The sequence below is a fragment of the Streptomyces sp. NPDC098789 genome (assembly GCF_044759975.1).
Classification (GTDB): domain Bacteria; phylum Actinomycetota; class Actinomycetes; order Streptomycetales; family Streptomycetaceae; genus Streptomyces.
Genome location: NZ_JBIWAJ010000012.1, coordinates 169,690 through 281,766, shown reverse-complemented (window position 1 = coordinate 281,766; position 112,077 = coordinate 169,690). Strand labels below are relative to the sequence as shown.

At 72.2% G+C, this 112,077-nt stretch carries 91 protein-coding genes and 7 pseudogenes (1 of these 98 only partly in view); 45 read left to right on the top strand and 53 right to left on the bottom strand.

What is annotated here, in order from left to right; translation table 11 throughout:
- Positions 1 to 385: 385 nt before the first annotated feature.
- Positions 386 to 775, bottom strand: coding sequence for an ankyrin repeat domain-containing protein (locus ACIQWR_RS24615; RefSeq protein ID WP_404013273.1), 390 nt, complete (start codon positions 773 to 775; stop codon positions 386 to 388).
- Between the two features lie 346 nt (positions 776 to 1,121).
- On the opposite strand from ACIQWR_RS24615, the gene ACIQWR_RS24610 reads away from it, so the two are divergent.
- The 5 genes from ACIQWR_RS24610 to ACIQWR_RS24590 all read left to right on the top strand — a co-directional run bounded on the left by ACIQWR_RS24610 (position 1,122) and on the right by ACIQWR_RS24590 (position 7,678).
- Complete coding sequence (locus ACIQWR_RS24610; protein ID WP_404013271.1) at positions 1,122 to 2,543, top strand: DNA-binding protein; 1,422 nt, start codon at positions 1,122 to 1,124, stop codon at positions 2,541 to 2,543.
- A gap of 188 nt (positions 2,544 to 2,731) precedes the next feature.
- Entirely contained in the window at positions 2,732 to 3,511 is a 780-nt protein-coding gene (locus tag ACIQWR_RS24605) for a TnsA-like heteromeric transposase endonuclease subunit (RefSeq protein ID WP_404013268.1), read from the top strand.
- Positions 3,511 to 5,709, top strand: a complete 2,199-nt coding sequence (locus tag ACIQWR_RS24600) for a transposase (protein ID WP_404013265.1) — start codon at positions 3,511 to 3,513, stop codon at positions 5,707 to 5,709. Before ACIQWR_RS24605 ends, ACIQWR_RS24600 begins: the two co-directional genes overlap by 1 nt.
- On the top strand, positions 5,706 to 6,770 hold the full coding sequence (locus ACIQWR_RS24595) for a TniB family NTP-binding protein (RefSeq protein WP_404013263.1): 1,065 nt from the start codon (positions 5,706 to 5,708) through the stop codon (positions 6,768 to 6,770). The genes ACIQWR_RS24600 and ACIQWR_RS24595 overlap by 4 nt, the downstream gene beginning before the upstream one ends.
- Positions 6,767 to 7,678: a TniQ family protein gene (locus ACIQWR_RS24590; protein ID WP_404013260.1), complete on the top strand. Its 912-nt coding sequence runs from the start codon at positions 6,767 to 6,769 to the stop codon at positions 7,676 to 7,678. Before ACIQWR_RS24595 ends, ACIQWR_RS24590 begins: the two co-directional genes overlap by 4 nt.
- Before the next feature lie 685 nt (positions 7,679 to 8,363).
- Here the strand turns inward: ACIQWR_RS24590 and ACIQWR_RS24585 are convergent.
- On the bottom strand, positions 8,364 to 9,122 hold the full coding sequence (locus ACIQWR_RS24585; RefSeq protein ID WP_404013257.1) for an SDR family NAD(P)-dependent oxidoreductase: 759 nt from the start codon (positions 9,120 to 9,122) through the stop codon (positions 8,364 to 8,366).
- Between the two features lie 146 nt (positions 9,123 to 9,268).
- On the opposite strand from ACIQWR_RS24585, the gene ACIQWR_RS24580 reads away from it, so the two are divergent.
- Complete coding sequence (locus tag ACIQWR_RS24580; RefSeq protein ID WP_404013254.1) at positions 9,269 to 9,904, top strand: TetR/AcrR family transcriptional regulator; 636 nt, start codon at positions 9,269 to 9,271, stop codon at positions 9,902 to 9,904.
- 440 nt (positions 9,905 to 10,344) lie between these two features.
- Here ACIQWR_RS24580 and ACIQWR_RS24575 read toward each other — a convergent pair.
- Positions 10,345 to 11,740 (bottom strand): annotated as a pseudogene (locus ACIQWR_RS24575) (amidohydrolase family protein).
- A gap of 863 nt (positions 11,741 to 12,603) precedes the next feature.
- On the opposite strand from ACIQWR_RS24575, the gene ACIQWR_RS24570 reads away from it, so the two are divergent.
- From ACIQWR_RS24570 to ACIQWR_RS24560, 3 genes are all read left to right on the top strand, one after another.
- Positions 12,604 to 12,741, top strand: coding sequence for a hypothetical protein (locus ACIQWR_RS24570; protein WP_404013252.1), 138 nt, complete (start codon positions 12,604 to 12,606; stop codon positions 12,739 to 12,741).
- Positions 12,742 to 12,743: 2 nt separating this feature from the next.
- Complete coding sequence (locus ACIQWR_RS24565) at positions 12,744 to 13,565, top strand: aminoglycoside phosphotransferase (RefSeq protein ID WP_404013249.1); 822 nt, start codon at positions 12,744 to 12,746, stop codon at positions 13,563 to 13,565.
- A 1,967-nt stretch (positions 13,566 to 15,532) separates the two neighbouring features.
- Positions 15,533 to 16,759: a serine hydrolase domain-containing protein gene (locus ACIQWR_RS24560; protein WP_404013248.1), complete on the top strand. Its 1,227-nt coding sequence runs from the start codon at positions 15,533 to 15,535 to the stop codon at positions 16,757 to 16,759.
- 192 nt (positions 16,760 to 16,951) lie between these two features.
- Here ACIQWR_RS24560 and ACIQWR_RS24555 read toward each other — a convergent pair.
- The 3 genes and pseudogenes from ACIQWR_RS24555 to ACIQWR_RS24545 all read right to left on the bottom strand — a co-directional run.
- Positions 16,952 to 17,353 (bottom strand): annotated as a pseudogene (locus ACIQWR_RS24555) (site-specific integrase); the annotation flags it as partial.
- Between the two features lie 86 nt (positions 17,354 to 17,439).
- Positions 17,440 to 17,562 (bottom strand): annotated as a pseudogene (locus ACIQWR_RS24550) (hypothetical protein); the annotation flags it as partial.
- Positions 17,563 to 17,639: 77 nt separating this feature from the next.
- On the bottom strand, positions 17,640 to 18,509 hold the full coding sequence (locus ACIQWR_RS24545) for a 4Fe-4S domain-containing protein (protein WP_404013245.1): 870 nt from the start codon (positions 18,507 to 18,509) through the stop codon (positions 17,640 to 17,642).
- 468 nt (positions 18,510 to 18,977) lie between these two features.
- On the opposite strand from ACIQWR_RS24545, the gene ACIQWR_RS24540 reads away from it, so the two are divergent.
- Positions 18,978 to 19,622 carry a maleylpyruvate isomerase family mycothiol-dependent enzyme gene (locus ACIQWR_RS24540; protein ID WP_404013244.1) on the top strand — a complete coding sequence of 215 codons (645 nt, stop codon included), beginning with the start codon at positions 18,978 to 18,980 and terminating at the stop codon, positions 19,620 to 19,622.
- A gap of 99 nt (positions 19,623 to 19,721) precedes the next feature.
- Here ACIQWR_RS24540 and ACIQWR_RS24535 read toward each other — a convergent pair whose 3' ends face one another.
- Complete coding sequence (locus ACIQWR_RS24535) at positions 19,722 to 20,981, bottom strand: alpha/beta hydrolase family protein (protein ID WP_404013241.1); 1,260 nt, start codon at positions 20,979 to 20,981, stop codon at positions 19,722 to 19,724.
- A gap of 136 nt (positions 20,982 to 21,117) precedes the next feature.
- Here ACIQWR_RS24535 and ACIQWR_RS24530 point away from each other — a divergent pair.
- Positions 21,118 to 21,477, top strand: a pseudogene (locus ACIQWR_RS24530) (helix-turn-helix transcriptional regulator); the annotation flags it as partial.
- 101 nt (positions 21,478 to 21,578) lie between these two features.
- Here ACIQWR_RS24530 and ACIQWR_RS24525 read toward each other — a convergent pair.
- From ACIQWR_RS24525 to ACIQWR_RS24510, 4 genes are all read right to left on the bottom strand, one after another.
- Entirely contained in the window at positions 21,579 to 22,454 is an 876-nt protein-coding gene (locus tag ACIQWR_RS24525; RefSeq protein WP_404013238.1) for an NAD(P)H-binding protein, read from the bottom strand.
- A 94-nt stretch (positions 22,455 to 22,548) separates the two neighbouring features.
- On the bottom strand, positions 22,549 to 23,010 hold the full coding sequence (locus ACIQWR_RS24520) for a hypothetical protein (protein ID WP_404013235.1): 462 nt from the start codon (positions 23,008 to 23,010) through the stop codon (positions 22,549 to 22,551).
- 147 nt (positions 23,011 to 23,157) lie between these two features.
- Entirely contained in the window at positions 23,158 to 26,448 is a 3,291-nt protein-coding gene (locus ACIQWR_RS24515; protein ID WP_404013232.1) for a cytochrome P450, read from the bottom strand.
- 183 nt (positions 26,449 to 26,631) lie between these two features.
- Complete coding sequence (locus ACIQWR_RS24510) at positions 26,632 to 28,086, bottom strand: MFS transporter (protein WP_404013230.1); 1,455 nt, start codon at positions 28,084 to 28,086, stop codon at positions 26,632 to 26,634.
- Between the two features lie 274 nt (positions 28,087 to 28,360).
- On the opposite strand from ACIQWR_RS24510, the gene ACIQWR_RS24505 reads away from it, so the two are divergent.
- On the top strand, positions 28,361 to 28,996 hold the full coding sequence (locus ACIQWR_RS24505; RefSeq protein ID WP_404013227.1) for a TetR/AcrR family transcriptional regulator: 636 nt from the start codon (positions 28,361 to 28,363) through the stop codon (positions 28,994 to 28,996).
- 171 nt (positions 28,997 to 29,167) lie between these two features.
- Here ACIQWR_RS24505 and ACIQWR_RS24500 read toward each other — a convergent pair whose 3' ends face one another.
- Both ACIQWR_RS24500 and ACIQWR_RS24495 read right to left on the bottom strand, forming a co-directional pair.
- The gene (locus ACIQWR_RS24500) at positions 29,168 to 29,398 is read right to left on the bottom strand and encodes a ferredoxin (RefSeq protein ID WP_404013224.1); all 231 of its coding nucleotides are present in this window, start codon (positions 29,396 to 29,398) and stop codon (positions 29,168 to 29,170) included.
- Positions 29,395 to 30,588: a cytochrome P450 gene (locus ACIQWR_RS24495; protein WP_404013221.1), complete on the bottom strand. Its 1,194-nt coding sequence runs from the start codon at positions 30,586 to 30,588 to the stop codon at positions 29,395 to 29,397. The genes ACIQWR_RS24500 and ACIQWR_RS24495 overlap by 4 nt, the downstream gene beginning before the upstream one ends.
- 110 nt (positions 30,589 to 30,698) lie before the next feature.
- On the opposite strand from ACIQWR_RS24495, the gene ACIQWR_RS24490 reads away from it, so the two are divergent.
- The gene (locus ACIQWR_RS24490) at positions 30,699 to 31,352 is read left to right on the top strand and encodes a TetR/AcrR family transcriptional regulator (RefSeq protein WP_404013219.1); all 654 of its coding nucleotides are present in this window, start codon (positions 30,699 to 30,701) and stop codon (positions 31,350 to 31,352) included.
- A 180-nt stretch (positions 31,353 to 31,532) separates the two neighbouring features.
- On the opposite strand, the gene ACIQWR_RS24485 is transcribed toward ACIQWR_RS24490, so the two are convergent.
- From ACIQWR_RS24485 to ACIQWR_RS24470, 4 genes are all read right to left on the bottom strand, one after another.
- Positions 31,533 to 31,973 (bottom strand): hypothetical protein, encoded by a 441-nt coding sequence (locus ACIQWR_RS24485; protein WP_404013216.1) that lies wholly within the window; start codon positions 31,971 to 31,973, stop codon positions 31,533 to 31,535.
- Between the two features lie 546 nt (positions 31,974 to 32,519).
- Positions 32,520 to 32,720, bottom strand: coding sequence for a hypothetical protein (locus ACIQWR_RS24480; RefSeq protein ID WP_404013213.1), 201 nt, complete (start codon positions 32,718 to 32,720; stop codon positions 32,520 to 32,522).
- A 78-nt stretch (positions 32,721 to 32,798) separates the two neighbouring features.
- On the bottom strand, positions 32,799 to 33,227 hold the full coding sequence (locus ACIQWR_RS24475) for an STAS domain-containing protein (RefSeq protein ID WP_404013211.1): 429 nt from the start codon (positions 33,225 to 33,227) through the stop codon (positions 32,799 to 32,801).
- A 788-nt stretch (positions 33,228 to 34,015) separates the two neighbouring features.
- Positions 34,016 to 34,603, bottom strand: a complete 588-nt coding sequence (locus ACIQWR_RS24470) for an RICIN domain-containing protein (RefSeq protein ID WP_404013208.1) — start codon at positions 34,601 to 34,603, stop codon at positions 34,016 to 34,018.
- Positions 34,604 to 34,824: 221 nt separating this feature from the next.
- Here ACIQWR_RS24470 and ACIQWR_RS24465 point away from each other — a divergent pair, with 221 nt between their 5' ends.
- Complete coding sequence (locus tag ACIQWR_RS24465) at positions 34,825 to 35,298, top strand: nuclear transport factor 2 family protein (protein WP_404013205.1); 474 nt, start codon at positions 34,825 to 34,827, stop codon at positions 35,296 to 35,298.
- An 87-nt stretch (positions 35,299 to 35,385) separates the two neighbouring features.
- Here the strand turns inward: ACIQWR_RS24465 and ACIQWR_RS24460 are convergent, their stop codons facing one another.
- Both ACIQWR_RS24460 and ACIQWR_RS24455 read right to left on the bottom strand, forming a co-directional pair.
- The gene (locus ACIQWR_RS24460) at positions 35,386 to 35,991 is read right to left on the bottom strand and encodes a cadmium resistance transporter (protein ID WP_404013203.1); all 606 of its coding nucleotides are present in this window, start codon (positions 35,989 to 35,991) and stop codon (positions 35,386 to 35,388) included.
- Between the two features lie 167 nt (positions 35,992 to 36,158).
- Positions 36,159 to 36,968, bottom strand: coding sequence for a hypothetical protein (locus ACIQWR_RS24455; RefSeq protein ID WP_404013201.1), 810 nt, complete (start codon positions 36,966 to 36,968; stop codon positions 36,159 to 36,161).
- Positions 36,969 to 37,447: 479 nt separating this feature from the next.
- On the opposite strand from ACIQWR_RS24455, the gene ACIQWR_RS24450 reads away from it, so the two are divergent.
- The 5 genes from ACIQWR_RS24450 to ACIQWR_RS24430 all read left to right on the top strand — a co-directional run bounded on the left by ACIQWR_RS24450 (position 37,448) and on the right by ACIQWR_RS24430 (position 42,451).
- Positions 37,448 to 38,623 (top strand): DegT/DnrJ/EryC1/StrS family aminotransferase, encoded by a 1,176-nt coding sequence (locus ACIQWR_RS24450; RefSeq protein ID WP_404013198.1) that lies wholly within the window; start codon positions 37,448 to 37,450, stop codon positions 38,621 to 38,623.
- Positions 38,620 to 40,014, top strand: a complete 1,395-nt coding sequence (locus ACIQWR_RS24445) for a glutamine synthetase (protein ID WP_404013196.1) — start codon at positions 38,620 to 38,622, stop codon at positions 40,012 to 40,014. Before ACIQWR_RS24450 ends, ACIQWR_RS24445 begins: the two co-directional genes overlap by 4 nt.
- A 126-nt stretch (positions 40,015 to 40,140) precedes the next feature.
- Complete coding sequence (locus ACIQWR_RS24440; protein ID WP_404013193.1) at positions 40,141 to 41,016, top strand: class II glutamine amidotransferase; 876 nt, start codon at positions 40,141 to 40,143, stop codon at positions 41,014 to 41,016.
- A gap of 62 nt (positions 41,017 to 41,078) precedes the next feature.
- Positions 41,079 to 42,242, top strand: a complete 1,164-nt coding sequence (locus ACIQWR_RS24435) for a cytochrome P450 (RefSeq protein WP_404013191.1) — start codon at positions 41,079 to 41,081, stop codon at positions 42,240 to 42,242.
- Entirely contained in the window at positions 42,239 to 42,451 is a 213-nt protein-coding gene (locus ACIQWR_RS24430) for a ferredoxin (protein WP_404013188.1), read from the top strand. The genes ACIQWR_RS24435 and ACIQWR_RS24430 overlap by 4 nt, the downstream gene beginning before the upstream one ends.
- Positions 42,452 to 42,531: 80 nt before the next feature.
- Here the strand turns inward: ACIQWR_RS24430 and ACIQWR_RS24425 are convergent, their stop codons facing one another.
- The gene (locus tag ACIQWR_RS24425) at positions 42,532 to 42,942 is read right to left on the bottom strand and encodes an organic hydroperoxide resistance protein (RefSeq protein ID WP_399266477.1); all 411 of its coding nucleotides are present in this window, start codon (positions 42,940 to 42,942) and stop codon (positions 42,532 to 42,534) included.
- A 137-nt stretch (positions 42,943 to 43,079) separates the two neighbouring features.
- Here ACIQWR_RS24425 and ACIQWR_RS24420 point away from each other — a divergent pair, with 137 nt between their 5' ends.
- On the top strand, positions 43,080 to 43,589 hold the full coding sequence (locus ACIQWR_RS24420; protein ID WP_404013186.1) for a MarR family winged helix-turn-helix transcriptional regulator: 510 nt from the start codon (positions 43,080 to 43,082) through the stop codon (positions 43,587 to 43,589).
- Between the two features lie 111 nt (positions 43,590 to 43,700).
- On the opposite strand, the gene ACIQWR_RS24415 is transcribed toward ACIQWR_RS24420, so the two are convergent.
- From ACIQWR_RS24415 to ACIQWR_RS24385, 7 genes are all read right to left on the bottom strand, one after another.
- Complete coding sequence (locus ACIQWR_RS24415; protein WP_404013183.1) at positions 43,701 to 44,639, bottom strand: MerR family transcriptional regulator; 939 nt, start codon at positions 44,637 to 44,639, stop codon at positions 43,701 to 43,703.
- A 137-nt stretch (positions 44,640 to 44,776) separates the two neighbouring features.
- Positions 44,777 to 45,226 carry a histidine kinase gene (locus tag ACIQWR_RS24410; protein ID WP_404013180.1) on the bottom strand — a complete coding sequence of 150 codons (450 nt, stop codon included), beginning with the start codon at positions 45,224 to 45,226 and terminating at the stop codon, positions 44,777 to 44,779.
- Positions 45,144 to 45,419, bottom strand: coding sequence for a hypothetical protein (locus ACIQWR_RS24405; protein WP_404013177.1), 276 nt, complete (start codon positions 45,417 to 45,419; stop codon positions 45,144 to 45,146). Before ACIQWR_RS24405 ends, ACIQWR_RS24410 begins: the two co-directional genes overlap by 83 nt.
- A gap of 667 nt (positions 45,420 to 46,086) precedes the next feature.
- Complete coding sequence (locus ACIQWR_RS24400; RefSeq protein ID WP_404013175.1) at positions 46,087 to 46,317, bottom strand: hypothetical protein; 231 nt, start codon at positions 46,315 to 46,317, stop codon at positions 46,087 to 46,089.
- A 277-nt stretch (positions 46,318 to 46,594) separates the two neighbouring features.
- Positions 46,595 to 47,122 carry a heme-degrading domain-containing protein gene (locus tag ACIQWR_RS24395; protein WP_404013172.1) on the bottom strand — a complete coding sequence of 176 codons (528 nt, stop codon included), beginning with the start codon at positions 47,120 to 47,122 and terminating at the stop codon, positions 46,595 to 46,597.
- A gap of 96 nt (positions 47,123 to 47,218) precedes the next feature.
- Positions 47,219 to 47,521 carry a hypothetical protein gene (locus tag ACIQWR_RS24390; RefSeq protein WP_404013169.1) on the bottom strand — a complete coding sequence of 101 codons (303 nt, stop codon included), beginning with the start codon at positions 47,519 to 47,521 and terminating at the stop codon, positions 47,219 to 47,221.
- 87 nt (positions 47,522 to 47,608) lie between these two features.
- Positions 47,609 to 48,427, bottom strand: coding sequence for a class I SAM-dependent methyltransferase (locus tag ACIQWR_RS24385; RefSeq protein ID WP_404013166.1), 819 nt, complete (start codon positions 48,425 to 48,427; stop codon positions 47,609 to 47,611).
- A gap of 266 nt (positions 48,428 to 48,693) precedes the next feature.
- Here ACIQWR_RS24385 and ACIQWR_RS24380 point away from each other — a divergent pair, with 266 nt between their 5' ends.
- Entirely contained in the window at positions 48,694 to 49,392 is a 699-nt protein-coding gene (locus ACIQWR_RS24380) for an alpha/beta hydrolase (RefSeq protein ID WP_404013163.1), read from the top strand.
- Between the two features lie 134 nt (positions 49,393 to 49,526).
- On the opposite strand, the gene ACIQWR_RS24375 is transcribed toward ACIQWR_RS24380, so the two are convergent.
- Together ACIQWR_RS24375 and ACIQWR_RS24370 are read right to left on the bottom strand one after the other, a co-directional pair.
- Positions 49,527 to 50,567 carry a hypothetical protein gene (locus ACIQWR_RS24375; protein WP_404013161.1) on the bottom strand — a complete coding sequence of 347 codons (1,041 nt, stop codon included), beginning with the start codon at positions 50,565 to 50,567 and terminating at the stop codon, positions 49,527 to 49,529.
- 58 nt (positions 50,568 to 50,625) lie between these two features.
- Complete coding sequence (locus ACIQWR_RS24370; protein ID WP_404013159.1) at positions 50,626 to 52,104, bottom strand: peptidoglycan D,D-transpeptidase FtsI family protein; 1,479 nt, start codon at positions 52,102 to 52,104, stop codon at positions 50,626 to 50,628.
- A 270-nt stretch (positions 52,105 to 52,374) separates the two neighbouring features.
- Between ACIQWR_RS24370 and ACIQWR_RS24365 the strand changes: the two genes are divergently transcribed.
- From ACIQWR_RS24365 to ACIQWR_RS24345, 5 genes are all read left to right on the top strand, one after another.
- Positions 52,375 to 53,385: a LysR family transcriptional regulator gene (locus tag ACIQWR_RS24365; protein ID WP_404013156.1), complete on the top strand. Its 1,011-nt coding sequence runs from the start codon at positions 52,375 to 52,377 to the stop codon at positions 53,383 to 53,385.
- Positions 53,382 to 54,251 (top strand): serine hydrolase, encoded by an 870-nt coding sequence (locus ACIQWR_RS24360; RefSeq protein ID WP_404013154.1) that lies wholly within the window; start codon positions 53,382 to 53,384, stop codon positions 54,249 to 54,251. The genes ACIQWR_RS24365 and ACIQWR_RS24360 overlap by 4 nt, the downstream gene beginning before the upstream one ends.
- A gap of 193 nt (positions 54,252 to 54,444) precedes the next feature.
- Entirely contained in the window at positions 54,445 to 55,020 is a 576-nt protein-coding gene (locus tag ACIQWR_RS24355) for a hypothetical protein (protein ID WP_404013151.1), read from the top strand.
- 211 nt (positions 55,021 to 55,231) lie between these two features.
- Complete coding sequence (locus tag ACIQWR_RS24350; RefSeq protein ID WP_404013149.1) at positions 55,232 to 56,113, top strand: MEDS domain-containing protein; 882 nt, start codon at positions 55,232 to 55,234, stop codon at positions 56,111 to 56,113.
- Complete coding sequence (locus tag ACIQWR_RS24345; protein WP_404013147.1) at positions 56,110 to 56,544, top strand: ATP-binding protein; 435 nt, start codon at positions 56,110 to 56,112, stop codon at positions 56,542 to 56,544. The genes ACIQWR_RS24350 and ACIQWR_RS24345 overlap by 4 nt, the downstream gene beginning before the upstream one ends.
- A gap of 10 nt (positions 56,545 to 56,554) precedes the next feature.
- On the opposite strand, the gene ACIQWR_RS24340 is transcribed toward ACIQWR_RS24345, so the two are convergent.
- Complete coding sequence (locus ACIQWR_RS24340) at positions 56,555 to 57,811, bottom strand: MFS transporter (RefSeq protein ID WP_404013144.1); 1,257 nt, start codon at positions 57,809 to 57,811, stop codon at positions 56,555 to 56,557.
- A gap of 156 nt (positions 57,812 to 57,967) precedes the next feature.
- Between ACIQWR_RS24340 and ACIQWR_RS24335 the strand changes: the two genes are divergently transcribed.
- Positions 57,968 to 58,411, top strand: a complete 444-nt coding sequence (locus ACIQWR_RS24335; protein WP_404013140.1) for a winged helix-turn-helix transcriptional regulator — start codon at positions 57,968 to 57,970, stop codon at positions 58,409 to 58,411.
- Positions 58,412 to 58,440: 29 nt separating this feature from the next.
- Here ACIQWR_RS24335 and ACIQWR_RS24330 read toward each other — a convergent pair whose 3' ends face one another.
- Together ACIQWR_RS24330 and ACIQWR_RS24325 are read right to left on the bottom strand one after the other, a co-directional pair.
- The gene (locus ACIQWR_RS24330; protein WP_404013137.1) at positions 58,441 to 59,889 is read right to left on the bottom strand and encodes a peptide MFS transporter; all 1,449 of its coding nucleotides are present in this window, start codon (positions 59,887 to 59,889) and stop codon (positions 58,441 to 58,443) included.
- 480 nt (positions 59,890 to 60,369) lie between these two features.
- Positions 60,370 to 61,116: a GntR family transcriptional regulator gene (locus ACIQWR_RS24325; RefSeq protein WP_404013134.1), complete on the bottom strand. Its 747-nt coding sequence runs from the start codon at positions 61,114 to 61,116 to the stop codon at positions 60,370 to 60,372.
- Positions 61,117 to 61,343: 227 nt separating this feature from the next.
- Between ACIQWR_RS24325 and ACIQWR_RS24320 the strand changes: the two genes are divergently transcribed.
- The 4 genes from ACIQWR_RS24320 to ACIQWR_RS24305 all read left to right on the top strand — a co-directional run bounded on the left by ACIQWR_RS24320 (position 61,344) and on the right by ACIQWR_RS24305 (position 68,438).
- Complete coding sequence (locus tag ACIQWR_RS24320) at positions 61,344 to 63,155, top strand: FUSC family protein (RefSeq protein ID WP_404013131.1); 1,812 nt, start codon at positions 61,344 to 61,346, stop codon at positions 63,153 to 63,155.
- Between the two features lie 126 nt (positions 63,156 to 63,281).
- A complete protein-coding gene (gene aspT, locus ACIQWR_RS24315; RefSeq protein WP_404013128.1) occupies positions 63,282 to 64,964 on the top strand; it encodes an aspartate-alanine antiporter in 1,683 nt (560 codons plus the stop codon).
- Positions 64,965 to 65,006: 42 nt separating this feature from the next.
- Entirely contained in the window at positions 65,007 to 66,710 is a 1,704-nt protein-coding gene (gene aspT, locus ACIQWR_RS24310) for an aspartate-alanine antiporter (RefSeq protein ID WP_404013125.1), read from the top strand.
- Between the two features lie 78 nt (positions 66,711 to 66,788).
- Positions 66,789 to 68,438 carry a bifunctional aspartate transaminase/aspartate 4-decarboxylase gene (locus tag ACIQWR_RS24305; RefSeq protein WP_404013122.1) on the top strand — a complete coding sequence of 550 codons (1,650 nt, stop codon included), beginning with the start codon at positions 66,789 to 66,791 and terminating at the stop codon, positions 68,436 to 68,438.
- Positions 68,439 to 68,520: 82 nt separating this feature from the next.
- On the opposite strand, the gene ACIQWR_RS24300 is transcribed toward ACIQWR_RS24305, so the two are convergent.
- The 8 genes from ACIQWR_RS24300 to ACIQWR_RS24265 all read right to left on the bottom strand — a co-directional run bounded on the left by ACIQWR_RS24300 (position 68,521) and on the right by ACIQWR_RS24265 (position 74,590).
- A complete protein-coding gene (locus ACIQWR_RS24300; RefSeq protein WP_404013118.1) occupies positions 68,521 to 69,186 on the bottom strand; it encodes a pyridoxamine 5'-phosphate oxidase family protein in 666 nt (221 codons plus the stop codon).
- Between the two features lie 78 nt (positions 69,187 to 69,264).
- Positions 69,265 to 70,161 (bottom strand): hypothetical protein, encoded by an 897-nt coding sequence (locus ACIQWR_RS24295; protein ID WP_404013115.1) that lies wholly within the window; start codon positions 70,159 to 70,161, stop codon positions 69,265 to 69,267.
- 183 nt (positions 70,162 to 70,344) lie between these two features.
- A complete protein-coding gene (locus ACIQWR_RS24290; protein ID WP_404013112.1) occupies positions 70,345 to 71,094 on the bottom strand; it encodes a GntR family transcriptional regulator in 750 nt (249 codons plus the stop codon).
- A 302-nt stretch (positions 71,095 to 71,396) separates the two neighbouring features.
- Positions 71,397 to 72,188 carry a YihY/virulence factor BrkB family protein gene (locus ACIQWR_RS24285; protein WP_404013302.1) on the bottom strand — a complete coding sequence of 264 codons (792 nt, stop codon included), beginning with the start codon at positions 72,186 to 72,188 and terminating at the stop codon, positions 71,397 to 71,399.
- Between the two features lie 91 nt (positions 72,189 to 72,279).
- The gene (locus ACIQWR_RS24280) at positions 72,280 to 72,879 is read right to left on the bottom strand and encodes a hypothetical protein (RefSeq protein WP_404013109.1); all 600 of its coding nucleotides are present in this window, start codon (positions 72,877 to 72,879) and stop codon (positions 72,280 to 72,282) included.
- Complete coding sequence (locus tag ACIQWR_RS24275; protein WP_404013106.1) at positions 72,876 to 73,832, bottom strand: DUF6286 domain-containing Asp23/Gls24 family envelope stress response protein; 957 nt, start codon at positions 73,830 to 73,832, stop codon at positions 72,876 to 72,878. The genes ACIQWR_RS24280 and ACIQWR_RS24275 overlap by 4 nt, the downstream gene beginning before the upstream one ends.
- A complete protein-coding gene (locus ACIQWR_RS24270) occupies positions 73,829 to 74,014 on the bottom strand; it encodes a hypothetical protein (RefSeq protein WP_404013103.1) in 186 nt (61 codons plus the stop codon). Before ACIQWR_RS24270 ends, ACIQWR_RS24275 begins: the two co-directional genes overlap by 4 nt.
- 66 nt (positions 74,015 to 74,080) lie before the next feature.
- Positions 74,081 to 74,590, bottom strand: coding sequence for an Asp23/Gls24 family envelope stress response protein (locus tag ACIQWR_RS24265; protein ID WP_404013101.1), 510 nt, complete (start codon positions 74,588 to 74,590; stop codon positions 74,081 to 74,083).
- A gap of 289 nt (positions 74,591 to 74,879) precedes the next feature.
- Between ACIQWR_RS24265 and ACIQWR_RS24260 the strand changes: the two genes are divergently transcribed.
- Together ACIQWR_RS24260 and ACIQWR_RS24255 are read left to right on the top strand one after the other, a co-directional pair.
- The gene (locus ACIQWR_RS24260) at positions 74,880 to 76,184 is read left to right on the top strand and encodes a cytochrome P450 (RefSeq protein WP_404013098.1); all 1,305 of its coding nucleotides are present in this window, start codon (positions 74,880 to 74,882) and stop codon (positions 76,182 to 76,184) included.
- A gap of 66 nt (positions 76,185 to 76,250) precedes the next feature.
- Complete coding sequence (locus ACIQWR_RS24255; protein WP_404013095.1) at positions 76,251 to 77,300, top strand: amidohydrolase family protein; 1,050 nt, start codon at positions 76,251 to 76,253, stop codon at positions 77,298 to 77,300.
- 100 nt (positions 77,301 to 77,400) lie between these two features.
- Here ACIQWR_RS24255 and ACIQWR_RS24250 read toward each other — a convergent pair whose 3' ends face one another.
- The 5 genes from ACIQWR_RS24250 to ACIQWR_RS24230 form a co-directional block, all read right to left on the bottom strand.
- Positions 77,401 to 78,939: an MFS transporter gene (locus tag ACIQWR_RS24250; protein WP_404013092.1), complete on the bottom strand. Its 1,539-nt coding sequence runs from the start codon at positions 78,937 to 78,939 to the stop codon at positions 77,401 to 77,403.
- 152 nt (positions 78,940 to 79,091) lie between these two features.
- Positions 79,092 to 87,593: a type I polyketide synthase gene (locus ACIQWR_RS24245; RefSeq protein WP_404013089.1), complete on the bottom strand. Its 8,502-nt coding sequence runs from the start codon at positions 87,591 to 87,593 to the stop codon at positions 79,092 to 79,094.
- A 185-nt stretch (positions 87,594 to 87,778) separates the two neighbouring features.
- Positions 87,779 to 89,503 carry an amidase family protein gene (locus ACIQWR_RS24240; protein WP_404013086.1) on the bottom strand — a complete coding sequence of 575 codons (1,725 nt, stop codon included), beginning with the start codon at positions 89,501 to 89,503 and terminating at the stop codon, positions 87,779 to 87,781.
- 153 nt (positions 89,504 to 89,656) lie between these two features.
- Positions 89,657 to 90,112: a hypothetical protein gene (locus tag ACIQWR_RS24235; RefSeq protein WP_404013083.1), complete on the bottom strand. Its 456-nt coding sequence runs from the start codon at positions 90,110 to 90,112 to the stop codon at positions 89,657 to 89,659.
- Positions 90,113 to 90,332: 220 nt separating this feature from the next.
- Positions 90,333 to 91,313, bottom strand: coding sequence for an alpha/beta hydrolase family protein (locus ACIQWR_RS24230; protein ID WP_404013080.1), 981 nt, complete (start codon positions 91,311 to 91,313; stop codon positions 90,333 to 90,335).
- A 164-nt stretch (positions 91,314 to 91,477) separates the two neighbouring features.
- Between ACIQWR_RS24230 and ACIQWR_RS24225 the strand changes: the two genes are divergently transcribed.
- Complete coding sequence (locus ACIQWR_RS24225) at positions 91,478 to 92,107, top strand: TetR/AcrR family transcriptional regulator (RefSeq protein WP_404013077.1); 630 nt, start codon at positions 91,478 to 91,480, stop codon at positions 92,105 to 92,107.
- A 5-nt stretch (positions 92,108 to 92,112) separates the two neighbouring features.
- Positions 92,113 to 92,340: pseudogene (locus ACIQWR_RS24220) on the top strand (GNAT family N-acetyltransferase); the annotation flags it as partial.
- 134 nt (positions 92,341 to 92,474) lie between these two features.
- Here the strand turns inward: ACIQWR_RS24220 and ACIQWR_RS24215 are convergent.
- The 3 genes from ACIQWR_RS24215 to ACIQWR_RS24205 all read right to left on the bottom strand — a co-directional run bounded on the left by ACIQWR_RS24215 (position 92,475) and on the right by ACIQWR_RS24205 (position 95,394).
- On the bottom strand, positions 92,475 to 93,929 hold the full coding sequence (locus ACIQWR_RS24215) for a hypothetical protein (RefSeq protein WP_404013074.1): 1,455 nt from the start codon (positions 93,927 to 93,929) through the stop codon (positions 92,475 to 92,477).
- Between the two features lie 105 nt (positions 93,930 to 94,034).
- Complete coding sequence (locus tag ACIQWR_RS24210; protein ID WP_354382079.1) at positions 94,035 to 94,559, bottom strand: SigE family RNA polymerase sigma factor; 525 nt, start codon at positions 94,557 to 94,559, stop codon at positions 94,035 to 94,037.
- A 154-nt stretch (positions 94,560 to 94,713) separates the two neighbouring features.
- Entirely contained in the window at positions 94,714 to 95,394 is a 681-nt protein-coding gene (locus ACIQWR_RS24205) for a DUF4386 domain-containing protein (RefSeq protein ID WP_404013070.1), read from the bottom strand.
- 136 nt (positions 95,395 to 95,530) lie between these two features.
- Between ACIQWR_RS24205 and ACIQWR_RS24200 the strand changes: the two genes are divergently transcribed.
- From ACIQWR_RS24200 to ACIQWR_RS24185, 4 genes are all read left to right on the top strand, one after another.
- On the top strand, positions 95,531 to 96,211 hold the full coding sequence (locus ACIQWR_RS24200; protein WP_404013068.1) for a TetR/AcrR family transcriptional regulator C-terminal domain-containing protein: 681 nt from the start codon (positions 95,531 to 95,533) through the stop codon (positions 96,209 to 96,211).
- Between the two features lie 117 nt (positions 96,212 to 96,328).
- On the top strand, positions 96,329 to 97,360 hold the full coding sequence (locus ACIQWR_RS24195) for a sulfotransferase family protein (RefSeq protein WP_404013065.1): 1,032 nt from the start codon (positions 96,329 to 96,331) through the stop codon (positions 97,358 to 97,360).
- A 147-nt stretch (positions 97,361 to 97,507) separates the two neighbouring features.
- Positions 97,508 to 97,864, top strand: coding sequence for a hypothetical protein (locus ACIQWR_RS24190; RefSeq protein WP_404013063.1), 357 nt, complete (start codon positions 97,508 to 97,510; stop codon positions 97,862 to 97,864).
- Positions 97,864 to 99,573 carry a protein kinase gene (locus ACIQWR_RS24185; protein ID WP_404013060.1) on the top strand — a complete coding sequence of 570 codons (1,710 nt, stop codon included), beginning with the start codon at positions 97,864 to 97,866 and terminating at the stop codon, positions 99,571 to 99,573. Before ACIQWR_RS24190 ends, ACIQWR_RS24185 begins: the two co-directional genes overlap by 1 nt.
- A gap of 22 nt (positions 99,574 to 99,595) precedes the next feature.
- Here the strand turns inward: ACIQWR_RS24185 and ACIQWR_RS24180 are convergent, their stop codons facing one another.
- The 3 genes and pseudogenes from ACIQWR_RS24180 to ACIQWR_RS24170 all read right to left on the bottom strand — a co-directional run.
- A complete protein-coding gene (locus ACIQWR_RS24180; RefSeq protein ID WP_404013057.1) occupies positions 99,596 to 100,126 on the bottom strand; it encodes a hypothetical protein in 531 nt (176 codons plus the stop codon).
- Positions 100,127 to 100,282: 156 nt separating this feature from the next.
- Positions 100,283 to 101,323: pseudogene (locus ACIQWR_RS24175) on the bottom strand (serine hydrolase domain-containing protein); the annotation flags it as partial.
- Between the two features lie 165 nt (positions 101,324 to 101,488).
- A pseudogene (locus ACIQWR_RS24170) lies at positions 101,489 to 102,412 on the bottom strand (alpha/beta hydrolase); the annotation flags it as partial.
- A gap of 107 nt (positions 102,413 to 102,519) precedes the next feature.
- Here ACIQWR_RS24170 and ACIQWR_RS24165 point away from each other — a divergent pair.
- From ACIQWR_RS24165 to ACIQWR_RS24150, 4 genes are all read left to right on the top strand, one after another.
- The gene (locus tag ACIQWR_RS24165; protein ID WP_404013055.1) at positions 102,520 to 103,569 is read left to right on the top strand and encodes a PucR family transcriptional regulator; all 1,050 of its coding nucleotides are present in this window, start codon (positions 102,520 to 102,522) and stop codon (positions 103,567 to 103,569) included.
- Positions 103,570 to 103,808: 239 nt separating this feature from the next.
- On the top strand, positions 103,809 to 104,468 hold the full coding sequence (locus tag ACIQWR_RS24160; protein ID WP_404013052.1) for an MSMEG_1061 family FMN-dependent PPOX-type flavoprotein: 660 nt from the start codon (positions 103,809 to 103,811) through the stop codon (positions 104,466 to 104,468).
- Between the two features lie 41 nt (positions 104,469 to 104,509).
- Positions 104,510 to 105,139 carry a class I SAM-dependent methyltransferase gene (locus ACIQWR_RS24155; RefSeq protein WP_404013050.1) on the top strand — a complete coding sequence of 210 codons (630 nt, stop codon included), beginning with the start codon at positions 104,510 to 104,512 and terminating at the stop codon, positions 105,137 to 105,139.
- Positions 105,140 to 105,332: 193 nt separating this feature from the next.
- Positions 105,333 to 107,039: a CocE/NonD family hydrolase gene (locus ACIQWR_RS24150; RefSeq protein WP_404013047.1), complete on the top strand. Its 1,707-nt coding sequence runs from the start codon at positions 105,333 to 105,335 to the stop codon at positions 107,037 to 107,039.
- Positions 107,040 to 107,150: 111 nt separating this feature from the next.
- On the opposite strand, the gene ACIQWR_RS24145 is transcribed toward ACIQWR_RS24150, so the two are convergent.
- Together ACIQWR_RS24145 and ACIQWR_RS24140 are read right to left on the bottom strand one after the other, a co-directional pair.
- Positions 107,151 to 108,371, bottom strand: a complete 1,221-nt coding sequence (locus ACIQWR_RS24145; RefSeq protein ID WP_404013044.1) for a barstar family protein — start codon at positions 108,369 to 108,371, stop codon at positions 107,151 to 107,153.
- 62 nt (positions 108,372 to 108,433) lie between these two features.
- A complete protein-coding gene (locus ACIQWR_RS24140) occupies positions 108,434 to 109,000 on the bottom strand; it encodes a hypothetical protein (RefSeq protein WP_404013041.1) in 567 nt (188 codons plus the stop codon).
- Between the two features lie 326 nt (positions 109,001 to 109,326).
- Between ACIQWR_RS24140 and ACIQWR_RS24135 the strand changes: the two genes are divergently transcribed.
- Together ACIQWR_RS24135 and ACIQWR_RS24130 are read left to right on the top strand one after the other, a co-directional pair.
- Positions 109,327 to 111,456, top strand: a complete 2,130-nt coding sequence (locus tag ACIQWR_RS24135; protein WP_404013038.1) for a glucose PTS transporter subunit IIA — start codon at positions 109,327 to 109,329, stop codon at positions 111,454 to 111,456.
- A 349-nt stretch (positions 111,457 to 111,805) separates the two neighbouring features.
- Positions 111,806 to 112,077: the beginning of a PRD domain-containing protein gene (locus tag ACIQWR_RS24130; protein WP_404013035.1), read on the top strand. Its footprint extends 586 nt past the window's final position; the window shows 272 of its 858 coding nt (coding positions 1–272); the start codon lies at positions 111,806 to 111,808; its stop codon lies off the right edge, out of view.

The following is a 112,077-nucleotide window of genomic DNA, read 5'->3' as shown; positions in this document are numbered from 1 at the left end:
CCCGCGGAGCGGGTCCCTGAGCGCTGCGCGCTCAGGACTGAACGGCCTGGCTGCGCTCGGCCGGGCCCTTCGGGCCCTGGGCTCTCCGCTTCGCTCCGAGCCATGGCCGGCCTTCGGCCGGGGTCCTGCGCTTCGCTTCGGACCACACGCTTGGAGTCTGAGCCGCCTTCGGCGGGGTGTCCTTGCGCTGCGCTCCAGGACAGAGCCGGCCCTTCGGGCCGGGAGTCCTACGCTTGGCTTCGGGCAGTCAGGGCTCCGCTGCGCTCCACCCTGACAACGCCTGCATCGCAGGTCTACCATCTCCCATGCTGTGCACGAGGAGTGACCTCACTTCACGAGGTCCGGGCCTTCGGCCCGTTGAGTGGGTTCGCTTCGCTCCCCCACCTCAGTCCCTCCGGCTCCGCCTCCAGGACAACCCGCTACGCGGGCGGCTTCCAGCAGCAGGTGACTCCTGAGGCGCGAACTTGTTCAGCAGGCGTACCGCCATGTCGTGCCCGTACTCGTGAGCCCAGTCAAGGGCCGTTTCACCGTTGATGGCCACGCTCGGGTCAGCTCCGTAGGCAAGGAGCACCGCGGTGAGTGCACTGTCGATCGGCCTGCCCGACTGGACTGCCGAATCCCCTTCCAGGTCGATAGCGTGCATCAAGAGAGTCATCCCGCAGCAGACCTCATTGACGTCGGCTCCCTCATGAAGCAGACGGGTCAAGACAGCGTGATCACTCGACTCCACCGCCTGGTGCGCGGGAGTCCAAAGGTTGGCAGGAGCCCCGTTCATACAGATCCCCAGCTGGAAGGTATACCCGGATGGTGCAGTCGTCAGTGTGCATCATATGAGGTGCAGTGTGTGTAGCTGTGTAGGATCCCGAGAAACCCTCAACTTCTCCCCCGGCGCAGATGTCGTGGACCAGTGAAACTGCGCAATGCTCAATCGATCTGCACAGTCGAATTCCGGCCCGCGGTTCGCACAGGCCCCCGTTACGCAGAGCTGTGAAGCGACGTGTGTTGATGGTGTTCTGAGGCTGCATCAGTGCCTGACGCCCATCATATTTTACGGCGCCGCCAGCTGCGGTGAGCGACCGCGGCAGGGTGTGGCACGGGAGGGGGCTGGGCAGCCAGCAGACATGACCACCCAGGCTGCCATTCATGAGGCCGGCCCAGTGCAGGCCGCGGTCTTCCGCGTGCCTCCCCTGGCCGGAGAGACAACCTGGTCTCTGATCTGTCGGATCGCCGCACGCTACGGCCAAGAGCCCGGCTGGCTGCTGGGACATTGGCAGTGGAAGAACCACCAGCCCCGGCAGCCCGGCGGGAGACCACGCGCCGATGCAGAAGTGCTTCTCGATCAGGACGGCCGCGCCATGCTGGCAGGACTCTGCCGGGTTGACGAGGAAGTCTTCGAGCGGTCCCTGCCCTCGTGGAGCCACGCCGAGGAGCAGTTCACCGCCCGGCAGCAGGCAGGAGCCGCGTCAGGGTCATGGCGGATTGGCGCCATGGTGGCGGGACCGGTGGCGTTCGGCTGCCGGCTCTGCACCGCACGGCGCAGCGGGCAGGCCGTGAGTGCAGTCCGCTACGCCGAGCAGTGGCAGCGGGTGTGCGTACGGCATCGCCGGTGGCAGCTCGACGCTGACGTCGACCACGGCCTGGAGAACCTCGACCTGCGCGAGAGCCCGGAAGTGGCCCAGGCGCAGCGGCGGTGGGCGGGTGTAGAACGCCGTGCGCGTCGGGCCGGGGTGGAGCCAGCTGAGGTGTTCGGTCTCGCGCGGGCGGTGGTGTGCCGGTGGTGGGAGCAGGCTTTGGGGTGGGGTGAGGAGCGGATCTGGCCGGCCCGGCTGCACCGGCTTGCGGGCGGGGACGCTGGGCCCCGGTTTTGGTGGTGGCACGCTGTGGCCCGGGACGGGGTGGTTTTCCCCGAGGTTGTCGCGGTGGCCGACGCGCTGCTGGACCCCGGCATGGAGGAGTTGGCATGGGGTGACAGTGGGCGGAACCAGATCCGTCCTCGGACTGCGGACGGTGCGTTCTGCCGGGAGCTGGGCGTGCGGGTGGGGCGTCCGTGGCTGGGGCCGGTGGTGGCGGTCGACTATGACGGGCCGCTGGTCGCCGGATGGCTGGGCGCGGTGATCCGGCGGCGCCGCGGCGTCAGGGATCCTGCCGGCTGGGACCAGAATCCGTGGTGGGTGAGCCGTGAGCGGCAGCCGGTGTCCACGGGGGTGCAGCTGCGTCGGCCGGCTGAGCGGGAGGACGGCACCATCAGCTGGCGCAAGGCCGTCCCGGATACGGACCGAGCCCGTCTGGAACGCCTGCTGGATGAAGCCGTGCAGGTGTTGGGCGACGTCCATGTCCACAGCGGGCGACCTGTCGCCGAGGCCAGCCGGAACATGCTTCGGTTCCTGGCTAAGGGAAGCGAGCTCCTGGACCGTGCGCTCCTGGAGGCTGCCCGTGCTGCACTCGAGGCGGGCGTGCCGGCGCAGTTCGTCGGCGAATGGGGCAAGATCCCCGCTGATCTCGTCGAAGAGCTTGCCCGGCGCGGGCTGGTCGCGGACGACTGACCAGGCTTCTGCCTGCAGGTTCTCAAGGCGATGTTGCGGCCGTGGTTCTGTGCCGGCGTTCAGGCCCGCGATGCCGTAGCAGGCGGGTGCGTGCGGTGTCCCGGGCTTGGGGTGTGGTCCGTTCGATCGCGTGATGCTCCTTCGCGACCGGTGTTTGTGCGCATGGTTCACGTACTTGGCTAGCGGCTATGAGCAGTCACGCACAAGGAGACGGCGGCCGGGCCGGGACCGGCTGTGAGGCAGAGTTCAAGGACCTGTTGGGATGCGTGCGGCAGCTTCCGTGGCATAAGGCTGCCGCGTCCGTACGGTTCGAGGAGCTGCTGCCGGTTGCGGCCTTTCCTGTGATCCCGGGGAAGCGGTGGGCGCCTGGGTGGTGGTGGTCGGCGACGACCGGCCGGCATGTGGTGCACGGGTCGGTGGCCATGCGTTCCCAGCTGATGATCCTCGACAGCGATCCCCGCGTCATTGGCCTGGCCGGGCGGCCGGTACGGGTCGTGTGGCGTGACGGGCAGGGCCGGGTGCGGTCCTGGGTGCCGCAGCTCTTCGCCCGGTACACCGACGGAACGGCCCTGCTGGCCGACTGCCCCGCGGTCCCTGGGGGTGGTGGGGAGCGGGCGCGCCTGGCCGCGCAGTACGTGCGTGCGGCATGTCTGGAGGCGGGGTGGGTCTACCGGCGTCTGGAGCCCCTCGACCAGGTGATGGCGGCCAATGTCCGATGGCTTGCGGGCTACCGGCACCCTCGCCACGCCGGCAGCCCGGAACGCATCGCAGCAGTCGCCGAGGCTTTCCGGGAGCCGCGGCCGCTGATCGAGGGCGTGCGGGCGGTCGGTGATCCCATAGCCGTGTGGCCGGCGGTGTTCCACGCGCTGTGGTCCGGGCGTCTGGCCGTGTCGTTGTCCCGGCCCCTGCACGAACGGGTCGTCGCCCGGCCGGGCACGCCTGCCGGTTTCACGGGCGGGGAGGCGTGATGAGCAGCAGTGGTGCGAGGCGTCCGGTGGTCGCGGTGGGCGGGCACGTGGTGTTCGAGGGGCGTACTTGGCAGGTGGCAGCCATGGACGGCATCACCGTACGGCTGGTCGCCGAGGACGGGACCGTCATCTCGCTGCTGACAAGCTACCTGTGTGCGGCCGCCGACTTCGCCGTGGTCGGCGCGCGGCCCGCAGCGGGAGTGCCTCAGTGGGGGCTGTTCGAGACCGTGCCGTTGCGGGAACAGGAACGTGCCCTGGCCTGGCAGCGTCACCTCCAGGAGATCGAGTGCGGCCTGCCCGGCGGGCCAGGCAGTGCGGGGGTGCCGCGGCCCGCGTACGCGCTCGAGCGGCCGATCAGCGAGCGGGTTGAGACCAAGGCCGCAGAGCTCGCGGCCTTGGGCTGGACGGGAGTAAGCCCGCCGACGATCCGCCGGATGCGGGCCCGCTACCGCCGCCAGGGCCTGTGGGGGCTCGTAGATCACCGCACGACCAAACCATCGAGCCGGACGGGGCGCGCCGACGAACAGGTCGTCGTGGCGGTGCTGGAGGCGCTACGGCGCCAGCGCGGCCGCTCGAAGGGCACGCTCGCCGGGCTGCGGGAGCTCACCCGGCAGGTCCTCGCCGAGACCCACGGCCCCGAGGCCGGACAGCTACTGCTGCCACCGGTGTCCTCGTTCAACCGGCTCGTGCGCGCACTGGCCGACCCGAAGGAGCTGCCGGGCCGCCCGGCCCGGACCGCCTCCAGCCCGGCACCGCCCTTCACACCGACCATGGCGTTACGGCCTGGGGAGCAGGTCATGCTGGATACGACGCGCCTGGACATCATGGCCGTCTCCGACCACGGCGTGGCCGGCCGTCCCGAGCTGACCATCGCGCTGGACGTCGCCACCCGCAGCATCCTTGCCGCAGTACTGCGGCCGGGCGGGACCAAAGCCGTCGACGCCGCGCTGCTCCTCGCCGAGATGGCCGTCCCACACCCGGTCCGCCCCCACTGGCCCGCCTGCCTGCACCTCGCGCACGCACGCGTCCCCTACGAGCGGCTCCTGGACATCGACACCAGGCTGGAACACGCGGCAGCCCGGCCGGTCATCGTCCCCGAGACCGTCATCGTCGACCGCGGAAACATTTACCTCTCCGCAGCCTTTCGCGCCGCCTGCGAAACCCTCGGCGTCAGCCTCCAACCCGCGCCCCCGCGCCAGCCCGCGGCGAAGGGGCCCGTGGAGCGGACCTTCGCCTCGATCAACACCCTGTTCTGCCAGTACGTCGCCGGCTACACCGGTTCCAACACCGTCCAGCGCGGCCGCGACGTCGAGAAGGAAGCCTGCTGGAGCGTGGCGCAGCTCCAGGACCTCCTCGACGAATGGATCGCCGCGGGCTGGCAGCCCCGGCCCCACGAGGGCCTGCGGCACCCTGCCATGGCCCAGGCCGTCCTGTCGCCGAACGAAATGTGGGCAGCCCTCATCGCCGCGTTCGGCTACACGCCGGTACCGCTGACCGGACGCGACTACATCGAGCTGCTCCCCACCCGCTGGCACAAGATCACCGACCGCGGGATCCGCATCAGCCACCGCACCTACGACAACCGCATCCTCAACCCGCTCCGCGGACAGCCCTCCGCTATCCACGCCCGCAGCGGGAAATGGGAAATCCACCACAACCCCCACGACGCACGACAAGTCTGGATCCGCCTGCCCGACGGACACCTGGCCGAGATCGGCTGGATCCACCGCGACCACGTCCACGAGCCCTTCAACGACCATCTCTGGCAGCACCTCAAAACCGAAGTCGAGCACCGTGGTAGCGCCGAGCAGTACGAGGCCGACCTCGCCGACGTACTCCAGGCAATCCTCACCCGTGCCCGCACCGGGACAAACGCCCGCCCATCCGCAAGTGAGACGGCAGGGACAGAACGCGCACGGGCCGGCGTCCCCGCGTGGCCCCACACACCCGCCATCACCGGCGCCAGCGGTGGCAGTGATGGCGGTGGCGGTGGCGCAGCTCAAGTTCTCCGTGAGACGTCCGGGAGCAGCGTGCGCCTGCCCGACCAGGCAGGCGGAGACGACCCCGGCTCCGACGGCGTGGAAAGCCTGGATGACCTCGAGGACATCGACGAGGACGACGACCAGGACTGGGCTGCGGCAGCAGCGGCCGGCGGGTTCGGTATCTACGACGCCCGGCGGGAGGCAGAGCAGTGGTGAAACAGGAGCCGGCGCCGGAACCGAGTCCAGGGGACGCCCTGCCACCGACGACGTGGCAGGGCTGGCAGCAATTCGTCGACACACCTCCCCCGACGCCGCCCGACCCAGGCGCACCACCGCGCAGCGTCGAGGAGAGGCTCGCCTACCACTCCGACTTCGTCACCGTCCGCACCCCGGCCATCGACACCATCTCGACCACCGTGCGCACCCTCATGGTCCTGGGCCGCCATCAACGGGCCACCGCCCGCCCCAGCCTGATCGTCACCGGGCCACCGACCACCGGAAAAACCACCGCGCTCCTGCAAGTCGGCCGGACCTGCCACCATGCCGAAACCGCCCGCACCGGCATCCACGACCAGATGCCCGTCGCGTACGTCTTGGTCCCTCCCGGGGCAAGCGCGAAGACCCTGGCCGCGGAGTTCGCCCGCTTCCTCGGCATCCCCCTTACCCACCGCATGACACAAGCCCAGATCATGACGTCGGTCTGCGATACCTACACCCGGGCAGGCGTCCGGTTGGTGATGATCGACGAGATCCACCGGCTCAACCCCCGTACCAGCACGGGCGCCGAAGCCACCGACCTATTGAAAGACCTCACCGAACGCATCGGGGCGACGTTCGTCTACGCCGGCATCGACGTCACCGCGACCCCCTTGTTCACCGGCACGCGCGGCGCGCAGCTCGCCGGACGGGCCACTCTCATCGACTGCGACACGATCCCCGCCCGCCGGGGTACCAGCCAGCCCTTCCGCGACCTGGTCGCCTCACTGGAGGCCTGCCTCGACCTCGACCAGCATCGAGCCGGGACCCTGCCCCGCCAAGCCGCCTACCTCCACGGCCGGACCGGCGGACGCATCGGGAACCTTGCCCGCCTCCTGCGCCAGGCCGCCATCACCGCGATCCTCGACAACACCGAACGCATCACCAAAGCCACCCTGGAAACCATCACCCTCGACCACCTCGCCGAAGACAACCACCGCCCCCGACACCAGGCCAACCACACCAACCGCCGCCGAAGCGGCAACAGCGACAGCCCACCGGCCAGAGCAGAGCTGCCGTGAGCACTCCCGCAGGGCCCGCCACCGACATGGCGCAGCCCACGGCGCCCGGTGCGCTACGCATCAGGCCTCTGCCGCACGAGGCGGCCGCCTCCTACCTACACCGCCTCGCCGGCACTTACCGTCTGGACTCACGCCAGCTCCTCGAAGGCATCGGGATCACCGTCCACGGCCGCCCGGGCAGCACGCCGGGCAGCAGCGAGATCGCCCTCTCCCCCACAGCACTCCACCACGTCGCTGCATTCGCCCGCGTCCCCGACCTCCAGCTCGCCCTCCGCAAGACCATCAACGGAGCAAGAGATCCGGATGCCGGCGATCCCACCGCCCACTGGCAGCTTCCCGACCCCGCCGCTCTGCCCACCCGCACCTGCCCCCAGTGCACACTCCGCCACACCCACGGAACCACCATCCAGGCATGGGCCTACCAGGCCGAACACCGGCGGCTGTGCCCACGCCACCATCGATGGGCCACCCCACCCGGCGACCGGGCATCCCTAGACACCCGTGCACTACCGGAGCTCGCCCAAGCCCACCACACCCACCAGCGCCTCGTACGCCGGCCCGACACCACCGCCTACCCATGGGCGAGCATGATCACCACCCGCTGGTACGACCACCAGCAACACCTCACCCCACGCTGGCAAGCCCGCCTGACCCGCCTCGCGGCCACCAACCCGCCGCACACTGGCGGCACATCCTGGGCCCGCACCGGCCGCTACCCGGTCACCTACCCCGAAACCATCGCACTCGCCCGACACCTCACCCTCACACCCCGCGGCCAAACCAGCCACGGCTTCCTCGATCAGGCCGCCCACACCCTCGGCCTAGACCGACTCGTCCTCCCACCCGACGACCTGCTCCAGACCTGGATCCACACCAAGCAGGAACGCCCCCGACACCACTGCTTATAGACGGGCCATAACACCTGCACAAAAAATCAGTACAACCAGGCACACCAGAGAAACCCACCAAACCGAGAAAACCCCACGTCAGCAGCACGTAAGACAGTCCCGACACCTCATCCCACCAGCCGCCATCACTCCCGGCCAGGCACTCCCACGCCCCACACCAGCCAACCAACCTGCACACACCCAGGTCACAAGACCAGCCCAGGCACTACATCAATGGCCCGTCATAGCGGCCGAAAATAGCTACCAGGACGGCCGAAACCCATCACTGTGCAAGGCACCGGGGACTTGGTCGGCCGGCTCCCCGCCATGCCCTCCAAGACCTGGGCCTGGCGCAGTCGGCAGTCGCTCTCGCCCAGCTCCACGGCCGACCAGTCCGCGAGCCCCTGAAGCCGGGGCCGCTGACCCTGAAGATGCAGCGCTTCCGGCTGGACGGCGCGCGCGAGGGCTCGCAGCTGGGTGAGGCTCTCGAAGCGGGCGCCGTCCTCGAAGGTCAGCCTCCACACCCAGTACGACAGCGGGCCCTCGCTTCGCCGCCAGCGTTCCGGCCGCCGGCGCCCTGCGCCCGCTTCGGGACCCTGGTACGCGAGGGCTGGATGAGGATGAGGACGAGGATGAGGACGCGTCGGTCGGCTCGGAGTGGGTCGGGGCCGCCACTGCCCGCTTCCCTACCGGCCGTCGCCCGGCGTCACAGGAGGGCGCCGCCGGAGACCTCGATGCGCTGGGCGGTGACCCAACGCAGTCCCTCGGAGGCCAGCGTGGCGATCGCGTCGCCGATCTCCTCAGGTTCGCCGACGCGGCCGAGCGCGGTCTGTCCGGCCAGGACCTGGCGCATTGCGGCGTCGTCCCGCATCGCTCCGCCGTTGAAGTCGGTGGCGGTCGGCCCCGGGGCGATGGAGTTGACCCGGATGCCGCGAGGTCCGAGTTCTGCGGCGAGGGTGCGGCTCAGAGCTTCGACGGCGGCTTTCGAGGCGGAGTAGACCGAGGTGGCGGGGCTGGTGTGGCGGGTCAGTGACGTCGAGACGTTGATGACCTGGCCGCCCTGGGCCAGCAGCGGCACGAGCGACTGGATGAGGAAGAACGTGCCCCGGACGTTGGTGCCCATCACCGTGTCGAAGTCGTCCATCGTGACCGTCTCCAGCGGCCCGAAGACTCCCACTCCCGCGTTGTTGACCAGGATGTCGAGCCGCGAAGCACCCCAGCGCTTCAGCTGCGCGCCCAGTTCGCAGGTGAAGGACGCGAAGGAGGAGACGTCGCTGATGTCGAGCCGCAGAACAGCGGCCGTCCCACCCACGGCCCGCACCTGTTCCACCGTCTTCTCAGCCCCGGCCGCATCACCGCGGTGGGTGACCACGACCCGCACCCCGCGTGTGGCCAGGGCGATGGCCGCGCTGCGGCCGAGGCCGCGATTCGCGCCGGTCACCAAAGCGATCTTGTCGACTGTCATGGACTTCCTCCACCGTGCGTCAATCAGGATGCGCCCAGGCGCCGCAGTCCCGAGGCGAGTCACTCGACTCGCCTTACTGCTGCACCGTAGGCGGACCCCCGAGGCGAGTCAAGTGACTCGCCTCGGGACTGGGGCATACTCTCCGCATGGCAGCAGAACTCACCGCGCATCACCGCAGGCTCGCCCAGCAGAAGCGCGAGGCGATCACCTCCGCGGCCACGGAACTGTTCTTGGACCGTGGCTACGACGGCACCTCCCTCGCGCGGATCGCCGAAGTGGCCGGGGTCTCGAAGTCCACCCTGTTCAAGCAGTTCCCCACCAAAGCGGCCCTCTTCGAGGCCATCGTCACCGAGTCCTGGCAGCGCGACGCCGGCGATACCGCCGCGCGGCCACAGGCGGGAGATCTGCGCTCCGGGCTGACGGCCATCGGCCACCGCTACGCCGACCTGATCGGCCAGCCCCGCATGGCAGGTCTGTTCCGGATCGTCATCGCCGAACTGCCTCGGTTCCCCGAGCTGGGACGGATGCAGTTCCAGCTCGGCAAACTGCCCTACTTCGCTTCCGTCCAGCACTACTTGGAATCCGAGCACGAGGCGGGCAACGCCGATGTGCCCGACACCGAGAGCGCCGCCAACCAGTTCCTCGGCATGATCGCCAACTACGTCCTGTGGCCCCGCATGCTGCTGACCGGCTGGAACCCCGCAGCCTCCGACATCCACAACGCCGTCGAAGAGGCCGTACAGACCATGCTCGCCAGATACACCCCCGACCCGCCGGCCTGACCCGAAGCCGGAATCTCCACACTGCCGCGCGATGCCGAAGACCGCGACGCCTTCATCCGCGATACCTGTCGGCAAACGATGGCACCCTCAAGTGATCAACACACCACCCACGGATGAGCATGTGATCGTGGAGGCACAGGTGCGTGAGTACGGGTTTTCGCCAGCTCAACAGGATGAGATCGGGAGACGCCGGCGCGAAGGACTTCGTCGTCGCGGCGCGGCGCCGTCCAGGATGTGCTGGGCATGTCGGTATCCGCTTTCGGTGTCGTCGGTGGTGCTGGGCGAGGCCCTGATGCCGGGCGCGCAGGCTCAGCCGCAGTCGCGTTCCCTCCCGTGAGATGGCGGGTGCGTGCCCACTCTCCAGGCCGGGTGAGGCGGCGCACCGCCTCCCTGAGCCTGGAGATGGTGCTGCTCGGGTCTTCGAAGCGAAGGGACGGTGCTCAGGCTGCGGGGGTGTTGAGCACGTACTCGCGGGAGGCGTGGACCTCGTCGCGCAGGGCGCGTAGGTCTACGTCGAGGACCTGGCCGTTCCATTTGCGGGGTTCGCCGTTGATGAGGACGGCGCTGGTGTTGCGCGCGTCCGAGCCCAGGACGAGGGTGCCGACCGCATCGTTGAGCGGCATGTTGTTGAGGTCTTCCGCCTGGATGACCAGGAGGTCGGCCTTCTTGCCCGGGGTGAGCGAACCGGTGACGCCGGCCAGGCCGTTGGTGCGGGCGCCCTGGAGGGTCGCGAAGTCCAGGACGTCGTAGGTGGTGATGCGGGCCGGCTGCCTGTCGGTGCCGTGGACGGCGTTGACCGCGCGCATCCGCTGGATGGCGTGCAGGGCCCGCATCTGCGTGAACATGTCGCTGGCCAGCGCTACTTCGACGTCGATGCTCAGACCGGGCCGCACTCCCGCCGACAGTGCCTCGTCGACTGCGGGGATCGCGTTCTCCAGCCCGATCTGGGCGTCCGAGGTCGGGGCCAGGGCAATGGTCGTTCCGCTACTCCCGATCGCCTTCCACGCCTGGGGGGGGCAGACCGGTGGCGTGGATCAGGGTGAGGTCCGCACCCAGGATGCCGGCCCTCTCCCATTCCAGAACGGCCTGAGAGGAGGAGGCGCCGAACACGGCGTCCACACTCACCCCGATGGCCAGTTCCTTCGCCGCGCGGGCGAGTTCGGGGCCGTAGGCGAGGGCGGGTCCGGCGATCTCGTCGGTGGCCAGCGCGGCCAGCCGCAGGGTCAGCAATTGGTCGTCACTGGCGAAGTACTTCTCCTTGAGCCGGGCCAGGTCGCCTGGCCAATGCTCGTCCCAGCCGCCGAAATGCGGGCCCATGGAAGCGTGCACACCGCGGATGCGACTGTCGACGAGGGCCTCGACGGCAGCGTCGGAGTGCTCGGGGGTGCGGGAGTTGTGGGAGAAGTCGAGCATGGTCGTGATGCCGCTGTCGATCGCCGTCAGAGCGGCAAGCCTGGTGCCGACGTACATGTCGTGGGGCCGGTAGACCGTGGCGTAACCGGCAAGAGTCGACCGCACGTAGGCGCCGAGGTCGTCGACGTCCGGCATGATCCGGCGCAGCTGCGTCTCCCAGGCGTGCCGGTGGGTGTCGACGAAGCCGGGGGCCAGGATCGTGCCGGTCGCGTCGACGACCACCGCGCCCTCCCGGCTCAAGCCGGGGCCGACGCCGAGGATCGTGTCGCCTTCGACGAGCAGGTCCGCGCCGTACAGGACACCGGAGTCGGGGTCTATGGTGACGACGGTCGCGCCGGTGAACAGGATGCGCCGCTTCGGGTCGGCGGATCGGCGCTGAAGCTGTTCGAGCACAGCAGGACTGGTGGTGCCAGAGGCGATCAAGGAGAGATCCTGTTCGTCAAGCCAGGGCAACGGGCCCTCGCGGAGTGAGCTGTGACCTCAGCTTCGAACCGACGAGCGACGACAACCAGGCCGAGGTCTGCCTAGGTACGTCAGACCCAGGCTCGCGAACGCCCCGCCACACCACGACGCTCAGGAGGCGGTCGCCGTCGTCGTCCGGCATCGCGGCGCCGGCCACTCCACCTCTATCGCCTACGACGGGGCCGCAGGCACCGAGCCACCACATGTCGCCGGCCACTGACGCTCTCGTACCGCCAGTCCGACAGCAGCGCAGACGGACACAGTTGGCGACCGGAGCCTGGGGAGACCATCCAGTCCATCGACACATCGACACATCGACTCGCAGATCGCACGCCGTGCGGGCTGCAACGATGAATACTCTCGGTACGGAGCACGAGCCCTGTAGGGAACCGCTACTTGCTCCGTCCCGACTTCCGTGCGGCCCCTGCGGCTCGCCGACGGCGCGGCGGGCACCGCCGGATCGACCGGGCGGCGCGCGCCTGCCCGGGGCCTACGGTCGAGGTGATGTACCGCCTCGCCGCCGAGGGCGTCCTCCCGCACACGCCGCCGAGATACCGGCGGCTGTCCTCGCAGCTTGCCCAGGCCCGGCGGGAGAGCCCTGCACCCCTCCGCGAGGTTCTCCGGGTACGGCTTCTCGGCATCGCCCAGCACCATGGCGCTGGCAGCGACACCGTCCAGGTCGACGTCGACGACGCTCCCGCGCGCGCCTGTGGGCGGTAGATTCGGCGAGGCGCTCGGTGTTACGCATTGCGCGCGTTATGCGGATCACGTCAATCCGGTGAACGCCCTGCGGCGGTCGGTGTGTGGTCGCTACGGTGCCCGCCATGACGATCCCTCTCCTTGACCGCCGCCCCAACACCCACCCCACGTCCGCTCCGCCCAAGCCGCGTCCGGACACCGCCCCCACCAGGCCGGACAAGAACCCGCCCTTCCCTCCGAACCCGCCGCAGCCCCGGACCTGAACGTGCCGGCCGACCGCGTGGGGAAGCACCCGTACGCGATGCTTCCCGAAGGGGTCCGTCAGGCCATCGACGACCGCGTCGGTGCGGACTGCCCCAGGACCGACATCGACGTCGGAACTGCCTCCGCGCTGTCCACTCTCTTCTTCCCGTCAGGCGCGGAAAAGGTGTTCGTCAAGGGATTGCCGCTGGATCACGAGCGGGTGGACGAGCTGAAAGCGGAGGAGGCCGTGAACCCGTTCCTGCCCGACTGCGCCCCCAAGTTGCTGTGGCGGGCGGAGGCAGCGGGGTGGCTCATCCTCGGGTTCTACGGAACGACCGCAACCCCTTGGGCGTGGTACGCCTCCCAGAGCCAGCACTTGGAGCCGATCGCCACCGTCCTGCGCGAGCTGAGCGCGTACCCCGCGCCCGACATCGGCTTGCCGACAGCGTGGGACCGGTGGAGCGACTACTGCGACCCGGCCGACGAACCGCTCCTGCGCGGTGACCGGCTCGTACACTCCGACCCTGCGGCCTCGAACTTCATGATGGAGCCGAGCGGGCGAGCCTGGCTGACCGACTGGTCCTGGGCGCTGCGCGGCCCGGCCTGGGCGGATGCCGCGCTATGGGGGTTCCGGCTGATCCTGGACGGCTGGCAGAACCCGGAGCAGGCCGCCACTTGGGCGCGGTCGATTCCAGCGTTCGCGCAAGCCGACCGGGAAGCGGTAGTGGTCCTGACCGAGGCCGAAGCGCGCGCCTGGGAGCACATGCAAGAGCACGGGATGACGGAGCTGGAGGAGACGATCAAGGCCGCGCGAGCATGGGCCGACTACTGGGCCTCGCCCTGATTCCAGCGCACGCGACGAAGCAATGCGTGGCCCGCCCCGCCTCCAGGTGCCTTACGAGCACTCCGAGGGCCCGTACCCGCTCGGCTGGTGGCTGTCCGACCATTGCCGCGCCTTCCGCGCCGGGCAGATGAACGGGGAGCGGGCCGCCGAGCTGGAGCAGCTCGGAATCAGTTGCTGCCATCAGGAGCCAAGCGCGAGGATGGCAGGCTGTCATGAGCGTGCCTGTTCACAGAGGGCGCCCTGGACGATGACCGGACCGCCACCGTCACCCTGGCAGGCGACCAGCACCAGGGACAGATCCGCACCAGTGAACTGACCGGGATGACCGGAAAGCCGATGTCCATCGGCGTGCACGGTCGCGCTGCCGGAACAATTGGGGCAGAAATGGAGCTGCTCTCGGTAGGAACCGAGTTCGAATTCGTTGCCGCCTAGCGAGCCAGGACCGGTTGCCGCACACCCTTACAGATCGATCGACGAGGGGCGGACAAGCAGGCGAAGCTCTTGGCGGATACGGGCGATCTTGGTCGAGAACTCGTCTACCAGGAGGTTTGTCGTCCCGTACAGCCAGCAACATCCAACACCTCACCACCGCAGTCAAGTTGGAATAGGCTCACGGACTCGAGGCCCCGCCCAAGCCGCCCTGACCAGCCCGTAGCGCCGGCTCGACGAGCTCGATGCCACCAAGGCCGTCCGGACATCGGCCCGACGCACGCCGACGGAGCCGCTCGCAGACGCCGGCACCATGGCCGGGCGGGCCGCCGCCGGCATTCGAGACCAGCACCCAGGCCCTCGCGCAGCGCCCGGGGCCGGAGGGCGGCGGCCCGCCTGGTTGCGGTCGCGTCGAGGAGCTGCGTGCTGGCACCGCGCACCGCACCGGTATCTGGACCGTCGGCCAGAGGCAGCGCCGGACCCGGCTCGACCCCGCGGGGCTGGCCGCGCTCGCCGGCTTCGGCCATGCGCTGGGCCGTCTCGTAGGCGCCGGGGCCCAAGGCCCGTACACCACCGAGCGATCCAGGACCCCGGCTTGTGTGGCCGCCGTTGTCCGTCTGACTGCTGCTGTCCTCCGAGGTCAGATCTTGACCGATGCGGAGGACCGGGACGCCTGCCCCACCTGATGGTCGTACAGACCGGCCGCTCGAATGAGTGGCCCTGGGGGCTGCAAAGATCGGCGGATGGTGCGCACAGGCGAGTTCTTCCTTGCAAGCGACGATGAGTCCGCCCTGCGGGTGGGTCCTCGCCGTAATCACGAGTTCCCAGCCGTACCGTGCGACGGCATCTACCCGGATGACGCGGTGTGGAGGTGGGAAGCTCAGCTGACGGGCGCTGAGAGCACACTCCGACACGTGGTGCCCATGGCATGTGACGGGTTCACCGTCTTCGCCGTCCCGGAGCCGCTGTGCGCGGCCATAGCCGCGGCGGGAGTAGACCGGCTCCGAGCTACGGCTCGTGCGTGGGCCGAGGCCGCCTCCGAACCGGACGATGAGATCCCACTGGACAACGCGGTAGACCTCCTCGAACGTGTGGCAGCCCTGGCTAGCAGCCGCACGGAGAGGCGTCTCAACCTGTACTGCTGGTACTTCGCGCCCTGATCTCGCCGCATGGACGTGTCTTGATGGTGAGCGTGTCGGGAATCCTGGCCGCCGGGCCCGAACCCCCGTGGTGGGTGTGCCGTAAGCGACAGTCGGTTTCCACGGGGCGCAGCTGTGTCGGCTGGCTGGGCGGGAGGACGTGGTCGGTCTCCCGCGGCGGCCGCTGGCTCGTCATCGCCTCTCCTCCCGGGAGGGACGCGCAGGGGGGAGCGTGGTACCGGGCGGGGCTCGGGACCGTACCCGGGTCCTCCTGCCTGCGGGCGACGCTCCGGGGCGGGGCCGCTTCCTAGGCTCTGGGCAGGCGGACACGGCGGATCAGCGCGATGCGCGAACCCGTGTCCGCGGCCCCCGCCCCGCCACGCACCAAGGAGTGTCCCCATGACCTGCCACCCCTCCCCCCGCCCGCTCCGGACCGCCCGCGGCCAGGCGCCTTCCGGCCGACGGCGGGGAGTCACCGCGGTGGCCGCCGCAGCGGCGGCTCTTGCCGTGGCCGGCATACTGCCCGCATCCGCGTCCTCGACCCCTTCGGCGTCCACGGCGGAGGCCCGACACTCCCCCGATGGCCTGCGCAAGGCGCTCGAGCGGGTGGTGGCCGAGGACCGGCTGCCCGGCGCCCTGGCGTCCACCCTCGACCGTGAGGGGCGCACCCGTACCCATACGGCCGGGGTCGGGGACCTGCGGACCGGGGCGAAGGTGCCGGCCGACGGCCAGGTGCGAGTGGGCAGCAACACCAAGACCTTCACCGCAACGGTCGTCCTGCAACTCGTCGGGGAAGGCAAGGTGGAACTCGACGCACCCGTCGACCGGTACCTGCCGAACCTGCTGCGGGGCGACGGCATGGACGGCCGCGCCATCACGGTGCGCCAGCTGCTCAAGCACACCAGCGGTCTGCCCAACTACACCGACCAGTTGGTGGAAGCCGTGTTCGGCAAGGGCCGCCACACCTACTACCAGCCCCGCGAACTGATCGATCTGGCCCTGGCCCGCAAGGCGCGCTTCGCCCCCGGAGCCGGCTGGGAGTACAGCAACACCAACTACGTCGTCGCCGGGCTGCTCATCGAAAAGGTCACCGGCAGGCCGTTCGCCGAGCAGGTCACGCAGCGCGTCATCGACCGGATCGGCCTGCGCCACACCTACTTCCCTGCGGTGGGCGAGGAACGCATCCGCGAGGCGCACCCCCGGGGCTACCAGGTACCCAAGCCCGGCGCGCCCCTGGAGGACATCACGGAGATCGACCCCTCCTGGGGCTGGTCCGCCGGGCAGCTGGTATCCACTCCCAGCGACCTGAACCGCTTCTTCTCCGCCCTGATCGGCGGCAGGCTCCTGGCGCCCGCCCAGCTGGCCCAGATGCGGACCACCGTCAAGGTCGACGGTCCCGGCTGGCTGCCGGGCACCCGTTACGGACTCGGCCTGACGAGCGCGCCCCTGAGCTGCGGGGGCCTCCAATGGGGGCACGGCGGGAACGTCCCCGGCTACCACTCATTCCCCGGAGCCACCGACGACGGCCGCGCCGCCACCGTCGTAGTCACCGTCAACAGGCCTTCCGCACCGGAATCCTTGAACCGTACCGACGCCCTGCTCGACACGACGCTGTGCGGGCGGTGACGCACCGCCGAGACCGTGGCCGGCGCCGCCCGGGGGCACCCGGGGCGGCGGCGGGGGGGCGGAGCCGTAGCGGCGGGCGAAGGACGGCCAGCACACGGGTCGCCGCTCTTGTCCGCGGGCGCCGGGAGCCGGTACGCGCGACTTGTTCGTAGGTGAGCAGCAGCCGGGTTACCGAGGTCCAGCAGCCCATGTGCTGCGCCCATGGGCGCCCTTGGCCTTTGGCGGACAGCGGCGACCCGCGAGGTCCGAGTCCTCGATGTTGACGTCCAGGATCTCGGCGGAGCGGGCGCAGGTCTCGTAGAGCATCCGCCACTGGGTCTTCTCGCGCAGGTGGGTGTCGCGGCGGTCGATCAGCCGGTCGAGCGCCATCGTCGAGCGCACCCCGTTGTGTCGGAGTCCGGCGGCGGCATCCGCTTCGCCCAGGCCGGCACCGCCGGGCCGTCATAGCCGCGCTCGGCGCACCAGCCAGCGGCCGAGTCTCCCCGATCCGCTCGGTGGTCTTCCCGACCGCGAGCCCGTAGTCCGGACGGTGTTCGAGTTGGTGAGCGAGTCAAGGAGACCGTCGGCCGCTGTCCGGAACGACAACGCCCCCAGTCGGCAGCAGGCGGACGGGCATCGGGTTCCCCATCCCACCTCGCGCACGCCCTCCGTCCGGCTTTCCTTGGCCCCGGCAGGCACCCCTACCCCCACAGCCCCGGCGACCACGGCGGAGGGCCCGAGGATCCACGACGGGCACGGCGCCAGCGTTCCACCGACCGCACACTCACCCGCACATCCTTCGCGATCACTGCGGTCTTCTCACCCGCCGCGAAGCGAACCCATCAGGCAGAGTGCTGGCCGGTGCCGGGGGGCGCGGCTCGGGTCGGGTTCGGGGTGTTCTTCACCATCGAATGGCGGTGAAGTCGACCGGCCGGGGCTTCAACAGCCGAACGCGCTCCGTCAGCGTCCCCAACCGCCGGGACATCTCCTCGACGGGTAGCCGGCGGCGATCGCCGTGGCCGGGCAGGACCCATTCGAAGCGGAGCCGGCCGGCCGTCCGGATCAGTGAGGTGGCCAACTCCTCGATGGAGTACCAGGTCACACTGTCCGCGACTTCCAGATCTCCGGTGGCGCGTGACCAGTAGAAGCTGTCCCCGCTGAAGCAGTACCGGTCATCCGCGAGGTAGAGGACACTGCCCGGCGTGTGGCCGGGCAGCGGGTGGGCGGTGACCCCCTCACCGATCTCCTGGGGTTCCAGGCCCCGGATCACCTGGTCCGCGTCCGGCGCCGCATCGAGGTCACCCTCGTGGACCCACAGCCGGGCACCGAAATGGTCCGCGTACCGGCGGCCGTGTGCGGCGTGGTCGCGGTGGGTGAGGAGCACATCGGTGATCGGGCCCGATGCCGCGTAGCGGTCGGCGAGTTCAGGACTCCATCGCGGGGTGTCGATCATCATGACCGTGCTCGAAGGCCGCAGGAGCAAGTAGGAATTGGCCCCGGCCGTGTGCTGCGAGTTGTGCCCGGACAACAGTACGCCGCTGTCCAAGGCCATCGGAAAGGGATCGAGCTCCTGGTCCAACCTCCCCGAGGGAGGGTGGATCGAGCGGGTGGGGCAGGCGAAGGCGGCCGCGTGTAAGCGCCGCCTCTCCGCCTCATCCCGCGGCGGGTTCAGGATCCGGGACCTTCCGTCGACCTCGCCGACGAGATCGGGCGCGAGCTGCCGTGCGACATCGCAGTTGAAGCAACGATCGTCCACGTACCAGCCGTCCACGGCAGATGTCCTTCCAAGGGGCGATGACCCCGATCGGGGCCGCCTTTCAGGGATACCGCACCCCGGGACGGAATCGGTAGGCCCTGCGGATCTTGCACTTCCGGGCCCGACCCGCTCTCTCGACCCGATCGAAGCCAAGGCGTTCGAGCCGTGCCGCGTACCGCGCGGCCGTCCCGTTGCATGCCTGGCAGCGACACCAGGCAGGGCATCGCCACCGTGCCCCACCTCAGGGGAAGGTGACTCCCGTGAAGTCATGGTTCCCCTCGTCGATGGGGGAACTCGCCCACCCGGACGACGAGTCGCTGCTCGTCGGCGGCGTGCTCGCGCAGCACCACGCCTCTGGCGGGCCTGCCGCGATCGTCACCGCCACCTGTGCGCCAAACAGTCCTCGTGCCCTCGAACTGGCCGATGCGCTCGCCATCCTGGGAGCTGGCCCTCCGCGGCTGCTCGGCCCGAGAAGGGGAAGCCATGTTGAGGGTCTGGGAGCTGGTTCAGGTAGAACGCAGATCGCTGATCAGGGACTTGGAGGAGCTGCAGCCGGATCAGTGGGACGTGCCCTCGCTCTGTGACGGATGGACCGTACACGACGTGGTGGCCCATCTGGTCGACACAGCACGCACGAGTCGCATCGGGTTCCTGGTCGACATGGTGCGAGCACGGTTCGACTTCGACCGGCAGAACGCACGCGGGGTGGAGCGTGAGCGGGCGGCCACGCCGCAGCAGACACTGCAGCGCCTGCGTGACGTGGCCGCCCGGACCTCGACCCCACCGGCTCCGTTGGACAGCCGCCTGGTCGAAGAGTTCGTCCAGGGTGAGGACATTCGCCGCCCTCTCGGCCTCAGGCGCGCGTACCCGCCGGAGGGGCTCGCCAGGGCCCTCCGGCTGCAGGCACGTACGCCAGCGCTCTTCGGCGGCGCCAAGGAACTGGTGACGAGGGTCCGTCTCACAGCCGACGACATCGACCTGGCCGTCGGGACCGGCCCCGATGTGCGAGGCCCCGCTCTCTCGCTACTGATGGTGGCAACGGGCCGTCTACGAGCCGCGGACAATCCGACCGGACCAGGCACAGCGCTCCTGCGCTCCGCAAGTGACCCGCAGCGCGGCCACCCCTGACTCCACCACAACCACCGATCGCGGCGGCTCCGTGTCTCGGCCCACTCCGCGCGCGCCACGCTACCGGCCGGCGCCACAAGGCTCGCCGGGCGGGCCGGTTCAGCGCAGCACCTCCAGCTCCGGCCAGTCGTCGCCGGGCCGGGCGAGGAAGCCGGTGGGCCGCCCCGTCAGGTACCGCGCGAAGAAGGCGGCGACGGCGGTGCGCTGGGCGGCCAGGGAGCGCCGGGGATCGACAGTGCCGATGAGTCCGGCCGCGTCGGGGACCGGGAGCCGGCGGGCGAGCTGGGGCAGCAGGACCTGGAGGTCGGTGTACGAGCCGTGGGCGGCGTTCCGTAGCCGCAGGGCGTGCCGGGGGCCGGTGGACGCCGCCCAGCAGGAGGCCCAGCTCGGTTCGGTGCGCAGGGTCTTCGTACCGGAGGCCATCAGCAGGAAGGGCTTGGCGAGGCCGCTGTCGGCGACGGGTCCGAGGAGGGCGCCGTCGAGGTCGGCCGCCGCACAAACGCGGGGCTCGTCGTGGGCGAGCTGGGCGGCGACGGAGCCGCCGAGGGACTGCCCGAGCACGCCGGTCCTGGCCGGGTCGGCGGCTTCGGCGAGCCCGTCCGGGAGCGGGCCGGTACCGGTGTCGGGGCGGTCCCCGCGGGCGAGCCGGTCGAGTGCGCCGAGGACGAAGCGGGCGTCGGCGAGGCGGGCCCGGGCGTGCCCGTCGAGGAGGGCGGCGATGACCTCTGGGGTGAGGTCGTCGGGAAGCGGGAGGGCGCGTTCGACCCGGCCGCCGGGGAACTCGACCTGCTCGGCCTCGTAGGTGGAGTCGAGGGCGACGACGAGGTGGCCGCGGCTCGCCAACTCCTCGACCAGGGTGGTGCCGAGGGCGCGCGAGCCGCCGTCGCCGGAGGAGAACAGCACCACGGGCAGCCGGCCGGCGCGGCGGGCGACGGGCGCGCCGGTGCGGGCGTGGGTCCTGATCCCCCGCCAGTCGGCGGCGCCGGCGGAGACACCGAGGGCCGGTGCGGAGTGCGCGTCCCAATCGGCCGCCGCGGCCGGGGGCAGCCAGGGGGCCGTCGGGTGCCCGGCGCCGGGTTCCGCCGGGTACCAGAGGCCGGCCATGAGCTCCCGGTAGGGCTTGGTGGGGAGGAGGGGGTCGGGGCGGCTGTCGTCGACCAGGTGCAGGGCGACGGTGCCCACGGGCCAGGGCCCGGTGGGCGCGGGCAGGCGCAGCGGGACGGGGGTCCCGGGGGCGTGCGCGCGGCCGTGTCCCCCGGCCGGGGCGGCGGGGCGGCTTTCCGGGGCGGGGGCGGCGGCCACGGTGGCGAGCGCGGCGGCGCCGAGCGTGCCGAGCAGGGCCCGGCGGGTGGGCGGCATGGGCGGGCTCCTCGGGCGGTGCGGATACGGGGTCACCACCAGGGTTCCGCCGCCGGGGGTGCGGGGCGCCCTGCCGGGGGACGATCCCACGGGTGGGCGCGGGTCGCCCCGGGGCGCGTCCACTCCTCCGCGCGGAGGAGGCGCCGGTGACGAGGTGGCCGGCCCGGCGCTGCGCGCGATCCACGCGGATCCGGCGCACTCCTGGTCGACGGCGGAGCTGGCGGCGCGGGCGGGAGTGTCGAGGACGACCTTGGCGAAGCGGTTCACCGAGCTGGTCGGCGACGGGCCGGTGGCCTATCTCACCGAGTGGCGGATGACGCTCGCCGCCGACCTGCTGAGCAGTACCGAGCTCACGGTGGCGGCGGTGGCCCGGCGGGTCGGTTACGCCGACGCCTTCGGCTTCGGCGCCGCGTTCAAACGCCTGCGGGGCGTGAGCCCCGGCGCCTACCGCCGCGAGGCCGCCCCGGAGCCGGACCGGGCCGCTCCGGCGGGCTGAACCGGGTGCGCCCCGGCGCAGCCAGGAGCCGGGGCCGGACCCGGGGGCGGGGGCGGGCGTCTCGCGCACGGGTCCGTACGTCCGCCCGTCCCCCGTGTGTCTCAGCCCCAGGCGCCCGCGGCCGCCGCGTCACGGGCGAACTCGGCGATGTCGCGCGGCGGGCGCCCGAGCGCCCGGCGGACGCCGTCCGTGAGCGGAGCCTCCCGGCTCGTACGGATCGGCTCCATCGCCTCCGTCCAGACCACGGCCTCCTCCTCGGGCACTCCCTGCGCCACGAGCCCGGCCCGGTAGGCCGACGGCTCGACCGGAACGTAGGCGGCGCGCACCGCGGTGACCTCCGCGATCTCGCCCAACACGTCGGCGACGCCCAGCGCGCGGGGGCCGGACAGTTCGTACACCTCACCGTGGTGACCATCCTCGGTGAGGGCCGCGACGGCGACCGCCGCGATGTCGTCGGCGTCGATGAACGCGGCGGTCCCGTCCCCGGTGGGCAGGGCCAGTTCACCGGCTCGCACGCCGTCGCGGAAGACGCCTTCGCTGAAGTTCTGGGCGAACCACCCGGGACGCAGGATCGTCCAGGCGACCCCGGAGGACCGGACGGCCGCCTCGCTCTGCCGGTGCGGGGCGCCGACCGCTGCGGAGAGGTGGCCCGGAGTGTCGACGCCGCGGGCCGAGAGCAGCACCAGCCGGCGCACGCCGCTCGCGACGGCACGCTCGACGAAGGCGGGCGTCGGGGACGGGGATCCCTCGGGCCCGACGACGTAGACGGCGTCGGCTCCGTCGAGGGCCGGCTGCCAGGTGTCGGGGTCCGACCAGTCGAAGCGCGTGTCGCCGGATCGGGAAGCCGCGCGGGTCTCCACGCCCGACGCGCGCAGGAGGGCGACGACCCTGCGACCGGTCTTGCCGGTGCCGCCGAGGACCAGGACGGTGGCCGGGGTGTTCGTGGTGTCGGTGCGGGGGCTGTCGGTCTGTGTCATGCGTCGAGCCTCACAGGGCGGGGCACCGGCTGACATGGGTGATCGTCCGCAAGGCATGTCCGAGCGTCCGGGGGCGCCGGTCCGTGCTCGCCCTTCAGCCGGCCGCGTTGACGCGTTCGCCTTCCGCCAGGTCGTCGCCGTGCTGCCAGGCGTAGAGGGTGTCGCCCTCCTTGTACCCGTAGTACGTGCCACAACGCAGGGTGGCCTTGCCCCGTGCGTCGCCCGGGAACCAGTCCGCCCGCATCGGGACGTCCTTGGCGTTCGCCGCGGGCTCGGCCGTGCACTGGGCCGGGAGCTCGCCCGCCGGGAGCACCGCCTTCAGGAGCCGCTCGCCGCCCGTCGTCTTCATCGCGTACTCGACCGAACTCGACCCATCCGCCAGCCAGCGCGGGACGGAGGCGCGCCCGGCCTTCGCCTCGGCACCCGTCGCGTAGGAGCTCGTCTCCTGGTGCCGGTTCGCCACCCAGTCGGCGGCGGCGGGCACGGCGACCGCCGCTGCCACGCCGAGGACGACGACGGCTCCGGAGACGGCCAGGACGATGTTCTTGCGGCTCATGGGGGGTTTGCTCCTGTTGCTGGCTGATTGCGTAGTTCCATCCTTCCGGCCGGAGTGCTCGGATCCGTCCGTCCGACGGGCGGGATCCGCGTACCTCTCAGGTCGCACGGCCCTGAGGGCTCCCGGATGCCCGCCCTGGTGGACGGCTCAGAACACGTCGGTGGCGTACCGGCCCGCCGCGCGCATGCCCTCAAGCCACCGAGCCCCGGCAGAACCGCGGGAACCCTCCCTGCCACCCGTGCTGTGCACGCCTTCGGGGCCGGGGCCGCCGGCATCGTGCGCGTCCGGACCGGCGCCGATCCGTCCCAGGACCTCCTCGACCGCGGGGCCCATGCCCCCGGCGTCCCCGCACACGTACAGGTGCGCGCCCGCACCGAGCAGTTCCCGGACCCGTGCGCGCCGCTCCCACAGGCGGTCCTGGACGTAGCGGGCGCCGTCGTCGGGCAGCCGCGAGTAGGCCCGGTGGACCTCCAGGCGGCCGGCGGCCACGTGCGCGGCGAATTCCTCCGCGTAGAGGTCGTCCCACTCGGGGTGCCGGCAGCCGAAGAACAGCACCGTCGGGCCGGTGACCCGCCCCGCGGCCGCCGCCGCCATCCGTGCCCGGACGAAGCCGCGGAAGGGGGCGATGCCCGATCCGGAGGCGATCATGACGGCCGGGACGGCCGGGTCCGCCGGGGGCCGGAACGCCTCGGAGGGCGAGGTGACGGTGGCGGTGAACCGGTCGCCGGGCCGGGCCCGGCGCAGCAGGTCGGAGCCGGCGCCGCGGAAGACGCCCCGTCCGGAGCGGGCCGGGCCTTCGAGGACGGACACGGTCAGCGCCGCCGTGTCCTGCTCCTCGGCGGCCGAGCTGATCGAGTAGGCGCGGGGCCGGGGCGGGGGCAGCAGTTCGAGCAGCAGGGCGAGGTCCGCCTGGCAGGAGGCGAAGCGCTCCAGCAGGTCAAGGACGCTGAGCCGGGGACGGAGCACCCCGTCGGCGTGCTCCTCGCCCGCGAGGCGTTCGAGGGCGGCGCGTTCGGGCGGGCAGGGGGTGTGCCGTGCCAGCCGGGCGACGGTGGCCGCGGAGGCGGGGCCCGACAGGTCCACGTACCGGGTGAGCAGGTCGTCCAGCCGGAGGGGGCGGCCGATCGGCAGCCGCCCCGCGGGCGCGTGCGACTCGACCGTGCAGACCTGCCCGGCCCGCAGGCCCAGCCGCTCCAGCAGCCGGGCCACGAGTTCCGGATGGTTCTCGGGCAGTACGGAGAGGTAGTCGCCGGTGCGGTAGGAGGTGCCGGCGGGCAGCCGGACCTCCAGGTGCCGCTTGGAGCCCGCCTCGGGGTGCCGTACGAGCTCGCGGTTCTCCAGCACCACGGCGGTCGCCGCGTCGCCGTCGCGGTCGTCATCGGTTGCCTCGACCACACGGAACCGGGGCCCGGCCGTCACGGTCTCCGCGACCGCGTACGTCTCGGCGAGCAGCGGCCACAGCGGTTCGTACCAGCGCTGCCAGTCCCCGTGGAAGTCGGTGCGGGCGTCGGTGGCGCCGCGCTCGCGGATCCGGCGCGCGCCCGCCGCGGCCATCGCTTCGTCCACGAGGGTGGGGACCCGCTGGTAGGTGGCCGCCCAGTCCAGGCTGCCGCAGCCCAGCACCAGGTAGTCCACACCGTCGAGGTCGGGCCGCTGCACCAGCCAGGACACGAACCGGCGGGCGTTGTCCGGCGGGGAGCCGTTGTAGGTGGAGGTGACGATCAATACGGCGCCTTCGGTGGGCAGCCGGCCGGCGTACTCGTCCAGCGGGGCCGCGGTGGTCCGCCAGCCACGGGCCGCCCCGTCCCCGGCGATCGTGCGGGCCAGGCCCTCGCCACCGCCCGCGTTGGACCCGTACAGCACGAGCAGCGGGGTGCCGTGACCGGGCGTGGGGATCGTCGCGGGCGGGGCCGGGGCCGGGGGCGCCGGCGCGGTCGAGGGCGCCGGGGCGGCGGTCGCGGGGGTGCGACGCGGCCGGGCCCGGACGGCCAGTCCGGCCGGCTTGACGGTCAGGGTCTCGTGCACGGCCAGCTCGTAGCCCGGATCGGCGAGTTCCAGGTCGAAGCGCTGGAGGACCATCGCCAGCACGAGCACGGCCTCTTGGAGCGCGAAGGGCCGTCCGATGCAGGCCCTCGCCCCGTGCCCGAAGGGCATCCAGGCGTACGCCGGGACCTGCGCCATCCGCTCCGGCGCGAACCGGTCGGGGTCGAACTCCTCCGGGTCCGGCCACACCTGCGGATCGCGGTGCAGGGCGGGCAGGTTGACCAGCACGGACTCGCCGGCCGGGACGGCGTACCCGCCCAGGGTGGTGTCCTCGTCGGGAGTCAGCGCGAACGCCGGGGCGGTCGGGTGCAGCCGCAGGGTCTCGCGCAGCACCTGCCCCAGGTAGCCCAGCCCGGCCAGGTCCTCGAAGCGCGGGGTGCGCCCGCCCAGCACCTCGTCCACGGTCTTTCGGGCCCGCCGCAGCACCTCGGGGCGGGTGAGCAGGGCGTGCACGGCGAAGGACAGCAACCCGGACGTGGTCTCGTGCCCGGCGATCAGGAAAGTGGCCAGCTGATAGCGGACGTTCTCCTCCGGGAGCCGCGCCCCGGTGACCGGGTCCACCGCCGTCAGCATGCGTTCGAGCAGGTCGTCGGGGCGGTCTCCGGCGGGCTGCGCCCGGCGCGCCGCGATGATCTCCCCGGTGACGCGCCGCATGGTCTCCAGGTCCTCGCGGTAACGGCTGTTGGTCCGCAGCAGGAAGGGCTGGAGGCCCGGGAGGCGCTCGCTGCGCGCCCCCGCCTCGGTGAGGCTGCGGACCATGGCGCCGACGAAGGGGTGCATCTCTTCGGAGTAGAAGGAGTTGAGACGGACGCCGAAGGCGCACAGGGCGATGGTGTCGAGGGTGAGGCGGGTCATGTCGTCGGCGACGTCGATCCGCGCGCCGGGGCCGAACCGTTCCCAGCGGGTCAGCATCTGGTCGGCGATGTCGAGCATCGCGGGGAAGCAGTCGCGCATCGCGCCCGGCCCGAAGGCGGGCATCAGCAGCCGGTGGGCGACGGCCCAGTTCGGCTCGTCACCGTAGGCGGTGAACAGCCCGTCCCCCGCGAAGTCGCGGACCTCTTCCAGGGCGGCGTGCACGGACTTGCTCCACCGCGGGTCGGCGCACATCTCGGCGACGAGTTCGTGGCGGGAGACGAAGACCTGGCGTTCGCCGCCCACGGTGAGCGCGAAGATGCCGCCGTACTCACGGTGGAAGGAGTCGAGGAACTCGGCGCTGCTCCCGTCCGGCGCGGTCAACACCTCCGGCAGGTTGCCCAGGAGGGGCAGCGGCCGGGGTCCGGGAAGCGGCAGCCCGGGGGCGATGTCCGTGCGGTCGCTGGTCGGGGCGGCTTGGGTCGTCGGGGCGGGCCGGGTGACGGAGGTGGGCTCGGTGCTGGAGGTGGGAAGAGCGGACACGGGGACTCCTTCGGGGCGGGGCCGGTGAGGGCCGCCGGACTGATTCGGTGGGCGGGCACCCGCGCGTTGCGGGCCGGGCGGTACGTCGGTACGGGGCGGGCACACCGGACGGCCGGGCGGTGCCCCGGTGGTTGCCGGTCCGGCCCTGGTTCGGGGCCGGCACCCGGCCGGTCGTGCGCCGGCTCAGTGGCCGGCGGCTGCGGCGACGTGGTGCTTGCGCAGGGCCAGGGCCGCGGTGACGGCTGCGGCGGCCACGATGAGGGCCCCGGTCAGGAAGGTCCGGGACATGGCGTCCACGAAGGCGCTGTGGGCGGTGGTGAGGAGTTCACGGCCCTGGGCGGCGGGCAGTGCTGCCGCCACGCGCTCCGCGGTGGCCAGGGTCCGCGTGGCGGCCTCGGCAGCCGCGGGAGGGATCTGTGCGGGCAGCTCCGCCAGTACCCGGGAGGCGTAGATCTGAGCACCGATGCTGCCGAGGACAGCCGTGCCCATCGCCCCGCCCAGTTCGTAGGCGGTTTCGCTGATGCCCGCGGCGGCCCCGGCCCGGTCGGGCGGCGCGGCGCTGACGATGACGTCGTTGGTGAGGGTGTTGGCCAGGCCGACGCCGCCGCCCAACAGGGCCCCTCCGCCGAAGGCGAGGGCCGGTACGCCGCTCGCGTCCAACAGGCTCAGCAGCAGGTACCCGGTCGCGGCGAGGGCCAGCCCGAGGCCGATCACCAGGCCCGCCGGGAACCGTCGGGCGAGGGCGGGCACCGTCAGCGATCCGAGGATCGCGCCGACGGCCAGGGGCAGCGCCCACAGTCCGGCCTCAAGGGCCGAGCGGCCCAGGACGATCTGTACGTATTGAGGGAAGAAATAGAGCATTCCGGTCATCGCGAACACGCCGGCGATGTTGGTGAACACCGCGACGCAGAAGGGCAGCGAGCGCAACAGCGTGAGGTCGAGCAGGGGGCGCACCAGCCGCCGCTGCCGCATCCCGAACAGGGCGGCCACCAGGGCCCCCGCCGCCAGCCAGGCCGCGGCCTGCGGGCCCCAGCCCAGCCGTCCCGCCTCCTTGAACCCGAAGACCACGGCGAGGACCGCCGCGATCAGCAGGACCGCGGAGAGCGGATCGAAGGGGCCCGGCCGTGGGTCCCGGGACTCGGGCAGGAGGAACGGACCGACGGCCAGCAGCAGGACCATCACGGGCAGGTTGATCAGGAAGACCGAACCCCACCAGAAGTGCTCCAGCAGCAGCCCGCCCACGACCGGTCCCAGGCCGGCGCCGCCCGCGAAGGCGGCGGCCCAGACCGAGATGGCCCGCCGCCGCTGGGCGGGGTCCTCGAAGATGTTGCGGATCAGGGACAGGGTCGACGGCATCAGGGTGGCGCCGCCGAGTCCCAGCAGGGCGCGCGCCAGGATCAGCGCCTCCGCGTTCCAGGCGAACGCGGCGAGCAGCGAGGCCGCCCCGAACGCCACCGCACCCGTGAGGAGCAAGCGGCGGCGGCCTATCCGGTCCCCCAGGGACCCCATCAGGATCAGCAGGCCCGCCAGGAACACCCCGTACACGTCGATGATCCACAACAGCTGGGCCGAGGTCGGTTCCAGGTCCGCGCTGAGTGCGGGAACCGCCATGGACAGCACGGTCAGGTCGATGCTCATCAGCAGCACCGGAACGGTCAGCGCGACCAGGGCCCACCACTGACGGGGCCCGGCCCGCTGGACGCGGCCAGGTGCCGATGCCGATGTGGGCGTGGGTGTGGGTGCTGCGGACCCTACGGAATGCACTCTCAGTCGCCCCCTTGTGCGGCTTGCCGATGGAGCGACCGTAGAGTTGGCTAGGTGGCCAAGTCAAGTGACCAAGTCATTTGACTCGGCCGGCTGACTTGGTCACTTGACTCGGCCATACGGCCAAACTCTTGCTACGCTTCGCGGCATGACGACGGCACCGACCGGCAAGACGACGAAGAAGCACCTCAGCGCGGACGTGCGGCGAGAACTCCTGGTCGCAGCCGCGCTGCGGGTGATGAAGCGCGACGGGATCGCCGCGGCGTCCACCCGCGCGATCTGCGCCGAGGCGGAGATGCCCCACGGCGCGTTCCACTACTGCTTCCGCTCCAAGCAGGAGCTCTACGCGGCCCTGCTGGCCACGGACATCAACATCGACCTGGACGCCGCCTGGGGCGCCGTCACCCCGGACGCCGATCCCGCCTCCACGCTGCGGGCCCTGCTGCGCACCTACTGGGCCGCCGTGGAGGCCGACCCGGAGGCGCAGCTCGTCCTCCGGGAGCTGATCAACCTGGCGTTGCGCGAGCCCGAGCTGCACGACCTGCCGGCCTGGGAGCACCGGGCGTACCGGGACAAGACCGTGACCTACCTCGAACGGCTCGCGCAGGAGGCCGACCTGGAGTTCACCATCGCCACCGAGGCACTCGCGCAGATGCTCATCGAGGCCTTCGGCGGCGTCATCTCCGCCTGGCTCGCGCACCGCGACAATGCGAGCGCCCGGGCCGGCCTGGACCACTTCGCCGACCTGTTCGCGACCCTCACCCGCCCCCGCCGGCAGGGATGACGGGGGGCACGCAGACGGAGTGGCGCCCTCTCGCGCGGGCTGGACACGGTGACGGCCTTCGGCCGTTCGGTGTGCACGTCGATCCACACCGAACGACCGAAGGCCGTCACCCGTTCAAGGGAGGATTCAAGGGAGGGTTCAAGGGAGGAGGAGCGGGGGCGGAGGTGCCCGTCAGTCCGGCCGCGGGCCGATGACCCGGGTGCCCTCCTCAACCGTGATGGCCTGGGCGGGGCACATGTCGGCCGCGTCCAGGACGCCTTCCCCGGGCGGGACCCCGTCCGCGCGGGGGCGCGCCCGCTCCTCGTCCAGCACGAACACCGCGGGGGCCGTGCCCGCGCAGATGCCCGAGCCCTGGCACAGCTGCCGGTCGACCCGGACCGTCCACGTCACGTCGGCGCTCACCAGGCCACCGGCATGACACGCGGACCGCGCACCAGCATCTCGGTCTTCCAGGTGATGTCGCCCGCGAGCCGAAGTCCGGGGAAACGCTGGAGGAGTGCGTTCATGGCCTCCTGGAGTTCCATCCGGGCCAGCGGGGCTCCGAGGCAGTGGTGGACACCGTGGCCGAAACCCAGGTGCTGGCCCGCGGGACGCGCGATGTCCAGGACCCCGGGCGCCGTGAAGCGCAGCGCGTCGCGGTTGGCGGCGCCCGTCGCGACCACGACCGGCTCCCCGGCGGCGACCAGGGTGCCGCCGACCTCGATGTCCTCGGTGGCGTACCGGGCCTGGCTCGCTCCGCTGCCCAGCGGGACGAAGCGCAGCAGTTCCTCCACGGCGTTCGCGATGAGGGCCGGGTTCGCCCGCAGCAGCGCGAGCTGGTCCGGGTGATCGAGGAGGGTGAGGACGAAGTTGGGAATCTGCGAGGCCGTCGTCTCGTGGCCGGCCACGAGGACGGCCACGCACAGGTCGATGAGTTCCCGTTCGGAGAGGCGGTCGTCGTCGGCCTCGCGGGCGTCGATGAGGGCCGTCATCAGATCGTCCTGCGGGCTGCGGCGGTGCGCGTCGATGAGATCCGCCATGTAGGCGCGCAGTTCTTCGAGGTTGGCGTGGAACTCCTTCGCGGTCAGCGAGCTCGTCGACAGGGCCGCGTCGCTCCACACCCTGAACCGCGGCCGGTCCTCCACCGGAACGCCGAGCAGGTGGCAGATGACGGCGACCGGGACCGGAAGCGCGTACCGGTCGACGAGGTCGGCGGGCGGCCCGGCCGCCTCCAGTTCGTCGAGCAGCCCGGCGGTGAGCGCGCGTACCCGTGGCCTGAGCTTCTCGACCTGCCGGACGGTGAACGCCTTGGCGACCAGGGACCGCAGCCGGGTGTGGTCGGGCGGGTCCAGGCCCAGGATCCCGGCGTCTACGCGGCCCTCGGACTGGCGGGGCTCGTCGTGTTGGCTCGCCATCGCGCGACTGAACCGTACGTCGCCCAACACGAGCCGGGCGTCGGCGTAGCGGGTCACCAGCCAGGCGGGCTCCCCGTACGGCATCCGTACGCGTAACAGTCCGGGCCGCTCGCGCACCCGCTCGTACTCCTCGGCCAGCCCGAGCCCCTCGGCGGTGTTGAAGGGGTAGGCGAAGGGGGTGGTCTCGACACTCGTCACGTTGACCTCCTTGATGTAAGCAGCTGCTTACACGCTAGGACCGGCCACCCGGCCGGTCAACGACGCTTTACAGCCGTTATCCTGACGGGCCTTCCGAGAGGACCAGGTGAGTGAACGAACCCCTTCGGCCACGACCAACGGAACGACCGACGGAACGACCGACGGAACGACCGACGGAACGACAAGAGCGACCGCGCAACGCCGCGGCCACTCGCCTCAGGCTGCTCGAAGCGGCCGCCGACCTCTTCGCGGAGCGGGGCTACGAGCGCACCACGGTCCGGGCGATCGCCGAGCGCTCGGGGGCCAACCAAGCGCTCCTCTTCCGCTACTTCGGGTCCAAGGAGGGGCTGCTCACCGAGGTCGTCGCCCGTGGCAGCCTGGAACAGCTGCGCGCCACCCCTCCGGAGGAGCTGTTCGAGACCGCCCTGCGCTCGATGTTGACCCGCAGCGCTCCGGGGGCCGACCGCTCCCTGGAGGTGTACCTGAGGTCCGTCGGTCGGGGGGACGAGGCCAGCGCGACCCTGCGGGAGCTGGGCGGGGAGTACCAGAAGGTGCTGGCCGGCCTGGCCCCGTCCGAAGACGGCGCCCTGCGCGCCGATCTGGCGATGGCCTGGCTCCTGGGAATCGGCCTCATGCGGACGGTCGCCGCGAGCGAGCCCCTCGCCGGAGCGGACCCGGACACGGTCTGCCGACTCGTGCTGGACACCCTCGCGCCGTTCTGGACCACACCGGAGGAGGGAGGGTCCGGGGAGAACGACCGGTGACCTGCCGCGGCGGACGCACCGCCGGCACGGCGCCCTCGCGCCGTGGGCCGTCACCCTGAGATCCGGCGCAGCGCCCAGCACGCATCGTGCGTACCGCCGCGCCGTTGGCCGCCGCGCGGCCCGGCCACGCCCGATGCGGCGGATCCGGTACCAGCGGCGGCTACGGGCGGTGTGGCGGCGTCAGCCGGCCGGGGTGCCGCTCGGGGCGGGGACGGTGGTGTCCGGGCCGGAGCCCGCGGCCTTCGAGATCGTGCCGGCGGGGGTGAGGGTGAAGGTGCGGCCGTCGATCGTGATGCTCGTGTTCTTCCCGTACGCCTGAAGGTTGTTCATGATGTGGCCGTGGCCGGCGATGTCGGCGCGGGCGGTACGCGCGGAGGGGTCGACGTCGACGCTGGCGGTCCAGCCGCCGCCGAGGTGGATGACGCCCTTGGACTGCCAGCCGCCGACGGCCGGGGGCTGAACGCCGTTGTGGATGGCCTGCTCGCTGCCACCCGCCTTGTCGCTGGCGGGAAGGAACCGAACGACCGCGACCACGAACCGGATCAGGACGAAGGTTCCCCGAGAACGGGTGACGGTCAAGTCGAAGCCGGTGAAGCCGAGGTCTTCGTACTCCCTGGTCACCGACGGCTTGAAAGCCCGCCCACCAACCCGGCCGGGTGCGGGCCGGGGTGCGGGCCGGGGTCGGTGGGAGGGGCCCCGACCGGCCGGGGGGGGTGGCCGATCGGGGCGGGCGCCCGGGCCAGCCGGGGGGGTGGCCGGCCGCGGGCGTTCGAGGGTGGGGGCGGGCGGGTGGTCGCCTCACGGCGGAAAGCGCTGCGCGGCTTCAGCCGAACGATCTTCCACGCAGGCGGATGGTTGGGCCCGGGGACATCAGCCCTACCCGCCCCCACAGATAGATGAACGGTCAACCAGGACGGATTGTTCCCGGCTGCATCCGCTGCCGCCCGGATACTGCCCTTGAGGTGCGGGAGTGGACCAGGAGCGCCGGAGAGAGCGAGGCGAGGGGCGGGGGTGCGGGCCACTCGGGATGGCCCCCTCCACTCCGCCTCTCGCTCCCACCCCAGCATGAGCGCCACCCGCCGGTGCGGCCCGACCGGCGCCGCCCACGAGACCCCGCCGTCCCTCGAACGGACGGACGCCGGCACCAGGGGCGCCGGCGGGCGGGCGCTACGAGGTGGGCGTGGGGTTCGTCGCTGGGCCGAGCCGGTGCAGGGCCACTCGTTCTTCGGCGGCGGTGCGGGGCACCCATGCCATCAGGATCCCCATCGCGCTCTCCCAGCCGACATCACCGTGCAGAGCAGCAACGGCCTCAGGGAGCTCGCCCGAGCTGGTGTCGGCGGCAGGGGTTGGCGCTGGTTCTGCGTTCATGGGGCCTCGGTCCTCGCGGGGACGGAACATCACGGTTCGCCGAACCCAGGGGCGCCGTGGGCGCCGCGCCGGCCGGGCTCAGGCGGACCACGCCGTGGTTGCCTCGGATGGGTCGATCCCGTGCGCCGCCGCCACATCGGGAGTGCACCGGAACAAGGTGAGCGCGCCAGTCACCTCCAGCAACCGGTGCAGCTGATCGGGTACGGGGCCGGCCAGGATCAGCTGGTGGCGGGTGCGGGCCGCCAGCAGGGCGTTGAGGAAGGAGCTGTCGGCGAAGGCGGTGCCGCTGACGTCCAGGATGGTGCGGTACGTCGCGAACGCGGCCAGGGCGTCGTTGATGACGTGGATGGTCTCCATGTCGAACTGGCCGGACATCCGGATCACGACCGTGCGATCGGGTTCGCTGACGCACTCGATGTCCGCGACGGGAACGCCCGGGCACGGCGGCGTAGCCGGACGCGGGGGGCCGATCGAAACGTGATGGGGGTATCGGGCGCGCTGCTGCACGGCTGCCGTCCTTCTCGGTCGGAGCCCTCCCCTTCCGCGAAACGGGAAGAAAGTGCGCGACCACTACGGCGGTCACACGATTGAGGAGGTCCGGACCAAAAGCGCCACCAAAAAGATGACGCGACAGCACGGGTGTCACCAACGGCTGCCTCGAACCTACCCCCGAAACCGCCGCACACGCCGATCGCCACCACGAAGCCTCAGCCGTGGGCGACGGGGCGCGGCATGAGCGGGTGCCTCGACGAGCCCACTCGACGGCCCTCAAGCAGCTGCGGAGTAGCTCCTGGTGAGGGGCCGTCAGGCCGTGAGGGCGGGCTTGAGGATGTCCGGGCCCGGCCGGTCCGGGAGGGGTCGAGGAGGAGGGTGGCAGCGGCTCGCGCGACGTCCCGGGTGGCGACGGTCGGCAGGGGGCGGTCCGTCGAAGACCGCGCTCGACGCGACGCGACGCGCCGCGGCCGGCCTCGAACCTGTCGGCGATCTTCAGTCTCGTCGAGACCGGCAGCATCGTCCTCTTCGCCCCGTCTCGGTGGCCCAGCGCTACCCGCGTCCCGAGATCGCCTACCGTCCGGTCACCGACGTTCCCGACTCCGTCCTGGCCGTCGCCTGGCCGCAGGACGCGCGCTCCCCCGCCGTAGCCGCCTTCGTGCGCGCGGCCTGCAGGGTCGCAGCGGCACGGGACGCCCTAGCGGAGCAGCCCGCACCGGCCTCGACCCACGACCGTCACGGAGACACGCGCTAGCGGACCACCACGGCCCGTCGGGTGGACGGGCCGTGGTGGGCGCCGGGCCTCAGCCCAGCTGGTCGTAGTCGAACTGGCGGTCGTAGAGCGGCGCCCAGACCTCGGGCCAGGGAGTGGTGGTGCTCCCGCACGCGCCCAGGACCACGGGAGAGCGCCGGCCGGTGTCGCGAATGCACTGGCCGGTGCTCGCCTCGACGAGCTCCCAGCGGTTCGGATAGGCCTCCGTACCGCGGTAGTTCCAGGTGAAGGCGGCGCAGCCCCAGCCGTTGCTCAGGACCAGCGGGGTGCCGGGCGCGGTGCCGCCCTGGGTGCCCAGGCAGTAGGTTCCGAAGGCGCCGACGGTGAAGGTGCCGCCGCCCGCGCGTTGGAAGGTGAAACGCTGGTGGAGCGCGTTCTTGCAGTCGAAGGTCTGGATGACCGCGCCCTCCTGGGGCGCCCCGCCGCCGCGGATGTCCAGGCACTTCCAGCTGACGGCGGCCCGTAGCTCGTAGATCGCCGCGTTGTGGAAGTTCGTCGTGTAGGTGATTCCGGGGTTCTCCGCCGCCTGCGCCGGAGACGTCGGCAGTAGCAGGGCCAGCAGCGCCATCAGGGCGGCCGCGAGGGCGTGCCGGCCGGTGCGGTTCGACTGTCGGGTCACGCGTTCTCTCCTGTTCCGAGTACGTCCTTGACCCGACGAAGCTAACGAGACCGGCCGGACGCCCGGTACCCGCCCATTCAGGGGGGCGGCTCCGGGCGAGGCCGCGCGGCACGCCCGCCCGAGCGGCGCGACCCCTTCGGCGCGCGGACCATGAGCCCGGAACCGGGGCCCGGCTCGGGTGCGGCTCACGCGGCCGGGGGGTGACCTGATATGAGTTCATCATGAATGCCGAAGCTCTTGACCCGATGGCACGCCTGCTCGCGGAACGGGCTTGTGAGCGGCTGGTCATCGAGTTCGTCCACCGACTCGACCTCGGGGACCCGGGGTCGGTGGCGGATCTGTTCACGCGGGCCGGCACGTGGGAATGGCCCGCCGGGGACCGCCGCATCGCGGGGCACGAGGCCCTGCGCAGCTACTTCGGCGACCGGCCCGCAGACCGGCTGTCGCGCCGCGTGTGCACCAACATCCTGGTCACCGTGACCTCCGCGGAAACCGCCCGCGCCACCACCTACTTCACCACGTACCGTGTCGACGGCTACCGAGAGGGCCTCGTACCGCCGCGGCCGCCGGTCCAAGTGGGGCACTACGAAGACACGTTCCGCAAGGTGGACGACACCTGGCTGCTCACCACGCGGACCCTCTTCCTCTCCTTCGCCGGTCCCACGGAACGCCTGGCCGGGCCCGGCCGGTCATGACCTCGACGACGGACAGCCTTTGTGCGGCAGATCGGAAGAAGATCGGGAGCCGTCCGGATGCCGTCGGAATGCGAACGGCCAGCGGTGTCACAGGCCGAAGGCGCCGCCTTCGATGAGGATGAGCAGTCCGATGGTGACGAGGACCAGCGGCAGCAGGACGTGGCCCCAGCGGGCCAGGGCCTTGGCGACGACAGGGCGGGTGGCGAAGAACCGGCCGGCGAAGCACCACACCACGACGAGGACCAGGAACACCGCGGCGTACACGGTCATCCCCGTGACGCCGGCGGTGGCGAACACCGGAACGTAGACGCCGATGTTGTCGCCGCCGTTGGCGAAGGTGACCGCGGCGACCTCCAGCGGGCTGGGGCCGCCCTCCTTCGCCTGCTCCTCTCCCGCATCCTCGTCGCCGCCACGGTGGGCCTTCCACGCCTGCCAGGCGGCTTTGAGGCCGAGCGCGAGAGGCAAGAGGCCGAGGTAGGGGATGGCCGACGCGGGGAGGAAGGTGGCGCCGAACGCGGCGGCCACGGCCACGGCGAGGATCGCCGCGAAGCCCAGGTACTGCCCGAGGACGATGCGCCGGACGGATCCCGGGCGGTCGGCTCCCTGGGCGAAGAACAGTGCCAGGATCAGGATGTCGTCGATGTTCGTGACGGCGAACAGCCCAGCGGCCTGCCCGATGATGCCCAGGTCCACGTGTGGTTCCTCTCCTTCGGTACGGGTGACCCGCTGAAGCTACCTGGGAGTCCCGGCCGTCGATCACCAACGGTTCGGGCCGGGGCCGGTCCCCCGCCGCGTGGGTGTCCCGCTGATCCGCTCGGCCTCCGCCGCGCCTCCGGGCTCGGGGGCGGGTGACCGCGGCGTCATGGTGGGCCGGCCCCGTGCTGCGACCAGAACGGGGACAAGGAGGACTCCATGAACGGCTCGGGACTCACGGTGAGATCGCCTGCGAAGGGCCGGTCGAGGACCAGGACCAGGAGCAGGCTGAAGCCGATCAGTCCGGCGACGCTCGCCACGAAGAGGAATTGCATCTTCAGGCTGCGCAGGCCGTAGAGGGAGGTCAGCAGGATGATGACCAGCGCACCCCCGTGGACCAGGACCTGGAGCAGGACCGGCAGCTCCATCGTGGCGATGTTGGTCCGCTCCCGCCGCATGGCGGTCGCGTCGTTGAGCCGCGTGACGGCTTCCTCGTAGAAGGCCTCGTCGCGCGCCGTCTTCGGATCGTAGGCCTGCAGTGCGTCGTACATCCCTCCGACCTGCTGGGAAGTGGCCTCGAAACTCAGCCGGCCGGCTCGCATCTCCGGCCACTGCACCTCGACCACGGCGTGTACGTAGTCGCTCACCGCCCTGTCGATCCGCGCCCGTGCCACGGGCGGGAAGGACCGGGTGTCGCGGACGACCAGGGAGATGTCGGTGGCTTCCTGCGCGACCACGGTCCGGGTGTGGTCCAGCTGGGTCCACAGGGTGACGACGACGAAGGCGAGGATGATCCCGTAGATCGCGCCGAACATGCCCAGTACGACGCCGACCATTTCGTTGTGCTCGCCCTCGGCCAGGCGGGGAGAGCGGCGGCGGGCGAGCGCGCTGCCCGCCACGGCGACGAGCACGATCCCACCGACCGTGAGCAGCGTCAGCGCGCACGTGCTCAGGTGGTTGAGCAGCCACAGCGCCACGAGCGGCCTCCTGGAGACGAGTTGCGGAACGGCCCGCCCTCGGGCGGGCACGAGCCCTGGCCGTGCTTCCCGTTCATCGTGGACGCGGTCCGGTGATCGGGCCACTCGGGAGCTCCCATCACGCCTCGCCACGTTCGCCGTTCATCGTCGCCGCGGCCTGATGGCGGGAGCCGTACGGCTGTTGACGGCCTCGCTCCCGCCCTTCTCCTGTCCGCGAGCGTGGAACGGAGCGCCGAGCCCGCCAGGTTCACCCGAACGCGCCGTGCCCGCGAGTGGCCGTCCGGCCGGACGGGCCGGACATCGCCGGGGCACGCCACCACCCAGGACAGTCGATCGTCAGGTCGGTCGAATCCTCCCGGTTGCGCATGCTTGCAAGCCAGTTGATGCTGGCGGAGGCCGACGAAGAACGTAGCCGCGGCCCGTGTTTGCTCGGGGAATCCGACCTGTCGGCAACGAACCGACGCCATGAGGAGTCATCAATGACGCTCCTTCAACCCACCCTTGCCGTACCCCCGGTGCCGTCCCGGAACTGGAGCATCCCCGCCGAGGGCCATGCTCGCCGGGTACGCGCCCTCCGGCGGGAAGTGCATCGCATAGCCGACGAGGTGATCGACGCCGGGACATTCCACTTCGGACCGCAGACCGCGCGCCTGGAGCAGCGGATCGCCGCGCACTGGGGCGGGGCGGCCGTGGCCACCACCTCCTGCACGCAGGCGTTGACGCTCGCCCTGCGCGTGGCCGGGGTGCGGCCGGGGGACGAAGTCGTGCTGCCTGCCGCCACGTTCGCCGCCACGGCGTTCGCGGTCTGCGAGACCGGTGCCGTACCCGTGATCGTGGACGTGGCCGAACCGTCGCTCACCCTGTGCCCACAGGCGCTGCGCGCTGCCATCACCCCTCGGACCCGGGCCGTGATCGCCGTCCATCTGCACGGCCACATGGCCGACATGCCCGAGATCCTGGCCGTCGGCCGGGAACACGGCCTGGCCGTCGTGGAGGACTGCGCCCAGGCCGCCGGTGCGGCGCTCGACGGTCGAGCGGCCGGCACCTGGGGCGACTTCGGCTGTTTCTCGTTCTGGGTCGGCAAGTGCGTCGGCGGCCTCGCCGACGGCGGCGCCGTCGTCACCGACTCCGCCGAGCGCGCCGCCCGGTTGCGCCGGCTCACCGACATGGGACGCGAACGGGGGCAGCGGCACGTCCACCGTGACCGGGGCGCCCGGGCCCGGCTCGGGGAGCTCGACGCCGGCCTGATCGCCCTGGAGCTGGAGCGCCAACCCGCCTGGCTGGCCCGCCGCTCCGCCATCGCCTCGCACTACTCCGAGGCCTTCGCCGACCTGCCCGTGGGGCCGCCACAGGTGCTGCCCGGGCACCGGCACGCCTACTACAAGTTCGCGGTGGACTGCCCGGACCCGGTCGGGCTCGGCGCCTTTCTGGCGGGTCGCGGCATCGAGACCGAGCAGGTGTACCCCTATCTGCTCCCGGACCAGCCCGCCTTCCGGCACATCGAGTACCGCAGCAGGGTCACCAGCCGGTCGGCGGGCGCCGGTCGCCGCCTGTGCCTGCCGGCCTATGCGGAACTCAGTGACGCCGAGGTGGAGGAAGTCGCGCTGGCGGTAGGGGACTTCGCGACGGGAGCGAAGGGGAGGAAGGCGCGATGACCACGAACGCCAGGGAAGAAAGCTCCGCGGTGACGCGGACGACCGTGCCGCGGGACGCCAGCAGGGCCCGCCGCGAGGCCGCCCGGCTCACGGCTCAGGACGTCCGCGGTGTCGCGCTGACCTTCGTCGACAACAGCGGCATCACCCGGGTCAAGGCAGTGCCCGCCGGTCGCCTCGGGCAGGCCGCAGAGCGGGGCGTCGGGATGTCCCCCGTCTTCGACGTGTTCCTGCTGGACGACTCGATCACCACCAGCGCGCACATCGGCGGACCCGACGGAGACCTCCGGCTCTTCCCCGACCTGGACCGGCTGACCGTGCTGGCCGCACAACCGGGCTGGGCCTGGGCCCCGGCGGACCGGTACGACCAGCAGGGCGGGCCGCACCCCGCCTGCCAGCGCCGGTTCACCCGCCGGATGACGGAGCGGGCGGCAGCGGCGGGCCTGGAGCTGCGGATGGGGTTCGAGACGGAGTGGGTGGCGCTGCGCGACGGTCAACCGGCCGGCCCGGAGCCGGCGTACGCGACCCGGGGACCCGCCTACGGGATGAGCCGGCTGGTCGACCTGTCGGGATATCTGGCCGAGCTGCTCGCGGCCTTCGCCGCACAGGACGTGGAGGTGCTGCAGCTCCATCCGGAGTACGCGCCCGGCCAGTTCGAGGTGTCCGTCGCCCCGAGCGACCCGATCGGCGCCGCCGATCTGTCCGTGCTGGTGCGCGAGACCGTTCGCGGGGTCTCCCGGCGGGGCGGGCTCACTCCCGTCTTCGCCCCGGTGGTCGCGGCCGGCGGGGTCGGAAACGGCGGCCACCTCCACCTCAGTCTGTGGGAGCGGGGCCGGAACCTGTGCCAGGGCGGTGACGCCTGCGCCGGGATGACCGGGCAGAGCTCCGCCTTCCTGGCCGGCGTACTGCGCGAGCTGCCCGCGCTGATGGCCGTCGGAGCACCATCGGTGGCCAGCTACCTCCGGCTGCAGCCGGGCCGCTGGGCCGGGGCGTTCCAGTGTTGGGGGGTGGAGAACCGGGAGGCGGCGCTGCGCTTCATCCCCGGTCCGCCGAACGAGCCCCACGGTGCGAACGCCGAGCTCAAGTGCTTCGACCAGGCGGCCAATCCCTATCTGGTGACCGGCGCGGTGATCGCCGCCGGGCTGGCCGGGATCCGCGCCGGTCTGGAGCTGCCGGCCCCGGTGTCGGGCGATCCCGCGCTCGGCGACGGTCAGCCGCGGCTGCCGCAGTCGCTCCAGGAGTCCGTGAAGCACTTCCAGGACTCGGCCGTGCTCCGCGAGGCCATGGGCGACCCGTTGTTCGAGGCGATCGCGGCCGTTCGCCGGGCGGAGGTCGAACTCTTCGAGGACGCCGACCCGGACGCCGTCGTGGCTGCCGTCCGCGACCGCTACTGATCGGCCGGCGGCACCCCGGCGTCCCGGTACCCCGGCACCCCGGAAAGCCCCCACCCACCGCTCCGTCCCTCGCTCCCCCACTCCACTGTTCCGCTGTTCCGCTGTTCCGCTCAAGGAGGACATCTCATGTGCAGACTCTTCGCCCTGACCACCTGCGGCCCGCGCGTCCAGGCGTCCCACTGGCTGCTCGACTCGCTGTCCAGCTTCCGCGAGCAGAGCCGGAAGCAGCCGGACGGGACCGGGTTCGGCTGGTTCTCGCTCGGTGACGAACCCGTCCGGGACCGTTCCCCGATCGGCGCTTTCGAGAACGAGGACTTCTCCGACGCCGCCGACCACATCGTGTCGCACACCCTCGTCAGCCATGTCCGCTACGGCACGACCGGCGAGGTGGACGTACACAACTGCCACCCGTTCGACATCCAAGACCGGCTGTTCGCACACAACGGGTGCATCCGCGGTGTGGACACCATCAACTCCTGGCTGACGGACGTGGACCGCGCACAGGTCGAGGGCACGACCGACTCCGAGACGGCGTTCGCCTTCATCGCCGCGGAGATCCGGCGGCTGGGCGACACCACCGAGGGCATCATCTCGGCGGTACGGCGGATGGGAGCCGAGATTCCGGTCTTCTCGCTCAACCTCGTGGTCGCCGAGCCGCGCCGCCTGTGGGCGCTGCGCTACCCGGACAACTGCGAGCTCTGGGTGCTGGGCCCCGACGGCGGGGGCTTCGGCAGCCGCCGACGGGGCGCCCGCCCGCTCTACCACCGCGCGGATGACAGCTGGGTCGCCGACGGGGAAGAGGAGGTCCCCGCGTGGGTCGTCGCGAGCGAGCGGCTGGACGCCGACCCCGACTGGCGCCTGCTCGATCCCGGGGAACTGCTGATCATCGCCGATGGCAAGGCCGTCTCCCAGTACCCCTTCGACCCGCCCGCCCACCACCTCACCCTGGACGACCTGCGAGGTGTCGAGGTCGACGCCGACTTCAGCGACGAGGACCTCTGACAGGCGCGGCGGCGGCCTGGTACAGGCCGCCGCCGCCCGCTGACCACCGGAAGGACCGTCCCGTGCCACGACACCGCACCGCCGAGCAGGACTTCGACTTCCACGGCCCCGCGCTGGACACCGTCTTCGACACCTACAGGGAGCTGCGCGAACAGTGCCCCGTAGGACGCAGTGACCGGCACGGGGGGTTCTGGTTCCTCACACGGGCCAAGGACATCTTCGCCGCCGAGCACGACCCGCTGACCTTCTCCGTCGCACCGTCGATGCTGCTCCCCGCGTTCGGCACCGACGTGCCGCTGATCCCGGTCGACATCGATCCGCCGGATCACGCCGGCTACCGCAGGATCCTCCTGCCCCTGTTCACGCCGAAGGCGGTCGCGCGCCTGGACGAGGACATGCGCCGAAGCGCACGGCACCTTGCGGCGAAGGTCGCCGAGCAGGAGGTGGCGGACGTCTCGCGCGAGTTCGCCAGGCCGCTGTCGACGACCGTCTTCAGCCGTCTGGCCGGGTTCCCCGAGCAGGACTGGCCCCTGTTCGACCGATGGATCGACGACATCGTCTACTCGCGCTCGGCCGACCCGCGGCGCGCCCGCGCCGCGGGTCACGAAGTGATGGAGTACTTCGACGCGTTGCTCGGCTCCCGTCGTGACGCGCCGGGCGGGGACGATCTGATCCATCACCTCTCGGTCGCCGAGATCGACGGCCGCAAGCTGACGCACGACGAGCTGCTGTCCCTCTGCTACCTGCTGTTCCTCGCCGGCCTGGACACCACGGCCTGGGCCGTTCGGTCCAGCCTGTGGTACCTCGCGCAGCACCCGGAGGCCCAGGCCCGGCTGCGGGAGCACCCCGATGAGACACCGGCGGCGGCGGAGGAGTTCCTGCGCACCTTGTCTCCCGTACAGGCGATGGCGCGCACCTGCCTGCGGGACACCGAGGTGGCCGGCCGGAAGATCAAAGCCGGTGACCGGGTCGCGCTCGTCTTCGGCGCCGGCAACCGTGACCCGGAGGCCTACGACGACCCCGACGACATCGTCCTGGACCGCCGGGACAACCGGCACCTCGCCTTCGGCGTCGGCATCCACCGGTGCGCCGCTTCCAACCTCGGGCGGCGGGAACTGGTCGTCGCCCTGCAGGAGTTCCTCGCCGCCGTGCCGGAATTCTCCCGCACCGACCCGGCCGAGCCCTGGCACGGTCTGGGGCCGCTCACCCTTCGGATCGGACGGTGAGCGCGATCTACCGGATCCGGATCGACTCCCGGCGCTGCCAGGGGCACGCGCGCTGTCTCGCCTTCCTCCCGGACACCGTCGACTTCGACGACGAGGGCTACGCCTACGTCCCCGAGGAGAAGAGCTGCCGTGCCGAGATGACCGACGCTCTCCGGCAGGCGGCGGCGAACTGCCCCGAGCGGGCCTTCCAGGTGGTGGCGGAGGAGTGAGAAGCCGGGTTCCGAAACCGCCGGCAGCGGTACCGGAAGGTACGGGGGTACCCCGAGATACGGGGTACCCCCGGGGCGGGTTATTCGATCACGAGTTCCACGGGGATGTTGCCGCGGGTTGCCTTCGAGTAGGGGCAGACCTCGTGGGCCTGCTTGACGAGCAGGGCGCCCGTCTCGCCCGCCAGGGCCTCCGGCAGCTCGATGCGCAGGGTCACGGCGAGGGCGAAGCCCGTGGCGTCCTGGCCGATGGAGGTCTCCGCGGTGACCGACACGTCACTGGTGTCGACCTTGGCCTGGCGGCCGACCAGGCCGAGCGCGCTGGCGAAGCAGGCGGCGTAACCGGCGGCGAAGAGCTGCTCGGGGTTGGTGCCCTGACCGTTCCCGCCCAGCGCCGGAGGCATGGCGAGCGCCAGGTCGATCTGGCCGTCGGAGCTGACGGCGCGGCCTTCGCGGCCGTTGGCGGTGGCGACAGCGGTGTACAGCGCGTCCATCGGGGTTCCTCTCGGAGGGGTGAACCGTTGCGGCCGGGGTCCGGTCGCTCCACCAATGAAGCACACAGTTCGATTGAGCGCAACTAAGCTGTGCACAACTCAATCGCTGACAACCATCTCGGGGTACACTGGGTCCCATGACCGAGCAGCAGCAGCGCGACCCCCTCCCCGACCAGGACTTCCTCCGCCTGGACGGGCAGATCTGCTTCGCGCTCAACGCCGCGAGCCGCGCCTTCGGCGGGCTGTACCGGATCGTCCTCAAGGACCTGGGCCTGACCTACCCGCAGTACCTGGTGATGCTGGTGCTCTGGGAGCGCGGCGAGATGCCGGTGAAACAGCTCGGGCAGCACCTGCGCCTCGACTCGGGCACCCTGTCCCCGCTGCTCAAGCGCCTCGAAGCGGCCGGCCTGATCCGCCGCGAGCGCAGCACCGAGGACGAGCGCTCGGTGCACGCCGTCCTCACCGCGGAGGGCGCCGCACTGCGGGCCCGCGCGGTGGAGGTGCCCCGCCGGATCGCACGGGCGACGGGATTCGAGCTGGAGGAGATCCGTGATCTCCAGACGCGGCTCAGCCGCCTCACGGAAGCCCTCGACACCGCCACCGCCGACGAGAGCGCCAAGGACGGCGGCGACGCCCACGAGCGGTGAACCCGGAGGCGGTCCGATGGGCCGGGTGACGGCGAAGACCTTGGTCGGGCGCCGGGCCAACGCGGCATGACCTGGATGATCGGGCCATCCCGCGTCAGGACGGGCCTCCCGCTAGCGCTCCACGCGGGCACGCAGCGCCTGGACGAACCAGTCGAACACCGGGGCCAGGCTCTCGGGCACCGGCCAGCCGTTGATCACGGCCAGCAGCTGCCAGTACCGCTCCGCACGGGGATCGTTGGCGGTCTCCAGACGAGTCAGCAGCCAACGCCGCGTGTCGGGATCGTCGGGTCGGCCGAAGACGTGCGCGTAGCGGGCCGTGAGCGCCGTGATCACAGGGGTGGCTCGGGGCGAGGCCGGACCGACACCGGCTGCCAGCGCCTGGCCGACCTGGTCGCGGACGGCGTCCGTGAGCTCCTGGTGCAGGCCCGTGGTGTCGCCTTGGGCGCGTTCGGCCGCCTGGTACTCGGCCATGCGGCGCACCGACGCGCGGAAGTCCGGGTCCTGGGCGAGTTCGGCCAGTTCGACCCAGGCGTCGACCTGTTCCGGCGCGGGGTCGTCGGGCAGCTCGGGCATGGCCGAGCGCATCATGGCCACCAGACCGGGGTTCGCGTCGAGACCACCGAACGTGTCGTCGATGAAATTCCTGATGAGGCGCCGGCGTTCGTCATCGGAGAGCTTGGCGAGCTTGTGCATCAGGTCCATCTCCTCAGGGGTGGAGCCGCGCTTGGCCACCGCTCGCAGCACCGCACGCCGCAGTCGCAGGGTGCGGATCTGCACCTCCAGTGCCTCGGCGTGTGCCGCGGCGACCTCGGGCAGCGAGATCTCCCGGTCCAGGACCTGCTGGATCGCGGCAAGGTCGAGTCCCAGGTCTCGCAGCGTCCGCACGAGGTCCAGGCGTGCGAGGGCGTCGATGTCGTACAGGCGGTAGCCAGCCGGGCTGCGGTCGGTCGGCGGCACGATCCCCGAGTCGGAGTAGAACCGAACGGTCTTGACCGTCAGCCCGGTCCGCCGGGCCAGATCACCGATCGAGTAAAGCGCGTCGCCGTCCATAGCCACACCCTCGCGTCTCCCCCTACGGGAGACTCAACCCCCGCCTCCTTCGCCGGGCACATGATCTCCGACGACCCCCGGTGGATCAACGGGTTCGCCGTCGGGCCCAACACCCGGCGGGCGCTCTGGGATCCCGCTCATTGCGCCGGCAGCTCGGCGATGACCGTGAAGCCTCCGCCTGGGTAGCCCGTGAGGTCGGTGCCGGGGGGCAGCGGCCGGGCCTCCCCGTCGACCGTGACCGCCACGCCGAGACCTCCCGTGGCGAAGGCGTCCAGCAAGCGTGGGAGTTGGGCCAGGCCCGGTGCCGGCTCCATCGGTGTCGCGTCGTCGTGCTGGCGCATGGGGCCGACGGTGGCCTTCATCTCGCGCAGCGCCTCCCCCGTGGTGACGGTGAGCTGGTCCACGAGCTGCTGCGCCTGCGCGGGGTTGCCGTGCAGCACGCGGGCGGCCGTCTTGGCTTGGGCATTGGCGAGGGCCAGGTGGTGCGCGACGACGTCGTGCGGCTCACGGGGTGGTGGAGCCGGCTGAGGCTGCCGGCAGGAGGAGCCAGGCAGCGGGGGCCGCGGTCTTGAGGACCAGGGGTTCACTCGCCGGCCCGCCCGCCAGGGCCGCGGTGATCACCGCGGCGCCGCTCAGGCCCACGCAGAGGTACGCGGTGCGGGGCGGGAGGCGCTGGGCGATCGTGCAGCAGGCGGCCAGGAGCGGGGCCAGCAGCAGGATCGTGGGCAGGTAGCCGAGGATGCCGACCGCGGCCCCGCACCCGGTGGTGATCGCCAGCACGGTGCGGGGGAGGTCACGCCGCCACAGCGCCGAGCAGGTCGCGCCTATGCCCTGCGCCCGCTCCCCCTGGTGGCACGAGCGCGTCGGTGGCGGACAGCGGGGTCAGACAGGCGGCGAGCGGGGACACGATCGGCACACCCAGCCGGATCGGCGGACCGCTGAAGGCCGCCGCCGGGATTCGTGCCCTTGGGCGCATCTGATGCGGTGCGGGGTGTGGACCCCGAGCCAGGACGCTTCCAGCAGGGTGGCTCCTGCCGCTGCGAGACGCTCTCGGAAGGCTGCCCCCGCGGCCTCCCGACAGCGTCGGGCGCAGATACGGCAGATTCCCTGTCCCTGTTGGAGGTTGGCCGGCCGCGGGGCGACCACGTGCCCGGCGGGACAGCGGATCGTGTGCGGGGCGCCGTTGCCCAGCCAGGTGTCTTCGAGGAGCTGCGCGCCGGCTTCCGCGAGGCGCTCTCGAAAGGCTCTCTCCGCACGTAACGAGTGCGCGGGGCGAAGAGGTTGCACGTGCTCTCCCAGATCCTGGAGCCTCACCGTACGGGCGTCGACGGCCACCAGGAGTTCTACCCCGGATCGACCTTGAAACGGGCAGGAGGGAAAGCGGTCGAGGCCGGGACGCGCTGGCGGGACGAGCGGCGGCTGAGGCCGCTCGGGCCACGGTTCGGCTCTACGAGGCGGTACCGGTCCACCAGTCCGGCTGGTCGGCAGGCGTCCAGGTCACGGGCATGGGTGTGGGCATGCCGAAGATCTCCTCGATCCGGCGGCACGCCGCGGTCTGGGCGGATTCGGGGGAGCTGTCGGCCGGTTGCTCGGCCAAGGCACCGTCCACGAAGCCGTCGGGCTCGGTGAAGTAGACCGCGTATCGCCATTGGAGCGGGGGGCGGGGGGTGCGGAACAACACCACTATCGTGGGCCGGCCGAGGTGGTCCCTCCAGTTCCGCCGGGGCCCGGACGTCACGCCCCTCCCCCGCGCCCGACGAGCTTGATGCGCACCTGGCAGTCGTGGTCCGCGCGGTCGGTGCCCACTGGCAGGGCGTGGCACGTCGCTGCCCATGCCGCCCGGGCCAAGGACGCGACCGCGACTCCGTCTCGGGGCCAGGCCTGTTCGGTCATGCGCCGATCATGGCACGGACGATCGACGCCTCCTCCGCGAGCCCGACGGGTCTCGTCGACCGTCAGCCCCGGAACCGCTCCAGGGCCTCCACGATCAGTGCGTGATCGTCGAGCTGCGGGAGCCCCGACACCGTCACGGACCCGATGACGCCCGCGCCCTCGACGGCGATCGGGAACGAGCCGCCGTGCGCGGCGTATTCGGCGGGATCGAGCCGTGCGTCGGTGTCGAAGTTCCGGCCGCGCGAACGGAACCGGGTACCGGTCAACAGCGAGGAGACGCCGAATCGCTCCACGGTACGGCGCTTGCGGTCGGCCCAGGCGTCGTTGTCGGCGCTGGCCCCGGGCAGCGCGCAGTGGAACATCTGCTGCGCGCCGCGCCGGATGTCGATCACCACGGGCGCCGACCTGTCACGGGCCAGCGATACGAGGAGGTTGCCGAGCGCCCAGGCGTCGTCATGGGTGAAGCGGGGCAGGACGAGGCGCGCCTCCTGCGCCTCCAGGGCGGCCACGTCGGCGGCGCCGGCGGGAAGGACGACCGGCGCGGCCGGGGTGGGCGCGGGCAGGGGTACGGGGGTCTCCTGGGCAGTCATGCGCCTACTTTGGCAACAGCGTTGCCAAAGTGCAAGCGGCCCGGGCGCCCGGTCCGTTCAACTGCCCCACCACCGGGCACAGGTCGTACGCGGTGGTCAGGGCGTGTCGCCGGAGTAGTGCAAGCGGCACACCACCCCCGGGCCACCCGCCGGACGCGGCTCGCCGGGGCGCGGGTCGTAGAACGCGCGGCCGCCGGGCCACCGCGACAGCTCGGTGGGCAGGGCGATGCCGTCGTCGATCTCCTCCGGCCGCCAGCCCGTGATGTCGAGCAGCAGTCCGTCCAGGGGCCCGCCGACGAGGACCGCGTACCTCGCGTGCGGCAGCGGGCCGGGGTCGGGGTCGTCGTGGTCACGGCCGTACACCCGGCCTCGCATCAGCTGCTCGTCATCAGCGTTCATACGAACAGCCTTCCAGCCACCACTGACAGCGCTCGCCCGATACCCGGCGACCCCGCGCTGCTCACCCCGGCCCGGCCCGTGGAGGGGTCAGTGACCGGTGCCGGCCTTGACCGCTCGCGTGGCGAAGTAGCCGGAGAGCCAGCCGGCGGTGGCGTCCGAGTGGTGCGGCGCCTCCGCGAAGCCGGTGATGGCGAAGCCGGCCGCGGTCTGGCCGCCGAGCTGCTCGGTGAGCGTGTGGCTGTACTCCACCGGCGCGTCGAGGCCCCACAGCCGTTCCCGCTCGGCGGGCTCCAGGTGGGTGAGGTCGCTGTAGGGCAGGCGGTGGCGCACCACCAGCTCGCCGCGCGCCTCCAGGGGTTCGGCGTCGAAGAGGTAGACGTCCGGGTTGAGGAAGCCGGACAACAGCGTTCCGCCCGGGCGCAGCACGCGGTGGCACTCGCGCCAGACCGGCGCCGGTTCCGGCATGAACAGGTTGGAGACCGGGTGGAAGACCAGGTCGAACGAGGCGTCCGGGAACGCGCTCAGGTCGCGCGCGTCACCGAGCACGGTGCGCAGGTCGAGCCCTTCACGCTCCGCGACCATCTCGTCCTGCGCCAGCTGGCGGGGCGAGTTGTCGAAAACGGTCACCCGCGCGCCCGCCGCGGCCAGCACCGGACCCTGCTGCCCGCCGCCGGAGGCGAGGCAGAGCACATCGCGACCGGATATGTCCGGCGGGAACCAGGTCGGGTCGACCGGCTCGTGCCCGATCAGGACCACGGACCACTGGCCGCCCCTCGCCTTCGCGATCACCTCGGGGCCGACCGGGCGCGACCACTCGTTGCCCTCCTCAGCCTCACGGTCCCAGGCGAGGCGGTTGTGCGCGACGGGGTCGACAGGGTCAACGGGGTCAACAGGAGTCTGGCTCATGCGCCACACCCTAGTTGCCGCACCGCGCGAGTTCCGTCGATGGCTATCGGGCGGCATCTTTCGCGTTCGAGCCGGCCGGCGACGACGGCGTGGTCGTGGGCGGCCGGCACGCCGGCCGGAGGCTCCGCCGAGCTGCACGGCAGGGTCGCCGGGCAGTGGCCGCTGCCGCCGCGGTGGCCGGTTCCGCAGTGGCGGGGGCCGGGGAGGCTGCCTAGCGTGGGCAGGGCGTTGCCCCTGCCCCGCCGCTCCCCCGCGAAAGGCCTGCCATGCCCGACAAGCCCGCCATCGTCCTGGTCCACGGATTCTGGGGCGGCGCCGCCCACTGGGCCAAGGTCATCACCGAACTCCACCGCCGCGGCTACGAGGACCTCCACGCCGTGGAGAACCCGCTGACCTCGCTCGCCGACGACGCCGAGCGCACCCGCAAGATGGTCCGCCAGATCAAGGGCCCGGTGGTGCTGGTGGGCCATTCGTACGGCGGCGCGGTCATCACCGAGGCCGGGACCCTGCCGAACGTGGCCGGGCTGGTCTACATCGCGGCCTTCGCGCCCGACGCGGGCGAGAGCCCGGGCGGGATCAGCCAGGAGCTCCCGCCCGAGGCGTTCCCGAACCTCGCGCCGGACTCGGACGGCTACCTGTGGATCGTCCAGGACAAGTTCCGCGAGAGCTTCGCGCAGGACCTGTCGCAGGAGGAGGCGCGGATCATGGCCGTCACCCAGAAGGCCCCGCTGGCCTCCACCTTCGGCGACGAGGTCACCGATCCGGCGTGGCGGACCAAGCCCTGCTGGTACCAGGTGTCCAGCCAGGACCGCATGATCCACCCGGACAACGAACGCAAGATGGCCGCCCGGATGGATCCCCGCAAGACGGTCGAGCTGGACGCCTCCCACGCCTCCCTGGCCTCCCAGCCGGGCCCGGTGACGGACCTGATCGAAGCCGCCGCCAACGACCTCGGCGGCCGGTAGCCCGCGGGCGCGGCCACGGCCTCGGCGGTCCCCGGCCACCAGGACCCGACCGTCAGCTCGGGACGGGCCAGGAGCGACGGCATCCGCGTTCGCCGATGATCGCAGTGGCGAACCGGACGAGGCCGCCGCCCGTACTACTGGATGCTCCAGCGGTGCGGATGGTCGGGGTCGGTGGCGCAGGAGAAGACGTTCAGCTCGCCGGATCGGCCCACGATGACTTTCGTCGGGGTGGCGGAGCGATGGGCGGGCAGGCCGCGATCCTCCAGCGGCTTCCAGCTGTCGCTACCGCCGTCCCATTCCGAGCTGTCGATGGTCAGCAGGAGGTGCATCGGCGTCCGGCAGATCTGACAGTCCATGGGATACGGGTCGGTGGCGTGCCAGGAGGCGAAGCCGCCGACGCGCCAGCCGGGTGGGATGGACAGGTCGTACTGGTAGCCGACCGGATCGGCCGCGATCTCGTCGGACGCCCGCTCGGCCGCCTCGGCCTCCTCGGCCTGGGCCTCGTCCCAGACGTCGAGCCGGTCGCACAGCCCCTCGGGCAGGAGGCCGGCGAACGGGTAGCTGACCACCCGCTCCGGGTACAGCACACACGGCTCGGGCACGAACCCGGCGGACCCGACGACCAACGGCTGCGGGGGAACGGCCAACACGTCCCCCACCTCCCACGACCGCCGCCAGCGCAGAAGCAGGTTCAGGTCGTAGCGACCCGGGCCGTGCGCGTCGAAGGGGCACCAGAACACCTGGAGCAGGTCGCAGTCCGCCGGTCCCTCCGGCAAGTCCGGGACATCTCGCCGGTACAGCTGCGCCAGGCCGGTCATCGGCAGTCGATCCGTTTGCGCCGCCTCGGGAAGCCGGTGCTCCACCTCCAGCTCGGTCAAGAGCGCGCGTTCCGCGTCCGTCGGGCCCCGGCTCTGTTCCCGAGCCCAGGCGGCGGCCAGGATCCGCCGCTGGTCGTGGATGTCGGCCGGGCGCCGACCCCGCCCGCGGCCGTGGGCCTCACCGCACATCGGCCACTGCTCCCCCACCGGCCACAGCATCGGACCGCCCACCGAGCTGGCGGACAGCTGCGGGCTGCCCGGCCGCGGGTGGAGCCTCGTCGTCGTGCCTCGGTGGGCCGCCAGTTCCGGGAAGAGCGCCTCGACATCGAGCGGGCGCGGCGGCGTGGTCCTCGTCATGGCACGCGAGCTTAGACACCGGGCCGCTGCGCGGGCGGCCGGCAGCCGGACGGGGCGGCTACGCCCCTTGCTTGAGGACGGCGTTCATGACGGCCTTGGCGATGGGTGCGCCGAGGCGGCCGCCGCCGATGTCGGAGCGGGAGATGTCCATGTCCTTCGGGTCGATGAAGACGGCGACCGCGACGGGTGAGGCGCCGTCGCCCTGCTTGGCGTAGGAGACGAACCAGGCGTACGGGCGTTCGTCGCGGACATCGGCGCCGTGCTGGGCGGTGCCGGGCTTGGCGCCGACGACGACGCCGGGGATCCGGGCACCCTCCGCGGTGCCTTCGCGGGCGGTGTGCTCCATCATCTCCTGCACCTTCTTCGCCGTGCGTTCGGAGACGGCCCGCCCGTGCGGCCGGGGTTCCGCCTTCTCGATGGTGGCCAGGTCGGGACCGTTGATCCGGTCGACGAGGTGGGGCTTCATGACGGTGCCGCCGTTGGCGATGCCGGCCGCGACCATGGCCATCTGCAGGGGGGTACTGGTGAGGCTTCCCTGGCCCATGCCGGTCAAGGCGGTCTGCGGCCGGTCGAGCTGCTCGGGGTAGACGCTGGCCGAGGTGCGCACGGGCATGAACTGTTCCTGGTTGAAGCCGAACTTCTCGGCCGTCTCGCGCATCTTGTCCACGCCGGTCTTCAGCGCCGCGTCCAGGAAGACGTTGTTGCAGGACCACTGCATGGCCGTCTTCATCGAGGCCTTGTCGCACTGGGCGTCGGGGACGACGTTGCCGATCTTCGTGGTGCTGTCGGGCAGTGGGTAGGGGGCGGGTATCCCGGAGGCGGTGTCGATGTCGGTGACCGTGCCGTGTTCGAGTGCGGCAGCGGCGGTGAGGATCTTGAAAGTGGATCCCGGCGGATAGGCCTCCCGGATCGCGCGGTTGCTCAGCGGCTTGTCCTTGTCCTGGCCGAGCCGGGTGAACGCCTCCCCCTCCGCCCGGGATTGGCCGGCGAAGGCGCCGGGGTCGTAGGACGGGGTGCTGGCCATGGCGAGGATCCTCCCGGTCCGGGGGTCGAGGGCCACGACGGCGCCCTTCGCGCCGATCGCGGTGAGGCCCTCGTAGGCCGCCTTCTGGGCGGCGGGGTCGATGGTGGTGACGACGTCACCACCCCGGGGTCGGACGCCGGTCAGAGCGTCGAGGGCGCCGGCCCGCAGCCGCGGGTCCGTTCCGCTGAGGACGTCGCGGTGGACGCCCTCCAGCATGGTGGCGCCCTGGGCCTGGGAGAGGTAGCCGGTGATCGGCGCGTACATCGCCCCCTGGGCGTAGGTGCGTTTGTAGGCGAGGTCGGAGCCGGGGACCGGTACGGAGCCGGTGATCGGGCGCCCGCCGACGATGATGTCGCCGCGGGGGCCGCCGAACGCCTCGATGAGGTTCCTGCGGTTGTTCGGGTCCTTGGCCAGCGTCTCGGCGTCGACGAACTGGATCCAGGTCACCCGGGCGAGCAGGGCGAACAGCAGTGCCCCGAGGAAGAGGGCCGTGTGCCGCAGTGTCTTGTTCATGTTCTCTTTCGAATGGTCACGGCGCGCGTGTTGCGGCAGCGGGGAACCGGGGCGGGCCGGGGCCCGCGGCGGCCGGGGGGTGACCGGCTCGTACACGCGGCCTTCGGGGCGGCAGCCGCGACGGCGCAGGCCGCCAGTCCCGCCCCGAGGACGGCGAGAGCACACAGGAAGAGGAATGCGGTCATGTCCCGACATCAGCAGCCCACGCCCCGCTATGTCCAATATCTGGATCGATGGGCGATCAATTGTGATTTGATATCGTTGCTGCTCATGGACCTCGTAGGGCACGTGCGGAGTTTCGTCGCTGTTGCGGAAGAAAGACATTTCGGCCGGGCCGCAGCTCGCCTGGGGATGGCTCAGCCACCGCTGTCACAGCGCATCCAGCGGCTGGAGAAGGAGCTCGGCCTCCGGCTCTTCGAACGCACCAGCCGCCAGGTCGCCCTGACCCAGGCGGGCGCCCTCCTCCTCCCCGAGGCCCGCGACCTGATCACCGGCTGCGACGCGCTCCTGGGCAGCGCCGCCCGCATCAGGGACGGCCACCGGGGCCTCCTGCGCGCCGCCCTTCCGCCGGGCGTCGGTGCCGGGACCGTGGCCGCGATCCTGACGGAGCTGCACGAGCGTCATCCCGGACTGGACGTCGAGCTGCACGAACTCCCCACCGCCGACCAGCTCGCCCGCCTGGTCTCCCACGACCTCGATGTCGGGCTGATCCATCACCCGTGCGACGTCACCGGACTTGAGCTCGGTCCCCTCCTGCGGTGCGAACTCGGCGTGCTCCTGCCACCGTCCTCGCCCCTGGCCGAACGCGCCGAGGTGCCCCTGGCCGCCCTCACCGGACACGGCCTGGTCCTCTTCCCGCGTGCGGACGCCCCCGCCCTCTACGACGACATGCTCACCACCTGCGCCCGGGACGGCTACACGCCCGAGGCGATCCGTCACGGCCAGGGCGACAGCTTCGTCGAGGGGTTGATCCTCTCGGTGAACGCCGTGGCCTTCAGCCCGGCGCCGCCACGCCCGCCGACGGGCCCGACCGGCCCATCCGGCCCGTCCGGTCCGTCCGGTCCGTCCGGTCCGTCCGGATCCGACGTCCTGTGGCGGCCCTTGGTCGGCGCCCCGCTGGCCTGGCGCTATTCCGTCGCCTGGCCGCGCGGCCGGGGCAGCGCCTCCGTGACCGCCTTCGCCGACGCCGCCCCCGGAGCGCTGCGGCACACCACCGTCCTGTCCGACACCCCGCCCCCGCGCCCCCTCCACCTGCGTCCGGCATCGGAGTACTGGCTGTGAACCCCCTCCAGCGCATCCACAGCGCCTTCGGCGAAGCGGGAGCCACCGGCTGGCTCCATGCCGTCGACATCGACAGCGGCGCCGAGATCAGCGCAGGCGCCGACCAACCGGTCGTGACCGCCAGCGTCCACAAGCTCCCCCTCCTCCTCGCCCTCCACCGGCAGGCCGCACAAGGCCTGGTGGACCTGACCGAGCAGGTGCACTGCGTGCCCGCGCACCGCGCCGGCGGTCCCACCGGCCTGTCCGCCATGCTCGACCCCGTCCGGATCTCGCTGCGCGACGCCGCCTACCTCATGACCGCCCTCAGCGACAATGCCGCCGCCGAGCTCATCCTGGAACGCGTCGGCCTCGACGCCGTCAATGCCACCACCGCGAGCCTCGGCCTCACTCGCACCCGCGCCGTCCGCTCCTTCGCCGGGGCCCTCGCCACCCTCCGCGAGGACGCGGGCCCCACCGGCGTTCAGGCCCTGAGCGACCCTCACGTCATCGCTCGGCTGCGCGCGCTCGACCCCGCCCGCACCAACCACAGCACCCCCCGCGACATGACCACCCTCCTGCGGGCCGTCTGGCGCGACGAAGCCGCCGCTCCCGAGCACTGCGCCGCCGTCCGCCGCCTCCTCGGCCTCCAGGTCTGGCCCCACCGCATGGCCTCCGGATTCCCCTTCGACGACGTACACGTCGCGGGAAAGACCGGCACCCTGCCCACGCTCCGCAACGAGGTGGGAGTCGTCGAATACCCGGACGGCGGCCGCTACGCCCTCGCCGTCTTCACCCGCGCCGCCAACCCCGCGGCCACGCTCCCCGCCGTCGATGCCGTCATCGGAACCGCCGCGCGCATCGCCGTCGACGGCCTGCGCACCCGCTGACGGGGCGAGGGGCCGGGAAGAATTCCAGCGCCCCGGCCGAACGCCGGGAACCCACCACCTCATGGAGAGGTCGGACGACGGGACGCATCGGCCGTTCGGCGGCCGGATCCGGCCGGCCGACCGATGTACGACGGCCCTTGACTGCGCTATTCCAGAAGGGACCCATGAAGTCCTCACGAAAAGGTGCACGGTCATGTCGGTTCGGTTGACGGGCGCCTACCTGCTCGCCCTGCTGCTCACGGTCGCGGGCCTGGCCGTCGCCGTGGCCCGGTGGTCCCTGATCGCGGGTTCCTCGGCCCTCGCGGACTACGCCGCCCTCGGCGTCGTGTGCACGGCCGTCTTCGCGGGCGGCGCCGTGGCGGCTCTCCTGTGGATCCGGCGTCGCACCTCGAATCGAACGCTCCGGTTCCTGGGGGCCGGCCTCGTCTGGGCCCTGGCCTGCGGCCTGACCGTGGCATCGCTGTTCACCTGGGCCAGCGGTGACGTCCAGGGCCGCTACAACCGTTCCCTCGGCGGCGCGGGCCGCTGCCTCGCCGGCACCCCGTACGCCGGTCCGCACGTCACCATCGCGGCCCTTTCCGACATCGAGTCCAAGAAGGCCACCGCCACGCAGCCGGCGCAGCCCGAGATCCGGGGCCGGTTCGCCGTCCGGCCGGACGGCGAACCCCGCAGCGCGCAGCTCGTCCTGAGCGCGCCCACCAAGTCCGACGCCCCCACCCCCGCCGACGCCCGCACCCGGGCGATCCTCGCCCAGTACGGGTGCCGCTGAGCACCCCGGAACCGCGCCCTCGCCGGCGAACGTACGGACCGCGGAGCGGAAAGCACGTGCGAACAGGAAGCGCCACAGAGGTTCAACCTTCATCCAAAACTGGACTGATGGCCCCCGCTGCCGCCGCGACCCGTACCGTCGCTGCCTTCATCGCGCCCACGTCGTTCCGGCACGGGGACGGCGGGGCGGATGGCACGGAGGGAGGGGGACCATGGCCGTTCCTGTGGGCGCTCACACCTTGTCGGTGGAGCAGATGGGCCTGGGGGATCACGCTTTCGCGCACTACGCGGACGACGAGGTGCGCTGGGGGGTGCTGGGGGTCTTCGCGACGCTCGGGCTGGCCCGCAACGAGAAGGTCGTCGTCATGGCCGACCCGGCCGTGCCGCACGATGAGGTGGTCCGGCAGATGTTCCCGGACGAGCGGCCCGTTCAGGCGCTGGAGCGCGGCCAACTGCGGCTCACGAGCATGCGGGAACTGATCGGTCCGCACCGGAGATTCACCGCCGGGCGGCAGCTGGGCCGGCTGCGCGAAGAGACCTTACGGGCCCGGGACGAGGGCTACGCGGGCCTGCGGTCGGTCATCGACATGGCGTGGGTGGAGGACCTCGGCATGGACATCGAGGGCGTCATGCACCGGGAGACGCACGCGCAGGCCCTGTTCGCCGACCGCTCGTACGCGGAGATCTGTACCTACGACCGCCGCCGGTTCTCCGCCGGGACAGTGGAGGCCATGCGGGTGGGCCATCCGGTGGCGCTCCTGGAGCGTCCCGGGGATCTGGGCGCCTTCCACTTCGGCCACGGGGTGCGGATGGTGGGCGACGCGGACTGGTCGACGCGCGCGCCGTGGAGTTCGGCCCTGCGCACCGCGCTGGAGGGGGCCGGAGCGGGCCGTCCGCTGCTCCTGGACCTCACTGCGGTCCCCTTCCTGTCGGTGACGTGCGCCGCGGACCTCCTGCGTCAGGTGCGGCACGCCGATCCGGAGTCGCGGGTGGAGGTGCGCTGTTCGACGTTCCACGCGGGTCTGCTCCGCCGGCTCGGCGCGCCGGCGGTGGGCGGCCTCCGCCTGGTCGAGGGCGAAGGAGCTCTGGGATGACCCGGTCGCCGGCTTCGGCGTCGGCGTCGGCGTCGGCCTCGGCGGGCGAAGAACTGGTGTGGGAGACCCACTTCCACGCCGCCGACCTGGGCAAACTTCGCCTGCGGATCGACGGGCTCGCCCTGGACGCCGGTCTTCCGCCGCCGCGCCGGGACGCGTTCGTCCTGGCCGTGCACGAGGTGACCTGCAACGCGGTGCGGCACGGCGGCGGGTCCGGCACGCTCAGGCTCTACCAGGGCCCGGACTCCCTGCGCTGCCAAGTCACCGACGAGGGTCCGGGTTTCACGCCGGACAGCGTCCCCCACGTACTGCCCGACCCGGGCACCGCCGAGGGCGGACGCGGTCTCTGGCTGGTACGCGAGATCACCGACGGCATGGAGATCGCCGGACGAGACGTCGGCGCCGAGGTCACCTGCGTCATGCGGCTCTGACGCGGGTGGGCTACCGACACGCGTCGGATCGCAGGGACGGGCGCCGCGCGAGCGCTGCCCGCTCCTTCTGGAGCGCCTCGCCCGAATCGACTCGGGGTGCCGGGCCGCCGCGGGACAGGGCCCGGTCGGCCGCCCAGACGGCCGACGCGCAGGCCGCGAATCCGGCGCCGAGGAGGCTGCAACCGACCCAGCCGTGAGCTGCGAAGACGGCGGTGGTCGTGGCGGCGCCGAGGGCGGATCCGAGCGAGTAGAAGACCATGTAGCTGCCGACGGCGCTGCTGGTGCGGTCCGGGTGGGCGGTGGTGAGCAGGTGCTGGTTGCTCACGTGAACGGCCTGTACCGCGAGGTCGAGGAGCACGATCCCGATGGCCAGGAGCCACAGGGAGCCGGGCAGTTGGGCGATGGCCGCCCACGAAAGGACGAGCAGGGAGAGCGCGAGGCCGGTGACCGGGGCCGCCCGTCCCGCGTCGGCCCACCGTCCCGCACGCGCCGCGCCGAGTGCACCGGCGAGGCCGGCGATGCCGAACAGCCCGATCTGGCTCTCACCCAGCCGCCACGGCGTTCCCGCGAGGGGCAGGGACAGCCCGCTCCACAGGGTTCCGAACGATGCGAACAAGAAGAACGCGATGAGTCCGCGCGTCAGCACGAGGCGCTGCCGGAACATCCCGCCGAGTGACACGAGGGCCTGTCCGTACCCGGATCGGACGGCGGGACGTTCCCGCGACGGCAGCGCCACGAGGACGAGGGCCGCGAGCCCGAGCGACAGCACGGCGAGCACGGCGTAGACGCTGCGCCAGCCCCACGCCTGCGCGAGCGTGCCGGCGACGACCCGTGCGCCCAGGATGCCGACCACGACGCCCGAGGTCACGACCCCGATGGTGCGACCGCGTTCGGCGGGCGGCGATACCGAGGCGGCGTGGGCCACCGCGATCTGCACCACGACCGCGAACATCCCCGTTACCGCCAGCCCCACGAACGCCACCCACGCCGTCGACTCCGTGGCCGAGGCCGTCAGGATCAGGCCCACCGCGGTGACCGACAGGTGGACGGCGATGAGCCGGCGCCTGTCGACCACGTCTCCCAGTGGCACCAGCAGCAACAGCCCGGCCAGATAGCCGACCTGGCCGGTGGCGACGATCCACCCCGCGAGTCCGGCCGGCACGCCCAGGTCACGTCCCATCGGCTCCAGAACCGGCTGCGCGGCGTACACGCCGGCCACAGCCACACCACAGACCAACGCGAGCAAGAGCCGCCGCCACATGTCCATCGCACCCCAACCCCAAATCAGTAGCAGATTGCAACCATTTTGACGTTACGGCACACTGGTTGCAATCCGCAACTCATTGGAGGTGTCATGCCGCTGCACCCCGTCGTCCCCACTGACTCCGTCATCCCCACTGACCCCGTTGCCCCCACTGACCCCATGCGCGTCCCGGATTCCGGCTGGACCGACCCCGACTGCCCCGTCGCCCGTACGCTCGACGTCGTCGGTGACCGGTGGAGCCTTCTCGTCGTTCGCGACGCGATGGACGGGGCCCGGTCGTTCACCGAGTTCCAGCGAAGCACCGGTATCGCCCGCAACATCCTCACCGACCGCCTCCGCAAGCTCACCGCTCACGGGGTCATCGCCCAGCGCACCGCGGCATCGGGCCGTCGCCAGGAGTACGTGCTCACGGACGCCGGCCGCGCTCTCTTCCCGGTCATCGTCACCCTGCGGCAGTGGGGAGAGCGCCACGCCTTCGCCCCCGGCGAGGCCCGTTCCGTCCTCGTCGACGAGCGAGGGACCCCCGTGCCGGAGGTCGCGCCGATCGGCGCCGACGGCACCCTCCTCGACGTCGACACCGCTCACGTGCGGAAGGTCCGGTAGGAGGCGACCCCGCCGCGCGTGTGCTCGCGCTACTCCCCGATGAGGGCTCGGATGCGGGGGGTTGCGAGGACCATGGCGCAGCCGGCGAGGACGGCGAGGGTGCCCAGGGTGAGGTAGAGGGGGGTTCCGGTGAGGTGGGAAGCCACCTGGGCGCCGATGGCGTCGCCGGAGGAGGCGGAGAGGAAGAAGAGGCCGGCCAGCTGGGATCCCATGCCGGCGGGGGCGAGTTTGTGGCTGATGGACAGACCGGTGGGGCTGAGGAAGAGTTCGCCGACGGTCTGGAGGAAGTAGAGGCCGACGAGCCACAGCAGACTGATCCGGACGCCCCCGCCGGTCCGCGTGACGGCGACGGCCAGGAGGAGGAAGGACGCTCCTCCGAGGATCAGGCCGGTGGCGAACTTCGCGGGGGCCGATACGTTCACGCGCTTCCACACGGCGGCCAGGACGCCTGCGAACAGCACGATCATGATCGGGTTGAGGGCCGCCTGCCAGGTGGTGGGCATGCCGAGCATGTCGACGTGCCGGTCGGCGAAGAGTTGGACGCTGGATGCGGCGAGGTCGAAGATCGCCCAGAAGACCACGGCGCCGATGAACAGGCAGAGGTAGGCGCGGATCCCGTCGCGGCCCCGCTCGTCGAGGTCGGGCGTGCGCAGGAGTTTGACGAAGTATCCGGCCGGTACCAGGACGGCGAGGACGGCGAAGGCGCTGAGGCACCCGGTGAGGGTGAGGTGGTCGGTCCCGGCGAGGGCCGCGGCAACGGCCGCCGCGCAGAGCAGGACGAGGGCGGTGGTCCGTACGACGCGGCGCCGTTCGGCGGTGGTGAGGGGGTGCGCCGGCCGGTCGTCGGTGGCGCGCAGGCCGCTGGAGCCGACGAACACGACGAGGCTCGCGGCCATGGCGACGGCGGCGGCCGCGAAGGCGACGGGCCAGCCGAATTCCACTCCGAGCCAGCCCACGAGCAGGGTGGCCAGGAGTCCGCCGATGTTGATGCTGGCGTAGAACTTGCTGTAGGCGGCGTCGCGCCGGCTGTCACCGTGGTGGGTGAACAGGGTGCCGACCAGGGCCGTCATGTTGGGCTTCTGCAGGCCGGTGCCGACGGCGACGAGGATCAGGCCGGTGTACAGGCCGGCGGCGCCGAGGTCGAGGGCGAGGACCACGTGGCCGACGAGGATGACGACCCCGCCCGCGATCGCGGCCCGGCGGGCGCCGAGCATCCGGTCGGCGATCCAGCCGCCGGGCAGGGCCGTGAAGTAGCAGGCGGACAGGTAGCTGCCGACGAGCGCGGTGGCCACGGCCGGGGACATGCCGAGGCCGTGGGCCGTGTCGACGAGGAAGAGCGCGAGGACGGCCCGCATGCCGTAGAAGGAGAACCGCTCCGCCGCCTCGCTCAGGCACAGCGGGAGCAGTCCCCGTACCGGCGCCGTTGTCCGGGTGGTCGCTTCCGGGCCCGGGAGGGTGGGAGGTGCGGCGGTGGGCATGTGCGGATCTCCTCTTGGCTGCCACGGGGGGTTGCTGGCGTCGTCCTGGTTCGTGCGGCGCCGGCACCGGCAGGGCATCGGTTCGCGGGGGCCGCGCCGTCCGACGCCGAGGGCCGTCCGCGCCGGGCGGGCGCGCAGCCGTGACGGGTGGTCCGAGATCCACGGATCCGGGTCCGGGTCCTGGTCCGGATCTGCCCGGTGCGGATCGGGGTTCCGACACGGTGCGAACGATGCGCAGAGCGGGCGGCGGAGCCCCGGTGGCAGGGAGACCGCGGCGTCGAGGGACTCGGCGGCGGCTTCCTCGCGGTCGGGTGCTCGGGTCCGCCGCCGGGTGGCCCTCAACCACAGTTGTACCCAATGGGGACCGGGCTGGTCGCTGGCCGTTCGGCCTGAACTCCCCCTGGATTCCTTCGGCCGAAAGGACGAGGGCTGCCCGCGGCTGCGGGCACGGCGCGGCCGCCGTCGCGGGTCGGCCGCGGGTCAGCCGAGGGTCAGCCGGAGTTCGTAGCGGTCGGCGCGGTAGGCCTCGCGGGTGTGGGCCACGACCGCTCCGGCCGCGTCGAGGGACGTGCGCACGGTGAGCAGTACGGGCTCGCGCACCGCCAGGTCGAGCGCGGGGGCCTGGTCCGCGGTGGCGGGGGCCGCGCGGACGCTGAAGCGGGCCGTGGCGGGGGCGTGCCCGGTGGAGGCCAGGTGGGCGAAGAGCGATCCGGTCGTGAAGTCCACCGCGCCGATGCCCGCCGCGACAGCGCGGGGCACGAGGTCGTGGGTGAGGCAGACGGGCAGTCCGTCGAGGTAGCGCAGTCGGCGCAGTTCGAAGACCGCGGCTCCGGGTGCGACGTCCAGCAGGTCCGCTTCGGCGGACGAGGCGCGGCGCGTCCCGCTCCGGAGGACCTCGGCCGTGACGGCCCGGCCCAGGTCGTGGTTGAGGGCGGTGAACCCTTCGAGCGCGGCCCCGCCGGCCGCGTGGCTGAAGGCCGCGGTGCGCACCTGCCAGCCGCGGCGCTCCGAGGCCTCGATCACGCCGAGTTCCCGCAGTGCTCCCAGGGCCCGGCGCAGCGTCCCCCGGCTGACCGCGAGCTGGGTGCACAGGTGCCGCTCGGAGGGGAGGCGGGAGCCCCCGGGCAGGGTCCCGGCCGCGATCGCGTGGGCCAGGGCGTCGCGGACCAGGACGTACGGGGGGTGCGCCCCGTCGGCCTCGACGGGGGCGAAGGCGGGATCCGGCATGGGTGTCGAGTCCAAAGGGGTCGGGTGTCGGGAGGTCAGGATATGCGCGCCCGAGCGGCTCGCCGGGGGTGTACCGACCATGGACTCTGCACGAACTGGTACATGTCTGGTACTCATGGAAGGAGGTGGTGGCCAGGGAAGGTGACCATCCGGTCCGCCTGGCCCACAGTGCCCGGGCGCGCGCAGGGAGGAATGCTCGGCCGATGAGGACCCGCACCGGAAGCAGGATGACGTCGCGCACGGGCTGGCTGCACGCCGTCACCCGCGTCAAACCGGTGCCGGTCGACCGCGCCCTGGTGATCCGCGGAGCGATCGGCATGGCCGTTCCCCTCGTCGTCGGCCAGCTCGTCGGCCAGCCGCTGATCGGAGCCGCGGCCGGGCTCGGCGCGTACGGAGCCGCCGTCGACGACAGCTCCGCCCCCGTGCGCACGCGGGCGCTCGCCCTCGTCCTGCCCCAGCTCGGCGGCGCGATCGGCCTGGCGCTGGGACGGGCCGCGGGCGGCTCCGCCTGGCTGGAGGTCCTCGCGGTCGCGCTCGTCGCCGCCTGCTCCGGGCTGCTCTCCACCATCGGCCGGATCACCTCGATGACCACCCTGGTCTGGCTCCTGGCCACCGTCATGGGGCTCGGGCTGCCCACCACCACACCCTGGTGGCAGAACCCCCTGCTCTTCCTGCTCGGCGGGCTGCCGCTGATGTTCCTGTCCCTCGCCGGCGCGCTGCACGACCCGTACCGAGGAGAACGCGCCGCCGTCGCCGCCGCCTACGACGCGGTGGCCGACCTCCTCGAAGCCGGCCCCGCCACGTGGACCTCGGCCCGCCACCGCGTCACCGAGGCGATGGACCACGCCCACCTGACCCTGCTCGTGCACCGGCTGCGGCCGCCCCGCCCCGGCAGCACCGCGGGCCGACTCGCCGCGCGCCTCGACGTCCTCGTCGACGTCATCGCCGCCGCGCCCACCATCCGTCGCAGCCGCACCCCCGGGCCCGCCCGCTACCCGGCCGCCCTCCGCGCCGCCGCCCGGGCCGTGGCCGCGAGGAAGCCCGCGCACACCGCCGTGCTCCCCCGGGCCGGAACGGACCGGACCGACGGGACCGACGCCGCCGGCCACGAGCCGAGTGCGGTCCACGCCGCCGTCGATCGCCTCCGCGACTTCGATGACGGCGCGGCCTGCGCGCACCTGCCCCGCCGGCAAGGCCCGGGGTCCCGGTTCACCGGTGCATGGTTGCGGCTCGTCCGCGACGACCGGGCCCTCGTCTTCGCAGCACGCCTTGCCGTGTGCATGGGCGCCGCCCAGGCCGTGGCTTCGCTCACCGACCTGCCGCACGCCGGATGGCTGGTCCTCACCGTCGCCCTCGTCATCCGGCCCGACCTCGGCACCGTCCCCGCGCGCCTCGTCCTGCGCGCCGGCGGCACCGTCGCCGGCGTACTCGTCGGGCTGGGCGTCCTGGCATGGGTACCGAACGGGTGGGGGCGCATCGCCGTACTCGTCGCGCTCACCGCACTGCTCCAGGCGTACGCGCGCCGCTCCTACGCGATCCAGACCCTGCTCCTGACCCCGATCATGGTCCTGCTCGCCGACCCGCTCGGCCTCGGCGGCACCGGTGTACCCGAAGCCCGTCTGTGGGCCACCCTCCTCGGCTGCGCGACCGCCTTCGCCCTGGGGTACCTCCTGTGGCCCGAGGACGTCCGGGGCCGCGTGCCGCACCGCCTCGCACGGGTCTACGACGACCTCGCCGCCTACGCCGAACACACCGCCTCCGAAGCGCCCTGCGCGACCACGGGCCACGAGCTGCGCCGCCGCATCCACCGTGACCTCGCCGCCACCCGCTCCGAACTGGACCGCCTGCGCACCGACCCGCGCCACGCCCGCGCCCTGCGGGACTGGCGGCACGTCCTAGACCACGCCCACGGCGTCGCCGAAGACCTCGCCGCCGACGCCGCGACCGGTCCCGGTTCCGGCGCCGGCCGCCCCACCGGCGACACCACGGCGCTCGCCACCCAGCTGCGCGAACGCGCCCAACGCCTCCGGCACCGCTGACCGCGGCCGGGCGAGTAGCACATTCGGACGAATCCGAGTGGCAGCGGGAAGGTCTCTACGGTCCGATGAACGGGTGTCGACACAAGCTCTCACACCACCCGTCGACCGGAATGGGGGGCCTCTTCGATGGGGATCATCCGGGACCATCCCGAGCTCGTGCTGTTCCTCTGCCTGGCCCTGGGCTACCTGGTCGGCAAACTGCGGGTGGGGCCCATCACCCTCGGCGGGATCTGCGGCACGCTGATCGTGTCCCTGCTGCTGGGGGCGTGGAGCGGCGTCGAGATCGACGCGGATGTGAAGACGGTCTTCTTCGCCCTCTTCATCTTCTCGCTCGGCTACATGGCCGGCCCGCAGTTCTTCGCCCACCTCAATCGGCGCAGCCTGCGCTTCTTCGCCCTGTGCGCCATCGAGTTGGTCTGCGTTCTGGCCATCGCGATCGGCCTCGCCCGTGCCTTCGACCTCGATGTCGGCACGGCCGCCGGAATCCTGGCGGGGGCGGCCACCGAATCGGCCGTCGTCGGTACCGCCACGGAGGCGATCGGCAAGCTGCCCGGCCTGACCGCGGACCAGATCGCCGACTACCAGGGTCACGTGGCGACCGCCTACACCGTCTGCTACCTCTTCGGTCTGATCACCGTCGTGCTCTACACCAGCCAGATCATGCCGATGCTGCTGCGCATCGACCTGCGCGACGCGTCCCGCGCGCTGTGGGAGCGCATGCGCGGTGCGGACGGCGGCGGTCTGGGCGAGGACGAGCGCGAGGCACTGCCCGGACTGGTGGGCCGCACCTACCTCGTGACCACCGCCGACGGGCGCACCATCGGGGAGCTGGAGGCCTCGTTCGACGAACGGATCACCGTGGAGGCCGTCCGGCGGGGCTCCCGTGACGTGCACCCCGCACCGGATCTGGAGCTGCTCCTGTCCGACCTGGTGCTGGTCGTCGGCCGCAGGCAGAACATGATCGGGGCCGGCCGTGTGATCGGCCCCGAGACGGCCGGGATCCCCGGTGTGGACACGCCGTTGGCCTCGGCCGAGATCGCGGTGACCCGGTCCGACGTCGTCGGCCGCAGCATCGGCGATGTCCAGGGCGCGCAGCCGATGTTCATGGACAACGGGGTGTACGTCACCGAAGTCGTACGCGGTGACCTCCACCTGCCCGCCACCTCCGACACCGTCCTCGCCCGCGGTGACGTCCTGACCCTCGTCGGCGCGCGGTCGGGCTTGGCGAAGGTCGTCGCCCGGATCGGGACGGTGGCCAAGAACGACGCCACCGACTTCGTCTACCTCGGCATCGGCATCGCGCTGGGCTCCCTCATCGGCCAGCTCTCCGTCCGGATCGGCGGCGCACCGCTGTCCCTGGGCACCGGTGGCGGCTGCCTGGTCTCCGGGCTGCTGTTCGGCTGGTTCCGCTCCCGCAGTCAGACCTTCGGCGCCTTCCCACCGCAGGCGGCGACCACGATCAAGGACATGGGCCTCGCGGTGTTCATCGCCTGCACCGGTCTGGTCTCCGGCCCGCAGGCCTGGCCCCTGCTCAAGCAGTACGGGGCCCTGCTCCCCCTCGCCGGCATCGCCATGGTGCTGGTCCCCGCCACCCTCTCCCTGATCGTCGGGCACAAGCTCCTGCGGATCGAGAAGCCCCTGTTGCTCGGCGCGATCGCGGGCCAGCAGTGCTCCACCCCGGCCATCACCGCGATCACCCAGAGCGCGCAGAGTTCGGTCCCGATGCTCGGCTACACGATCACCTACGCCCTCTCCAACTTCCTCCTCCCCCTCACCGGCCCGATCCTCGTCGGAATCCTCGGCGCCTGACCCCCGCTGCCGCGCCCCTTCCCCCGGCCCACAGGTGCTCACATGATCGATTTCCTCAACCGGAACATCTTCCAGCCCCATCCGGAGCTCCTCGTCTTCATCACCGTGGCGATCGGCTTCCTGTTCGGGAAGCTCCGCTACAAGGCCATCGCGCTCGGCGCCGTCACCGGCTGCCTGATCGTCGGGCTGGTCCTCGGCGCCCAGTTCAAGGTGACCATCGAGGGCACGGTCAAGAGCCTCTTCTTCACCATGTTCCTCTTCGCCCTCGGCTACCGGGTCGGGCCGCAGTTCTTCCGCGGCCTGAAGAAGGACGGCCTGCCCCAGGTCATCAACGCCGTCGTCGTCTGCGTCACCGGCCTCCTCGTCTCGTGGGGCTTCGTGTCCATGCTCGGCTACGGGCCCGGGCTCTCCGCCGGGTTCCTCGGCGGGGCCCTCACCCAGTCCGCGGTGATCGGTGTCGCCCAGGACGCGATCGGCAACCTGCCCGGCCTCTCGGCCGACCAGATCAAGAGCGAGCAGAACCTCGTCGCCGTCGGCTACGCGGTCTGCTACCCGCTGGGCACCATCCTGTGCGCGCTCCTGCTGGCCAACGTGCTGCCCAAGCTCTACCGCCGTGACCTCGCGGCGGAATCCGCGCAGCTCGCCGCGGAGATGGACGTGCCCGCCGACAATCCCGACCTCGGCAAGGGCTACTACGAGATCGTGCTCCGCGCCTACCGCGTCGAGCGGCCCGACATCGTGGGCCGTACGGTCGAGGACTTCGAGAACCAGCAGAAGGTGCAGGGCCGGCGGGTCTACATCACCGGGATCCGCCGGGACGGCCGGGTCCTGGAGCACGACCAGCAGCGGGTTCTCCAGCAGGGCGACGTGGTCGCGGTCAGCGCGCTCCGCGGCGACCTGGTGGACTACGACGCCCGTACCCACGTCGGCGGCGAGGCCGATGACGCCGAACTCCTGGGCTACCAGACCGAGAGCCTGCACGTCATCGCCTCCGAGAAGGCGCAGCTCGGCAGGACCGTCGCCGAACTGCGCGCCGAACCGTTCATGGTCGGCGTGTACATCGACAAGATCTACCGCTCCGGTGCGGAGTTCCCCTACCGGCTCACCACTCCGGTCGAGCGCGGTGACACCCTCGTCCTGACCGGCCCGAAGAGGCTCGTGGGACCCGCGGGCAAGGAGATCGGCAAGCCGGTGCCGTCCTCGTTCGCCACCGACATGATCTGGGTCGGCCTCGGCATCTTCCTCGGCGGCTGCATCGGCATCCCCGCCCTGAAGGCCGGCGGCATCCCGATCTCCCTGTCCACCTCCGGTGGCGCGCTGATCATGGGGCTGGTCTTCGGGTGGATCCGCGGCAAATACCCCACCTTCGGCAACGTGCCGCCCGGCGCCCAGTGGTTCATGGACACCCTGGGCCTGTGCATGTTCGTCGCGATCGTCGGACTGAACGCCGGTCCGACCTTCACCTCCGGTCTCTCCAGCGCCGGCTGGGGCCTGTTGCTGTGGGGCGCCGTCGCCACCCTGATCCCGCTGATCGTCGGCTTCCTCGTCGGGCACCACATCCAGAAGATCCGCTTCCCCATCCTCCTCGGCGTCCTCGCGGGCGGGCAGACCACCACCGCCGCGATCGGCGCGATCAACGAGGAGGCCCGCTCCCAGGTGCCCACCCTCGGCTACACCATCCCCTACGCCATGGCCAACGTCCTCCTCACCATCTGGGGTGCGGTCATCGTCCTGCTGCACCACTGAGGCCGCCGCCCCGCCCGGGGCGATGTCCCACCACACCGGGGCCACCTGCCCGTGGCCCCCAGCCCGAGAGGCCCTTCCGTGCCGAAGACCAGCTTCACCCGCGAGGAGATCCAGTCCTTCGCCCAGCTCTCGCCTTTCGAGCTGAAGGACAAGTTCATCCAGATCGCCACCGCCGTGCAGGCCGACGAGCCCGGCCAGAAGGACACCACCGCCCGGGCGATGCTCAACGCGGGCCGCGGCAACCCGAACTGGATCGCCACCGGACCGCGCGAGGCCTTCTACGCACTCGGCTACTTCGCTCTCGACGAGTCCCGGCGGGTGTGGACGGCCGACAACCTCGGTGGCATGCCCGAGAAGAAGGACATCGGCGCCCGCTTCGACTCCTGGGCCCGGCGCCACCCCGAACTCCCCGGTGTCGAGCTGCTGGAGAAGTGCGTCAACTACGCCGTCGACCGCTTCGGCTTCGACCGCGACGGTTTCGTCCACGAGATGACCGACGCCATCACCGGTGACAACTACCCCGTGCCGGACCGGATGCTCGTCCACATCGAGCAGGTCGTCCGCGGTTACGTCGCCGACGAGATGTTCGACAAGAACCCCCCGGCCGGCGGCTACTCGCTCTTCGCGACCGAGGGCGGCACCGCGGCCATGTGCTACATCTTCGACTCCCTGATGAAGAACGGAATCCTCCACAAGGGCGACAGGATCGCCCTGATGACCCCCGTCTTCACCCCGTACATCGAGATCCCCGAGCTCGACACCTTCGAGTTCGACGTCGTCAACGTCCAGGCGAGCAACTTCGCGGAGACCGGGGTGCGCGAATGGCGCTACCCCACGGAGGAGATCGCCAAGCTCGCCGACCCCTCGGTGAAGATGGTGTGCCTGGTCAACCCGTCCAACCCGCCGTCGCTGGCACTGAGCGACCGGGTCGCGAACCAGATCAAGGACATCGTCGCCACCTCCAACCCGAACCTGCTGATCGTCACGGACGACGTGTACGGCACCTTCGTGCCGGGCTTCCGCTCGATCGCCGCCGAGCTGCCCCGCAACACCCTGCTGGTGTACTCGTACTCCAAGCACTACGGCTGCACGGGCTGGCGGCTCGGTGTCATCGGCCTGCACGACGACAACGTCATCGACGAGATGATCGCGAACTTCCCGGCCGAGCAGAAGGACCGGCTCGCCAAGCGGTACGGCACCCTGAGCCTGCATCCGGAGGAGATCCGCTTCATCGACCGCCTCGTCGCCGACTCCCGCTCCGTGGCGCTCAACCACACCGCCGGCCTCTCCCTGCCCCAGCAGGTGATGATGGGCCTGTTCTCGCTCTTCGACATGCAGGAGGAGGGGCAGGCCTACAAGGAGAAGATCCGCCAGATCGTCCACCGGCGCCTCGATCTCCTCCTCGAAGGCGCCCAGATGAAGATCTCGGATGACGACAAGCGGGCCGGTTACTACATCGAACTCGACCTCCTGGCCGAGGCCGAACGCGTCCACGGCAAGGACTTCGCGGACTTCCTGGAGAAGAACTACGAACCGGTCGACGCCCTGTTCCGCCTGGCCGAACAGACCTCGGTGGTCCTCCTCAACGGCGGTGGTTTCGACGGACCCCAGTGGTCCGTGCGCGTCTCCCTCGCCAACCTCGACGACCTCGACTACCTGAAGATCGGCCATCACCTGCGCGCGATCTTCGAGCAGTACGCGGAGGAATGGCACCAGACCAAGGCCTGATGCCATCCGGCCGGGCCGGCGCACGAGCGCCGACCCGGCCGGTGCCTTTGGCAGGCGGTCGGGCAAACGAGTGGTCAGGCGGTCAGGTGTCCTGGCGGAAGCGGTGGATGGCCGTGTCGTAGCGGGGAGCCGTGAAGCGCCCCCCGGTGATCGCGTCCGGCACGGGAGTGCCCGGTGCGGTGGTCAGCGGGATCCACCCGGCCCAGGCTTCGACCTGGTCGTCCTTGGGCTCGTCACGGGCGAAGCCGGCCCGGACCTTGAGGGAGAACTCCTCGATCGGCAGGGTCAACACCGCCGTGTACTCGGACTCCTCCACGCTGGGACGACGCGCGGGGTTCGGGCCGGTGAGCCGCCCCGGCACGACGCTCTCCACCACCTGCGCGAGCGCGTCCGCACGCTCGGCCGGGTCCTCGACGGGGGTGGCCCGCCCGAAGACCATCACCGAGCGGTAGGCGGCCGAGTGGTGCGAGGAGGCGCGGCCCAGGATGACGCCGTCGATGATCGTGGCGGTGACGCAGACCGGGGCGCCGGAGGAGGTGGCCTTGATGTACCGGCCGTGGGCCGAACCGTGCAGCAGCAGTCGGTCGTCGACGCGCGTGTGCAAGGTCGGGATGACGACCGGGCCCTCGTCCGTGGCGAAGCCGATGTGGACGTAGAGGGCCTCGTCCAGGATCGCGTATGCGTCGTCCCGGTCGTAGGTGACCCGCTCCGGGTACCGCTGCGCCGTCGTGCGTGAGGTGGGTGCCATGGCGGTCACTGTAAGGGCGCCTTTTGTGGCATTTACGGTGAAACGCTGGCAGTTCCCCGACCCCGTCCGTCTCGGGCGTCAGGCGCGCTTGCGGGTGTTGCGGGCCATGCGGTGCCAGGTGTGCCGGCGGCCCCGGATCGCGACGGAGTACGCGTAGAGGAACTCGGGGTCCATCGCTCCGGCGACGTAGGCGTCCCCGATGTGGTGGGCGTCGACGCCGATCTCCTTGGCGTTGAGGGCGAGCTGGGGCACCAGGTTGCGGTGCGAGCCCTCCTGGCTGGTGCCGATCGTTCCCATCGCGATCGCGCCGGCGGCATGGATGCGGCGCACGGCCTCCGCGGCGATCTCGCGGGTGACCCCGGGCACCGTGCCCGGCAGCGGTACCAGTACGCCGTCGGCGCCGGCCTCGGCGATCCCGCTCATGCCGGCGACGTCCAACGGTTCGAGCCTGCCGGCCATGTGCATCTTGCCGGACCAGATGGCCACGTCGTCGCCGAGCGCGCTGCGCAGTTCCTCGCTGGTACGGGCGATGTCGGCGAGGGTCGCGCCGGTGGCGGGGTTGGCGGTGACGCACAGCAGGGCGGCGCCCTGGTCGACGAGGCGCTTGGCGTTCTCGACGGTGGAGGCGCGCAGCGCGGGGACGTTGCCGGGTTCGAGGTTCACGCCGATCGGGCGGCCCAGGAAGTCGGCGAGGGCGGCCAGGTCGGGGTAGCGCCCCATGACGGGGAAGTCCCACGCCGCGCCGTCGAAGACCTTCTCGATCATGTTGAGGATGACGATGTCCGCGCCGAAGGCGGAGACCAGCTCCATGTTCGAGACGCCACCGGTCTCGTGGGCGGAGGCGAGCATCGCCGTGTTGGGCCAGACCTCCGCGACCAGGGCGCGGCCCTCGGACGCGGCCACGGAGGCGGTCAGCGCGCGGCCGCGCAGGTGGGCGAGTTGGTGGCTTTCGAGGTCGAGGATGCGCTGGGTCATCGGGTTCCCTTCGTCGCGGCCCCCGTCGGGGGTCCGTCTCTGGTGTGCGCCCCCCGGCGTGCCTGCCTCCCCCTACAGGTTTACCAGATGCAGACCAGATGGGAACCGTGGCTTTGGGCCCCCGGAACGACGGCGAAAGGCCCGCCGCGCCGCAGCGGACGGGCGGTTGCGCGGTTCAGCGGTTCAGCCCAGGCGGAACCGCACCTCGTACCGGTCGGGGTGGTAGACCTCCCGGCTCCAGGCGAGGGGGACGCCCCCGTCGAGGTGGGACAGCCGGGTGGTGTGGAGCACGGCCGCCGGCGGCGCCAGGCCGAGCGGGCCCGACTCCTCGGGCCGCGCGAGGGCGGCGCGTGCGGTGTAGCGCGCCATGGCCACGGGCAGGCCCCGCCCGGCGAGCACGCCGAAGAGCGATGCGGTCCCGAAGTCCTCGTCCTCGATCCCCGGGGCCAGTGCGTGCGGCAGCAGGTCGTGGGACAGGCAGACGGGCGTGGCGTCGAGGTGGCGCAGCCTGCGCAGTTCGAAGAGGGGCGCCCCGGTGTCGACGCCGAGCCGTTCGGCCTCCTCGGAGTCGGCGGCGCGGATCCGCTGGAGGAGCGTGTCGGCGGTCACCGTGAATCCGAGGGCGCGGTTGAGCTCGCCGAACCCGGCGGTGACCTCGGTATCGGCGGCGTGCGCGAAGGCGACCGGGCGCACGCTCCAGCCCCGTCGGGCCGAGGACTCGATCAGTCCCTGTTCCTGCAACACCCCCAGGGCGCGCCGGAGGGTCACCCGGCTCACCCCGAGCTCGTCGGCCAGGAACCGTTCGGACGGCAGGCGCCGGCCGGGGGCCAGGCGGCCGGACGCGATGGCCCGTGCCAGGCTGTCGCGGGCCAGCAGGTACGGGGGGTGCGAACCGTCCTGGACCACAGGTGTGAAGGCCCCGGGCATCGGCATTGCAGACTCTCCTTCGCGCTGGTCGGGGTCGGGATCAGCGGCGACCGCATCGGGCGGAAGGGCCCTCGCCTTCGGCCCCGGCACGGCACCGCCCCGGCGGATTCGGCGGGAACGGCGGGTTCTTGTCCGGTGCGGGGCCGCTCGGAGGACGCCCCGGCGGGGGCGACGACGCAGGACGGGCCGGCGGCCGACGGGCCGAGATCGTCATGCCGTCCACCGTAGCGAGGACCAGGACCGGACCCACCCGAAACCGCCGAAGCCCGTCCGGCAGGCACCCGCGCGAGCACGGCCCGGACGGTCCTTCAGACGTGCTCGCCGGAGTCCCGGTGGAGTTGGGCGGTGAACTGGGCACCGGCCAGGAGGGCGAGGTTGGACAGCCAGAGCCAGATCAGGAAGACGACGATCCCGGCCAGGGATCCGTACAGGTGGTTGTAGGTGGACACCAGGGAGGTGTAGAGGGCGAAACCAGCGGAGACGACCAGCCACAGGGTCGCGGCCAACGCCCCGCCGGGCAGGCTGTGGTGGCGGGTGCGGGACGACGGCGGCCCGGTGTGGAAGACGACCACCACCAGGAGGGTGACCAGGGTCAGCAGGAGGGGCCAGCGGGCGAGGCCCCAGACGAACGGAACGCTGCCGTCGAGGTGGAGCAGGTGGCCCAGGGCCTTGGCGACGGGACCGCTGACGATCAGGATGAGGGCGCACACGCCGAGCAGCAGGAGCAGGGACAGTGCTGTGGCGACGATGCGGTGGGCCTTGCGCCAGGGTGAACGACGGTCGGGAACACGGTGCATGCGGTGCAGCGCCCGGCGGAAGACGGCCAGATAGCTGCAGGAGGACCAGACCGCGCTGACGGCCCCACCGACGAGCAGGGTCCACGCGGCCGATCGCCCGTCGAGCGTGCGGGTGAGGAGGTCGTGCAGTTCGGTCCCGGACTGTCCAGGGGCGTAGTGGGTGACGCGCGCGATCAGTTGTTCCGCCGTACCGGGGTCGATGAGACCGAAGGCGAGGACGGTGACGAGCAGGGTCGGCAGGATCGCCAGGATGGCGTAGTAGGTGAGGGCTGCCGCGTAGTCGCTGATGTCGTCGCGCCACATGGTGAGCAGGGTACGGCGCAGGGCGGCCCACCAGGTCCGGGTGGTGCCGGCGGTAGCGGTGGCGGCGCGGTCGGGGGTGAGGGGGCTGACGTCAGCGGACACGCGGTATCCGGTGGCTGCGGTGGCTCATGTGCACTCGGGTTTCGATCTCGTACGGGGCCGTCGCCGCTTCCGCCTCGGCCGCGAGGGCGGTGAGCGGCGCGATGACGATGTCGGGGGCGGTGTGGGGATCAAGCCACACGTGCAGGTGCAAGCTTAGGCGCCGGCTCCGGTGCCGACGTCGTACGTGGATCCGGGTGCGGCAGCGGTCGATGCCGGCGATGGCGGTGGCCCGGTCATCGAGCGCCTCTTCCAGCGCGCGCGTGCGCAGCACCACTGTGGCGGCGGCCAGGGACAGGCGGGGGCTGCGGCGCCCGTTGATCCGGGGCAGGGTCAGTGCCAGGGCCACGAGCACGGTGGTGGCGAGGACCCCGACCGCGATGACGGCGGGGGGCCACCAGGTGTGGGCGCGCAGGTCCGCCAGGGCGGTACGGTCCAGGAAGGGGGCGCCGGTGGTCGGCGCCGGCCATCCGGCGGGAAGCCGGCCGGCGACCGACGTGCGGGTGGTGACGAGCCATGCACCGCCCAGCAGCAGGGACAACCCGATGGCGGCGAGGACGGTCCGCTGGGCAAGGGTCTGGAAGGCCCTCATGCGCTCGGGTCCTCCTGCCGGTCGGGGGCGTCGACCGTGGCCGGTGCCGGCGGCCGCTCCCAGGTGGGTTCCGGGACGACGGCCACCCTGCGGCGCGGAGGCCGGCGCAGCCCGCAGCGTGCGACGGTCCGTTCGGTCGCCGCGGTGACACGCTGGAGCGCGTCGCCCCGGTCCCCGAAGGCCAGCCGGGCACGGACGGTGAGGCGTCGACGTCCGGAGCGGACCCGCACCGAGTCGATGCCGTCCAGTGCGCTGACGGCGTCCGTGACGAGCGCGGCCAGGGTGGACCGGTCCATCGCGAGGGCCACGCGCGGGCCGGGGGGTGCGAGGGTGAGCAGCCGCCGGCGGCCGGGGGTGAGCGCCAGCGCGAGCAGCCACGCCCCGAGGGCGACCGCGGTCAGGGCGCCGACGGTGACCTTCGCGTCGCCCGCGCCGTGCCGGGTGACGAGCCACTCCACCGCGTCCGCGCGCCAGGCGGCGGGGTGGTGGGTGGCCCGGACGCGGACGACGTCCACGGTGACGGCCGCGCAGGCCGCGGCGCCCAGGAGGAGGACGGCGGTGAGCGGGGCGCGGCGCGGCGACCACCAACGGCGGCCCGTGCGCGCACCCTTGGGCGCCGTGGCCGGTACCCGCGGGGCGATCGGGGCGGGGGCGTCCGTCGGGGTCGAGAGCCGGGTCACGGCCAACCGGGGTGGGGCGACGTCGAGTCCCGTCATGTGCCGGGTGCGCTCGGCGACGTGCTGCTGGACCCGGCGCGCCGTGTGCGCCAGCGGCGCGGGGTAGGGCAGGGACAGGCGCAGGGCGACCGTGGCACCGCGCCGGTGGACCGTGGCGGCGCCCTGCGGGGTGACGGCCGGTGGGGCGGGCAGCGCTTCCCGCGCGGCCCGCTCGGCGATCTTGCGTACGGCCTTGTCCGCGATCGTGGTCGTTCCGCGCGCGGCGGGCGCGGTCATCGGCGGTTGCGTTCGTACATCGCCCGCAGCTCGTGCGGGCTTCCACCACCGTCCAGCCAGGCGCCGGCCAGGTATCCGGCCGCGCCGAGCACCGCGACGAGGACGAAGGCGACGAAGCCCCCGAAGTAGCCGGCGAACGCCAACGCCATCCCCGCGATCATTCCGATGAAGGCTCTGCTCATCTTTCCTCGCTCTCCTCCGATGGTGCGGACCGGCCCGTCGCTCCGGCACGATCCGAAAGGGACGGCCTACGCCACGCGGGACCCGGCGGATGCCTCGACGTCCTCGTCCTCGGGGAGGTGGACGTCGTTGATGGCGATGTTGACCTCGACGACCTCGAGACCGGTGATCCGCTCGACGGCCGCGATCACGTTCTCACGGACGTCGGCGGCGACTTCGGCGATGGCGACGCCGTACTCGACCACAAGGTCGAGGTCGATGGCGGTCTGCCGTTCGCCCACCTCGACCTTGACTCCGCGTCCCACGTTCGGGCGGCCGCCCGGCACCCGGTCGCGGACCGCACCGAAGGTGCGGGACAGGCCGCCGCCCATGTCGTGCACTCCCGGGATCTCCCGGGCCGCGAGGCCCGCGACCTTCACCACGACGACGTCGGCGATCGAGGTCCTGCCCCGGGTCCCGGCCGGCGCGTCGGCGCCGGTCCTGCCGAGGACGACCGCCGTCGCGCCCGTGGCGGTGTCGGGGTCGGCCTTCGGGGTCGCGGGGCTCGTCGCCGAGGGAACCAACTGCTGGGTGGTCATGGAAACGGCTCTCCTCTCATGGCGCTGCGAGGGCAGCGCGGGCGATGTGCGTGCACAGGGATGGACACGGGCGAACGCCTTCTGTGACGCGCCTTCCCCGAAAGGTTTCGGTGACACCGGGTCGTGGTCCCCGATCGCGGCCGTCCGGGACGCGGAGCCGGCGGCCGGCCCTGCCACGAACGAACCAAGGACCGTTTCGCGAACAGTGCGCGCGGGGAACCGGTGTACCCAGTCCACAGGACGCCCCCGTCCACAGGACACCTACGCGCTGCCACGGAGGACGCGGAAGATGACGCAGGGGAATGTCGTACCGAACGGCGATCGAGCGTTGCAGGACCTCGTGTCGGCCGTGTCCGAGGGAGCTCCGGGATTCCGCGAGTGCCCGTATCCGGTCTACGCCGCTCTGCGCGCGCAGGATCCGGTGTGCCGGCTGACGCCCGCGCACGGGGTGGAGACCTATCTCATCACCCGTTACGACGATGCCCGTGACGCCCTGTCGGACCCCCGCTTCAGCAAGAACATGAGGGGGGCCATCGACACCTACCACGCGGTGTTCGGCAGCTTCTTCGACGCGCTGGACGACAACATCCTCTTCGCGGACCCGCCGGAGCACACGCGGCTGCGCCGCGTCCTGCGGCGCGCCTTCACCCCCGGACGGGTGGAGGCCATGCGGCCGAGGATCACGGAGATCACCGAGGAACTCCTGCGGGAATGCCGCAAGAGCAACCGGGTGAACCTCATGACCGCCCTGGCGTTCCCCCTTCCCGTCGCGGTGCTGTGCGAGCTGATGGGCATCCGGGAGGTCGACCGTCCGGACATCCTGGAGCAGTTCGGTGTGGTGACGCGGTCCCGGTTCAACCCCGCGTTGAAGGCAGAACTCAAGGCGGCCGAGGAGTGGCTGCAAAGGCGCTTGGGCGAGCTCGTGTCCCACGCGCGGCTCCATCCGTCGGATGGCTTCCTCAGCGACCTCATCACCGCGGAGGACGGGCTCGACGACGCGGAACTGGTCGCGTCGATGTGGGTCCTGTTCTTCGCGGGTCACAAGACCACGGCGTTCCAGATCGGCAACTCCATCCTGGGGCTGCTGGCCCACCCGGATCAGCTGGACCTGCTCCGTCGGGATCCGTCACTGATCCCCGACGCCGTCGAGGAGCTCGTACGGTTCGACGGATCGGTGGAGACCTCGACGTTCCGGTACGCCACCGAGGACGCGGACATCTCGGGAACCGTGATCCCCCGGGGCGCCCTCGTCCAGATCGCCCTGAACTCGGCCAACCGCGACCACGAGAGGTTCGAGTCGGCCGACGTCCTGGACGTGACGCGCGTGGGGATCCGGGGAACGCAGCTCGGCTTCGGACACGGAACGCACTACTGCCTGGGCGCCCCGTTGGCGCGGCTCGAACTCGAAATCGCGCTCGCCTGCCTGCTCCGGGAGTTCCCGGAGATGGAGCTGGCGGAGGGTGAGGAGAGCGGGGGCGCATGGCTCAAGGGCCCCGTCGCGGCTTTCCGGGGGCTCGAACGGCTCCAGGTCGTCCTGGAGCCGGAGCGGCCGGCCGGAGATCTCGCGATGGCGCCGACGGCCACCTTCAAGTAGCCGAACCCGCAACCCGAAGGGCGTTGGACTGCCATGCACAAGAACGGGAACCCATCGGGGCCGCACGTGACCGAACACCCAGTGGTGCCCGTCGAGGGCACCGGTACACCGGTGCGCGCAGCCGTGGGCGCGGCGCCCCACGGCCCGGTGCGGGAACACGGGATCCAGCCGAAGATCGACATGCACCACCACTTCTGCGCGCCGGAATGGCGCGAGTGGGCCGAACAGCACGAGCTGATCGAGCCGGGGCAGCTGCCCCGGTGGGCGTACCTCGGTGCCGAGGACGCGATCGACTTCATGGACCGCGCGGGGATCGGGACGGCCGTGCTCAAGCCCATGCTGCCGGCGCGCTACCGCTCGTCGGCGCAGTTGCGCGAGGCCATCACCATCACCTTGCGTTCGGTGATGGAGGTGGTGCGGGCGCACCCCGCCAGGTTCGCCTTCTACGTCCCGCTGTTCCTGGACGACCTCGAAGCCTCCTCGTGGGCCGTGCGCCGCGGACTCGGCCAACTCGGCGCCGTCGGTGTGAACGTGACGGCCAACTACGGGGGCGTGTACCTCGGTGATCCCGTCTACGACCCGATCTTCGCCGAGCTGAACGAGTTCTCGGCGGTGGTGGACACCCATCCGCACCATCTGCCGGGCGGCCGGCCCGGCCGGATGACGGTTCCGGGCATCCCCGACTTCCTGTGCGACTTCCTGTTGGACACCACGCGCGCCGCCGTCAACATGATCAGCAAGAAGACCCTGGACCGTTTCCCCGACCTCTCCGTGATCCTGCCGCACGCCGGAGGGTTCCTCCCGTACATCGCCCCTCGGCTGGAGGCACTCGGACGGTTCTGCGATCCCCCGGTCGACCCGGCGTCCGTGCGCCATCACCTGCGCCGCTTCTACTACGACACGGCGGGGCCCATGGCTCCGGCCGCGACCCTCCTCACCCACGTGCCCGTCGACCACGTCCTCTTCGGCACCGACTGGCCGGCCGCGCCGCAGGACACGGTCATGGAGCTGGCGCTCCCCGCTCTGGAGGCGGACCCGGCCTTCACTCCCGAGCAACTGGGCGGGATCTACCGCGAGAACGCCCTGCGTCTGATGCCTCAGTTGGCAACGGTCTGACCGGCTGGCGGTCGGCGCGCTGACCGCCAGGCACCGAACCGGACCCCGCGCCTCGAACGGGCGCGGGGTCCGGCATGTACGGGCGACGTCGACGGACCGGTCAGCGCGGCCCGCCCTGCGCGGGGCCGGGGCCGGCCGGGCCGGGGCCCGCCTGATCGGGGCGACCGGGGAGGAGGAGGGAGCCGAGGGCCGCGCAGGCGGTGAAGAGGGCCGCGCAGAGGAAGGCGTGCCCGTAGCCTGCGGTGAGGGCCTGCACCCCCGGGCTGGAGCTGCCCCCCGCGGTGCGTGAGGCGATGGTGGCGAGGATCGCGAGGCCGAGCGCGCCGCCGAACTGGCGGGATGTGTTGACCAGACCGGAGGCCAGTCCGGCTTCGCGCCGGTCCACGCCGGCGGTGGCCGCGGCGGTGACCGGCAGCATCGACAGTCCCAGACCGAGGGCGCAGAGCACGAAGGGCGCGGCCACGCCGGTGGCGAAGGACCCGCCCACGGTGATGCCCGACAGCCACAGGAAGCCCAAGGTGCTCAGGCCCATGCCGGTGACCAGCAGGGGCCGCGGGCCGGTGCGCCGGACGAGGTGGGTGGCGATGCGGGCGCCGATGACGACCGCGAGGCAGCTGGGCAGGAAGTACAGGCCCGTCCTCAGGGCGCTGCAGCCGAGCACCTGCTGCATGTAGAGGGAGAGCAGGAACCACATCGCGAACATCGCGGAGCCCAGACCGATCATGACCAGGTTGGCGATGGCCAAGGTACGGCGGCGCAGCACGGCGAGGGGCACCAGCGGGGCGGCGACCTTCGACTCGATGACCACGAACGCGGCCAGGAGCGCGATGCCGACGGCGAGGGCGGCCCAGACGTGGGGGGAGGTCCAGGACGAGCTCGCCGTGGAGATGATCCCGTAGACCAGCGCGGTCAGACCGACCGTGACCGACAGCGCGCCGGGCAGGTCCAAGCGGCCCAGGCCGCCACGGCCTCCGTGCCCGGCGGGCGCGGCGGGTCCGGCGGGTCCGGCTGATGCGGAGGCCTTGGCGGGCGTGGCGGGCGCGTGGAGGAGCGCCGCGGTCAGGATCGCGATCCCGATGGGGATGTTGACGTAGAAGACCCAGCGCCAGCTGCTGTACTCGGTCAGCAGCCCGCCGATCACCGAACCGGCCGCGCCGCCGACGCCGTTGACCGTGCTCCAGGCGCCCATCGCGCGGGCCCTGGCGCGGGGTTCGGTGAAGGTGGTCATGATCAGCGTCAGGGTGGCGGGGGCGAGGACCGCGCCACCGATGCCCTGGACCGCTCGGGCCGCGATCAGCGTCGCACCGTTGTCGGCCAGCCCGCAGGCGAGCGACGCGGCGGTGAAGGTGGAGAGGCCCGCCAGGAAGGTGCGGCGGGCGCCGACCAGGTCGGCGGCCCGGCCGCCCAGGAGCAGCAGCCCGGCGAAGGCCAGGGTGTAGGCGTTGACGATCCACTGTTGCCCGGCCGCGCTCAGGCCGAGGGACGCCTTCATGTCGGGGAGTGCCATGTTCACGATCGCGACGTCCAGCACGACCATGAACTGGGCCGAACAGGCGATCAGCAGGACCGTTCCCGTCCACGCGGCGCTGCGCGTGGGCGGTGGGGGTTCGGTCCTGAGTTCGGGCGGAGCGTTCGACATGGGGGTCCTCAGGGGCAGGGGACGGATTCGGATCGAGTACGAAATCCATGAGATCCCTGCCCCTGTGCACGACCGCCGTCACGGGCGGGCGGGCAACCGGGTGATGGTTCCGGGAGGGCCGGCGCGGCCCCGGAAGCGGCGGTGGGTCGCGGTCACCGGTGGGGTAGGGCGGCCAGCCATTGGTGGACGGTGCGGGCGGTGGAGCGCGCGTGGCCCTCCAGGAGCGTGAAGTGGTCGCCCGGGACGGTGGTTTCGGCGTGTGACAGCGGCCATGCGGGGGCCGGTGCCGTGCCGGGGAGCGGTTCCCCGGCACGGACGAAGAGGGTCGGGGCCGCTGGCCGGGCGGGGCGCCAGCCGGAGAACAGGGCGAAGTACGCGGCCATGGCCGTGAGGCGGTCGGGGTCGGTGGAGGCGAGCTCGGCGGCCCGGCGGAGCATGTCGGTCGTCATCGCGGAGAGGGCTTCGTCGGCGTCGGCGCGGGCGGCGGGATAGGTGTCCAGCAGGACGACGGCGGCCGGGGCCGCCCCCTCCGTCGCCAACCGTTCCGCCACCGCCTGGGCGGCCCAGCCACCCGCGGAACGCCCGAGGAGGGCGAACGGCCCGCCGTCCGCGGCGGCCCGGACGGCGGCGGCCTGGGCCGTGACGAAGGCGTCCAGCGCGGCCGGTAGTCGCTCCGGTCGCTGGAAACCGGGGTGCGGCAGGGCCGTGACCGGTCGCAGTCCGTGCAGCCCCCGGGCCAGCCGGGCGTACTCCTGCGGTCCGGAGAGCGCGCTCAGCGCCGGGAAGCAGAGCACCGGCAGTCCCGTGCCGCCGAGGGCGAGCGCGACGGCCGGTGGCGCGGCCGTCGGTGCCTCGGCGCGGTCGAAGGTCGGGCGCAGCCGCGCGGTGATCGTCAGCAGACCCATCGCGTCCATGGTCCGTCCCCGTGCGCAGGCGGCGCGGAAGAGGCCGCCCAGGGAATCCGGTAGCTGCTCCTCGGACGCCGGCCCGCCGTCCGCGGGGGCAGCGGCGGGGTGCGGCTCCGTGGTCCGGGTCTGCTCGGGGGGCGGTGGGGCGTACCGCTGCGCCAGATGGGTGGCGACCGCCCGGGGGCTCGGGAAGTCGAACAGCAGCGTGGCCGGGAGCGCGGTACCGGTCGCGGTCGCGAGGCGATTGCGCAGCTCGACCGCGGCCAGGGAATCGAGCCCCCGGTCCGCCAACAGGTCGTCCGGGTCGATCGCCCCGTCCTCCTCCGAGTGACCGAGCACCTCGGCCGCCAGGACCTGGACCTCGCCGAGCATCAGGTCGACGCGCTGCTGCGGCGGCGCGTCGGCGAGACGGCGGATCAGTGCGGGGTGCGGCGCGGTGGACCGCTCGACCCGGCCGTTCCGGACGGCCGTGGTGGCGGGTGGGGTACGGGGGGTGCCCGGGGCATCGGGCGTACCCGGGCGGGCGGCGGCCACGCGTGCCGGATGGAGGCGGGCCGCCACCGGGGCCGGGTCGGCGCCGCGAACGGCCTCGTCGAAGAGGGCGAGGCCCTCCTGCGGTGCGAGCGGGGCGAATCCGGCACGGGCCATCCGCGACAGGTCCCGTTCCGTCAGGTGCGCCATCATGCCGCCGCTCTGCCGCCAGGGGCCCCAGGCGATCGAGGTGCCCGCCAGGGCGAGCCCGCTCCGATGCCGGGCCAGGGCGTCCAGGACGCAGTTGGCCGCCGCGTAGCCGGACTGCCCGGCGGAACCGAAGGCGCCGGCCACCGAGGAGAAGAGGACGAACAGCGCGAGGTCGTGGTCCGCGGTCAACTCGTGCAGCGCGAGGGCGGCGTCCGCTTTGGGCCGCAGCACGCGGTCGAGCCGTTCGCCGTCGAACGCCACGACGATGCCGTCGTCCAGGACGCCCGCGGTGTGCACCACCCCGGTCAGCGGGTGCGCCGCCGGTACGTCGACGAGCAGGGCGGCCAGTGCCCGCCGGTCGGCGACGTCACACGCCCGGACCGTCACCCGAGCTCCCCGTGCGGCCAGTTCGTCACACAGCTCCGCCATCCCGGGTGCCTCGGCGCCGCGCCGGGCGGCGAGCAGCAGGTGGCGGACGCCGTGCGCGGCGACCAGGTGACGCGCCGTCAACATCCCGAGCGAGCCGCTCGCGCCGGTGACCAGGACGGTGCCCCGCGGGTCGAGGCGCCGTCCGGGTTCCGCTTCGGCCGGCGCCGCGGGCGCGCGGACGAGCCGCGGTAGGTGGGGCACCCCCCGGCGCACGACGGTCTCGGGCTCCGCGCCCGACAACAGCGCGGGCAGCGCGGCCGTGGAGCGGGGGTCGTCGTCCAGGTCGACCAGGGTGAAACGGCCCGGGTTCTCGCGCTGCGCCGAGCGGACGAGTCCCCACACCGCGGCCTGGGCGAGGCCTCGTGCGCCCGCTTCGGTGTCGGTTTCCGGAGCCGGATCCGGCTGCGCGGTGCCCGTGTCGACGGCGCCCGTGTCGACGGCGCCGGTGGTGACGAGGACCAGGCGGGAGTCGGCCAGGCGGGGCTCCAACAGCCAGGCCTGCACCAGCGCCAGGGCCCATCGGGCCGTTCGGTGCACCTGCCCGGCCGGGCTGAGGTCACCGTCCCCGTGGGTGGCGACGCCGGGCGCGGGGCAGGCGGCGACGACGACCGTCGCTCCGTCGGCGACCGCCGCCGCCAGGTCGGGGTACACGGGGACGCCGGAGCCCACGGGGGCCAGGGCGCGCCGCGGCCCGGAGTCGGCCAGCAGGCCCCACGTGGGCACCGGAGCGTCCGCGGGAGGCTGTGGCCCAGGCGGCCCGGGTGCCCAGCTCGTCCGGAAGAGCGCCGCGGCGGGCGGTTCGATCGTGGCGGGACCGGTGGGCGACGGGGACGAGAGGGGCGAGGGCCGCAGGTCGAGTCGGTGGATCGTCGCGACGGGCGCGCCCGTCCCGTCGGTCAGCTCCAGCCCGATCGGACCGTCCGCCGCCGGCCCTTCGGGTCGGGCCGGGTCCGGCGCCGCGGGCGACACCAGGCGCACCCGCAGCCGCTGGGCACCCGTGGCGTGCAGGCGCACCCCGGTGAAGGAGAACGGCAAGGCGATCGATTCCGCGCGCGCCTCGGGTCGGGGAGGCTCCTCGTCCTCCCCCGGTCCCCGGTCCTGCGCCGGGAGGAGGGCGGCGAGCGCGACCGTGTGCAGCGCGGCGTCGAGCAGTGCGGGATGCAGCGCGAATTCCGTCGCGGGCGCGGTCGCGCCCGACGGGGGGACGTCGGCGGTCTCGGGCAGGGCCACCTCCGCGTACACCTGCGCACCGATCCTCCACGCGGCGCGCAGCCCCTGGAAGGCGGGCCCGTAGTGGAGTCCGGAGCGGGACAGTCGCGCGTACACCCCTGCGGCCAGCCGCGTCCCCGACGCACCGTCGAGGTCGATCGGGACCGCGCCCGGCGGAGGCCAGGGACGGTCCCCCGCCGGCGTGGTGGACCCTTCCGGGTCCGGGTCCGGGTCCCTTTGCGGTACGAGCGTCCCCGTGGCGTGCCGGCACCAGGGGCCCGTGTCCGCCGTGGCGCCGTGCGGGCGGGCGTGGACGGTGACGGCCCGTCGGCCCTCGGCGTCCGCGCCCGCCACCTTCACCTGGAGCGCGACGCCGCCGTCCGCGGGCAGCGGCAGGGGCGCGGTCAGGGTGAGTTCGTCGAGGACCGCCGCGCCGGCCCGCGCGCCCGCGTACAGGGCCATCTCCACGAAGGCGGCCCCGGGCAGCAGGACGGCGCCGGCCACGACGTGGTCGGCCAGCCAGGGGTGGTCGCGGAGGGAGACGAGCCCCTCCAGCAGCAGGCCGTCGTCGTCCGCCGTGGCCGTCAGGGAGCGGAGGAACGACCTGGCCGGGCCGCCCTGCTCGGGGGCCGGGCGGTGCGGCGGATCGGCGTCCAGCCAGAAGCGGCGGCGCTGGAACGCGTACGTGGGCAGCGCGGTGCGTCGTGCGCCGCGCCCGGTGAAGGCGGCTCGCCAGTCGACCGGAACGCCGTCCGCGTGGAGCGCGGCCACGGTGTCGAGCAGCGCGCCCGCTTCCGGTCGGTTGCCGCGCAGTGTGGGGAGGACCAGCGGGGCCGGGGTGCGGGGCCGCTGCGCATCGGGCTCCGGACCGGGCTGCGGACCGGGCTGCGGTGCGGTGAGGCAGGTGCGCGCCAGGGCGGTGAGTACGCCGTCCGGGCCGAGCTCCACGAACCGGGACGCCCCGCGCTCGCGGAGGTGCGCCAGGGAGTCGGCGAACCGGACCGGTCGGCGCACGTGTTTCACCCAGAACTCCGGTGCGCGCAGCTCCTCGTCGGTGGCCACGCGACCCGATACCGCACTCACCAGGGGGAGTTCGGGTGCGGCGAAGGACAGTCGACCCACGACCTCGGCGAACTCCGCGAGCATGGGCGTCATATGGGCCGAGTGGAAGGCGTGGCTCACGCGCAGCGGCGTCGCGGACCGGCCGAGGGCACGGAAACGCGCGACGGTCTCGCCCACCGCGTCCTCGTCCCCGGAAACGACCACCGAGGCGGGCCCGTTCACGGCGGCGATCTCCACTGCCCCCGCCACCTGGGCCAGCTGGGCGGCGACCTCCTCCTCACCGGCCGCCACGGCGGCCATGGCGCCGCCCGGCAGCGCGTCCATCAGCCGGCCCCGGGCCGCCACCAGGGCGCAGGCGTCGGCGAGGGACAGCACACCGGCGGCGTGCGCCGCGGCCACCTCGCCGATCGAGTGCCCGGCCACCAGGTCGGGGCGCACGCCCCAGGATTCCAGCAGCCGGAACAGGGCCGTCTCCAGGGCGAAGAGCGCCGGTTGGGCGAACCGGGTCGTCCGCAGGAGGTCGCCGTCGCCCTTGCGGGACGGGGCGCCGGCGGCGGCGAACACCACGTCGCGCAGGGGTGTCGGCAGCAGTGGGTCGAACAGCGCACAGCACTCGTCGAAGGACCGCGCGAAGGCGGGGTGCGTCGAACGTCGTTCGTACAGCTCCCTACCCATCCCGAGGCGCTGGCTCCCCTGCCCGGTGAAGAGGACGGCCAGGGAGCCCTGCGTGCGGGCGCCGCCGGTGTGCACGCCCGGCCGGCTCCTTCCCTCGGCCAGCGCCCGCAGCGAGGTGAGCAGCTCCGCCCGGTCCTGGGCCACCACCACGGCCCGGTGCTCGAAGGCCGAACGGGTGGTGGCGAGGGAGTACCCGACGTCGGCCTGCGCCGCGTCCGGCGAGGCCTCCAGGTGGTCGAGCAGACGCCCGGCCTGGTCGCGCAGCCCCGCCGCGTTCCTGGCCGACAGTACGAACGGCAGGGGCGCTCGCGACGCTCCGGTCGGGGCGGGAGCGGTGGCGGTGGCGGTGGCGGGTACAGGCTCGGGTACGGGAGGTTCGTTCTGCGGGCGGTCCTCGGGCGGCGCCTCTTCGAGGACGACGTGCGCGTTGGTCCCGCTGATGCCGAAGGAGGAGACGCCCGCCCGGCGCGGGCGGTCGGTCGCGGGCCACGGCACGGCCGTCGTCAGCAGGGCCACCCGCCCCGACGGCCAGTCCACGGCGGGGTTCGGCTCGTCGGCGTGCAGGGTGCGCGGCAGCACGCCGTGCGCCATCGCCTGCACCGTCTTGATCACGCCGGCCACTCCGGCGGCGGCCTGGGTGTGGCCGATGTTCGACTTCACCGAGCCGAGCCAGAGCGGGCGTTGCCGCGGTTCCCGTCCGTAGACGGCCAGGAACGCCTCCGCCTCGATGACGTCTCCGAGCCGGGTACCGGTACCGTGCGCCTCGACCGCGTCGACGTCCGCGGGTGTCAGCCCGGCGTCGGCCAGGGCCTGGCGGATCACGCGTTGCTGGGCCGGGCCGTGCGGAGCGGTCAGCCCGTTGCTCGCCCCGTCCTGGTTCACCGCCGAACCGCGCACCACGGCCAAGGCCGTGAGCCCCCTACGGCGTGCCTCGGACAGGCGGCTCAGCAGCAGCATCCCGGCGCCCTCGCCCCAGCCGGTACCGTCGGCGGCCGCCCCGAAGGCCTTGCATCGGCCGTCCGGGGACAGTGCCCGCTGCCGGCTGAACTCCACGAAGGACGCGGGTGTGGACATGACCGTCACCCCGCCGACCAGGGCGAGGTCGCATTCGCCCCGGCCCAGTGCCCGGGCCGCCAGGTGGAGGGCGACCAAGGACGAGGAGCAGGCGGTGTCCACGCTGATGGCCGGCCCTTCCAGGCCGAGTGTGTACGCGATGCGGCCGGAGGCGACGCTGCCGGCGTTGCCGATGCCGAGGTAGCCCTCCACCTGCGCGGGCGTCACCGCGAAACGTCCCGCGTAGTCGCTGTACATCAGCCCGGCGTACACCCCGGTCGCCGATCCGCGCAGGGTCTTGGGGTCCACCCCGGCACGTTCGACGGCCTCCCAGGCCACTTCCAGCAGCAGCCGGTGCTGCGGGTCCATCGCCAGGGCCTCGCGGGGCGAGATGCCGAAGAACGCGGGGTCGAAGCGGCCGGCGCCCGCGAGGAAACCCCCCTCGCGCACGTACGTGTGCCCGGGGCGGCCGGGATCGGGATCGTAGAGCCCGTCGGTGTCCCAGCCCCGGTCGGCGGGGAACGGGCCGATGGCGTCCGTGCTGTCGGCCACCAACCGCCACAGCTCCTCGGGAGTGCTCACCCCACCGGGGTAGCGGCAGGCCATGCCCACGATGACGACCGGATCGTCGCCCTCGTCGCGCTCGACGCCCTCGTCGGCGCCGACGTTGCCGGGACGTCCCGGGCCCGGACGGGGGCGCGGCGCCGGTGCGGTGGCGGCCCGCTCGGCGTCGACGAGCGTTCCGAGGTGGGCGGCGAGTGCGGCGGCCGTCGGGAAGTCGAAGGCGACGGCCGCCGAGAGCCTGAGCCCGGTGGCCGCGGCCAGTCGCTCCCTCAGCACCGTCGCGGTCAACGAGTCCATGCCCAGGTCCCGCAGCGCCGTCACCGGCTCCACCGCCTCGGGCGCGCAGCCGAGGACATCGGCCGCCGCGCGCACCACCAGGGCCAGTACGTCCTGCGAATACAGCGCTTCGCTCGTGTCCGTGGTGTCCGACTCCGCAGCCCCCGGCGTGCGTTCGGTCGGTGTCCCGTCCAGCAGTCGCGCGGGCAGGTCGGCGAGCGCGTTCCTGCGCACCTTCCCGGAAGCGGTACGGGGGACCTCCGCCACCTCGTACAGCTCGGCGGGCACCTTGACGGCGGACAGCTCCCGGCGGCACCCGGTCAGGATGGCGGCGCGATCGAACCCTTCGTCGGACCGCCGGCCCCGCTCGCGGACGACGTAGCCGACCGGTACCTCGCCGAAGACGGGGTGCGGGCGACCGGCCACGGCGGCGTCCGCCACCCCGGGCAGTCGCCGCAGCACCGCCTCCACCTCCGAGGGGTGGACGTTCACCCCACCCCGGATGATCAGGTCACCGGCCCGCCCGGTGATCACGAGTTCCCCGCGGGCATCGACCCGGGCGAGGTCACCGGTGCGCAGCCACCCGTCGCGCAGCACCTCGGCGGTGGCGCCCGGCATGCCGTGGTATCCGGCCATCACCCCGGGCCCGGACACCCACAACTCGCCCTCGCCCACGCCGACGTGCTGTCCGTCCGCGTCGCCACCGACCCGGACCCGGGTTCCGGGCAGGATCCGGCCGCACGACTCGGCCGACACCGGGTCGCCCGGCGCCGTCATGGTGACCGGGCCCGCCTCCGTACTTCCGTAGTGCTCCAGGTAGGGGACGCCGCAGCTCTCCTCGAACGAGCGGCGGAACGCGGCCCCCGCCGAGGCCCCGCCGCTGATGCACCCGCGCAGGGAGTTCGTACCCAGGGCGCTCGTGACCTCGGCGCTCGTGCCCGGGGCGGCGCCGCCGCGCACCTCGTCGAGCAGGGCGGAGTACGTGGTCGGCACCCCGCCGAGGAGGGTGTACGGGGCGTCCGTACGACGCAGTTCGGCGAGCACCGCCGCGACCGCGAACCGGGGCTGGATCATGGCGCTCGCCCCGGTCGCGGTCACTCCCACCACGCAGACCACGTGGCTCATGGCGTGGTGCAGCGGCAGTGGCCACAGCAGCCGGTCCTGCGGGGACATGCCGAGGACGCCGACGAGTCCGGCGGCCACCGGGGCGAGCCGGTTGCGCTGGGTGAGCAGGACGCCCTTGGGGGCCCCGGAGGAGCCGGAGGTGTAGAGCAGCCAGGCCACCTCGTCCAGGCCGAGGTCGTCCGGCGCCGCGGTCGCCGGCTCGGTGTCCACCAGGTCTTCGTAGCGCAGCTCGACGTGGTCCGGGCGGCCGCGCTCCGGGGCGACCGCCTCGTCGTCAGGCGGGTCGGCGACGAGCACGGTCAGACCGGGGCGCGCCGCCAGCAGCGGAAGCAGCCGGGTAAGCAGGGCGCGATCGGTGATGATCACGCGGGCGCCGCTGTCGTCCAGCAGGTGGGTCAGCTCCGGCGCGGAGCCGGCGGGGTCCAGCGGCACGCCGACCGCGCTCGCCCGGGTGATGGCCAGCAGGCTCTCGACCGCCTCGACCCGGTTGCCGAGCAGGATCGCCGCCCGCTCTCCGCGCGCCAGACCGAGCCCGACCAGATGACCCGCCAGGCGCCCGGTCCTCCGTTCCAGATCACGGTAGGTCAGCCGGGTACGACGGTCCTCGAAGGCGACCTTCTCCCCCGTGCTCCGGGCGTGCTCGCGCAGCAGCACCGGGATCGGCCTGACCATGTCCGCGTCCTTGCCCGCCGCATCTGTCGTACCCGCCGCACCCGTCGTACCCGCTGCACCCGTCGTACCCACGTGATCCTTCACCTGCTCGAAACCCCCGAAGTGGACTCGTGGTTGAGGATGCGATCACGGCCCGAGGGGTTGCCTGCCGCTCCGGCGCAATGTCCGCCGGAGCAGCAGCTGCGTCAGCGTCCGGCGGCTCCGGGGCCGGTCGTCGGCAGGTAGCGCGGTGCCCGCCAGGCGTGGAGCCGGCGCTCGACCGCCGCACCCAACGAGAGGAGCGCCGCGTCCTGGTGGGCTCCGGCCATCAGGAGTACGCCGACGGGGAGTTCGCCCACGGATCCGGCGGGGACGCTGAGCGAGGGGTAGCCCGCGACGGCCGCAGGTGTGGACGAGGGGATCACGTCGTTGTCACCGCGCGCGCAATCGGTCGTCCAAGCGGGCGGGTTGGTCGGTGCGGCGATCGCGTCCAGATGGTGCGCGGCCATCGTCTCGTCGATCGAACGCCGCGACAGGTCGCGCAGCTCCGCCCGCCCGGCGAGGTACCCGGGGTCGGTGGTCGGCGGGGCCGAGAGGGCCTGCTCGAAGAGTTCCTGGCCGGCGAAGCAGCTCTGTTCCACCGGATTGGCGCGGTTGAACGCGATGAGCTGGGCGAGGTCGTGCGGCCCGTTGCGGGTGGCGAGGTAGGCGTCGATGTCACGGTGGAACTCGCTGAGCAGCGCCGGGAATTCCAAAGCGGCGAGCCGATCCTGGTAGGGCGGGGTCACCTCGACGACCTGGGCGCCCGCGTCCCGCAGTCGCCGGGCCGTGCGGGTCATGACCGCGTCCACCTCCTCGCCCAGCACGGGCAGCCGCCACAGTCCGATCCGCTTGCCCCGCAGGTCGCCACCGTCGACCGGTCCGCCCGGCCGCCCGGCGTTCTGCTCCACGGATGCGCCGGCCGCGGCCGCGGCGCCACCGTCCTCGCGCGGCGCGCGTTCGGACATCGCCGCCAGGGTGAGGGCGACGTCGGCGACGTTGCGCGCCATGGGACCGGCCGTGTCCTGTTCGGCCGAAATGGGCACCACCCCCTGGCCGCTGACCAGGCCGAGGGTCGGTTTGAGGCCGACCACGCCGTTCATGCCCGCCGGGCAGACGATCGAGCCGTCGGTCTCGGTACCGATCGCCACCTGGGCCAGTGACGCGGCGAGCGCGGCGCCCGATCCCGCGGACGAGCCGCAGGGGTTGCGGTCGAGCACGTAGGGGTTGCGGGTCTGCCCGCCGACCGCCGACCATCCCGAGGTGGGTTTCTGTGCGCGGAAGTTGGCCCATTCGGACAGGTTGGTCTTGCCCAGGATCACGGCGCCCGCCCGTAGCAGGCGGGTCACGAGAACGGCGTCCGAGGCCGGAGGACTCCCCGCGAGGGCGAGCGAGCCCGCCGTCGACGACTGGCCCTTGGTCTCCACGTTGTCCTTGATCAGTACCGGAATCCCGTCGAGCGGGCCGAGGGCCGTGCCTTTGCGGTGCCGTGCGTCGCTGGCGGCGGCCCGGGAGAGGGCGGTGGGGTCGGTACGGAGCACGGCGTGGATCGTGGGATCGATCCTCCTGATCCGCTCCAGGTAGGCGCGGGTCAACTCCGACGACGTCAACGATCCGGCGGCCATCCGGGCCTGGAGCTGCACGATGGTGACGGTGTCGAGGTCGAGTCGGGCGGCGTCCCGTCCTGGCGCCGTACCCGCGGTCCCGGTGGCGCCGCCGCCTTCGGCGGTGGCCGCACGCGCGGCCTGGGTGGGGGCTCCAGCCCAGAGGGAACCGGCGAGCGCGGCGGCCACCAGCGCGGCCGCGCCGCCGCGGCGGCCGCCCGCCCTCCGACGGCGGGGTGAGGTGGTGTGCGAGGTCCGTAAGGACGTGGGTGCCTGCGGGGGCTTCATCCGCACAGCCGACTACAGACGGCCCTGCCGCACAAGTGGGCCCTGCCGCCGCTCGACGCCGGCGCTCCCGCGCGTGCCTTCGCGCGCGAGGCCGTGCGCCGGGCCCTCGGACACCCGGCGCGGCAGCCCTTCGCGTTGCGGATGCTCCGGCCGCTACCGTTCCCGGGCGGCTTGGCCCACGGCGTGAGGGACGAGAGTGGGACGGATCTCCCGGCCAGGGTCGGGCCAAGCGGCCACGAGGTCGTGGAAGTCCGCGAAACGGGGGCCGGGGACCGTTTCGTCGATCGCCTCGCCGTTCAGCCAGCACATCCTGGAGGTGTCGCTCTCGGTGTCGAGCAGGCAGCACACTCCGCCGCTCGCGGCGGTGAGGCCGGTGAACACCGCTCTGATGCTCGCGGAGTGCTCGAACAGCCGGCTCATCCTCGATGTGGCCGCGGTGAACTCGAGCGAGGCGTGGTGGGGGTGCGCCGCGGGCGCGAACCGGACGGTGAGGTAGACGTACCCGATCTGCACCCGTCCGAGTGCGTCGGGTTCGAGGTCGCGGCCCTCGATGTACGCGCGCACCGCGTCGTCGACCCCGACCATGAGGGACGTGTCGAGTTCGAGCACGCCGCCCGTCGAGCGATCGACGGGATCGCTCTTGAACTCGGACGTGAACGGGACGTCCAGCCGGTGGCCGCCGGGCAGGGTGAGGGTGAGCGGCGGTTTCCGACGGGTTCGCGGGCCAGCTCGACGAGCGCGGCCAGCGCCCGGGGCACGTTCCGGGCGGGCGTGATGATCTCGTAGCTGTAGTCGATTCCCATGCGATGCGTTCCTCTCCGCTCCCCGCCTACTTCGAGGCGACCTGCCCGAGCGGCTCAGAGCCGGCGGTCAGCTCGTCCTGCGCAGTCTGCCACGCGCGTTCCCCGGGGTAGAGCGTGCTGCGCAAGTAGGCCCAGGTGAGCCGCGCGACCGCGGCGACCCGCTCGGGGTTCTCGTCCGTGGTCTCGGCGACGTCGTATCCGGAGATCCCGCCGAGCCCGTGCTCCGCGCCGAACAGGGTGAGCAGCGAGGCGGGGCCCGGGGAGAGCTCGTACGGATCGGTGTGCCAGGCGGGGCCGGCGACCGTGAGGAAGGCGGACGCGTCCTGGTCGCCGGCGACCACGAGCGCGGGCGTCGTCATCGTGGAGAAGTCCGTGGTGAGGAAGAACGAGTAGTTCTCGGCGGTGAACTCGGTGAGGGCGTCCCCACCTCGACCGGGTGCGGCGAGCAGCACGCCCGCCTTGATCCGCGGATCGGCCAGGTCCACCACGGTTGCGTCGTGCGGATCGGTGAGCCGGGCGCCCAGCAGCAGGCTCGCGGTGTGCCCGCCCATCGAGTGCCCGGCCACGGCGATCCGGCTCCGGTCGAGCCGCCCGAGCAGCTGCGGGACGGCGGCCTCGATCGCGTCGAGTCCGTCCAGGATGCGCCGCATGTCCTCGGCCCGGGTGCGCCAGTGCGCCACGGCCACGGGCGCGCCGGGAGCGGGGGTCAGCGTCCGGGAGTCCAGGTGCGTCGGCTGGATCACGACGAAGCCGTGCGCCGCCCAGAAGTGCGCGAGCGGGGCGTAGCCGTTCAGGGAGGAGAGGTTGTTCGAGTGGCCGAGCCCGTGGGAGAGGAGGATGACCGGCAGTTCGCTCCCGGTCATCGGGGCGGAGACCCGGACCTGGAGGTCGACGGCGCGGCCGGGGGCCGGCAGCACCACCGGGCCGACCGAGAGCACGGGTGCGGGCGCGGCCACGACCGGGCCGAGGGCGTCGGTCGTGCGGGCGGGAGCTGCGGGAGTACTCATGGCGAGGGTGCCTTTCGATGGGCCACTACCGCCGGTCGTCGTACCTGACCAGCGATGGGTGGGGCGGAGCGCCCGCCCTCAGCTAAGCTGAAAGCGGATCGTTGTTCCACTTACGATACGGATCACTGTTCCGTTTCGTCAATGGCCGTCGAACGGAGCATGTGATGGCGACTGCGGATCAGTCGGATCAGTCGGATCAGTCGGATCAACCCAAAGGGGCGTCCGCTCGCAGCAAGAGGGCGGACGCGGTGCGCAACCAGCAGACGCTGCTCGATGCCGCCGCGGAGGTGTTCGTGACCTCGGGGATCGATGCGCCGATCCGGCAGATCGCGGCGCGGGCGGGCGTCGGGCTGGGCACGCTCTACCGCCACTTCCCGACCCGGGCGGACCTCGTCACCGCCGTGTACCGCCACCAGATCGAGGCGTGCGCCGAGGCGGGCCCGCGCCTCCTGGGCGAGGTCGCGTCCCCGTTCGAGGCGCTGCGCCGGTGGATCGACCTCTTCGTCGACTTCCTGGTCACCAAGCACGGACTCGCGGACGCCCTCCAGTCCGACAGCGACCGCTTCACCGCTCTGCACACGCTCTTCCTCGACCGCTTGATGCCCGTCTGCGGCCACCTGCTCGACGCTGCGGCCGACGCCGGCGAGATCGAGCCCGGCATCCAGCCGTACGAGCTCATGCGCGGCATCGGGAACCTGTGCATCGGGCAGGACGGCGATCCCCGATACGCACCCCGTCGACTGATCGAGCTGCTCCTGCGGGGGCTGCGGCGGCCGACGGGCGCCGGCGCCTGAGGAGAGCGGCGCGCGGCGCGGGCGTCGATGTGGAGGCGACGGAACGCGTCAGCCGGTGGGCGCTCGACGAACTCGGTCTGCATCGGCTGCGGTTGTGCCACGCGGTGGCCAACACGGCTTCCTGCCGCGTGGCGGACAGGGCCGGGTACTCCCTCGAAGGCACCATGCGCAGTGCGTTGCTGCACGTCGACGGGTGGCACGACGAACATCTCCACGCCCTGGTCCAGGGCGATATCCGAGGCCGCTCTGGTGGGCCCGCGACCACCGGGAACGGCGGCACCCGCCCGGTTCGGGATCTGCTGCGCGCAGATCCCGAACCGGGCGGGACTACCGGGCGGGACTACCGGGCGGGACTACCGGTGGGCGATCAGGCGAACCACTTCGGGTCGAGGGCTATGGCCCTGATCTGCGCCATCGTCAGGATGGGCTTGGCGCGGGTGGCCGCCTTCGCCTGGTCGCCGGTGTTGAAGGCCGACACGACCACGCGGCGCCCGTCCGGGCGCAGCGTGTCGACGCTCCACCAGAGCACGCCCGAGCCGCCCTTCTCGCCCGACTTCTGCTCCGCCAGCACTCGGGTGCCGTCGGGCAGGACGACGACGCCCGCGCCGTTGAAGCGGTCCTTGAGGGCTTCGCCCATGTCCTCTTGGACGTTGACCTGGACCAGCGAGGCGCCCTTGCCGTCATCGAGGACGAGCGAGCCGAAGCCGGGCTGTCCGGCCCTGCGCAGGACCTTGATGCCGGACTTCGGCACCAGGGATTCCAGGACCGCGACCGTGGGGCCGTAGTGGGCGCTCTCCGCGTCCGAGTCGCCCCGGCCCGCGTCGCCCGGGTCGGGCGTCTGGGCCGTTCCGCCGGACGGCTGCGGGTCGCCGGCGGTGGAGCCGCCCGCGCCCTTGGCCCGGTCGGGGGTCGCGGCGGCGTTGGTGCCGGTGCTCGTACCCGCGGGGGCGCCCGCGGCGGCCGAGGTTCCCGTGTCGGCGGCGGATGCCGTGCCCGACGGCGCCTGCTGGGGCGCGGGCAGCCGGCTCGCGACCTGGCGCCACAGGGCCGAGGTGGTGAAGGCCTTCAACTGGGCCTTGGTCAGCGGCGGGTTGGTCCGGGAGACGGGCTGCCCCTTCTCCGCGGGGGCGTTCCACTCGGACACGTCGACCTGGTAGCCCTCGCGGGTGACCAGGATCGCCCGCCAGAGCTTGGTGGGCTCGCGCTTGTCCGGGTATTCGTAGCCCTGGAAGATGTTCAGCTTGCCGCCGTCCGGCAGCGTCTCGACGGTGCAGGCGTCGTACGGGACCACCTTGCGGTCGGGGCACTTGAGCATGTCCTCGGCCGACTGCCCGTGCGGGTCGGTGCGGGAGAGGCCGACGGCGATGGCCGCGCGGCCCTTGCCGTCGTCGTACACGCCGGCCACCGCCGCGTTCGGCGACTGGTCGGCGCCGCTCGGCACGGTCGCCGCGGTGTCGCTCACCCGCCCGTCCGTCAGCAACTGCCGGTAGATCTCGATCAGTCGGGCCGCGGTCACCCCGCCGCCCTGCTGCCCGGCGGTCGGGGAGGAGGCGGCGGCCGTCTGGGTGTTGGGGAGGGGAGCGGTGGCGACGTTCGCCCTGTTGTCGCTCGCGGTGCCGACGGCGATCAGGCCGCTCCCGTAGGCGCCGACGGATCCGACGACGGCCAGGGCCAGCGCCGAACCGCCGACGACGGAGGCCCGGCGACGCGCCAGCAGTCGGCGGCCGCGCCGCTCGCCGGCGGCCACCAAGTCCGGGCGGCCGGGGACGAATCCGTCTCCGGCGCTCCGCAGGGCCGCGCCGAGCTCATCTTCAAAGGGCATGCCGAATCACCTTCCGGGTGGTAGTGGGCAAACGCGCCGGTGTGGTCCGGCAACGGACGTGACGGGAAGGACGGGTGGGACATCGCGCGGGTGGTTCCCCCGCGCTCAGGTGGCCACGAACACACTGAGGCTGCCGCCCAACTCCGCCCGGAGACGGGCGAGCGCGCGGGAGCTGCGCGTGCGCACCGCCGCCGAGGTGACGTTCATGGCCTCGGCGGTCTCCTCGACGCTGCGGTCCTCCCAGTACCGCAGCACGAGCACCGCCCGGTCCTTGGGGGCCAGGTGACCCAGGGCCTCCAGCAAGGTCAGCCGCAGGGCCGGATCGGCCCCGGCGACCGGGAGCGGCGTCGCCCCGCCCGAGTCGGTCGGAACGGCGAAGGGCCGCTCCCCCGCGGAGCGCCGGCGCTTGTGTTTGAGGAACTCCCGCACCAGCACCGTCTGCGCGTACGCCGCCGGATTGTCGATACTGGAGGTCCTCCCCCAGATCAGGTACATCCGACCCAGGGTTTCCTGCACGAGGTCCTCGGCGAGATGGGTGTCCCCACTCGCCAGCAGACAGGCCGACCGGTAAAGACTCCCCGCCCGGCCCTCCGCGAACTCGCGGAACCCCTCCCTGCGCACTTGCCGCATCCCCGTCCCCCTCACTTCCGACTCACCCCATAGACGCGTCGGGAGGAGGGGAATGTTTCACCTCGTGGGAAGGTATTTAACGGAACTCGGGCGTCCAGCGACGGCACACCCGGCGGGGCGGTCCGGAACCCGCCCGTCGACGCGGGCGCTGGGTCTATGTCCCGACCTGCACGACGCCCGGGCCGGGCCCGAACCCCTTGACGATCAGCCGTCCGGCCAGCCCCAACTCCCAGGCGAACACCGGGAGCGCGGCCACCGACCCCGCCACGGAGAGCTGCGCGTAGGCCCCGAACATCACGGCGACGGCCGAGGCGCAGATCAGCGGACCGCCGACCAGCCCGAGCACGGCGATGGAGCGCGGTACGAGACGCGCGCGGTAGGCCGGGTACGCGAGGAGGACGGTGTTCAGACCGAGGGCGATGTTGGGTCCGAGCAGGAACGTCCAGTCGTGCACGGCCACCAGAGCGGCATCGGCGCCGGCCGGACCGTCCGCCGCCCCCGCGTCCCGCCGCAGGGTGACGAGGGCCAGGACGGAGACGATCCCGAGGGCGATGACGGCCGCCTCCAGCAGCCGCCCGAAGGCGTACCCGAGCGCGAGCCCCTCGCCGTGGCGCCGCAGTACGGGGAACAGCGCCGCCCCGGTGCCCGCCACCGCCACCACCAGCACCACCTCGCAGACCACCCCGAGCAGTGCCCGCGTGTCGGCGCCCTGAGGGAGGCGGCCGTCCGCCGCGCCGAGCAGGGGGCGGTACAGGACCGCCCCTGCGATGGCGGCGACTTCCGTCAGCAGGAACAGCGACCCGGCGGCCACCGCGGTTCTCCGGTCCGGACTCATCTTCTCGCTACCCCTCGCTCGATGCCGGTGTACGCCGTACACCTCGCAGCGACCATAGGTGTACGGCGTACACTCGTCAAGGAGAAGGAGCTGCGGACGCCCACGCGGCCGTCGAGAGGGAAGGGGCCCAGCCGAAGTGACCCGGCAGGAAGCCACGCACACGCACCGGATCCCGCTGAACCGGGACCGCGTCCTGCGCGCCGCCATCGCGCTCGCCGACACCATCGGCATCGAGGCGCTCAGCATGCGCAGGCTCGCGCAGGAGCTGGACGTCGTACCGATGGCCCTCTACAAGCACGTGGCGAACAAGGAGGAGCTGCTCGACGGCATGGCCGACGCGGTCGTCGGCGAGGTCGACCCTCCGGCCGTGGGCCCCGACTGGCAGCGCGTCGTCCGCGACCGGATCCTCTCGGCCCGCCGGGTCCTGCTGCGCCACCCCTGGGCGGCCCGGGTCATCGAGTCGCGGACCGGCCCCACCCCGGCCGTGCTGGCGTACCTGGACTCGATGGCCGGGAGCTTCCGGGGCGGCGGCCTCTCCGCCGACCTCACGCACCACGTCATGCACGCGATGGGCAGCCGCCTGCTCGGCTTCAGCCAGGAGCTGTTCGACACCTCTGCCTCCTCCGGGCCTCCCGACCCCGCCCTGGCCGCGGCCTACCCCCACATCGCGGAACTGGCGTCGACGGCCGCACACGACGGGGACTCCACGGTCGGCGGCTGCGACGACCAGTTCGAGTTCGAATTCGCCCTGGACCTCCTCCTGAACGGCTTCGAAACCCTCCGCCGCGAGGGCTGGACCTCCACCCGGACGCCATAGGTGTGTCGTCCCGGCGGGTCGGTGGCGCGGAGCGCCTGCTTGCCGGAGCGGATCGCGACCCGCTAATGCTGTACCTGCTCGCGAAGACCAGGTGTCGGATCGAAGGAGAGTGGCCGCATGCGCACCCTGACGTTCATCGTCGGCACGGGCCGCAGCGGGTCGACCGCGTTGTCCGGCATCCTCAACGCGCATCCGGACGTGCTCAGTCTCAATGAACTGTTGTCGTCGGTGCAGAGCCGCGGCTTCCCCGAGGGACCTCTCGGAGGCGGTGAGTTCTGGCGACTGCTCGCCGAACCCAATGCCACCTTCGAGTCCATGATCCGCAGCGGCGTACCGATGCCGGAATTCGTCTACACCCGCCGCCCGGGTCGCTTCGCGACCGGGACCACCGGAATCCCCGCCCTCTCCCTGATGGTGCTCCCCCACCTCACCGACGACCCCGACGGGCTGTTCGACGAGCTGGAGGAACAGGTGCGCCACTGGCCGGTCCGTACGGCGGCGGGCCACTACGAGGCCCTGTTCGACCTGCTGTGCGTGCGGTTCGGGCGCACCGCGGTCGTCGAGCGGTCCGGCTATTCGTCGGACCGGGTACCGCTCCTGCGCGGGGTCTTCCCCCAGGCCCGTTTCGTCCACCTGTTCAGGGACGGGCCCGACTGCGCCCTGTCGATGAGCCGGCACACGGGCTACCGGCTGATCCTCCTCGTACGGGAGATCCTCGCGCGGACCGGTGCCTCACGGCCCGCCGACCTCACCCCGGACCAGATCCGATCGCTGCCACCCGAGCTCTCGGCACTGCTGGCCGACCGGTTCGACCCGGCGCTCGTGCTGGACAGCGACCTGCGATCGACCCGATTCGGCGCGCTGTGGTCCGAGCTCGTCGAGCGGGGCGTGCGCCATCTCGGCGCGGTACCCGCAGCCCTGCGGACCACGCTCGCCTACGAGGACCTGCTCGACGCGCCCCGCGAGGAACTGACCCGGCTGGCCCGCTTCATCGGCGTCGAGCCGCTCCCGCAATGGCTCGACACCGGCAGCGCCCAGCTCGACGGCAGCCGCCGGGGCGCCTCCCTGCGGCTACCGCAGGCCGAACTCGCCACGCTGCGGGAGCACTGCGCTCCCGGCACGCGCGCCCTGTCCGGCGGTGCGGGCTGAGCGGATCCACCGCCCGGAACCACGAATGGACCCGACGACGTCCAGGAAGCTCGCAGGTCACGCACGTTTTGTGTGGGTCGGCGGACCCGCGGGCGGTCGTGGACCTATGCTGCAGGCCGTCGGAACGCGATGAGTGCAGGGGGCGTTGTGGAGCAATACCGCGTCGAGCTGAACGGGGAAGCGGAGTCCGTCGAGCGGGAGTTGAGGAGCCTGGCTCGGTGGCTGCGCGACGACGACGCGATCCGGAGCACGGCCCTGGTCAAACTGACCCAGGCGCCGCCACGGCCCGGCGAGATGGGCACCGCCTTCGACGTCGTCCAACTGGTGGTGGACAGCGGCTTCCAGCTGGGCAACCTCGCCCTCGCCTATGCCGCTTGGCGCGGCACCCGCCCCCGGTCAGCCGTCGTGACCGTCGAGCACCGCGGGCGTCGGGTCACCCTCGACACGGCCGATCCGCAGGAGATCGCGAGGATCCTGGCGGTACTGGGCGAGGACGGAGCCTGATGCCGGGAGTGCCCGACCCGCTGGTGGGCAAGCAGTCGCGGGCCGTGCTGGTGGGTACCGCGCAGTACACCCACCTCCCCGCCCTGCCCGCGGTGGCGAACAACCTGCGGGGCCTGAACGCGCTTGTCACCGGAGCGGCACACCTCGGGCTGCCCACAGAGAACTCCACGGTCATCCTGGATCCCCGGACCCCGAGCGAGGTGCTCAAACCACTTCGCCGGGCTGCGGAGGAGGCCACCGACACCCTGCTCCTGTACTACGCCGGACACGGTCTCCAGGACGAGGACGACCTCGACCTCCACCTCGGCCTGGTCCACTCCCACGTGGACTCGCCCGAGGACTCGTTGGCGTACTCGGCCGTCCGCAAGGCCGTGCTGAGGACCCGGGCCAGACGCCGGATCGTCATACTTGACAGCTGCTACAGCGGTCTGGCGATGGGGGCCATGTCCGACCCGGCGCAGGCTCTCGCCGGCCAGGCCGCGATCGAGGGCGTGTACCTGATGTGTTCCGCCGCGGCCACGGCCGCGGCCCTCGCCACACCCGGCGAACCGTTCACGGCCTTCACCGAACAGCTCATCGCCGTATTGGAGTCCGGGATCGAGGACGGCCCCGAGTTCGTCACGCTGGACGGGGCGTTCAGCCACGTCAGGGGGCAGCTCACCGCGCGGAAGCGGCCCGTTCCCCGGCGACAGGTGCGGGAATCGATCGGCGCTCTGGTGCTGGCGCGCAACCCCTGCCACGTCCCGCCGTTCCCCTACCCCGGTTCAGGTCCTGGCCATGACCCCGGGGCCGGGTTCGGGTTCGGGCCGGCGCAGCGCCAGACCCGGGACGGTTCGCTCGTCCTCGCCTCGCGGTACCGGATCGGGGCCCTGCTGGGGAGAGGCGGTATGGCCGAGGTCCTGGAGGCTCACGACGACCGGCTCGACCGGCCCGTGGCCGTCAAGCTGCTCCGTCAGGACCTCGCTCGCGATGCGGGCTTCCAAGGCCGTTTCCGTCGGGAGGCGAGGTCCACCGCCTCGCTCAACCACCCCGCCATCGCGGCCGTGCACGACAGCGGCGAAGAGGACATCGACGGGGTCCTCGTCCCGTACATCGTCATGGAAAAGGTGGCCGGGAAGACCCTCCGGCGCTGGCTCGACTCCGGAGTCCACTTCCCGCTCCGGGACATTCTGCTCGCCGGCGCCGGGATCCTCCACGCCTTGGACTACGCACACGCGTGCGGGATCGTTCACCGGGACATCAAGCCCGCCAACATCATGGTCACGCTCACCGGCCAGATCAAGGTGATGGACTTCGGCATCGCCCAACTCCTGGGTGAAGCACCGCGCCTGACGCAGAGTGCCTCCGTGATCGGTACGGCTCAGTACCTCCCACCGGAGGCGACGCTGGGCAACCCCGTGGATGGCCGCGCGGACCTGTACTCCACCGGCTGCGTCCTGTACGAAATGCTGGCCGGACGCCCCCCGTTCACGGGGCCGTCTCCGATCGACATCGCCAAGGCACACGTGCGGGACCAGCCGGAGCCACCCTCAGCCCACGCTCCCGGAATCCCGGCGGAGGTGGACGCGCTGGTGCTGCGCGCCCTCGGCAAGTCCCCCGACGACCGCTTCCGGTGGGCGCACGAGATGGCCGAGGCGCTGACCGACGTGGTCGCGCAGTTGGACCAGCAGGTGGATCACCAGGCGGATCAGCAGGCCGCCGGCGGCTGAACGGCCTCCGGCTCCGCTGCGGCTACGTGTGATCGACGAACCATGCCGTGCAGGTACTGGTGTTGGAGTCCTTGGGCATCATGCAGGCGCGCACGGCGTACGACCTGCCGGACTGCTGCAACCGGACGGTGGGGGTTTCGAGGTAGTTCCACGAGGCGTTCCACCAGGTGGCCTCGAACGGCCCGCACTGCTTCCAACCCCCGTTGGACTGAACCGTCGAGGTGGAGGGGTGCCCGGGGCTGGAACCCATGGTGAACGTGTTGATGCTCCGGTCGATCCAGACCTTGTCGTACCGCGCCACGTAGCCCTCGATCGCGGCCTTGGCGTACGCGTCGGTGGCCTTGGCCGTGTAGATCGTGACCTGGCGGTCGCCGGACGTCGCGTGTCCGGAGTCGCCCACCACGTCGTTGTCCGACAGCCAGTCGCAGTTGTCCGCCAACGTGGCACCCCCTGCCGGGGCGGCCGGCACGGGGGCGGCCTCCGCCGAGCCGGCCAGCCCCATCGTCGAGAGGACCACCACCGCGGCCACCACCGTTCCTCGCGAAACGCGCATGATCTCCACCCCTCTGCTTCGCCCGTCCGAACTCCTTGAGCAACGCTCGACGGCAGCGTAGGCGGCGCCATCCCGGTCGCCCAGAGGAACGACCCGCTCCTTTGTCACGATCAGCCCCCACATCCGGGCTCACGGGCTCCGGAACCGACCATCCGGCTACGGTACGAGCCCGTGGGCTCGGGAGGTGGGCTCGACCCGCGCGCTCGCGTCACCGCACAGCGCCTGCCCGTACAGCGTCTTCAGCGCTTCGTCGATGGGGTGGTGCTCCGGCTTCCCAGAGGCGTCCGGGCGGCCCCAGCGCTGGAGGTTGACCGCGACGGACATCTGACGCTTGCCGTCGGCCCTGGTCAGGGACATCGTTCCGGCCCCCCAGACCGAGCCGTCGTGGCCCCAGAAGGTGCCGCACCCCTGGATGTCGACCCTGTGCAGGCCGAGACCGTACGCGATCGTCGATCCGTCGAGGGCCACTACCGGGACCGTGCGCTGCATCTGCGCGAGTGACGCCCGCTCGACGATCCGGCCGTCGAGCAGCATGCCGTAGAAACGGTTGAGGTCCTCCATGGTCGATACCAGAGCGGCGCCCGTGCCGGTCCAGGACATGTCGTACTCGCTGTAGTCGCGCGGCGGGTCGAGCAGGCCCCACAGGGACTCGTACATCCGCGCGTGCGGCCCCTCGATGCGCGTCCCGGTCGGAAAGCCGGTGTTGCGGAGTCCGGCGCGGTCGATGACGTCCCGGGTGATGTGCTCCTGCGCCGGGGTACCGGTCACCTGCTCCAGGAGTTGGCCGAGGATCTGGTAGTTGGTGTTGGAGTACGCCCCCGGCGTGGCTCCGGGTTCGCCCGCGGGCGGCGCCGCGAGGCCCATCTCGATCAGCTCGACCGGACGGAACCGCCGGAACCTGTTGTCGTCCAGGCTCTGGGGCGACATCTGCGCGAGGGAGGGGAACGCGGTACGGATGTAGTCGGGGATCCCGCTGGTGTGGTTGAGCAGCATCCGCACCGTGATCTTCGTACCGCGCTCGCCCGGCACCAGCTGCGGCAGGTAGCCGCCGATCGAGGCGTCGAGTCGGATCCGGCCCTGTTCGACCTGCCGCATGACCGCGGCGGCGGTGAAGGTCTTGGTGACGCTGGCGACGCGCTGGCGCATGTCAGGAGTGACGGGGCGACCGGTCGTGAGGTCCGCGACCCCGCAGGCCCCGCGCCATGTGCGGCCGGCGTCGCGCACTTCGGCGTACACCCCCGGCACGCCGGCGCGCCGGACACCGTCGAGGGCCTCCCGCAGCGCGAAGGAATCGGGTGCGGGGATGGGGGCGGGGATGGGGGCGGGGATGGGGGCGGCGCCGGTCACCGGGGCGGTCGGCCGCGCCAGCGCGCGGCGCAGGACCGCGCCCAGCTCGGCGTTCTGCCGCTGCGAGACGTCGGCGGACAGCAGCGCCTGCGATCCGTGGAACGCACCGGGCCACTGGTGGAGTTCGACCGACACGCCCGCCTGCATCAAGCGCAGTGCGTACGCGATCCCCTCGTCGCGGTTCGGGCAGAACTCGGCGGTGGCGAGGTAGGCGGGCGGCAGCCCGGACAGGTCGCCGGCCCGTGCGGGGGCGGCGTACGGGGTCGCGGGCCGGGAACCCAGGTAGTGCCGCCACGCCGCGGTGAGCTTGGCGCGGTTGAACCAGGGCGTGTCCGTGAAGTTCCGCGCCGACCACGTCTCCTGCCGGTCGTCGAGTCCGGGCTGGTTGAGCAGTTGGAAGTGGATCGCCGGACCCCGTTCGTCGCGTGCCCGCAGGGCCAGTCCGGCCGCGATGTTCCCGCCGGCGCTGTGTCCTCCGACCGCGATCCGCGCCGGGTCGATGCCGAGCCCGGAGGCGTTCTCGGACGCCCAGGTCAGTACGGCGTACGCGTCGTCCAGGGCGGCCGGGAAGGGGTTCTCGGGTGCCAGCCGGTATCCGACCGAGATCACCACGGCGCCGGAGAGGCCCGCGACCCGCGCGGCCCAGGGGTGCTCGGTGTCCAGGTCGCCGAAGACTCCGCCGCCGCCGTGCAGCCAGATGATGGCGCCCGGCGCCCGGTGCGGTTGCTGCGGTTGCTCCTGAGGCGGTTGGTGCGGTCGATAGACCCGCACCGGGACGTCCGGGTCGGCGGCCACCGTCCGGTCCTCGACCTCCATGTGGGAGGTGTCGGGTGCCGGCGCCGCGGCGGCGCGCTCGGCGAACTGCCGGCGCGAGGTGACCGGGTCGTCGAGGTCGAGTTCGGGAAGGAACGGGACGAAGGCTTCGAGTTCGGGATCCATGACGACCATCCTCACGACGTGGTGCGACGGGGTCACCCGCCATCCGTCGCGCATCGCGGCCCGATCGCCCGCCGTTCGGCGCACCCCCGCCCTCCTATCCTTCTGCCATGGAGGCACTGGCCGTTCGGCTGTCAGGACTGGATCCGTACGTCGACGGCGCGATGCGCATCGTCGCGTTCTACGACACGTTGATGCGCCGACGCGTGGACCTCCCGGCGCTGGCCCGGGCCTCGGCGGGGCTGGCCGAGTGCGTCGCCGGGATACGCCTGCACGGCACCGGGCGGGTGACCCGCGTCTCCCCCGGCGGCAGACAGGCGCCCGCCGAGTCGCCCGCGTGCGCGCCCGCACCCGCGTCCACCACGGTGGCGATCACGCTCGACGAGGAGGAGATCGGCACGGTGTGGCTGGAACGCCCCGGCCCGCCGAACCCCCTCGACGAGGTGCTCCTGGACCGGCTCGCGATCGCGACCGCCGCCGTCGCCGAGCAGTACGGCCCCGCCCGCACCACCATGGCCGACCCCGCCCTCGTCGAACTCGCGATCAGCGCCGACGCCGACGAGGCGGCCAGGGCGCGGGCACTGCGGTTGCTCGGCTTCGCCGCCGGGCCGACGGTCCGCGTCGTCGCCGTGCGCTCCCGCGTCCCGCTCGACCGGCTCGGCGCCGCGGTGGCCACGGCCGGCCCCGTGAAGGCGGCGCCCCTCGCCGGCGTGGGCGTCATCCTGGCCACCGCGCTCGACCCGGCCCGGTTCCCGGCCGACGCGCGGGCGGGCATCGGCTGCGCGGAGAGCCCCGACCGCTCCTGGCGGCAGGCCCGCACCGCCCTCCGCTTCGCCGGCCCGCGCGAACCGGTCGTGCGCTACGCCGATCTGGGCTCGCTGGCGCTCCTGGCCGAGATCCCGCGGGACGCCGCGCGCGAGAACCCCGACGTGGCCGCCGTCATCCGGCTCTCCGGCCATCCGGAGGACATGGAGACCCTGGACGCGTACTGCGCCACCGGCTCCCTACGCCGGGCCGCGGACCTCCTCCACCTGCACCACAGCAGCGTCGCCCGCCGCCTCGAACAGCTCGCGAAGGCCCTGGACATCCGACTCACCGAACCCACCGGCCTGGTACGGGCCAGACTCGCCCTCACCGCCTGGCGGCTGCTGGAGGACTAGGGGGTGTCTGGTGGGTCAGGGTCGGATAGGGCGCGGGGTCTGGTGCGGTGGATCGCAAGGCGTCGGAGCGTCTTGATAGCGGAGCTATCGGGGCGTTTCGGCAACGCGGCGAGGCGCCGTGCCAGACCCCGCGACCCCGGCCCTGATCCGCCAGACACCCCCTAAGGGGGCACTGGACGTGGGCGCCCCCACCGGGCCGGGAAGGCGATCGATCGCATCGGCCCCTTAGGCTCGGAGCCATGACGACACCCCTGACCAGCAGCGCCTTCGACTCGCTCCGTCTCGACGCCGTATCCGACCAGGAGACGCTGCGCCGCACCTACGACCTCCCGGGCGAGGCGGCCGTACGCAAGCAGATGACCGAACTCACCCCACAGACGGCACGGTTGATCGGTTGCTCATCGCTGGTCCTGGTGGCCAGCGCGGACGCCGAGGGCAACTGCGACGTCTCTCCGCGCGGCGGCCCCGCCGGGTTCGTCGCCGTCTTGGACTCACGGACGGTGGCGATACCGGACGCGACCGGCAACAAGCGGCTGGACACCCTGCAGAACGTCATCGCCACCGGACGGGCCGGGCTGCTGTTCATCGTCCCGGGGCGTACCACGACGCTCAGGGTGAACGGCCGGGCCTGCGTCTCCACCCGCCCGGAGCTGCTGTCGCAGCTGACCGCCGTGGGCAAGCCGCCGGCCAGTGCGCTGGTGGTGGGGATCGAGGAGGTCTACCCCCACTGCCCCAAGTCGCTGCTGCGCAGCTCGGCCTGGAAGCCACAGGAGTGGCTGGCGGCGGACGCCCAGCCGGCCTCGGCCGAGGTGACGCTGGCCCAGTTGCGGATGCCGGGGCTGACCATCGCCGCCATCGAGCAGGCGGAGGCGGACTCGCTGACGTACCGGTACGAGTGACGGGGACCGGCTGCGACGGGCGGGTGGTTGACTTCTTTCCCATGGCGGAGCACCAGGAAGAGACCAGGACGGCCTACGACGGCGTCGTCGAGCTGTACGCGTCGATGTTCGCCGGCGGGCTGGAGGCGCAGCCGTTCTCGCGGAACATGATCGGCACCTTCGCCGAGCTGGTGCGCGGGACGGGGAACCCGCGGGCGGCCGACGTCGGCTGCGGGCCCGGCCATCTCACGGCCATGCTGGACGACCTGGGACTGGACGCCTTCGGGCTCGATCTCTCCCCGGGCATGGTCGACCACGCCCGGCGGGCCCATCCGGCGCTGCGCTTCGACGAGGCCCGGATGGAGGCCCTCCCCGTCGAGGACGGCGCGCTGGGCGGTGTGCTGGCCCACTACTCGATGATCCACACCCCTCCTGCGGAACTTCCGTGCCTGCTGGCCGAGTTGGTGCGCGTCCTGGCACCGGGGGGCCTGCTCCTCGTCTCGTTCTTCGCGACCGACGGGCCCGATCCGGTCCGCTTCGACCACAAGGTGACGCCCGCCTACAGCTGGCCGGCGGACCGGTTCGCCGAGCTGATGGACCGGGCAGGACTCGATGTGTTCGCCCGACTGCTCCACGACCCGCGCTCCGAACGGGGCTTCCTCGACGCCCACTTGCTGGCCCGTCTCCGCTAGAGCACCGCCTCAGCGGGCGGCCGGTCGTTCTCGGTCATCCTTCGACCCTTGCCCGGATCGGGGTTTGCGCGGCGCAGTTCATTCGTTCGAGTGGTCGGCGGGGAACGTCGCGCTGCGCCGCCTCGGCGGGGTGAGCATATGTCCGGCACCTAGTCGCCGTCCCTCATCCCTCTTGCAGAAGGTGGGCACAGCCATGTCTGTCGACGGAAACCCGGAAACCCCGTTCGCGCTCGGCGCCGACGACCTCATGAGGCTGGACGCGATCCAGGAGGCGCTGCTGGATCCCTCGCCGCGCCGGATCGGCCGCCTGGACCAGTGGGGGCTGGCCGACGAGTACGAGGTGTACGCGGAGATCGCCCAGTACTCCGAGGTCGCGCTCACGATGTCGGACGGGACGGTCCTGGACGCGTCGCTGAGCGTCCCGCGCAACCTCGCCCCCGGACAGACCTGCCCGGCGGTCGTCCTGCCCGCCCCGCTGATCAACATCGGGCACCGGGCCTACCTCGGCATGATCGCCCGCTGGGCGGTGGGCGGCTACGCCGTCCTCGCCTACAGCCAGCGCGGCCTCGCCAGGTCCACGGGCGAGATCCACGTCGCCGGTCCGCAGGACGTCACCGACGCCGGTGAGGTCATCGACTGGCTGCTCACGAACAGCGAGGTCGACCCCGAACGGATCGGCTTATTCGGATCCTCCTACGGCGCCGGCACGAGCCTGCTGGCGGCCGCGAACGACCAGCGGATCAAGGCCGTCGCGGGCACCAGCGTCTGGGCCGACCTGCTCGCCTCGCTGTACGAGAACGGCACCCGCCACCTCAAGGCGTTCGAGACGCTCGTGCAGCTCTTCGGCGAGGACCGGTGCTCGCCCGAGTTCCGCGGGGTCATCCAGAAGATCCGCGCCAACACCATCGACGACGAGGTCAGGGAGTTCGCCCGGGTCCGCTCGCCCAGGATCCACCTGAAGACGTACAACGACGCCGCGACGGCAGTTCTGTTGACCACGAGCTGGCACGAGACCATCTTCTCCGTGCCCGCCGTCATCGACTTCCACAACAACCTGACCGGGCCCAAGACGCTTCTCGTCCAGGTCGGCGACCACGGCAACCCCGAGCTCCCGGGCCTGGCCGGACTGTCCGCCAAGCCCACCGACATGGCCTACCGGTGGATGGACCACCACCTCGGCGGCAGCGCCGGCGACGGGGCGACGCCGCGGTTCGACGTCCGGTCGGAGTACATGTTCAACCCCCTCTCCGACCTGCGCCACCCCTCCTGGGCCGAGTACGTCCTGCCGAAGAAGCGGCTGCACCTCGCCGACGCGGCAGGCGGGCAGAACGACGGTCAGGGCGACGGGCAGTTGGTCGAGGGCGCCCCGGCGGCGGGGTGGACCCGTTCGGTCAAGGCCACCGGCAAGGGCACCGACATCGTCGTCGCCCCCAAGCTCGTACAGACCGGCCTGGCCGAGCGCCTGGGCCTGCCCCACGTCTACCGGACCGCCGACATCGACCGGGGCCTGGCCGCCGTCTTCGCCACCGCGCCGCTGGACCGCCCCTCGCGCGTACGGGGTGAACTGGAGCTGCGGGTGACCGTGAAGCCGCAGCGGGCGGACGCCACGATCGTCGCCTACCTGCTGGACCACAACCCCGCCACCGGCCGGGCCCACATCGTCACCCACGCCCCCTACACCTTCACCGCCGAGCAGGCGGGCAAGGCCACCACCGTGACCTTCCCGCTCCAGCCCGCCGACTACGTCGTGGCGAAGGGGCACCGGCTCCAGCTGGTCATCGACACCCACGACCCGTTGTTCGCCTACGAGAACACCATCACCCCGGTGTTCACCATCGACCTCACCTCCCCGCAGGGCGCCGAGTCCTACCTCGACCTCCCCCTCCACCCCATCGACTGACGCTCCGCCCGCCGGGCGCGCCCCGTGCGGGCGGCGTCGGCGGTCACTCGTGTCCGGCTTCCGGTACGAGTGACCGCCCGCGGCCCGAGTGCCGGCGTTCCGGGATGCGGCTCACCGGAGCACGACCGTGACACCTCGCGCTTCGAGGAGCTGGACGATCTCCTCGAAGTAGGAGAGCCGGCCGTCCGGTCCGTCGGTCACGGCCGCCAGTGCTCGGCGTGCGATCTCGCAGTCGTGCCAGATCAGGGTGAAGGGCGGGAGAAGTCCGAATCCCCCGAACAGGCAGTCCTTGAAACTGTCCCACTCCCGGCCGAAGTAGCGGCCCGGACCGACCAGGGCCTCGGCCATCGCGCAGTGCAGCCCGGGGACGTCGGTGACGAACCGTCCGTCGAGGTGGTGCTCGTCGCCGGTCCGGTCCGGCCGCACCGCGCGCACGCGCCAGGCCCGCGTGGTGAGGCCGAGCCACGCGGCCCGGCCCGGCCCGTCGTACGGCGCCCACCCGTTGGGCTCGGTCGGCGGGCCCTGGTACCACGCTTCCCAGACCCCCCGGACGGCCGGCAGCGGCCTGTCGCCGCCGCCGTCCGTGAGGGTGATGTCCTCCAGATCGTCGCCGAGCGCGGACGGGCGCACGGCGGAGACGCCCAGACCGACCGCGTGGGAGGCCATCACCGCACCGTGCCGGTCCAGCACCAGGAGATCGGCACCGCTCCCGGTCCAGCGGCGCGGTCGCTGCGTCCCCTGGAGCAGCGGTTCCACCGCCTCGCAGCCGATCAGCCGGAGGGGGACGGGGTCGGGGTCCTCGCGCGGTCCCGCCAATCCCTCGACATCGATGCACCTGCCGACGCTCCGCGCGCCCGCCGTTGCCTCGAAGAGCTCGAAGCGGGGCGCAGTCAGCCGCGCGCGCAGCAGCTCGTCCACCCTGACACCGGCGCCCAGCACGACGTCGTACCGCACCGGCTCGGCCGGATCTGCCGGGTCCGCCGGGTCCGCCGGGTCCAGCGGAACGGGCCGGGCCGACACGACCGCGTCGACGAGGGTCCACCACTGCACCGGGTCCTCGCCGTCCCAGACCTCGACGCACACGTCGCCCAGCCCTCGGGGCGAACCGCCGACCTCGGCGCCGGGGGCGGCGAGGATGTCGCTCAGCGCTCCGTCGGGGCTGCATCCGCGGAGGGTGAGGACCTCCCGCGGCAGCGGCACCGGTTCGACGAACAGCCCTTCGACTCCCACGCACCTCCCCCAGAGCTGCTCAACGCCTTCCTCGTCCTTCTGCACCAGCAGGTATTTCACCGGGAGGTCCCGGTCCCAGCCCACGTGATCTACGCTCCGCACCCGGCCCACGGTACGCCGCGCCGACGACACGTCGCCGGTGCGCGCGAGCGTCACCGCACCGTTCAGATGTGGAAGTCGAGGCCGGTGGCGGGGTCGTGGGACATCAGCGTCGGCATTCCCGGGGCGTAGGTGACGCATTCGGCGGTCAGTACGGACGGGCGTCGGCCGGCCGTCGCGACCTCGGTCAGGAACCGTTGTACGGCGGCCACGCCCGTACCGTCGACGACGCCGTCGGGCCACAGGGAGAACTCGATCTCCTCGTCGTCGAGGGGGAGGGCGAAGAACCACACGTCGCCGAAGCGGGCCCGGAAGGCGAAGGTCGTGCCCCGGCCCTCCGGCTCGTCCGCCCACGCGCGGAAGAGGTCGGCGGTGGCCGGGCTCGTCGGATCGAGCTGGGGGTAGGGGTGATCGATCTCGACCTCGTCGGCCGCGACACGCAGGCGTTCGAGGACCGCGATCCACTCGTCGCCCGTCACGTCGAGGACCCGGATGTCCCGCAGGCTGCCGTCGATGTGGAAGACGTTGCACATCCACGGTTCCGGAAGGCACCGCTCGCGGCCGCAGTCGTCCTCGGCCGACCCGTCCCCATGCGTGACGTCGGCCCGGGCCCCTGTGCTCTTCTCCCCCATGCCACCAAGGTAAGGGGTGAGGGGCGAAGGGGGTGAGGGGCGGCCGTGATGGAGGTCTCGTTCTGTCATTCGCCCCGAGGAACCGCTGGTCACCGCGGTCGGTGTTAAGGTTCCGTTAGATCGATCTCGATCACAGGGTTGTTACTCCCCGAGCGCGTCACCGTCATCGCCCAGCGCGATGCCACGGCGGTGGTCCGTTCGCTGGGAGGCAAGGCCTGGGTAGCGCCTTTGGCGCGACCCGGGCCTTTTTTGTTGCCCTGACCCGGGTGGGAGAGATCGCGGACCGATGGCAGGACGGCGAGAGCCCAGAGATGCAAGGACGCATCATGAACACACCCACAGCAGGGCCCGGTGAGCTGGCGGAGAGGATCCTTCGCGGCATCGGCGGGGCCGGGAACGTCGAGAGCCTCACGCACTGCGCGACCCGGCTCCGTTTCCAGCTCCACGACGGGTCGAAGGTCGACAAGGCCGCTCTCGACGCCCTCGACGGGGTGATGGGCACGGTGGCGCAGTCCGGTGACCGCTTCCAGATCGTGATCGGCGGGGCCGTCGCGAACGTCTACTCGAAGCTCATGAACCTGCCGTCCATGAGCGGTGGCGGCACTCCCCGCCCGCAGTCCGACGCGGACGTCAAGGCCGCCGTCCGGTCCAAGGGCCGTGGCCGCTACGCCTGGGTCGACAACTTCTTCGAGTACCTCTCCGACTCGTTCCGCCCGCTGATGGGCGTGCTCCTGGGCTCCTCGCTGATCATCGCGATCGCCTCCGTCCTCGACGCCCTGGGCCTGGTGGACTTCCGGGCCGCGGACAAGTCCGCCAGCTGGGTCTTCGTCGACGCGATGTGGCGTTCGGTGCTGTACTTCCTGCCGATCATGGTCGCCTACAACGCGGCGAAGAAGCTGAAGATCGACCCCTGGGTGGGCGCCGCGGTCATGGCCGCGGTGATGACCCCGAACTTCACCGGCATGCTGAACGAGAAGTCCGGGATCCCCGGCATCAGCTGCACCACCAACGCGACGCTCGGTACGCAGGAGTGCGTCGCGCGGGTCTTCGGACTGCCGATGCAGCTGAACGACTACGGCGGCCAGGTCTTCGTGCCGCTGCTGATGGTCGCCGTCCTCGCCCTCGTCTACAAGGGTCTGCAGCGCCTCTTCCCCGAAGCGGTGCACCTGGTCTTCGTACCGTTCTTCAGCATGCTGATCATGATCCCGGTGACCGCCTTCCTCATCGGCCCCCTGGGCATCTGGGCCGGCAACGGTCTCGGCTCGGGCCTGTCCTGGCTGAACGGCAACGCCCCGATCGTCTTCGCGATCATCATTCCGCTGCTCTACCCGTTCCTGGTGCCGCTGGGCCTGCACTGGCCGCTGAACGCGCTCATGCTGCAGAACATCAACACCATCGGCTTCGACTTCATCCAGGGCCCGATGGGCGCATGGAACTTCGCCTGCTTCGGCGCGACCGCCGGTGTGCTGCTGCTCTCGCTGCGCCACCGTGAGAAGGAGATGCGCCAGACCGCGACCGGCGCACTGGCCGCGGGCCTGTTCGGCGGCATCTCCGAGCCCTCGCTGTACGGCATCCACCTGCGCTTCAAGCGGATCTACCCGCGCATGCTCATCGGTTGCCTCGTCGGCGGTGTGATCGTGGGCGTCCTGGGCGGCGTGGACACCAAGGCCTTCGCCTTCACCTCCCTGCTGACCATCCCGGTCTTCTCCCCGATGGCCACCTACGCCATCGCGATCACGGCCTCCTTCTTCGTCTCTATGGCCCTCGTGTACTTCTCCGACTTCCGCACCCCGCAGGAGCGCGCCGCGGCCAACGCCGAGCGCGACGTCGCCGAGGCCGCCGAGGCCGCCGCGCGGGGTGGCGCCGAAGCGGCGGACGACCGCGAGCTCGTCACCGTCGGCGCGGCCTCCGTCGGTGCCACCTCCGTCGCGGCTGCCGCGACCCCCGCGGCCCCCGCGACCGCGGGCGGCGCCGGCACCTCCGCGGGCTCCCCCGCGGGCAAGGGCGTCGAACTCGCGGCGCCGGTCGCGGGTCGCGTGGTCGGCCTCGACGAGGTCGGGGACCCGGTCTTCGCCTCCCGCGCGCTCGGCGAAGGCGTGGGCATCGAGCCGACCGACGGCCGGATCGTCGCCCCGGTCGACGGTGAGCTGGTCACGGTCGTGAAGACCGGCCACGCCTTCGGCATCCGTACCGCGGACGGCATCGAAGTGCTCGTCCACGTCGGCATCGACACGGTGCAGATGAACGGGGAGGGCTTCGACGTGCGCGTCGAGTCCGGCCAGCAGGTGTCCGCCGGCGACCTCCTCGTCGAGGTCGACCTCGACGCGGTGCGCGCCGCCGAGCACCCGACCGTCACGCTGATGACGGTCACCAACACCGCGGAGCTCGCCTCGGTCGAACCGCACACCGGCAAGGACGTCGCCGCCGGCGCCCCCGTGGTGACCGTACGGCGCTGATCCACTAGTGCTGTGGCCGGAAAGGTTTGCCGGGTCGCGGTGTCCGGTGCGGTGCATCGCAAGACGGAGGACCTCGACTCGTACTGGACGTACCGTCGTGGTCCGACAACGCAGGGGGCACCTCCCAGCGGTAGCTGGGGGAGAGGTGCCGTGCCGGGCGCCGCGACACGGTGAACCTTTCCGGTCACAGCACTCGCTCCGCTCCCGCCCGATCCGCTCCCGCCCGGCCCGCACGGGGCCGGGCGGAGCCGGGTACGGCCGGGTACGACCGGGCCGGATGGGGCGGAGCCGTCGGACAGTGCGAGATCATGGGCAGACATCGGACTCGGGACAGGAAGGCGAGCAGGCGGTGAAGGCGCTGCGTGTCCTCAACAACAACGTGGTCCTGGCACGCGACGAGCAGGGCCAGGAGGTCATCCTCACCGGGCGCGGCATCGGCTTCAACTGCCGCCAGGGCCAGATCGTCGACCCCGCGCTGATCGTGCGCGTCTTCGTGCCGGCCGACGGCCGTGACCCGGACCATCTGGCCGAGGTCCTCACGCTGATCGGCGAGGAGGTCCTGCGGGCCGTCGTGATCGCCCTCAGCGAGGTCGGCATCGAGGGACGCGAGTCCACCCGCCC

What these genes read in the sequence shown, in the direction of transcription:
- ACIQWR_RS24580 (WP_404013254.1), top strand. Translation starts at nt 9,269, where the DNA reads ATGGCAGCAGAACTCACCGCGCATCACCGCAGGCTCGCCCAGCAGAAG.
- ACIQWR_RS24205 (WP_404013070.1), bottom strand. Translation starts at nt 95,394, where the DNA reads ATGAGTCCGGACCGGAGAACCGCGGTGGCCGCCGGGTCGCTGTTCCTG.
- ACIQWR_RS24520 (WP_404013235.1), bottom strand. Translation starts at nt 23,010, where the DNA reads ATGAGCCGCAAGAACATCGTCCTGGCCGTCTCCGGAGCCGTCGTCGTC.
- ACIQWR_RS24420 (WP_404013186.1), top strand. Translation starts at nt 43,080, where the DNA reads ATGACCGAGCAGCAGCAGCGCGACCCCCTCCCCGACCAGGACTTCCTC.
- ACIQWR_RS24505 (WP_404013227.1), top strand. Translation starts at nt 28,361, where the DNA reads ATGACGACGGCACCGACCGGCAAGACGACGAAGAAGCACCTCAGCGCG.
- ACIQWR_RS24295 (WP_404013115.1), bottom strand. Translation starts at nt 70,161, where the DNA reads ATGACCCAGCGCATCCTCGACCTCGAAAGCCACCAACTCGCCCACCTG.
- ACIQWR_RS24320 (WP_404013131.1), top strand. Translation starts at nt 61,344, where the DNA reads ATGACGTCGCGCACGGGCTGGCTGCACGCCGTCACCCGCGTCAAACCG.
- ACIQWR_RS24325 (WP_404013134.1), bottom strand. Translation starts at nt 61,116, where the DNA reads ATGCCGGATCCCGCCTTCGCCCCCGTCGAGGCCGACGGGGCGCACCCC.
- ACIQWR_RS24445 (WP_404013196.1), top strand. Translation starts at nt 38,620, where the DNA reads ATGACCACGAACGCCAGGGAAGAAAGCTCCGCGGTGACGCGGACGACC.
- ACIQWR_RS24585 (WP_404013257.1), bottom strand. Translation starts at nt 9,122, where the DNA reads ATGACAGTCGACAAGATCGCTTTGGTGACCGGCGCGAATCGCGGCCTC.
- ACIQWR_RS24280 (WP_404013109.1), bottom strand. Translation starts at nt 72,879, where the DNA reads ATGAGGGCCTTCCAGACCCTTGCCCAGCGGACCGTCCTCGCCGCCATC.
- ACIQWR_RS24215 (WP_404013074.1), bottom strand. Translation starts at nt 93,929, where the DNA reads ATGCCCTTTGAAGATGAGCTCGGCGCGGCCCTGCGGAGCGCCGGAGAC.
- ACIQWR_RS24510 (WP_404013230.1), bottom strand. Translation starts at nt 28,086, where the DNA reads ATGAGCATCGACCTGACCGTGCTGTCCATGGCGGTTCCCGCACTCAGC.
- ACIQWR_RS24415 (WP_404013183.1), bottom strand. Translation starts at nt 44,639, where the DNA reads ATGGACGGCGACGCGCTTTACTCGATCGGTGATCTGGCCCGGCGGACC.
- ACIQWR_RS24395 (WP_404013172.1), bottom strand. Translation starts at nt 47,122, where the DNA reads ATGACTGCCCAGGAGACCCCCGTACCCCTGCCCGCGCCCACCCCGGCC.
- ACIQWR_RS24180 (WP_404013057.1), bottom strand. Translation starts at nt 100,126, where the DNA reads ATGCGCGTTTCGCGAGGAACGGTGGTGGCCGCGGTGGTGGTCCTCTCG.
- aspT (WP_404013125.1), top strand. Translation starts at nt 65,007, where the DNA reads ATGATCGATTTCCTCAACCGGAACATCTTCCAGCCCCATCCGGAGCTC.
- ACIQWR_RS24375 (WP_404013161.1), bottom strand. Translation starts at nt 50,567, where the DNA reads ATGACGAGGACCACGCCGCCGCGCCCGCTCGATGTCGAGGCGCTCTTC.
- aspT (WP_404013128.1), top strand. Translation starts at nt 63,282, where the DNA reads ATGGGGATCATCCGGGACCATCCCGAGCTCGTGCTGTTCCTCTGCCTG.
- ACIQWR_RS24425 (WP_399266477.1), bottom strand. Translation starts at nt 42,942, where the DNA reads ATGGACGCGCTGTACACCGCTGTCGCCACCGCCAACGGCCGCGAAGGC.
- ACIQWR_RS24480 (WP_404013213.1), bottom strand. Translation starts at nt 32,720, where the DNA reads ATGAACGCAGAACCAGCGCCAACCCCTGCCGCCGACACCAGCTCGGGC.
- ACIQWR_RS24160 (WP_404013052.1), top strand. Translation starts at nt 103,809, where the DNA reads ATGACGACACCCCTGACCAGCAGCGCCTTCGACTCGCTCCGTCTCGAC.
- ACIQWR_RS24290 (WP_404013112.1), bottom strand. Translation starts at nt 71,094, where the DNA reads ATGCCGATGCCCGGGGCCTTCACACCTGTGGTCCAGGACGGTTCGCAC.
- ACIQWR_RS24570 (WP_404013252.1), top strand. Translation starts at nt 12,604, where the DNA reads ATGACGATCCCTCTCCTTGACCGCCGCCCCAACACCCACCCCACGTCC.
- ACIQWR_RS24330 (WP_404013137.1), bottom strand. Translation starts at nt 59,889, where the DNA reads ATGCCCACCGCCGCACCTCCCACCCTCCCGGGCCCGGAAGCGACCACC.
- ACIQWR_RS24240 (WP_404013086.1), bottom strand. Translation starts at nt 89,503, where the DNA reads ATGAAGCCCCCGCAGGCACCCACGTCCTTACGGACCTCGCACACCACC.
- ACIQWR_RS24250 (WP_404013092.1), bottom strand. Translation starts at nt 78,939, where the DNA reads ATGTCGAACGCTCCGCCCGAACTCAGGACCGAACCCCCACCGCCCACG.
- ACIQWR_RS24385 (WP_404013166.1), bottom strand. Translation starts at nt 48,427, where the DNA reads ATGAGCCAGACTCCTGTTGACCCCGTTGACCCTGTCGACCCCGTCGCG.
- ACIQWR_RS24380 (WP_404013163.1), top strand. Translation starts at nt 48,694, where the DNA reads ATGCCCGACAAGCCCGCCATCGTCCTGGTCCACGGATTCTGGGGCGGC.
- ACIQWR_RS24615 (WP_404013273.1), bottom strand. Translation starts at nt 775, where the DNA reads ATGAACGGGGCTCCTGCCAACCTTTGGACTCCCGCGCACCAGGCGGTG.
- ACIQWR_RS24260 (WP_404013098.1), top strand. Translation starts at nt 74,880, where the DNA reads ATGACGCAGGGGAATGTCGTACCGAACGGCGATCGAGCGTTGCAGGAC.
- ACIQWR_RS24245 (WP_404013089.1), bottom strand. Translation starts at nt 87,593, where the DNA reads ATGGTCAGGCCGATCCCGGTGCTGCTGCGCGAGCACGCCCGGAGCACG.
- ACIQWR_RS24225 (WP_404013077.1), top strand. Translation starts at nt 91,478, where the DNA reads ATGGCGACTGCGGATCAGTCGGATCAGTCGGATCAGTCGGATCAACCC.
- ACIQWR_RS24440 (WP_404013193.1), top strand. Translation starts at nt 40,141, where the DNA reads ATGTGCAGACTCTTCGCCCTGACCACCTGCGGCCCGCGCGTCCAGGCG.
- ACIQWR_RS24210 (WP_354382079.1), bottom strand. Translation starts at nt 94,559, where the DNA reads ATGCGGCAAGTGCGCAGGGAGGGGTTCCGCGAGTTCGCGGAGGGCCGG.
- ACIQWR_RS24270 (WP_404013103.1), bottom strand. Translation starts at nt 74,014, where the DNA reads ATGAGCAGAGCCTTCATCGGAATGATCGCGGGGATGGCGTTGGCGTTC.
- ACIQWR_RS24560 (WP_404013248.1), top strand. Translation starts at nt 15,533, where the DNA reads ATGACCTGCCACCCCTCCCCCCGCCCGCTCCGGACCGCCCGCGGCCAG.
- ACIQWR_RS24345 (WP_404013147.1), top strand. Translation starts at nt 56,110, where the DNA reads ATGACCCGGTCGCCGGCTTCGGCGTCGGCGTCGGCGTCGGCCTCGGCG.
- ACIQWR_RS24300 (WP_404013118.1), bottom strand. Translation starts at nt 69,186, where the DNA reads ATGGCACCCACCTCACGCACGACGGCGCAGCGGTACCCGGAGCGGGTC.
- ACIQWR_RS24275 (WP_404013106.1), bottom strand. Translation starts at nt 73,832, where the DNA reads ATGACCGCGCCCGCCGCGCGCGGAACGACCACGATCGCGGACAAGGCC.
- ACIQWR_RS24285 (WP_404013302.1), bottom strand. Translation starts at nt 72,188, where the DNA reads ATGTGGCGCGACGACATCAGCGACTACGCGGCAGCCCTCACCTACTAC.
- ACIQWR_RS24390 (WP_404013169.1), bottom strand. Translation starts at nt 47,521, where the DNA reads ATGAACGCTGATGACGAGCAGCTGATGCGAGGCCGGGTGTACGGCCGT.
- ACIQWR_RS24450 (WP_404013198.1), top strand. Translation starts at nt 37,448, where the DNA reads ATGACGCTCCTTCAACCCACCCTTGCCGTACCCCCGGTGCCGTCCCGG.
- ACIQWR_RS24355 (WP_404013151.1), top strand. Translation starts at nt 54,445, where the DNA reads ATGTCGGTTCGGTTGACGGGCGCCTACCTGCTCGCCCTGCTGCTCACG.
- ACIQWR_RS24610 (WP_404013271.1), top strand. Translation starts at nt 1,122, where the DNA reads ATGACCACCCAGGCTGCCATTCATGAGGCCGGCCCAGTGCAGGCCGCG.
- ACIQWR_RS24140 (WP_404013041.1), bottom strand. Translation starts at nt 109,000, where the DNA reads ATGGGGGAGAAGAGCACAGGGGCCCGGGCCGACGTCACGCATGGGGAC.
- ACIQWR_RS24465 (WP_404013205.1), top strand. Translation starts at nt 34,825, where the DNA reads ATGAATGCCGAAGCTCTTGACCCGATGGCACGCCTGCTCGCGGAACGG.
- ACIQWR_RS24165 (WP_404013055.1), top strand. Translation starts at nt 102,520, where the DNA reads ATGGAGGCACTGGCCGTTCGGCTGTCAGGACTGGATCCGTACGTCGAC.
- ACIQWR_RS24230 (WP_404013080.1), bottom strand. Translation starts at nt 91,313, where the DNA reads ATGAGTACTCCCGCAGCTCCCGCCCGCACGACCGACGCCCTCGGCCCG.
- ACIQWR_RS24350 (WP_404013149.1), top strand. Translation starts at nt 55,232, where the DNA reads ATGGCCGTTCCTGTGGGCGCTCACACCTTGTCGGTGGAGCAGATGGGC.
- ACIQWR_RS24150 (WP_404013047.1), top strand. Translation starts at nt 105,333, where the DNA reads ATGTCTGTCGACGGAAACCCGGAAACCCCGTTCGCGCTCGGCGCCGAC.
- ACIQWR_RS24155 (WP_404013050.1), top strand. Translation starts at nt 104,510, where the DNA reads ATGGCGGAGCACCAGGAAGAGACCAGGACGGCCTACGACGGCGTCGTC.
- ACIQWR_RS24135 (WP_404013038.1), top strand. Translation starts at nt 109,327, where the DNA reads ATGAACACACCCACAGCAGGGCCCGGTGAGCTGGCGGAGAGGATCCTT.
- ACIQWR_RS24195 (WP_404013065.1), top strand. Translation starts at nt 96,329, where the DNA reads ATGCGCACCCTGACGTTCATCGTCGGCACGGGCCGCAGCGGGTCGACC.
- ACIQWR_RS24335 (WP_404013140.1), top strand. Translation starts at nt 57,968, where the DNA reads ATGCGCGTCCCGGATTCCGGCTGGACCGACCCCGACTGCCCCGTCGCC.
- ACIQWR_RS24535 (WP_404013241.1), bottom strand. Translation starts at nt 20,981, where the DNA reads ATGCCGCCCACCCGCCGGGCCCTGCTCGGCACGCTCGGCGCCGCCGCG.
- ACIQWR_RS24370 (WP_404013159.1), bottom strand. Translation starts at nt 52,104, where the DNA reads ATGAACAAGACACTGCGGCACACGGCCCTCTTCCTCGGGGCACTGCTG.
- ACIQWR_RS24540 (WP_404013244.1), top strand. Translation starts at nt 18,978, where the DNA reads ATGTTGAGGGTCTGGGAGCTGGTTCAGGTAGAACGCAGATCGCTGATC.
- ACIQWR_RS24340 (WP_404013144.1), bottom strand. Translation starts at nt 57,811, where the DNA reads ATGGACATGTGGCGGCGGCTCTTGCTCGCGTTGGTCTGTGGTGTGGCT.
- ACIQWR_RS24365 (WP_404013156.1), top strand. Translation starts at nt 52,375, where the DNA reads ATGGACCTCGTAGGGCACGTGCGGAGTTTCGTCGCTGTTGCGGAAGAA.
- ACIQWR_RS24605 (WP_404013268.1), top strand. Translation starts at nt 2,732, where the DNA reads ATGAGCAGTCACGCACAAGGAGACGGCGGCCGGGCCGGGACCGGCTGT.
- ACIQWR_RS24600 (WP_404013265.1), top strand. Translation starts at nt 3,511, where the DNA reads ATGAGCAGCAGTGGTGCGAGGCGTCCGGTGGTCGCGGTGGGCGGGCAC.
- ACIQWR_RS24265 (WP_404013101.1), bottom strand. Translation starts at nt 74,590, where the DNA reads ATGACCACCCAGCAGTTGGTTCCCTCGGCGACGAGCCCCGCGACCCCG.
- ACIQWR_RS24525 (WP_404013238.1), bottom strand. Translation starts at nt 22,454, where the DNA reads ATGACACAGACCGACAGCCCCCGCACCGACACCACGAACACCCCGGCC.
- ACIQWR_RS24185 (WP_404013060.1), top strand. Translation starts at nt 97,864, where the DNA reads ATGCCGGGAGTGCCCGACCCGCTGGTGGGCAAGCAGTCGCGGGCCGTG.